The 111,939-nt window shown below is 68.6% G+C and carries 105 protein-coding genes and 1 riboswitch (2 of these 106 only partly in view); of the genes, 54 read left to right on the plus strand and 51 right to left on the minus strand.

The features are described from left to right. Both F788_RS0108635 and ccoS read left to right on the plus strand, forming a co-directional pair. A protein-coding gene (locus F788_RS0108635; RefSeq protein ID WP_019589902.1) for a heavy metal translocating P-type ATPase crosses the window boundary here: on the plus strand, positions 1–56 show its 3' portion. Its footprint begins 2,434 nt before the window's first position; only the last 56 of its 2,490 coding nucleotides appear in the window; the start codon falls outside the window, past its left edge; its stop codon occupies positions 54–56. Positions 57–109: 53 nt separating this feature from the next. Continuing rightward, the gene (gene ccoS / locus F788_RS0108640) at positions 110–385 is read left to right on the plus strand and encodes a cbb3-type cytochrome oxidase assembly protein CcoS (RefSeq protein WP_018869087.1); all 276 of its coding nucleotides are present in this window, start codon (positions 110–112) and stop codon (positions 383–385) included. Positions 386–656: 271 nt separating this feature from the next. Here the strand turns inward: ccoS and rpoH are convergent, their stop codons facing one another. The 4 genes from rpoH to ftsY form a co-directional block, all read right to left on the minus strand. Beyond that, the gene (gene rpoH, locus F788_RS0108650) at positions 657–1,526 is read right to left on the minus strand and encodes an RNA polymerase sigma factor RpoH (protein WP_019589903.1); all 870 of its coding nucleotides are present in this window, start codon (positions 1,524–1,526) and stop codon (positions 657–659) included. 128 nt (positions 1,527–1,654) lie between these two features. Further along, the gene (locus F788_RS0108655; RefSeq protein ID WP_018869090.1) at positions 1,655–2,584 is read right to left on the minus strand and encodes an ABC transporter permease; all 930 of its coding nucleotides are present in this window, start codon (positions 2,582–2,584) and stop codon (positions 1,655–1,657) included. Next, complete coding sequence (gene ftsE / locus F788_RS0108660; RefSeq protein WP_018869091.1) at positions 2,581–3,258, minus strand: cell division ATP-binding protein FtsE; 678 nt, start codon at positions 3,256–3,258, stop codon at positions 2,581–2,583. The genes F788_RS0108655 and ftsE overlap by 4 nt, the downstream gene beginning before the upstream one ends. A gap of 7 nt (positions 3,259–3,265) precedes the next feature. Beyond that, positions 3,266–4,270 (minus strand): signal recognition particle-docking protein FtsY, encoded by a 1,005-nt coding sequence (gene ftsY / locus F788_RS0108665; protein ID WP_019589904.1) that lies wholly within the window; start codon positions 4,268–4,270, stop codon positions 3,266–3,268. 325 nt (positions 4,271–4,595) lie between these two features. Here ftsY and F788_RS0108670 point away from each other — a divergent pair, with 325 nt between their 5' ends. The 5 genes from F788_RS0108670 to F788_RS0108690 all read left to right on the plus strand — a co-directional run bounded on the left by F788_RS0108670 (position 4,596) and on the right by F788_RS0108690 (position 10,529). Further along, positions 4,596–5,993, plus strand: a complete 1,398-nt coding sequence (locus tag F788_RS0108670; protein ID WP_019592887.1) for a pitrilysin family protein — start codon at positions 4,596–4,598, stop codon at positions 5,991–5,993. Beyond that, positions 5,993–7,288, plus strand: coding sequence for a pitrilysin family protein (locus F788_RS0108675; protein ID WP_019589906.1), 1,296 nt, complete (start codon positions 5,993–5,995; stop codon positions 7,286–7,288). Before F788_RS0108670 ends, F788_RS0108675 begins: the two co-directional genes overlap by 1 nt. Beyond that, on the plus strand, positions 7,272–7,922 hold the full coding sequence (gene rsmD / locus F788_RS0108680; RefSeq protein WP_019589907.1) for a 16S rRNA (guanine(966)-N(2))-methyltransferase RsmD: 651 nt from the start codon (positions 7,272–7,274) through the stop codon (positions 7,920–7,922). The genes F788_RS0108675 and rsmD overlap by 17 nt, the downstream gene beginning before the upstream one ends. A gap of 96 nt (positions 7,923–8,018) precedes the next feature. After that, positions 8,019–9,641, plus strand: coding sequence for a BCCT family transporter (locus F788_RS0108685; RefSeq protein WP_019589908.1), 1,623 nt, complete (start codon positions 8,019–8,021; stop codon positions 9,639–9,641). A gap of 9 nt (positions 9,642–9,650) precedes the next feature. Continuing rightward, positions 9,651–10,529 carry an NAD(P)-dependent oxidoreductase gene (locus F788_RS0108690; RefSeq protein ID WP_019589909.1) on the plus strand — a complete coding sequence of 293 codons (879 nt, stop codon included), beginning with the start codon at positions 9,651–9,653 and terminating at the stop codon, positions 10,527–10,529. Between the two features lie 6 nt (positions 10,530–10,535). Here F788_RS0108690 and F788_RS0108695 read toward each other — a convergent pair whose 3' ends face one another. After that, positions 10,536–11,441 carry a fructosamine kinase family protein gene (locus F788_RS0108695; RefSeq protein ID WP_019589910.1) on the minus strand — a complete coding sequence of 302 codons (906 nt, stop codon included), beginning with the start codon at positions 11,439–11,441 and terminating at the stop codon, positions 10,536–10,538. A gap of 71 nt (positions 11,442–11,512) precedes the next feature. On the opposite strand from F788_RS0108695, the gene F788_RS0108700 reads away from it, so the two are divergent. Further along, positions 11,513–11,896, plus strand: coding sequence for a group III truncated hemoglobin (locus tag F788_RS0108700; protein WP_018869099.1), 384 nt, complete (start codon positions 11,513–11,515; stop codon positions 11,894–11,896). 7 nt (positions 11,897–11,903) lie between these two features. Here F788_RS0108700 and F788_RS0108705 read toward each other — a convergent pair whose 3' ends face one another. The 8 genes from F788_RS0108705 to rpmE all read right to left on the minus strand — a co-directional run bounded on the left by F788_RS0108705 (position 11,904) and on the right by rpmE (position 19,717). Further along, positions 11,904–13,997, minus strand: coding sequence for a transglycosylase SLT domain-containing protein (locus F788_RS0108705; protein WP_019589911.1), 2,094 nt, complete (start codon positions 13,995–13,997; stop codon positions 11,904–11,906). Between the two features lie 108 nt (positions 13,998–14,105). Beyond that, complete coding sequence (locus F788_RS0108710) at positions 14,106–14,648, minus strand: pseudouridine synthase (protein WP_018869101.1); 543 nt, start codon at positions 14,646–14,648, stop codon at positions 14,106–14,108. 4 nt (positions 14,649–14,652) lie between these two features. After that, positions 14,653–15,318 carry a DUF1007 family protein gene (locus F788_RS0108715; RefSeq protein WP_019589912.1) on the minus strand — a complete coding sequence of 222 codons (666 nt, stop codon included), beginning with the start codon at positions 15,316–15,318 and terminating at the stop codon, positions 14,653–14,655. Then, positions 15,315–16,259 (minus strand): 5'-3' exonuclease H3TH domain-containing protein, encoded by a 945-nt coding sequence (locus tag F788_RS0108720; RefSeq protein WP_019589913.1) that lies wholly within the window; start codon positions 16,257–16,259, stop codon positions 15,315–15,317. The genes F788_RS0108715 and F788_RS0108720 overlap by 4 nt, the downstream gene beginning before the upstream one ends. Beyond that, on the minus strand, positions 16,243–17,166 hold the full coding sequence (gene mdh / locus F788_RS0108725; RefSeq protein ID WP_019589914.1) for a malate dehydrogenase: 924 nt from the start codon (positions 17,164–17,166) through the stop codon (positions 16,243–16,245). The genes F788_RS0108720 and mdh overlap by 17 nt, the downstream gene beginning before the upstream one ends. 25 nt (positions 17,167–17,191) lie before the next feature. Further along, the gene (locus tag F788_RS0108730; RefSeq protein ID WP_019589915.1) at positions 17,192–18,412 is read right to left on the minus strand and encodes a malic enzyme-like NAD(P)-binding protein; all 1,221 of its coding nucleotides are present in this window, start codon (positions 18,410–18,412) and stop codon (positions 17,192–17,194) included. A gap of 32 nt (positions 18,413–18,444) precedes the next feature. Beyond that, positions 18,445–19,302, minus strand: coding sequence for a M48 family metallopeptidase (locus tag F788_RS0108735; protein ID WP_019589916.1), 858 nt, complete (start codon positions 19,300–19,302; stop codon positions 18,445–18,447). 211 nt (positions 19,303–19,513) lie between these two features. Beyond that, the gene (gene rpmE, locus F788_RS0108740; protein WP_019589917.1) at positions 19,514–19,717 is read right to left on the minus strand and encodes a 50S ribosomal protein L31; all 204 of its coding nucleotides are present in this window, start codon (positions 19,715–19,717) and stop codon (positions 19,514–19,516) included. A gap of 651 nt (positions 19,718–20,368) precedes the next feature. On the opposite strand from rpmE, the gene rimO reads away from it, so the two are divergent. Beyond that, the gene (gene rimO, locus F788_RS0108745; RefSeq protein WP_038037634.1) at positions 20,369–21,724 is read left to right on the plus strand and encodes a 30S ribosomal protein S12 methylthiotransferase RimO; all 1,356 of its coding nucleotides are present in this window, start codon (positions 20,369–20,371) and stop codon (positions 21,722–21,724) included. A gap of 28 nt (positions 21,725–21,752) precedes the next feature. On the opposite strand, the gene F788_RS0108750 is transcribed toward rimO, so the two are convergent. The 3 genes from F788_RS0108750 to purH are packed head-to-tail and all read right to left on the minus strand — an operon-like array spanning position 21,753 to position 27,193. Further along, a complete protein-coding gene (locus F788_RS0108750) occupies positions 21,753–24,245 on the minus strand; it encodes a glycogen/starch/alpha-glucan phosphorylase (RefSeq protein ID WP_019589919.1) in 2,493 nt (830 codons plus the stop codon). Between the two features lie 55 nt (positions 24,246–24,300). Further along, positions 24,301–25,590 (minus strand): phosphoribosylamine--glycine ligase, encoded by a 1,290-nt coding sequence (purD, locus tag F788_RS0108755; RefSeq protein WP_026332753.1) that lies wholly within the window; start codon positions 25,588–25,590, stop codon positions 24,301–24,303. A 37-nt stretch (positions 25,591–25,627) separates the two neighbouring features. Further along, positions 25,628–27,193: a bifunctional phosphoribosylaminoimidazolecarboxamide formyltransferase/IMP cyclohydrolase gene (gene purH / locus F788_RS0108760; RefSeq protein ID WP_019589921.1), complete on the minus strand. Its 1,566-nt coding sequence runs from the start codon at positions 27,191–27,193 to the stop codon at positions 25,628–25,630. Between the two features lie 487 nt (positions 27,194–27,680). On the opposite strand from purH, the gene F788_RS0108765 reads away from it, so the two are divergent. Then, complete coding sequence (locus F788_RS0108765; RefSeq protein WP_019570160.1) at positions 27,681–28,499, plus strand: class I SAM-dependent methyltransferase; 819 nt, start codon at positions 27,681–27,683, stop codon at positions 28,497–28,499. Further along, positions 28,496–29,341 carry a methyltransferase domain-containing protein gene (locus F788_RS0108770; RefSeq protein ID WP_018869113.1) on the plus strand — a complete coding sequence of 282 codons (846 nt, stop codon included), beginning with the start codon at positions 28,496–28,498 and terminating at the stop codon, positions 29,339–29,341. Before F788_RS0108765 ends, F788_RS0108770 begins: the two co-directional genes overlap by 4 nt. 9 nt (positions 29,342–29,350) lie before the next feature. Here the strand turns inward: F788_RS0108770 and F788_RS0108775 are convergent, their stop codons facing one another. After that, entirely contained in the window at positions 29,351–30,109 is a 759-nt protein-coding gene (locus F788_RS0108775; protein WP_019589922.1) for an arginyltransferase, read from the minus strand. 134 nt (positions 30,110–30,243) lie between these two features. Here F788_RS0108775 and metH point away from each other — a divergent pair, with 134 nt between their 5' ends. The 3 genes from metH to F788_RS0108790 all read left to right on the plus strand — a co-directional run bounded on the left by metH (position 30,244) and on the right by F788_RS0108790 (position 37,205). Next, positions 30,244–34,035 (plus strand): methionine synthase, encoded by a 3,792-nt coding sequence (gene metH, locus F788_RS0108780; protein WP_018869115.1) that lies wholly within the window; start codon positions 30,244–30,246, stop codon positions 34,033–34,035. 174 nt (positions 34,036–34,209) lie between these two features. Beyond that, entirely contained in the window at positions 34,210–35,760 is a 1,551-nt protein-coding gene (locus F788_RS0108785) for a bifunctional GNAT family N-acetyltransferase/carbon-nitrogen hydrolase family protein (RefSeq protein ID WP_018869116.1), read from the plus strand. 158 nt (positions 35,761–35,918) lie between these two features. Next, positions 35,919–37,205 carry a response regulator gene (locus F788_RS0108790; protein WP_018869117.1) on the plus strand — a complete coding sequence of 429 codons (1,287 nt, stop codon included), beginning with the start codon at positions 35,919–35,921 and terminating at the stop codon, positions 37,203–37,205. A 34-nt stretch (positions 37,206–37,239) separates the two neighbouring features. Here F788_RS0108790 and F788_RS0108795 read toward each other — a convergent pair whose 3' ends face one another. Continuing rightward, positions 37,240–38,037, minus strand: coding sequence for a dienelactone hydrolase family protein (locus F788_RS0108795; protein ID WP_019570164.1), 798 nt, complete (start codon positions 38,035–38,037; stop codon positions 37,240–37,242). A gap of 155 nt (positions 38,038–38,192) precedes the next feature. Between F788_RS0108795 and F788_RS0108800 the strand changes: the two genes are divergently transcribed. From F788_RS0108800 to F788_RS0108815, 4 genes are all read left to right on the plus strand, one after another. Continuing rightward, a complete protein-coding gene (locus tag F788_RS0108800) occupies positions 38,193–39,086 on the plus strand; it encodes an HDOD domain-containing protein (RefSeq protein WP_018869119.1) in 894 nt (297 codons plus the stop codon). A 63-nt stretch (positions 39,087–39,149) separates the two neighbouring features. Further along, on the plus strand, positions 39,150–39,776 hold the full coding sequence (locus F788_RS0108805; protein ID WP_304412335.1) for a Slp family lipoprotein: 627 nt from the start codon (positions 39,150–39,152) through the stop codon (positions 39,774–39,776). Positions 39,777–39,823: 47 nt separating this feature from the next. Then, positions 39,824–40,309, plus strand: coding sequence for a Slp family lipoprotein (locus F788_RS0108810; protein ID WP_019589923.1), 486 nt, complete (start codon positions 39,824–39,826; stop codon positions 40,307–40,309). A 30-nt stretch (positions 40,310–40,339) separates the two neighbouring features. Further along, positions 40,340–41,338 (plus strand): zinc-binding dehydrogenase, encoded by a 999-nt coding sequence (locus F788_RS0108815; protein WP_019589924.1) that lies wholly within the window; start codon positions 40,340–40,342, stop codon positions 41,336–41,338. Between the two features lie 42 nt (positions 41,339–41,380). On the opposite strand, the gene F788_RS0108820 is transcribed toward F788_RS0108815, so the two are convergent. The 4 genes from F788_RS0108820 to F788_RS0108835 form a co-directional block, all read right to left on the minus strand. Beyond that, positions 41,381–42,595, minus strand: coding sequence for a TraB/GumN family protein (locus F788_RS0108820; RefSeq protein WP_019589925.1), 1,215 nt, complete (start codon positions 42,593–42,595; stop codon positions 41,381–41,383). A gap of 64 nt (positions 42,596–42,659) precedes the next feature. Then, entirely contained in the window at positions 42,660–43,736 is a 1,077-nt protein-coding gene (locus F788_RS0108825) for a tetratricopeptide repeat protein (RefSeq protein ID WP_019589926.1), read from the minus strand. Continuing rightward, positions 43,733–45,145: an adenylate/guanylate cyclase domain-containing protein gene (locus F788_RS0108830; protein WP_019021622.1), complete on the minus strand. Its 1,413-nt coding sequence runs from the start codon at positions 45,143–45,145 to the stop codon at positions 43,733–43,735. The genes F788_RS0108825 and F788_RS0108830 overlap by 4 nt, the downstream gene beginning before the upstream one ends. Further along, positions 45,142–45,975 carry an inositol monophosphatase family protein gene (locus F788_RS0108835; protein WP_019021623.1) on the minus strand — a complete coding sequence of 278 codons (834 nt, stop codon included), beginning with the start codon at positions 45,973–45,975 and terminating at the stop codon, positions 45,142–45,144. Before F788_RS0108835 ends, F788_RS0108830 begins: the two co-directional genes overlap by 4 nt. A 115-nt stretch (positions 45,976–46,090) precedes the next feature. Here F788_RS0108835 and F788_RS0108840 point away from each other — a divergent pair, with 115 nt between their 5' ends. Both F788_RS0108840 and F788_RS0108845 read left to right on the plus strand, forming a co-directional pair. Further along, the gene (locus tag F788_RS0108840) at positions 46,091–46,438 is read left to right on the plus strand and encodes a DUF3301 domain-containing protein (RefSeq protein WP_018869127.1); all 348 of its coding nucleotides are present in this window, start codon (positions 46,091–46,093) and stop codon (positions 46,436–46,438) included. After that, entirely contained in the window at positions 46,425–47,369 is a 945-nt protein-coding gene (locus F788_RS0108845) for a hydrogen peroxide-inducible genes activator (protein ID WP_019570174.1), read from the plus strand. The genes F788_RS0108840 and F788_RS0108845 overlap by 14 nt, the downstream gene beginning before the upstream one ends. 15 nt (positions 47,370–47,384) lie before the next feature. Here F788_RS0108845 and F788_RS0108850 read toward each other — a convergent pair whose 3' ends face one another. Then, positions 47,385–48,302 carry a GGDEF domain-containing protein gene (locus F788_RS0108850; RefSeq protein WP_019021625.1) on the minus strand — a complete coding sequence of 306 codons (918 nt, stop codon included), beginning with the start codon at positions 48,300–48,302 and terminating at the stop codon, positions 47,385–47,387. A gap of 280 nt (positions 48,303–48,582) precedes the next feature. Between F788_RS0108850 and F788_RS0108855 the strand changes: the two genes are divergently transcribed. Together F788_RS0108855 and F788_RS0108860 are read left to right on the plus strand one after the other, a co-directional pair. Further along, positions 48,583–50,544 carry an ABC-F family ATP-binding cassette domain-containing protein gene (locus tag F788_RS0108855; RefSeq protein ID WP_019589927.1) on the plus strand — a complete coding sequence of 654 codons (1,962 nt, stop codon included), beginning with the start codon at positions 48,583–48,585 and terminating at the stop codon, positions 50,542–50,544. Positions 50,545–50,618: 74 nt separating this feature from the next. After that, a complete protein-coding gene (locus F788_RS0108860) occupies positions 50,619–50,915 on the plus strand; it encodes a hypothetical protein (RefSeq protein ID WP_019570177.1) in 297 nt (98 codons plus the stop codon). Positions 50,916–51,363: 448 nt separating this feature from the next. On the opposite strand, the gene fliL is transcribed toward F788_RS0108860, so the two are convergent. From fliL to gshA, 4 genes are all read right to left on the minus strand, one after another. Then, entirely contained in the window at positions 51,364–51,786 is a 423-nt protein-coding gene (gene fliL, locus F788_RS0108870) for a flagellar basal body-associated protein FliL (protein ID WP_019589929.1), read from the minus strand. Beyond that, on the minus strand, positions 51,783–52,613 hold the full coding sequence (locus F788_RS0108875) for a zinc-dependent peptidase (RefSeq protein WP_019589930.1): 831 nt from the start codon (positions 52,611–52,613) through the stop codon (positions 51,783–51,785). The genes fliL and F788_RS0108875 overlap by 4 nt, the downstream gene beginning before the upstream one ends. Positions 52,614–52,719: 106 nt before the next feature. Further along, complete coding sequence (locus tag F788_RS0108880; protein WP_019589931.1) at positions 52,720–53,892, minus strand: PLP-dependent aspartate aminotransferase family protein; 1,173 nt, start codon at positions 53,890–53,892, stop codon at positions 52,720–52,722. 74 nt (positions 53,893–53,966) lie between these two features. Next, positions 53,967–55,553: a glutamate--cysteine ligase gene (gene gshA / locus F788_RS0108885; protein ID WP_019589932.1), complete on the minus strand. Its 1,587-nt coding sequence runs from the start codon at positions 55,551–55,553 to the stop codon at positions 53,967–53,969. A 152-nt stretch (positions 55,554–55,705) separates the two neighbouring features. Between gshA and F788_RS0108890 the strand changes: the two genes are divergently transcribed. From F788_RS0108890 to F788_RS0108910, 5 genes are all read left to right on the plus strand, one after another. Continuing rightward, positions 55,706–56,113, plus strand: coding sequence for a hypothetical protein (locus tag F788_RS0108890; protein ID WP_018869136.1), 408 nt, complete (start codon positions 55,706–55,708; stop codon positions 56,111–56,113). A gap of 50 nt (positions 56,114–56,163) precedes the next feature. Next, positions 56,164–56,263: riboswitch (yybP-ykoY riboswitch) on the plus strand. A 116-nt stretch (positions 56,264–56,379) separates the two neighbouring features. Next, positions 56,380–57,015, plus strand: coding sequence for a TMEM165/GDT1 family protein (locus tag F788_RS0108895; protein ID WP_019589933.1), 636 nt, complete (start codon positions 56,380–56,382; stop codon positions 57,013–57,015). A 120-nt stretch (positions 57,016–57,135) separates the two neighbouring features. After that, positions 57,136–58,149 carry a glutathione S-transferase family protein gene (locus tag F788_RS0108900; protein ID WP_019589934.1) on the plus strand — a complete coding sequence of 338 codons (1,014 nt, stop codon included), beginning with the start codon at positions 57,136–57,138 and terminating at the stop codon, positions 58,147–58,149. A gap of 81 nt (positions 58,150–58,230) precedes the next feature. Further along, positions 58,231–59,304 (plus strand): efflux RND transporter periplasmic adaptor subunit, encoded by a 1,074-nt coding sequence (locus F788_RS0108905; RefSeq protein ID WP_019589935.1) that lies wholly within the window; start codon positions 58,231–58,233, stop codon positions 59,302–59,304. Further along, positions 59,301–62,432: an efflux RND transporter permease subunit gene (locus F788_RS0108910; RefSeq protein ID WP_019589936.1), complete on the plus strand. Its 3,132-nt coding sequence runs from the start codon at positions 59,301–59,303 to the stop codon at positions 62,430–62,432. The genes F788_RS0108905 and F788_RS0108910 overlap by 4 nt, the downstream gene beginning before the upstream one ends. Positions 62,433–62,772: 340 nt before the next feature. On the opposite strand, the gene F788_RS0108915 is transcribed toward F788_RS0108910, so the two are convergent. Next, positions 62,773–63,657 (minus strand): rhodanese-like domain-containing protein, encoded by an 885-nt coding sequence (locus F788_RS0108915; RefSeq protein ID WP_018869153.1) that lies wholly within the window; start codon positions 63,655–63,657, stop codon positions 62,773–62,775. A 44-nt stretch (positions 63,658–63,701) separates the two neighbouring features. Then, on the minus strand, positions 63,702–64,127 hold the full coding sequence (msrB, locus tag F788_RS0108920; protein ID WP_019021636.1) for a peptide-methionine (R)-S-oxide reductase MsrB: 426 nt from the start codon (positions 64,125–64,127) through the stop codon (positions 63,702–63,704). A 77-nt stretch (positions 64,128–64,204) separates the two neighbouring features. Between msrB and F788_RS0108925 the strand changes: the two genes are divergently transcribed. The 3 genes from F788_RS0108925 (at position 64,205) to F788_RS0108935 (ending at position 69,059) form a co-directional block, all read left to right on the plus strand. Continuing rightward, entirely contained in the window at positions 64,205–65,293 is a 1,089-nt protein-coding gene (locus tag F788_RS0108925; protein WP_019589937.1) for an EAL domain-containing protein, read from the plus strand. 191 nt (positions 65,294–65,484) lie between these two features. Then, positions 65,485–66,882, plus strand: coding sequence for a glycoside hydrolase 100 family protein (locus tag F788_RS0108930; RefSeq protein WP_019589938.1), 1,398 nt, complete (start codon positions 65,485–65,487; stop codon positions 66,880–66,882). Next, on the plus strand, positions 66,879–69,059 hold the full coding sequence (locus F788_RS0108935; protein WP_019589939.1) for an HAD-IIB family hydrolase: 2,181 nt from the start codon (positions 66,879–66,881) through the stop codon (positions 69,057–69,059). Before F788_RS0108930 ends, F788_RS0108935 begins: the two co-directional genes overlap by 4 nt. A gap of 2 nt (positions 69,060–69,061) precedes the next feature. Here the strand turns inward: F788_RS0108935 and F788_RS0108940 are convergent, their stop codons facing one another. Beyond that, positions 69,062–69,823, minus strand: a complete 762-nt coding sequence (locus F788_RS0108940; RefSeq protein ID WP_019589940.1) for a sulfite exporter TauE/SafE family protein — start codon at positions 69,821–69,823, stop codon at positions 69,062–69,064. Positions 69,824–69,839: 16 nt separating this feature from the next. On the opposite strand from F788_RS0108940, the gene F788_RS0108945 reads away from it, so the two are divergent. After that, positions 69,840–70,490, plus strand: a complete 651-nt coding sequence (locus tag F788_RS0108945; protein ID WP_019589941.1) for a DUF4124 domain-containing protein — start codon at positions 69,840–69,842, stop codon at positions 70,488–70,490. Positions 70,491–70,527: 37 nt separating this feature from the next. On the opposite strand, the gene argB is transcribed toward F788_RS0108945, so the two are convergent. The 3 genes from argB to coaBC form a co-directional block, all read right to left on the minus strand. Beyond that, entirely contained in the window at positions 70,528–71,391 is an 864-nt protein-coding gene (argB, locus tag F788_RS0108950; protein WP_019589942.1) for an acetylglutamate kinase, read from the minus strand. Positions 71,392–71,463: 72 nt separating this feature from the next. Beyond that, entirely contained in the window at positions 71,464–71,925 is a 462-nt protein-coding gene (gene dut / locus F788_RS0108955; protein WP_018946659.1) for a dUTP diphosphatase, read from the minus strand. A gap of 3 nt (positions 71,926–71,928) precedes the next feature. After that, positions 71,929–73,206, minus strand: a complete 1,278-nt coding sequence (gene coaBC, locus F788_RS0108960) for a bifunctional phosphopantothenoylcysteine decarboxylase/phosphopantothenate--cysteine ligase CoaBC (RefSeq protein ID WP_019589943.1) — start codon at positions 73,204–73,206, stop codon at positions 71,929–71,931. Positions 73,207–73,343: 137 nt separating this feature from the next. Between coaBC and radC the strand changes: the two genes are divergently transcribed. From radC to F788_RS0108975, 3 genes are all read left to right on the plus strand, one after another. Then, entirely contained in the window at positions 73,344–74,015 is a 672-nt protein-coding gene (radC, locus tag F788_RS0108965; RefSeq protein WP_019589944.1) for a DNA repair protein RadC, read from the plus strand. A 102-nt stretch (positions 74,016–74,117) separates the two neighbouring features. Next, entirely contained in the window at positions 74,118–74,315 is a 198-nt protein-coding gene (locus F788_RS0108970) for a type II toxin-antitoxin system VapB family antitoxin (protein WP_019570195.1), read from the plus strand. Then, a complete protein-coding gene (locus F788_RS0108975) occupies positions 74,312–74,677 on the plus strand; it encodes a type II toxin-antitoxin system VapC family toxin (protein ID WP_019021646.1) in 366 nt (121 codons plus the stop codon). Before F788_RS0108970 ends, F788_RS0108975 begins: the two co-directional genes overlap by 4 nt. A gap of 6 nt (positions 74,678–74,683) precedes the next feature. Here the strand turns inward: F788_RS0108975 and bioF are convergent, their stop codons facing one another. The 3 genes from bioF to F788_RS0108990 all read right to left on the minus strand — a co-directional run bounded on the left by bioF (position 74,684) and on the right by F788_RS0108990 (position 77,387). After that, positions 74,684–75,868: an 8-amino-7-oxononanoate synthase gene (gene bioF / locus F788_RS0108980; protein ID WP_019589945.1), complete on the minus strand. Its 1,185-nt coding sequence runs from the start codon at positions 75,866–75,868 to the stop codon at positions 74,684–74,686. A gap of 65 nt (positions 75,869–75,933) precedes the next feature. Then, positions 75,934–76,932: a biotin synthase BioB gene (bioB, locus tag F788_RS0108985; protein WP_019589946.1), complete on the minus strand. Its 999-nt coding sequence runs from the start codon at positions 76,930–76,932 to the stop codon at positions 75,934–75,936. Further along, on the minus strand, positions 76,929–77,387 hold the full coding sequence (locus F788_RS0108990; protein ID WP_018946665.1) for a hypothetical protein: 459 nt from the start codon (positions 77,385–77,387) through the stop codon (positions 76,929–76,931). Before F788_RS0108990 ends, bioB begins: the two co-directional genes overlap by 4 nt. Before the next feature lie 76 nt (positions 77,388–77,463). Here F788_RS0108990 and F788_RS0108995 point away from each other — a divergent pair, with 76 nt between their 5' ends. Continuing rightward, positions 77,464–78,174, plus strand: a complete 711-nt coding sequence (locus tag F788_RS0108995; RefSeq protein WP_019589947.1) for a ComF family protein — start codon at positions 77,464–77,466, stop codon at positions 78,172–78,174. A gap of 28 nt (positions 78,175–78,202) precedes the next feature. Here the strand turns inward: F788_RS0108995 and ubiA are convergent, their stop codons facing one another. From ubiA to F788_RS0109040, 9 genes are read right to left on the minus strand one after another with little or no spacing between them, the layout of a single operon-like run. Next, positions 78,203–79,078 carry a 4-hydroxybenzoate octaprenyltransferase gene (gene ubiA / locus F788_RS0109000; protein ID WP_019589948.1) on the minus strand — a complete coding sequence of 292 codons (876 nt, stop codon included), beginning with the start codon at positions 79,076–79,078 and terminating at the stop codon, positions 78,203–78,205. Positions 79,079–79,090: 12 nt separating this feature from the next. Next, a complete protein-coding gene (aroE, locus tag F788_RS0109005; protein WP_019589949.1) occupies positions 79,091–79,933 on the minus strand; it encodes a shikimate dehydrogenase in 843 nt (280 codons plus the stop codon). Then, positions 79,930–80,946, minus strand: coding sequence for a porphobilinogen synthase (gene hemB, locus F788_RS0109010; RefSeq protein ID WP_019589950.1), 1,017 nt, complete (start codon positions 80,944–80,946; stop codon positions 79,930–79,932). Before hemB ends, aroE begins: the two co-directional genes overlap by 4 nt. 26 nt (positions 80,947–80,972) lie before the next feature. Then, positions 80,973–81,902, minus strand: coding sequence for an oxygen-dependent coproporphyrinogen oxidase (hemF, locus tag F788_RS0109015; protein WP_019589951.1), 930 nt, complete (start codon positions 81,900–81,902; stop codon positions 80,973–80,975). An 11-nt stretch (positions 81,903–81,913) separates the two neighbouring features. Beyond that, on the minus strand, positions 81,914–82,480 hold the full coding sequence (locus tag F788_RS0109020; RefSeq protein ID WP_018869174.1) for an L-threonylcarbamoyladenylate synthase: 567 nt from the start codon (positions 82,478–82,480) through the stop codon (positions 81,914–81,916). A 31-nt stretch (positions 82,481–82,511) separates the two neighbouring features. Continuing rightward, positions 82,512–85,196 carry a DNA topoisomerase I gene (locus F788_RS0109025; protein ID WP_019589952.1) on the minus strand — a complete coding sequence of 895 codons (2,685 nt, stop codon included), beginning with the start codon at positions 85,194–85,196 and terminating at the stop codon, positions 82,512–82,514. 57 nt (positions 85,197–85,253) lie between these two features. Next, entirely contained in the window at positions 85,254–85,739 is a 486-nt protein-coding gene (locus F788_RS0109030) for a DUF494 family protein (protein WP_018869176.1), read from the minus strand. Continuing rightward, entirely contained in the window at positions 85,736–86,884 is a 1,149-nt protein-coding gene (gene dprA, locus F788_RS0109035) for a DNA-processing protein DprA (protein ID WP_019589953.1), read from the minus strand. The genes F788_RS0109030 and dprA overlap by 4 nt, the downstream gene beginning before the upstream one ends. A 27-nt stretch (positions 86,885–86,911) precedes the next feature. Continuing rightward, positions 86,912–88,078, minus strand: a complete 1,167-nt coding sequence (locus F788_RS0109040) for a LysM peptidoglycan-binding domain-containing protein (RefSeq protein WP_019589954.1) — start codon at positions 88,076–88,078, stop codon at positions 86,912–86,914. Positions 88,079–88,216: 138 nt separating this feature from the next. Between F788_RS0109040 and def the strand changes: the two genes are divergently transcribed. From def to msrA, 13 genes are read left to right on the plus strand one after another with little or no spacing between them, the layout of a single operon-like run. Then, positions 88,217–88,750, plus strand: a complete 534-nt coding sequence (gene def / locus F788_RS0109045) for a peptide deformylase (protein WP_026279430.1) — start codon at positions 88,217–88,219, stop codon at positions 88,748–88,750. Next, positions 88,750–89,742, plus strand: coding sequence for a methionyl-tRNA formyltransferase (gene fmt, locus F788_RS0109050; RefSeq protein ID WP_019589955.1), 993 nt, complete (start codon positions 88,750–88,752; stop codon positions 89,740–89,742). Before def ends, fmt begins: the two co-directional genes overlap by 1 nt. After that, positions 89,742–91,067 (plus strand): 16S rRNA (cytosine(967)-C(5))-methyltransferase RsmB, encoded by a 1,326-nt coding sequence (rsmB, locus tag F788_RS0109055; protein WP_019589956.1) that lies wholly within the window; start codon positions 89,742–89,744, stop codon positions 91,065–91,067. Before fmt ends, rsmB begins: the two co-directional genes overlap by 1 nt. After that, positions 91,067–91,612, plus strand: a complete 546-nt coding sequence (locus F788_RS0109060; protein WP_019021658.1) for a DUF4390 domain-containing protein — start codon at positions 91,067–91,069, stop codon at positions 91,610–91,612. Before rsmB ends, F788_RS0109060 begins: the two co-directional genes overlap by 1 nt. Then, on the plus strand, positions 91,597–93,825 hold the full coding sequence (locus tag F788_RS0109065; RefSeq protein ID WP_019589957.1) for an ATP-binding protein: 2,229 nt from the start codon (positions 91,597–91,599) through the stop codon (positions 93,823–93,825). The genes F788_RS0109060 and F788_RS0109065 overlap by 16 nt, the downstream gene beginning before the upstream one ends. Continuing rightward, positions 93,822–95,204: a sigma-54 dependent transcriptional regulator gene (locus F788_RS0109070; protein WP_019589958.1), complete on the plus strand. Its 1,383-nt coding sequence runs from the start codon at positions 93,822–93,824 to the stop codon at positions 95,202–95,204. The genes F788_RS0109065 and F788_RS0109070 overlap by 4 nt, the downstream gene beginning before the upstream one ends. Positions 95,205–95,207: 3 nt before the next feature. Then, positions 95,208–96,587, plus strand: coding sequence for a Trk system potassium transporter TrkA (gene trkA, locus F788_RS0109075; RefSeq protein WP_019570212.1), 1,380 nt, complete (start codon positions 95,208–95,210; stop codon positions 96,585–96,587). 10 nt (positions 96,588–96,597) lie between these two features. Next, positions 96,598–98,052 (plus strand): TrkH family potassium uptake protein, encoded by a 1,455-nt coding sequence (locus F788_RS0109080; RefSeq protein WP_019589959.1) that lies wholly within the window; start codon positions 96,598–96,600, stop codon positions 98,050–98,052. A 34-nt stretch (positions 98,053–98,086) separates the two neighbouring features. Continuing rightward, a complete protein-coding gene (locus F788_RS0109085) occupies positions 98,087–98,431 on the plus strand; it encodes a tetratricopeptide repeat protein (RefSeq protein WP_018869187.1) in 345 nt (114 codons plus the stop codon). Further along, on the plus strand, positions 98,428–99,387 hold the full coding sequence (locus F788_RS0109090; RefSeq protein WP_019589960.1) for a lysophospholipid acyltransferase family protein: 960 nt from the start codon (positions 98,428–98,430) through the stop codon (positions 99,385–99,387). The genes F788_RS0109085 and F788_RS0109090 overlap by 4 nt, the downstream gene beginning before the upstream one ends. A 3-nt stretch (positions 99,388–99,390) precedes the next feature. Further along, on the plus strand, positions 99,391–100,263 hold the full coding sequence (locus tag F788_RS0109095) for a DNA-formamidopyrimidine glycosylase family protein (RefSeq protein WP_019589961.1): 873 nt from the start codon (positions 99,391–99,393) through the stop codon (positions 100,261–100,263). A gap of 27 nt (positions 100,264–100,290) precedes the next feature. After that, positions 100,291–101,478: a PQQ-dependent sugar dehydrogenase gene (locus F788_RS0109100; protein WP_019589962.1), complete on the plus strand. Its 1,188-nt coding sequence runs from the start codon at positions 100,291–100,293 to the stop codon at positions 101,476–101,478. Beyond that, positions 101,478–102,119, plus strand: a complete 642-nt coding sequence (gene msrA, locus F788_RS0109105) for a peptide-methionine (S)-S-oxide reductase MsrA (RefSeq protein WP_019589963.1) — start codon at positions 101,478–101,480, stop codon at positions 102,117–102,119. Before F788_RS0109100 ends, msrA begins: the two co-directional genes overlap by 1 nt. Here the strand turns inward: msrA and F788_RS0109110 are convergent. Then, positions 102,101–102,889 carry a gamma-glutamyl-gamma-aminobutyrate hydrolase family protein gene (locus F788_RS0109110; RefSeq protein ID WP_019589964.1) on the minus strand — a complete coding sequence of 263 codons (789 nt, stop codon included), beginning with the start codon at positions 102,887–102,889 and terminating at the stop codon, positions 102,101–102,103. The two genes, msrA and F788_RS0109110, sit on opposite strands and share 19 nt — an antisense overlap. A 16-nt stretch (positions 102,890–102,905) precedes the next feature. Beyond that, positions 102,906–103,901, minus strand: a complete 996-nt coding sequence (locus F788_RS0109115; RefSeq protein WP_019589965.1) for an amidoligase family protein — start codon at positions 103,899–103,901, stop codon at positions 102,906–102,908. Between the two features lie 144 nt (positions 103,902–104,045). Between F788_RS0109115 and folB the strand changes: the two genes are divergently transcribed. The 6 genes from folB to fetB all read left to right on the plus strand — a co-directional run bounded on the left by folB (position 104,046) and on the right by fetB (position 108,821). Next, positions 104,046–104,408, plus strand: coding sequence for a dihydroneopterin aldolase (folB, locus tag F788_RS0109120; RefSeq protein ID WP_018869194.1), 363 nt, complete (start codon positions 104,046–104,048; stop codon positions 104,406–104,408). Between the two features lie 308 nt (positions 104,409–104,716). After that, positions 104,717–105,499: a TorF family putative porin gene (locus tag F788_RS0109125; RefSeq protein ID WP_019589966.1), complete on the plus strand. Its 783-nt coding sequence runs from the start codon at positions 104,717–104,719 to the stop codon at positions 105,497–105,499. Between the two features lie 73 nt (positions 105,500–105,572). Further along, positions 105,573–105,911: a P-II family nitrogen regulator gene (glnK, locus tag F788_RS0109130; protein ID WP_018869196.1), complete on the plus strand. Its 339-nt coding sequence runs from the start codon at positions 105,573–105,575 to the stop codon at positions 105,909–105,911. A 39-nt stretch (positions 105,912–105,950) separates the two neighbouring features. Further along, positions 105,951–107,201 (plus strand): ammonium transporter, encoded by a 1,251-nt coding sequence (locus F788_RS0109135; RefSeq protein WP_019589967.1) that lies wholly within the window; start codon positions 105,951–105,953, stop codon positions 107,199–107,201. Positions 107,202–107,403: 202 nt separating this feature from the next. Next, positions 107,404–108,024 carry an ATP-binding cassette domain-containing protein gene (locus F788_RS0109140; RefSeq protein ID WP_019589968.1) on the plus strand — a complete coding sequence of 207 codons (621 nt, stop codon included), beginning with the start codon at positions 107,404–107,406 and terminating at the stop codon, positions 108,022–108,024. Further along, positions 108,015–108,821, plus strand: coding sequence for an iron export ABC transporter permease subunit FetB (gene fetB, locus F788_RS0109145; RefSeq protein WP_019589969.1), 807 nt, complete (start codon positions 108,015–108,017; stop codon positions 108,819–108,821). The genes F788_RS0109140 and fetB overlap by 10 nt, the downstream gene beginning before the upstream one ends. Before the next feature lie 20 nt (positions 108,822–108,841). Here the strand turns inward: fetB and urtE are convergent, their stop codons facing one another. The 4 genes from urtE to urtB form a co-directional block, all read right to left on the minus strand. Beyond that, entirely contained in the window at positions 108,842–109,531 is a 690-nt protein-coding gene (gene urtE / locus F788_RS0109150) for an urea ABC transporter ATP-binding subunit UrtE (protein WP_019589970.1), read from the minus strand. A 71-nt stretch (positions 109,532–109,602) separates the two neighbouring features. Beyond that, the gene (urtD, locus tag F788_RS0109155) at positions 109,603–110,454 is read right to left on the minus strand and encodes an urea ABC transporter ATP-binding protein UrtD (protein ID WP_019589971.1); all 852 of its coding nucleotides are present in this window, start codon (positions 110,452–110,454) and stop codon (positions 109,603–109,605) included. Beyond that, on the minus strand, positions 110,451–111,542 hold the full coding sequence (urtC, locus tag F788_RS0109160) for an urea ABC transporter permease subunit UrtC (RefSeq protein ID WP_018869202.1): 1,092 nt from the start codon (positions 111,540–111,542) through the stop codon (positions 110,451–110,453). Before urtC ends, urtD begins: the two co-directional genes overlap by 4 nt. A gap of 12 nt (positions 111,543–111,554) precedes the next feature. Next, positions 111,555–111,939, minus strand: the 3' portion of a protein-coding gene (gene urtB, locus F788_RS0109165; protein WP_019589972.1) for an urea ABC transporter permease subunit UrtB. Its footprint extends 1,349 nt past the window's final position; only the last 385 of its 1,734 coding nucleotides appear in the window; the start codon falls outside the window, past its right edge; its stop codon occupies positions 111,555–111,557.

Genomic DNA, 111,939 nt, shown 5'->3' on the forward strand with positions numbered 1-111,939 from the left:
TGGTGGTGGGCAACGCCCTGCGCCTGCGGCCGCCGCGCCCGCGTGACTCGACCTGAGCGGTACCCGCGCGGGGTTTTGACGCCCGCCGCTGCCTCCGTACACTGGAGGCATGAACATCCTGTACCTGCTCATTCCGCTGGCCATGCTGTTCGCCCTGGTGGTCGGACTGCTGTTGCTGTGGGCGATCCGCTCCGGACAGTACGATGACCTCGAGGGGCCGGCCCACCGTATCCTGATGGACGACGATGACCCCAGGATTCCCACGCAGCCTCCGGCCAGCGGGTCCGGCGGGCGCAGGGCGGAGAAGGAGCGGCATGAGGACGACGGGCAGTCCCGGGCCTCCCGGCGTCCGGAGGAGGCCGGTTCGGGCGCGCGCGACGGCTGACCCCCTTGCGCCCGTCGCCGAACCGGCTTAATCTTGCCCCCGAAAACGTAATGGATGTTGAGGTGCCGTCATGCGTAACTGGTTTACCTTCGAGAATTTCCCGCTGACCTTCACGGCGGCGCTGATCATTTTCTCCTGGTTCAGCTTTTTCTCGGTGATCCTCTTCGGCTGAGGGGCTACCGGAAGACCGCGAACGCAAAAGCCCCCGGCGACGCCAATCGCCGGGGGCTTTTTCGATCACGGCCCCTGCGAAAGGGCGCAAATCCGCGAATCAGTCGGCGAAGGCCGTGCGGATCTTGCGGATTGCGGCATTCTCGATCTGCCGGATGCGTTCGGCCGAGACGCCATGTTCCGCCGCCAGCTCGTGGAGCGTGGCCTTCTGCTCGCCCATGTAGCGGCGCATCAGGATGTCGCGCGACCGCTCGTCCAGGCCTTCCAGGGTCTCGCCCAGGCGCGAGCGATAATGCGCCTCCCAGTCGGCCTCCTCGGCCACCCGGGCGGGATCGTCGCTCATGTCCTCCAGGCTCAGGCGCTGCGCCGGCGCCAGGGCTGCGCGCTCCTCGTCATCGCTTTCGGGCAGCGGGTCGAAGCTGGTGTCCTGGCTGGCCAGGCGGTTTTCCATCTCCCAGACTTCCGCCTCGCTGACGCCGAGGTCTTCGGCCACGGCCGACACCTCCTCGCGGTTCATCCAGCCCAGGCGCTGCTTGGCACTGCGCAGGTTGAAGAACAGCTTGCGCTGCGCCTTGGTCGTCGCGACCTTCACGATGCGCCAGTTGCGCAGGATGTACTCGTGGATCTCGGCCCGGATCCAGTGTACGGCGAAGGAGACCAGGCGCACGCCCTGGTGCGGATCGAAACGCCGCACGGCTTTCATCAGGCCCACGTTGCCTTCCTGGATCAGATCGCCCAGCGGCAGGCCGTAGCCCTTGTAGCCGCGGGCCACGTGCACCACGAACCGCAGGTTGTGCAGAATCAGGCTGCGAGCGGCTTCAAGGTTGTTGCGCTCGTGCAGTTCCAGCGCCAGTTCGCGCTCCTGCTCGACGTCCAGCACCTCGATCTGCGATACCGCCTGCATGTAATGATTGAGATCGCCCACCGGTACGGGCATGTCCGCGCGATGGGGCATCAGTGCCTGACTCATGGATTCGCATCCCTCCGTTCGTAACCGCTTCAACCTTAGCACTCAAGCCATTCGAGTGCTAAACCCTCCGGGAGTTCCGCAATATGGGGTGTGCACCGCCGATTTCAACCCGGGGTCGGTCACGGGGATCACGGGGCATCCCGCAGGGCGTGTCCGCTGCCCAGACGTGCGCCCGCCCAGCCGAGGATAACCGCCGCCATGACCACGCCCAACGCAACCTCGGGGCCCGGTAAACGCAGGGCATAGTCGATATCGAAGGCCCCGGCGGCCGTCTCCAGCGGCTCGCGCGCCAGCCAGGTGCCGAGGTAGAGCAGGAGCACGGCGAACAGCCCCCCGCCCAGCCCGCCATAGACGCCCCCATAGAGCGACGGACGGCGCAGGAAGCGGTGGGTTGCGCCACTGATCCGCGCGATGGTGATCTCCTCGCGCCGCTCGCGCAGTTCGGACGCGCTGGCCAGGGCCAGCACCAGCAGGGCACCCAGGCCCAGCAGGCCGGCGACGATCGTGAGGACCCGCGTACCGAGCTGGTACAGCGCGTTGAGCTGGCGCACCCACTCGTCATCACTGACCAGCGTGGCGTCGGGGAAACGCTCCGCCAGGGTCGTCTCGAGACGCGTGACCGTTTCCGGGTCGCTGCGCTCCGGCACCACGTCCAGGGTGTCCGGCAGGGGGTTGCCGTCCATCCAGTCGAGCAGGGCCGGATCGGCCAGGTCGGCGCGATAGTCCTCCAGGGCGCGTTCGGCCGGGACGGCCGTCACGCGGCCGACATCCGCGAGCCGCTCCAGCTCCCGCGCGTGCTCCTGCAGTGCGCCGGATTCGCCGGCTTCCAGATAGACCGCGATGCGCGGTTCATGGTCGACGTGCGCGGAGAGTGCCCGCGCATTGTCCAGCAGGACCCACAGGAATGCGGGAAGCGCCAGGATGAACCCCAGCACCGCGATGCTGATCAGGGACATGATCGGGGCCTGCAGCCGCCGTGCGAGGCTGCGCCGGGCGGCGTCCGCGTGGGCCTCGCGCCAGGCGCCCAGGCGGTCGCGCAGGGCCCGGGCGCGGTTCATGCGCCGGCCTCCTGGCGTGCGCGGGCCTCGATGCGCCCGTCCTCCAGATGCAGCACCGGATGCGGCATGCGTTCCACCAGCTCCTGGTCGTGCGAGGCCACCAGCGCGGTCATGCCGATCCGGTTGAAATCGGCGAACAGGGCCAGGATCTCGCGTGACAGTGCCGGGTCGAGGTTCCCGGTGGGCTCGTCCGCCAGCAGCAGGGCCGGGCGGTGGACGATCGCGCGGGCGATCCCGACCCGCTGCTGTTCCCCGGCCGACAGGGTCTGTGGCCGCGCCCCTTCGCGCTGCAGCAGGCCCACCTTGTCCAGCGCCGCGCGCACCCGGCGGCGGATCTCGGGTCGCCGGTACCCCATGATCTCCAGCGGCAGGGCGATGTTGTCGTACACCGGGCGGTCATACAGCAGGCGGTGATCCTGGAATACCAGTCCGATGCTGCGGCGAAACTGCGGGATGTCGCGCGCGGAGAGCTGATCGAGATCAAAGCCGTTGACCCGCAGGCGGCCACGGGTCGGACGTTCCAGCCCGGCAATCAGGCGCAGCAGGGTACTTTTGCCCGCCCCGGACGGGCCGGTGATGAACGCCATCACTCCGGGGTCGATCTTCAGGCTGACCTGACTGAGGGCCTCGGAGTGGGAGCCGAACCGCTTGGTGACGCGCTGCAGGAAGATCATCGACGGGTCAGTCGTCGTCCCGGCCGAGCAGGGCCCGTACGAAGCGTCGGGCGTCGAAGGGCTGCAGGTCCTCGGGCTTCTCGCCCACGCCGATGAAGCGCACCGGGACGCCCAGCTGTTCCGCCAGGGCGAAGATCATCCCGCCCTTGGCGGTACCGTCCAGTTTGGTGACGACGATGCCGGTCAGGCCGAGGGCCTCGTGGAACTGCTTCGCCTGGCTCAGGGCGTTCTGTCCGGTGCCGCCGTCCACCACCAGCAGGACCTCGTCCGGGGCCTGCGCATCCAGCCGGCCCATCACCCGCTTGACCTTGCGCACCTCGTCCATGAGGTTGGTCTGGGTGTGCAGGCGCCCGGCGGTGTCGGCGATCATCACGTCGATGCCGCGCGAGGTGGCGGCCTGCAGGCCGTCGTAGACGACCGAGGCGGAGTCGGCGCCGGTCCCCTGGGCGATCACCGGCACCTCGTTGCGTTCGCCCCAGTTCTGCAGCTGCTCCACCGCCGCGGCGCGGAAGGTGTCGCCGGCGGCCAGCATCACGGAGAAGTCGTCGGCGCGGAAGTGATGGGCCAGCTTGCCAATGGTCGTGGTCTTGCCCGCGCCGTTGATGCCCACCACCAGGATGGAGAACGGCCGACCCGGATCATCGGGCAGGGTCAGCGGTTCGGAGACCGGTTCCAGCACCTCGATCATCGCGTTTTCCAGCGCGTCCATCAGCGCTTCGGCGTTGTCGAGCTCGCGCCGCTTCACCTCGCCGGTGATTCGGTCCATGATCTTCTGCGTGGCTTCCAGGCCGACATCCGCCATCAGCAGGCGCTCTTCCAGTTCCTCGAAGAGCTCGTCGTCGATGCGCCGGCGGAACAGGCTGCCGAGATCGGCGTTGAGCACCTGGCCGGTTTTGGACAGGCCCTGGCGCAGGCGCCGGAACCACCCGCCGCGCGCCGGTTTTTCCTCGGCGGCCGGTGTCGCGTCGTTCGCGGAGTCTTCGGACTTTTTCTTTTTGCGGAAACCGAACATGCCGGGAGAGGTCTGTTGAGAGATGCATAATCTTAGGGAAACGCTGATCAATATGCACGTTCGCGCTCGAGTCGCTTTTGCGTGCGAACAAGGCGCGGCGACCGCCGTGCAGTCATTCTGCACAAGGGAGTCGCAACGCCGTGCGCGCGCAAAAGCGGCCGAGCCCCTTCGGGGTTGGCGCCCCGGGTTCCCCGATCCTGCGTTGCGCCGCTTGCGGGTAGAACCACTACCCGCTGCGCGACGCGCCTTGTCTCGGAAAACCCGGGGTGCCAACGCGAACGTGCATATTGATCAGCGTTTCCCTGGCACGAGGCAGGAGCGCAAAATGCGTGTTCACGTCCCGGGGTTGGCCCCGCTGCTGTTTTGCCTGATGGCCCTGTTCGCGGCTCCCGCCGCGGCATCCGGGTCCATCACCGACAATGTTGTCGAGACCCGTCTGGACAACGGCCTGACCGTCCTGGTGCTGGAGGACCGGCGGGCGCCGGTGGTTTCCACCCAGATCTGGTATCGCGTGGGCTCGGCCGACGAATACGGCGGGGTCACCGGCATCTCGCACATGCTGGAACACATGATGTTCCGCGGCTCCGAGGCCTTCGAGCCCGGTGAATTCTCGCGCGTCGTGTCGCGCCTGGGTGGTCGCGAGAACGCGTTTGTCGGGCGCGACTACACCGGCTATCACCAGCTGCTGGGCAGCGACCACTGGGAGACCCTGCTGGAGATGGAGGCCGAGCGCATGCAGCACCTGCGCCTGACCGAGGAGGAATTCCTGCCCGAGCGCGAGGTGGTGCGCGAAGAACGGCGCCAGCGCGTCGAGGACCGGCCCAACGCGCGCCTGCGCGAGGCGTTCATGGCCGCGGCCTTCCATGCCGATCCCTACGGCCAGCCGGTGATCGGCTGGATGAGCGACATCGACGAGTACAGCGTGGAGGCCCTGCAGGACTGGTACGACACCTGGTACACCCCGGATAACGCGGTGGTCGCGGTGGTCGGGGACGTCGACGCGGACGCGGTGGTGGCTGCCGCCGAACGCCATTTCGGCGACATCCCCGCCGGCGCGGGCGGGGAACGCCCGGCGCGCAGCGAACCCCCGCAGACCGGAGAGCGGCGCATCACCGTACAGGTGCCGGCCGAACTGCCCTACGTGATGATGGGCTGGAAGGCGCCGTCGCTGAATTCGCTGGAAGAGCCGGACGATGCCTATGCCCTGCTGGTGCTGGAGGGGGTGCTGTCCTCCGGCGAGGCCTCGCGGCTCGCCCGCGAGCTGGAGCGCGGCCGCGAGATCGCCGGCTCCGCGTCGGCCAGCTACAGCCCGTTCACCCGCCGTGACGGGCTGTTCATGCTGGGCGGGGTGCCGGCGGCGGACACCGATCCCGGGGAACTGGAGGCCGCCCTGCGCGAGCAGATCGAGCGCCTGCGCGAGGAGCCGGTGGGCGAAGATGAACTGGAACGCGTGCAGGCGCGGGTCGTGGCGTCCGAGGTCTACGGCCGCGACTCGGTGCATGCGCAGGCGTCGCAGCTGGCGATGCTGGAGACGGTCGGCATCGGCTGGCAGGAGCTGGGTGCCTTCGTCGAGCGGGTGCGCGCGGTCACCGCGGAGGATGTGCGCCGCGTCGCGCAGGAATACCTGGTGCCGGAGACCCTGACGGTGGGGATCCTGGATCCGCTGCCGCTGGACGAGCGCGAGTCGGAGGAACCGGCCGCCGAGTATGGAGGTGCCCTGTGATGCGCTGGACGGGAGTGTTGCTGGCGGTGCTGTTCGCCGCGCCGGCGGCGGCGATGGAGATCGAACGCTGGGAGACCGACGAGGGCCTGCAGGTGCTGTACTTCGAGGCGCCCGAACTGCCCATGGTGGACCTGCGCCTGACCTTTGATGCCGGTGCGGCGAGGGACGGCGAATTGCCGGGGCTGGCGCGCATGACCAGCCGGAGCCTGCGTCACGGCACGACGGAGATGGATGCCGATGCGCTGGCCGAGCGTTTCGAGTCCGTCGGTGCCCGCTTCAGTACCAGCTCCCAGCGGGACATGGCCGTGGTCTCGCTGCGCAGTCTCACCGAGACGGACTGGCTCGACACCGCGATGGAAACCCTGACCACGGTGCTCGCGGAACCCGCCTTCCCCGAGGACGACTTCGACCGGGCGCGACGCCAGGCCCTGCTGGGACTGCAGCGGGAGCGTCAGGAGCCGGGCAGTGTGGCCGCGCGGCGTTTCCACGAGCTGGTTTACGCCGGTCATCCGTACGCCAACTGGCCGGCGGGGGATCGCGAGAGCCTGGAGGCGATGAGCGCCGAGGATGCGCACGGCTTCTTCGAGCGGTATTACACGGCGCGCAACGGCGTGCTGGCGATCACCGGCGGCGTGGATCGCCGGCAGGCCGAAGCTCTGGCGGCGCGGGTCTCGCAGGCCCTGCGTCCCGGTGAACCGGCCGAACCGCTGCCGCCGGTGCCGCCGCTGGAGGGTGCGGTGACCGAGCATGTCCCGTTCCCCTCGGAGCAGGCGCACATCCGCATCGGCGCACCGGCCCTGCGGCGTGGGGACGATGCCTATTACCCGCTGACCCTGGGCAACCACGTCCTGGGCGGAGGTGGCTTCACCTCGCGTCTGTTCCGCGAGCTGCGCAGCGAGCGCGGACTGGCGTACTCTGTCAGCAGCAGTTTCGGGTCGCGCGCCGCGGAGGGGCCGTTCAGCGTCTCGATGCAGACCGGCACCGAGCAGACCGGCGAGGCGGTGGAAGCCCTGCACGAGCAGATCCGGCGCTGGCATGCCGAAGGCGTGGAGCCGACCGAGCTGGAGGCCTCGCGCGCCAACGTGGTCAATGGCTTCCCGCTGCGCCTGGCGTCCAGCTCGGGGATCGTGTCGCATCTGGCCCTGATCGGGTTCTACGATCTCGGCGCGGATTATCTGACGCACTACCCCGCACGGATGGAAGCGGTGACGCCGGACGACGTGCAGCGGGCCATACGGGAACGGGTCGATCCGCAGGCCCTGGTCACGGTGATCGTCGGTGGCGAAGAACCGTAGGCGCGGGGCGGGTTCCGCGGGGCGGCGCGGCCGCGAGTCCCGGGTCCGCATCATCGGCGGCGCGTGGCGTCGGCGCTGGCTGCCGGTGGCCGACGTACAGGGCCTGCGTCCTACCGCCGACGCCCTGCGCGAGACCCTGTTCAACTGGCTGCAGCCGCATCTGCCCGGTGCGCGGGTGCTGGACCTGTACGCCGGTACCGGGGCCCTGGGGTTCGAGGCGGCCTCGCGCGGGGCGCAGTCGGTGCTGATGGTGGAGCGCGACCGGCGTGCCGTCGCGCGGCTGCAGCAGGCCGTCGAAGAGCTGGGCGCCAGCGGCGTGGAGGTGCGCTGCGCCGATGCGGCCCGCCTGCTGGAGGCGGGCCCGGACGTCGCCGCCCCGTTCCACGTGGTGTTCCTCGACCCGCCGTTCGAGCGCGACCTGCTCGCCCCGGCTCTGCGCACCCTGGCGGGTGAGGGCTGGCTGGCGCCCGGGGGGCGCGTGTATGTCGAGCTGGAAGCCCATCGCGACCCGGCGGAGGTGACGGGGGCGCAGTGGCACATCCTGCGCGAGCGCACCGCAGGGCAGGCCCGGGGGCTGCTGCTGGAGCCGGCGGAGCCGCTTTTTTGCAGTACCCCGGGGCATTCGCTACCGTAGGATCATCCGTTCAAGGCATTTCCATCCGCGTGCGGGGCCGGCGTCAGCGTCCCACGACCCGGCCGCCACGCTACCCATGCACAAGGGGAGTCATCCATGGATGAATCATCCACCCCCGGTCTGTCCCAGACGCGCGTGCGCGGCTTCGGGGTCATCTGCAGTCCGGTCTTCATCATCGCCAGCATCATCATCGTGGCCTTCGTGCTTTTCGGGGCGGCGTTTTCCGAGACGGCCGAAGGCCTGTTCGTGCAGACGCGCGACGGCATCTCCCGTTACCTCGGCTGGTACTACATGCTGGTGGTGACGATCTTCCTGATCTTTGCCCTGTACCTGATGTTCAGCCGTTACGGCGGGGTGCGTCTGGGCGATCAGTTCGAACCCCCGCGTTTCAGCTATGCGTCCTGGTTCGCGATGCTGTTCTCCGCCGGCATGGGCATCGGGCTGCTGTTCTTCTCCATCGCCGAGCCGATGTACCACTACATGTCGCCGCCGCATGCCGAGGGTGAATCCAGCGCGGCGGCGATGGAGGCGATGCGCTACACCTTCTTCCACTGGGGACTGCACGCCTGGGCGATCTACATCATCGTGGGTCTGTCGCTGGCCTACTACGCCTACCGACACAACCTGCCGCTGCTGATCCGCTCCTCGCTGTACCCGTTCATCGGCGACCGCATCTACGGCCCGTGGGGGCACCTGGTCGACATCCTTGCACTGTTCGGGACCATGTTCGGGGTCGCGACCTCGCTGGGTCTGGGGGTCATGCAGATCAACTCGGGCCTCAACTTCGTCTTCGGCATCGAGGAAAGCACTCTGAACCAGGTCGTGCTGGTCGCGATCATCACCCTGATCGCGGTGGGCTCCGTGGCCCTGGGCGTGGACCGCGGGATCAAGCGGCTGTCCAACTTCAACATCGGCCTGAGCGTGGTGCTGATCGCGCTGCTGCTCGTGCTCGGACCCACCCTGTTCATCCTGCGGACCCTGGTGGAATCCACCGGGGTCTACGTCCAGAACCTGCCCGCGATGAGCCTGTGGGCCGATACCATCGAGGATTCCGGCTGGGCCACGACCTGGACCATCTTCTACTGGGGCTGGTGGATCTCCTGGGCGCCGTACGTCGGCATGTTCATCGCGCGGGTCTCGCGCGGGCGCACCATCCGCGAATTCGTGACCGGCGTGCTGCTGGCGCCGACCGCGGCCGGGTTCGTCTGGCTGTCGGTGTTCGGCGGCACGGCCATGGGTTTCCAGCTGGAAGGTGTAGCCGACGTGGCCGGGCAGGTGTCCGAACAGATGGAGACCGCGCTGTTCCTGACCATCGAGGCCCTGCCGATGCTGGACTGGATGGCGATCGCGGTGATGAGCGCGGCAACCCTGCTGATCGTCACCTTCTTCGTCACCTCCTCGGACTCCGGTTCGCTGGTGATCGACACCCTGGCCTCGGGTGACGTGCGCAATCCCACCGTGACCCAGCGCGTGTACTGGGCCGTGGCCGAAGGGATCGTGGCCTCGGTGCTGCTGGTGGCCGGGGGGCTGGGCGCGCTGCAGGCGGCGGCCATCAGTGTCGGCCTGCCGTTCTCCATCGTGATGCTGATCATGATGGTGGGGCTGTACCGCTCGCTGCAGCAGACCGAGGCCGTCACGCCCAGCCGTTATCAGCGCGAGGCACCGCCGCCGCATACGCTGTTCGGCTACACCGAAGACCTCGACGAGAAGATCCGCTAGGAGGCATCGATGTCACAGGTGGCACTGCTGGGCTGCGGGCTGATGGGGACCCCCATGGGCCTGCGGCTGCTGGACGCGGGGTTCCCGCTGCAGGCATACAACCGCACCCCGACGCGGGCCGAGGATCTGGCCCGCGCCGGGGCAACCGTGTATTCCACCCCGGACGCCGCGGTACAGGGCGCGGACTGGGTGATTCTGATGCTCAGCGATGCCCTTGCCATCGAGTCCGTGCTCGCCGATCTGTCCCCGGGAACGCTCGACGGGCGCTGTTTCATCCAGATGGGCACCATCCTGCCGGCCGAGAGCCGGGCCCTGGGCGAGCGCGTGCGGACGGCCGGAGGGTGCTATGTCGAGGCCCCGGTGCTGGGATCCATCCCGGAGGCCCGCGAGGGCCGGCTGCTGATCATGGCCGGTGCCGAGCATGAGGTGGACGTGGAGCGGGTCGCCCCGGTGCTGGAGGCGCTGGGCAGCACGGTCCGGCACGTGGGCGGCCCGGGGCAGGGCGCCGCGCTCAAACTGGCCTTCAATCAGCTGATCGCCAGCCTCACGGCGGCATTCTCCCTGAGTCTGGGGCTGGTGCGGCGCGAGGGCGTGGAGGTCGACACCTTCATGGAGATCCTGCGCGAGAGCGCCCTCTACGCACCCACCTTCGACAAGAAGCTGGACAAGATGTGCTCGGGGGACTTCGGCACCGCCAACTTCCCGGTCAAGCATCTGCTCAAGGACGTGCGCCTGACCCATCAGGCAGCCGCCGACGCGGGACTGTCCGACCCCTGGTTGCCATTGCTGGCGGATCTGCTCGAGCAGGCCGCCGATCGGGGGCTGGACGATGCCGACTACTCGGCCATCTATTCGTCCATCGTGCCGGAGGCCGGCAAGCGCGACTGACCCGCGTCAGCGCACTTCGGCGAGCAGCTGCTGTGCCATGCGCTCGGCCTGCGAGCCGTAGCCGCCGCCGAACAGGTGGTCGTGGTTGAGGATGTGGTACAGGTTGTACAGCGTCCGGCGGGTGGCATAGCCCGGATCCAGCGGCCGCTGTTCGCCGTAGGCCGCGAAGAAGTCCCGCCCGGGGTGTCCGAACAGTTCCATCATCGCCAGGTCGGCCTCGGGGTCGCCGTAATAGGTGGCCGGGTCGAACAGCGTCGGCCGGCCGTCGCCGAGGAAGTCCCAGTTGCCGCTCCACAGGTCGCCGTGCAGCAGGGATGGCTGCGGGCGGTAGTCCGTGAAGAAGCCGTCCAGGCGCTCCTCCAGCTCGGCCAGGGTGTCCAGACGCCCGCGCGGGGCCCCGCGGTCGCGGGCCAGGCGACGCTGAAAGCCCAGGCGCTCCTCGCGATAGAAATCCACCCAGTCCGCATGCGGCCGATTGGACTGTGGCGTGGATCCGATGAAATTGTCCTCGTCGAGGCCGAAGCGGCTGGCGGTGTGCGAATGCATGTCGGCGATGCCGTGCGCCAGCGCCACCGCGTCGCGCGGGCCGCCCAGGTCCAGGTCCTCGATGATCAGGAAACGGGCGCCGGCAGCCTCGCCGGTGCCGATCACCGCGGGGACCTTCAGTACCTCGCAGCGCTGCAGTTCGGTCAGGCCACGGGCCTCGGCAGCGAACATGCCGGCGTGGTCGCCGCGGTTGAGCTTGACAAAGAAGCGGCGGCCGTCGGTGCCCTCCAGACGCAGGGCCTGGTTGATGGAGCCGCCGGAACGTGCGCTGCGGCCTGTCGCCTCGAACGGCACTCCGGTATGGTCCGTGATGCACCGGGCCAGGGCGGCGGTCAGGTCGTCGTCCCGTGCGCTGCTTCGCGTCATGTGTCTGTCTCCCGTGGCGGATGTGGCTGACAGGTTAACCACTACACACCCCGAACGTCAGGAGTCCCGAGATGGCCTTCCGCAAACTGGAACCACTATGCGACAAGATCGGGGCGGAGCAGATCCGCGCCGTGATCGACGAGTTTTATCGCCGCGTGTCGGCCGATCCGCGGATCGGGCACCACTTCGAGCGCATCGAGGATTTCGAGGATCACGTACGGCGGATCAGCGATTTCTGGTACCAGAACCTGGGCGGGCGCCTGGAACAGCCACCGACCATCGACATGGTGGGCAAGCACGCGCCGCTGAAGCTGACCGAAGACGATCTTCAGGCGTGGATGGAGCACTTCCGTGCGACCACCGACGAGATGCTGGATCCGGCGCACGCGAAGGAATGGCAGCAGCTGGCCGAGGGTATCGCCAGCCGCATGCGTCAGGACATCCTGACCGGCTGAGGCGGCGTCAGCAGGGGTCCGCGCCGCCGCCGGGAAAGCCGCAGTAGCCGCGATTCAGGGCGATGTCGTCCCCGCCGTGCACCTCGCGCAGATGGGCCTGACGGGCCTCGGCCAGGTGCGGTTCCGCCGTGACCGGGTACAGCAGGCTGGCCATCGACGGCGGTTCCTGACCGAGACGCACGGCGTACAGGATGCGGTAGGCGTACACCCGGCGGATGTACTTGCGGGTCTCGGAGAACGGGATCAGTTCCGCCCAGATGTCCGCATCCAGGGTCTCGCCGTCTTCCGGCAGCCATTGCCGGACCCGATGGGCCCCGGCGTTGTAGGCGGCGGTGGACAGCAGCCCGTGGCCGCCGAAGCGCTCCTGATTGCGCCCGAGATAGTAGGTGCCCAGGCGGGCATTGTTCGCGGGCTCGAGGATGTCCCAGTCGGAATTCACCTGCACGCCGGCGGCCGAGGCGATGTTGCGCCCGGTGGCCGGCATGATCTGCATGATGCCCAGCGCGCCCGCGTGTGAACGCACGTCATGCAGGAAAGCGCTCTCCTGGCGCGCGACCGCCATGGCCCAGGCCGGATCAATGCCCTGATCGCGGGCGCCGGCAACGATCAGATCGTCGAAGGCCAGCGGAAAGCGCAGTTCGACATCGTCCCACTGGCGCGCGCGGGCCACGGTGAAGATCGCCCGGTCGTGCCAGCCCCATTCGGCGAACTCGTGTGCCGCGGCCACCCGCTCGTCGTTGTCCATGCGCGCGACCGCGTGCTGCCATTCGCGCCGCGCCTCGGCGTGGCGATCCAGCCGCAGCAGTTCGCGCATCCGCAGCATCGCGGGCTGGTTGCGCACGCGCACCCGCAGGCCGTTGTCCAGATCCGCGCGCCGATGTCCGATACGGTAAGGCTGCCCGATCCGGTCGGCGGCGAGAAACCCGTGGAAATTGCGTTCGGTGGCGGCCCGCTCGTAGTGATCGCGGGCGCTGTCCGTATTGCCCAGGGCCTCTTCGGCGCGCGCGAACCAGTAGCGCCACTGGGCCTCTTCGCGGGTCTCGCGCGGCATCGCGCGGACTGCGTCGCGCACGGTTTCCCAGTCCCCCGCCCGCAGGGCCACGCGTACCTGCCACTGGCGCAGCTGGGCGTCGAAGACCTCTTCGTCCAGTCCGGCGAGGAACTCGGGGGCCTCGTCGCGGTAGCGCACCGCCAGGCGCAGGCCCAGGGCGTGGGCCACCGCGTTGCGGCCCTCGCTATCCAGGGTCGCCGGGCCGTTCGCGGGCCGCTCCTGCCAGGCGTCCAGGGCGGCGTCCAGATCGGAGCGGATCCAGCGCTTCCAGGCGTCTTCGGCCATGGGGCCGGCCTGCGGGTGGTCGTCGGCGTCGAAGTCGGCCTCCGCGACCCGGGCCGGCCGTTCCCGGAGTTCGAGCCAGCGTTCGGCCCAGGCTTCGTCGTCACGGTCGAGGTAGCGGCGCAGGTAGCGCGCGAGGCCAGTCTGGCCGGCGTCCATGGCGAGGGCGAAGCGCTGCATGGCCAGTTCACTGGTCAGGCCGTCGGCCGCGCGCCAGGCATCGAGGGCCGGGTCGCAGGCCGAGGGCCGCGAATGGCCGTGCAGCCAGATCGACTCGATGTCTTCCAGGGCGGCGTCGTTCTCGTCCCGCTCCAGCAGGGCCTGGCGGCGATGGCAGTCCTGGGTCACCCCCATGGAACGCTGGTCGTCGACCATCTCCAGCAGGGTATCCCATTCGGATTCCTCGCCGAGATGGCGCAGGTAGTTGGCGTACAGGCGGTCGGCCAGCGGGGTGTCGCCGTGATGCTCGAGGAATTCCCGCACCGCGTCGGGTTCTGCCCGCCCAAGGTCACGGGCGAGGCGGCGGTAGTCGAGATACGGTGCGAGGGGGTAACCGGCCAGGGTCTCGCGCGCGCGTTCGAAGGCCTCCGTGTTGCCGCGGTTGAGCGCCCGTTCGGCGGTGACGAACAGGCCGCGCTCGAAGGCGTAGCGAGTTTCTTCCGCGCCGGAACCGGAGTCCGCGGCAGAGGGGCCGCCGACCAGCAGGGTCAGGACCATGGCCAAGATCGTGCCGGGGCCGCCGGCGATCAGCCGCTGACGAATGCGCATGCCTGTGTCTCCTGAGCCTCCGCGTATTCCACCATCATCCGTCAGGTCCGGCGGGCTGGCAATCCCCGTGCCCGTGTTTTGCGCGGCATGACGCGCAATGCCGCCCGATCAGCCGGAAAGCAGCAGGGTCTCGCCGCGGGCCAGCCCGTCGATGGTCCAGGAGGCGACGCGGTAGCGCACCAGGCGCAGGGTCGGATGGCCGACCGCGGCGGTCATGCGCCGGACCTGGCGGTTGCGCCCTTCGTACAGGGTGATCGCGAGCCAGCGGGTGGGGATGTGGCGGCGAAAGCGCACCGGCGGGTCGCGTTCCGGCAGGTCCGGCGGGTCCATACGGTCGACCTTCGCCGGCAGGGTGAGTCCGTCGCGTAGTTCGACCCCGGTGCGCAGGGCCTCCAGCGCGGCCTCGTCGGGATCGCCTTCCACCTGCACCCAGTAGGTCTTGCCCGCGGAGTCGGGGCCGGGGCGGGTTATGCGGGCGTTCAGGACGCCATCGTCGGTGAGCACCAGAAGGCCCTCGGAATCGCGGTCCAGACGTCCGGCCGGGTGCACGCCGGGCAGGTCGATGTAATCGGCCAGGGTGGGACGGCCCTCGCGGTCGGTGAACTGGCTGAGCACGCCCCAGGGCTTGTGGAACAGCAGGATCCGGCTCATGCCCTCAGTCGCAGCGCAGGGTCACACGGTCGGCAAAGTGGCGGCCGAGGTTTTCTTCGGGTTCGGCACCGTAGTCGAGCGCCATGGCGCGCGCGACCATCGCCGGATCGGGCCGTGGCCGGTCGACCTCGGCCTCGCATTCCGGTGCCCCGCGCACCCGCGGAGGGCGTTCATCGGGATGCAGGATCTCGATGAAATAGGTGGGATCAAAGACGCGGTAATCCACCGGCGTCCGCGCCGGGTCGGGTGCACCCTCGAGCGCCAGGGTGAACCGGTATTCCAGGGTGTCTCCGTCCTTTTCCATCCGCGCCTCGCCCTCCGGCCGCACTTCGATCGCGTGGCCTTCGGCCTCGAAGTGCGTGTACCAGTCGTATTCCTCCAGGTTGTCGAGGATCTCGCGCGCCAGCGCGTTCAGGCGCTCGGCATCGCTGTCGCCCTCCTGGTGGGCCAGGGCGTCTTCGTGGAGGTATTCGGAGTACATCGGGTCGAATTGCCACAGGTGATGCATGCGCACCAGCTGGCCGTTGGCGTCGCGCTCGAAGTCGACCTCGAGATCGATCCAGGCGTGCGGATGGGCGGCTGCGGTGCCGGGCAGGCCGGCCGTCGCGGCCAGCAGCAGGAATGTGGCAAGGCTCGTCGCGAGGCGCGGTTGTTTGCGGACCGGGTTCATGCCGGGATGGCCTCCGGGGTCGGGGCGGCGGCATGCAGCAGCCGCTCGTGGTAGTCGGGGTGCACGCCGAGGTCATGCAGCCGGGCGTATATGTCCCTGACCGGTCCGCGCGGCTGCAGTTCGGCGAGCAGATCGGAACCCCGGGGGAGTCCCGGGACGTGATCCACCAGACCGGTCAGCCGGCGCGACAGACGCAGGCGTTCGGGCTCGGCGGCGATCGCCTGCGCGAGGGCGGTGGCGCGGCGCAGGTTGCAGCGGCGAACCGCGTCGGGATCGGCAAGCACGCTTTCCAGGTCACCCAGGCGGCGCAGGATGCGGGCCGCTCCGCGTGGGCCCAGGCCGTGGATCCCCGGGATGTTGTCGCTGCGGTCACCGGCCAGCGCCAGCAGGTCGGCCACCTGGTCGGGGCGCACGCGCAGGCGCTTCTCGAGGGCTCGGCGATCCATGGGTCGGCCGCGTTCCGGGTCGTGCAGGTGGTCCCGGTCGCCGAGGATGGTCTGTGCCAGATCCTTGTCGGCGCTCATCACCGCGACCGGCAGCCCTGCCGTGCGCGCGTTGCGGGCCAGGGTGGCGATCAGATCGTCGGCCTCGTATTCGGGGTGTGAGAAGCGGGCCAGCCCGAGGGCGTCCAGCAGCTCGCCGATCCGCTCGAACTGAGCCCGCAGTTCGGGGGGTGCCGGCGGACGATGGGCCTTGTACCCGGGGTCGAGGCGGTGGCGGAAACCGCGCCGCAGCGAGGTGTCGAAACAGAAGCCCAGCGGCCCCGGGGCACGCCGTGGCAGCCACTGGCACAGGGAGTGGACGAAGCCGTGCAGCGCACCGCCGGGCCGGCCCTGCGGGTCGGGATCGAGGCCGCGCGCGAACCAGGCGCGGAACACGAAGATGCTGGTGTCCACGACCGTGCAGGTCGGGGTGGCCACGGGTTCACTGCAGGCGTTCAAGATCCTTCCGGATGCCGGCGATGGAACGCTCGAGATCCGCCTGTTCGTCGGCCTGGAGATCCAGTTCCACGATGCGTTCCATGCCCCCCTGGCCGAGGATGCAGGGGACGCCGGTGGCGACATCGCGCTGGCCGTATTCGCCGTCCAGCAGCGCGACCGTGGGCAGGACCCGGCGCCGGTCGAGGGCGATCGCCTCGACCATCTCGGCGATCGCCGCAGCCGGGGCCGCATAGGCGCTGGAGGTCTGCTTGAGGGCGAGGATCTCGGCGCCGCCGTGGCGGGTGCGCTCGACGATGGAGTCGAGGGTTTCGCGGTCGAGGAACCGGTCCAGCGGGATGCCGTTGACATGCGAGTAGCGCAGCAGCGGGACCATCGCGTCGCCATGCCCGCCCAGCACCAGGGCCTGGATGTCGTGCACCGACAGGCCGGTCTCCAGCGCGATGAAGGCCGCCATGCGCGAGGTGTCGAGCACGCCGGCCTGGCCCATGACCCGGTCGCGGCTCCAGCCGGTCTTCTGCGCCGCACGCCAGGTCAGCACGTCCACCGGGTTGGAGACCACCAGCAGGCGGCTGTCCGGAGCGTGTTGCTGCACCTGATCGAGGATCGCGTCGAGGATGGCGACGTTCTTGTCGAGGACATCGGAGCGCGACATGCCCGGCTTGCGCGGCAGCCCGGCGGTGATGATCACCAGCTGCGCGCCGGCGATGACGTCGGCCTCGTGCGAACCGGTGAGGCGGGTGTCGAAGCCCAGCAGCGGCGCGGTTTCCTGGATGTCCAGCGCGGCCCCGGCGGCGGTTCCCTCGTGGACGTCCAGCAGCGCGATCTCGCGGGCGAGGTCGCGGCGGGCGAGGAACTGCGCGGTGGATTCCCCCACCCGCCCGGCTCCGACAATGGCGATCTTCTGCATGGCCAGCGCTCCTCGGCTTGCGGTGTCAGGTTCGCGCCACGCCGCTGTCGCGGGCCGCTCGGGCCACCGCTTGCGGGATGGTCTCGATCAGGCGCGGATCGAACGGCGTGGGCAGGATGTAGTCCGGTCCGAACTCCAGGTGGTCGCGGCCGTAGGCGTCCAGCACGCTCTGCGGCACCGGTTCGCGCGCCAGGTCGGCGATCGCGTGGGTGGCCGCCACCAGCATGGCGTCGTTGATGCGCCGGGCGCGCACGTCCAGCGCTCCGCGGAAGATGAACGGGAATCCGAGCACGTTGTTGACCTGGTTGGGGTAGTCGGAACGGCCGGTCGCCATGATCAGGTCGTCCCGGGTCTCGCGGGCCAGGTCCGGCCGGATCTCCGGGTCCGGGTTGGACAGCGCGAAGATCACCGGATTCGGTGCCATGCTCCGCAGCATCTCGGGGGTCAGGATGTCCGGGCCGGACAGTCCGATGAACACGTCGGCGTCGCGGCAGGCGTCCTCCAGCGTGCGGTCCTCGGTGTCCACCGCGAAGATCTGCTTGTATTCATTGAGGTCTTCACGGTGACTGTGGATCACGCCATTGCGGTCGACCATGTGGATGAGATGCTTGCTCGCGCCCAGGCGTACCAGCAGCTGCATGGAGGCGATGCCGGCGGCGCCCGCGCCCACGCAGACGATCCGGGCGTCGGCCAGGTCCTTGCCCTGGATGGCCAGGGCGTTGAGCAGCCCGGCCGCGGTGATGATGGCCGTGCCGTGCTGGTCGTCATGGAAGACCGGGATGTCCAGGCGATCGCTCAGGCGGCGTTCGATCTCGAAGCAGTGGGGCGCCGCGATGTCCTCGAGGTTGATGCCGCCGAAGCCGCCGGCGATCCGCGCCACGGTATTGATGAAGTCCTCGGGCTGGGCGGCGTCGACCTCGATGTCGAACACGTCGATCCCGGCAAAGGTCTTGAACAGCACGCCCTTGCCCTCCATCACGGGCTTGGAGGCCAGCGCACCGGTGTTGCCCAGTCCCAGCACCGCGGTGCCGTCGGTGATCACCGCGACCAGGTTGCCCTTGCCGGTGTAGCGGTAGACCTCGTCGGGGTTGTCGGCGATGGCGCGCACCGGGGCCGCCACGCCGGGCGAATACGCCAGCGACAGGTCGTCCTGCGTGGCGGTGGGCTTGGTGACGTGGATGGCCAGTTTCCCGGCCGGTTCGCGGGCGTGGTAGTCGAGGGCGCGCTGATTGAAATCGTCGGACATGATTGCGAACGGGCCTTGTGCGGGCGGTGGGTTCAGTTGACCGGGTGGGTCGGCAGATCATTGCGGTCGCGGGCCGCCTCGTACAGCGGTCGTACCTCGTCGGCCAGCCGGGCGAGCTCGCGCTGGCGCCCTTCCGGCGCCGGATGGGTGCTGAGGAACACCGGATGGCGGCTGCCATTGGACTGTTCCGCCATCTTGCGCCACAGCGCCGGGGCGGCGTCGGGGTCGTAGCCGGCGCGGGCCGCCAGTTCGATGCCGATCTCGTCGGCTTCGGTTTCCATGCGCCGGCTGTGGGGCAGCTGCACCGCCAGCACCGCGCCCAGCGCGGCGCCGGTCAGCGCCAGCTCGGAGCGGTCGCCGGTGATGGCGAAGCCGGTGACCGCCAGATTGGAGGCCATCGCCACCGACATCTTCTCGGCGCTGTGGGCGGACAGGGCATGGCCGATCTCGTGGCCGATGATCTGCGCCAGTTCGTCGTCGGTCAGTTCCAGCTGTTCGATGATGCCGGAGTAGATCGCCATCTTGCCGCCGGCCATGGCGAACGCGTTGAGGGTGTCCGGCGCCTCGATGACCGCGATCTCCCAGTCCCAGTCCGCGGTTTCGGGGCGGTACTCGATGGCCTGTGCCACGACCCGGCCGGTGATGCCGTGGACCCGTTCGGTCATCTCGGGGTCGGCGTTGATCCGGCCTTCGTCGCGTGCGCCGGAGAGCATCTCCACGTAGGCCTCGCGCGAGGCGTCGATCGCCTGGTTCTCCGAGACCAGCATCAGCTGGGAACGTCCCGTCACCGGGTTGGTGGTGCAGGCGGGCTGGCCCAGGGCCATGCCCAGTACGGCGATCAGGGCCAGCACCGGCAGGCGCCGGCGCAGCGGACGGAACAGCGAGTTCATGCGTGACCAGTTCATGCGGTTTCTGCCTGCAGGTCCCGCGGGGATGCGGGATGATGACACCTCTTCAGCATACACCCTGCGGACCGCCCTGCGGAGCCCGCACGCAAACGAGGGCACCCCGAAGGATGCCCTCGCCGGATCGGCCACGCCGGCGGGACCGATGGGCCGCCGCCTGCCTGCGGGGCCGCGTGATGCGACCTCGCGCGGGACTTCAGAATGCGAAGCGGCGCTTGAACTTGTCCACCTGGCCGGCGGTGTCGACGATCTTCTGCTTGCCGGTGTAGAACGGATGGCACTGCGAGCAGACGTCCAGGTGCATCTCGTCCTGACCCAGGGTGGAACGGGTCGTGAACTTCGCGCCACAGGTGCAGATCACGTTGACTTCGCGGTATTGGGGATGGATCTCGGCTTTCATGGTCGACTCACGCGTGTTCGGGCGAAAAGTGCGCTAGCATAGCCGCCTCCTGTGGCCGGGCGCAAGTGGACGGCGGTCTTCGCGGAGGCGGCCGGGATCCGGACGTGCTGTCGGGCGGTGCGAACAACTCGTTGTCTTGCGGGGCGTTCCGGCGGGGCGTGCGTTTTGCCCGAAACCGGTCGGTTCGCGTCCGAGCACGTTCCCGTCATCGCGAGTCGCGAAGCGATGTGGCGATCTCCATCCGAAGCCACCTGTTCCTGCATGCAGCCCGCTTCGGCCGATTGCCACGTCGCCTTCGGCTCCTCGCAATGACGGGGCGAGGGGGCTGCGACTCGCGATGGCGGGAGCCTGCCCGCAGGCGAACAGGGCCGGCGGGCTGCTCTCCGGGCGGTACGGGCAAGTCGTCGTCTTGCGGGGCGTTGTGCCGGGGCGCGCGAGTTTTCCCCGAAACCTGTGGAAAACTTTGTGGACGAACTGTCACTGGATGGCGCCAGCGGCTTGCTGCGGCGCAGGACTCTGGATTGGTCAGTTTTTGCCCAGGGTTTTTATATTACTGAAAATAAGGTGTTCCTTGTATGTCAATGGGCCCGGGCCCGGTGCTGCCCGGGGTCGGGACCGGCGTGAAAGGACGGGAGTCGCGTTGTGAATAACATGTCCGCATTGTCAAGCGCAGTGCCGCAGGTCGGCTTTGTCAGCCTGGGCTGTCCCAAGGCGCTGGTGGATTCCGAGCGCATCCTGACCCGGCTGCGTGCCGAGGGCTACGGGATCGTCGGGGACTACACCGGGGCGGACCTGGTGGTGGTCAACACCTGCGGGTTCATCGACGAAGCGGTGGAAGAATCGCTGGGGGCGATCGGCGAGGCCCTGGCGGAGAACGGGCAGGTGATCGTGACCGGCTGCCTGGGCAAGGATGCCGAGACCATCCACGAGCGCCACCCGGACGTGCTGGCGGTGACCGGGCCGCACGCCTACGAGGACGTGGTGACGGCGGTGCACGAGCACCTGCCGCCGCCGGCGGGCACCTTCGAGACCCTGGTGCCGCCGGAGGGCATTCGTCTGACCCCGCGCCACTACGCCTATCTGAAGATCTCCGAGGGCTGCAATCACCGCTGCAGCTTCTGCATCATCCCCGGCCTGCGCGGCGACCTGGTCAGCCGCTCGATTGGCGAGGTGCTGGCGGAGGCCGAGCGCCTGGCCGAGGCCGGGGTGCGCGAGATCCTGGTGATCTCGCAGGACACCTCGGCCTTCGGGGTCGACGTGAAATACCGTACCGGCTTCCACGGCGGGCGCCCGATCCGTTCGGACATCGCGCACCTCGCCGAGGCCCTGGGGCGGCTGGGGATCTGGGTGCGGCTGCACTACGTCTATCCCTATCCGCATGTGGATCGCCTGATCCCGCTGATGGGGTCCGGCGAGGAGGGCGGGCTGCTGCCCTATCTCGACATGCCGCTGCAGCACGGCCACCCGCGGGTGCTCAAGGCGATGCGCCGTCCGGCTGCGGCGGAGAAGGTGCTGGAGCGGATCGCCGACTGGCGCGCGCAGGTGCCGGACCTGACCCTGCGCTCGACGTTCATCGTGGGCTTCCCCGGCGAGACCGAGGCCGAGTTCGAGACCCTGCTGGACTTCCTGCGCGAGGCGCAGCTCGACCGCGTCGGGGCCTTTGCCTATTCGCCGGTGGACGGGGCCGAGGCCAATGCTCTGCCGGACCCGGTGCCCGAGCCCGTGCGCCAGGAACGCCTGGCGCGGTTCATGGAGGTGCAGGCACAGATCAGTGCCGAGCGCCTGCGCCGTCGGGTGGGCACGCAGACGGTGGTGCTGGTCGACGGCACCGACGAACACGGCGTCGTGGTCGCGCGTTCGGCCGCGGAGGCGCCGGAGATCGACGGGGTGATCCGCGTGCCGGATGCCGATCCCGACTCGGTGGAGGCGGGGGACTTCATCGAGGTGCGGATCACCGCTGCCCGCGAGCACGACCTGATCGCCGAGGTCGCCGACCCGGACGAGTGACCGGGGCGGCCTCGCTCGGCGGCCGTGCTCAGCCGCCGTTGCGCTTCGGGGCCACCGGTTCCGGCGTGGCGTCCCAGATCTTCTCCGCGTAGTCACGCACCGTGCGGTCGATGGAGAAATAGCCCATGCGCGCGATGTTGGTGAGCGCCGCGGCATTCCAGCATTCCGGCTGCGCATACAGCGTGTCGGCCCGTTCGCAGGCCTCGCGGTAGGCGGGGTAGTCGGCGAGCACGAAGAACGGGTCGTCCTGGCGCAGGTAGCGTCCCAGTTCCGCATGGGTGGCGTTGTCGTCGCAGGTGAAATAGCCCTGCTCGATCATCTCCACCGTACGCGTCAGGGCCGGACGCCCGGCGAGCATCGCCTCGGGGACCTCGCCGCGGGCGCGGTGGGCGACCACCTCGGACTCGGTCATGCCGAAGATGAAGATGTTTTCTTCACCCACCGCGTCGCGGATCTCGATGTTGGCACCGTCCAGCGTGCCGATGGTCAGCGCGCCGTTCAGGGCCAGTTTCATATTGCCGGTGCCCGAGGCCTCGAAGCCCGCGGTGGAGATCTGCTCCGACAGGTCCGCCGCGGGGATGATCACGGTCGCGGCGCTGACCTCGTAGTTGGGGATGAACACGCACTTCAGGCGGTCCCCCACCTGCGGGTCGTGGTTGATGATGTCGGCGACCTCGTTGATGACCTGGATGATGTCCTTGGCGCGCTGGTAGCCGGGGGCCGCCTTGCCGCCGAAGATTACCACCCGCGGGGGCACGTCCTCGCCGTCGCGGATGCGGTTGTACAGCTCGATCACGTGCAGCAGCTTGAGCAGCTGGCGCTTGTATTCGTGGATGCGCTTGATCTGTACGTCGAACAATACGTCGGTGCGGATGCGGATGCCGGTGCGTTCGCGCACCAGCGTGGCCAGGCGCTCCTTGTTCTTGCGCTTGACCTCGCGGAAGCCCTCCTGCAACTCGGGATCGGCGACCCAGGGCTCCAGCGCGCGCAGGCGTTCAAGGTCGTACTGCCAGTCGTGGCCGATCTTTTCGCCGAGGAACTCGGTCAGCTCCGGATTGGCCTGGATCATCCACAACCGGGGGGTCACGCCGTTGGTGACATTGACGAAGCGTTCCGGCCACAGCTGGTAGAAATCGGCGAACAGGGTCTGTTTCAGCAGCTCGGTATGCAGCGCGGCGACACCGTTGATCTGATGCGAACCGACCACCGCCAGATGAGCCATGCGGACGTTGCGACCGCCTTCCTCGTCGATCAGCGACAGCCGCTTGAGGCGCTCCTCGTCGCCGGGGAAACGCCGGCGCACCATCTCGAGGAATTCGTGGTTGATGCGGTAGATGATCTGCATGTGCCGTGGCAGCACGCGGGTCACGAGGTCCACCGACCAGGTTTCCAGGGCCTCGGGCATCAGGGTGTGGTTGGTGTAGGCAAATACCTTGCGGCACAGCTCCCAGGCACGGGCCCAGTGCAGCTCGTGGCGGTCCATCAGCAGGCGCATCATCTCCGCCACCGCGATCGCCGGGTGGGTGTCGTTCAGCTGGATCGCGACCTGGTGGGGCAGGTCGTCCAGGGTATAGCCCAGCTCCAGGTGGCGATCGAGGATGTCGTGCAGCGAGGCGGCGACAAAGAAGTATTCCTGCTTCAGCCGCAGTTCCTTGCCGATGGCGGTGGCGTCGTTGGGGTAGAGCACCATGGAGGTGCTCTCCGACTGGCTCTTGTCGGCCACCGCGCGGATGTAGTCGCCCTCGTTGAAATAGCGCAGGTCGAAGTCGCGGGTCGCCTTGGCGCCCCACAGGCGCAGGTTGTTCACGTTGCGCCGGCCGTAGCCCGCGGTGGGATAGTCGTAGGCCATGGCCAGGACCTGTTCGCCGTCTTCCCAGGAGTAGTGCACCGAGCCGTCGCTGCGGTGATGCTCCACCACCTCGCCGTAGAAGCGGATCGGGTACTTGCGCTCGGCGCGCGGGAACTCCCAGGGGTTGCCGTAGCGCAGCCAGTTGTCCGGGTGCTCGACCTGACGGTAGGGCTCGAACTGCTGGCGGAACATGCCGTACTCGTAGCGGATACCGTAGCCGAAGCCCGGATAGCCCTGGGTCGCCAGCGACTCGAGGATGCAGGCGGCCAGGCGGCCGAGGCCGCCGTTGCCCAGAGCGGCGTCGTCTTCCCACTCGACGATCTCGTCGTAGTCCTGTCCCAGCTGCGCAAGGGCCTCGCGCGCCTCGTCGAGGATGCCGGTATTGCGCAGGTTGGCCTCCAGCATGCGCCCGATCAGGTATTCCATCGACAAGTAATAGACCCGCTTGACGTCCTCTTCGGCGAACTGGCGGCGGGTCAGCACCCGGCGTTCGATCATGCGTTCGCGCACCGCGAACGAGGTGGCCTCGAGCCAGTCGCGGGGGGTGGCCTGCTGCGGGTCCTTGCCGACGAAGCGAACCATGGCATCACGGATGGACTGCTTCAGCCCCTCGGTGTCATGCGGCAGGGGGCTGAGCGAAGGGGCCGAGGGGTCGGTGGCGCTGGTGGACATCTTTATTTCTCCGGGGGTTGCGGCCGGACACGCGCGTCATCGACCCCGGCGCCGCTCAGGCGGGACGGTCGATGGCACGGTGTCCAATATCAGTACGGAAGTATATACCCTCGAAGCGGATTTCCCCGAGGGCCGTGTAGGCCTTTTTCTGCGCATCGGCGTAATCCTGGCCCAGACCGACCACGCACAGTACGCGCCCGCCGGCGGTGAGCGTCCGGCCGTGGTCGTCGTTCGTTGTGCCGGCGTGGAATACGCGGGCATCCGGTAGCGGATCCACCGCTTCCAGGCCATCGATCACGTCGCCCTTGCGATATGCATCGGGATAGCCTTGCGCCGCAGCCACCACGCCCAGGGCCACGCGCGGGTCCCAGCGGGCCTCCACCCGGTCGAGGCGGCCGTCCAGCGCGGTCTCGACCAGCTCCGCCAGGTCGCTTTCCAGGCGCATCAGGATCGGCTGGGTCTCCGGGTCGCCGAAACGGCAGTTGAATTCCAGCACCTTCGGATTGCCGTCGGCATCGACCATGATCCCGGCATACAGGAACCCGGTATAGGCCTCGCCGTCGGCGGCCATGCCGCGCACCACCGGTTCGATGACCTCGCGCAGGATGCGGTCGTGCAGGGCGTCGGTGACCACCGGGGCCGGGGAGTAGGCGCCCATGCCCCCGGTGTTGGGGCCGCGGTCGCCGTCATCGCGCGCCTTGTGGTCCTGCGAGGAGGCCAGCGGCAGCACGTGCTCGCCGTCCACCATGCAGATGAAGCTGGCCTCCTCGCCCTGCAGGAATTCCTCGATCACCACCCGGTGGCCGGCCTCGCCGAAGGCATTGCCGGCCAGCATGTCGCGTACCGCGGCACGCGCCTCGTCCGTGGTCTGCGCGAGGATCACGCCCTTGCCGGCAGCCAGGCCGTCGGCCTTCACCACGATGGGCGCGCCGTGGGTCTCGATGAACGCCAGTGCGGCGTCCTCGTCCTCGAAGCTGCCGTACGCCGCCGTGGGGATGCCGTGGCGCTGCATGAAATCCTTGGCGAAGGATTTCGAACCCTCCAGGCGCGCGGCGTCGGCGGTGGGGCCGAAGATCGGCTGGCCGGCGGCGCGGAAGGCATCCACCACCCCGGCGACCAGCGGCGCCTCGGGCCCGACCACGGTGAAGGCGACCTCTTCGCGCTGCGCCACGGCGAGCAGGCCGTCGATGTCGGTGGCGGCGCAGTCGACGTTCTCGCAGCCGGGCTCGCCCGCGGTGCCGGCATTGCCCGGCGCGACCAGCACCCGCGCGACCCGCGCGGACTGTGCCAGCTTCCAGGCCAGCGCGTGTTCGCGCCCGCCGCCGCCGATGACCAGGACGTTGATGGCCGTTTCGTTCATGAGCGTTCTCCTGCGGCCGCGATCAGTGGCGGAAGTGGCGCATGCCGGTGAAGACCATCGCGATGCCGTGCTCGTCGGCCGCGGCGATGACCTCCTCGTCGCGCATCGAGCCGCCCGGCTGGATCACCGCGGTGATGCCGGCGCCGGCGGCGGCATCGATGCCGTCGCGGAACGGGAAGAAGGCGTCCGAGGCCATCACCGAACCGGCCACCTGCAGGCCCTCGTCGGCGGCCTTGATCCCGGCGATGCGCGCGGAGTACACCCGGCTCATCTGGCCGGCGCCCACGCCGACGGTCTGCTGGTCGCGGGCATACACGATGGCGTTGGATTTCACGTACTTGCCCACCTGCCAGGCGAAGGCCAGGTCGCGGTTCTCCTGCTCGGTGGGGGTGCGCGCGGTGACGATCTTCAGGTCCGTGTCGGCCAGCGAGCCGCGATCGGTATCCTGCACCAGCAGCCCGCCACCGATGCGTTTGTAGTCCAGCCCCGGGGCCGCGGGGGCGTCGGGGATCTCCAGCACGCGAACGTTCTTCTTCGCGGACAGCGCGCGCAGGGCGCCGGAGGTGATCTCCGGCGCCATCACCACCTCCACGAACTGCCGGCTGACGATGGCCTGTGCGGTGTCCCCCTCCAGCGGGCGGTTGAACGCGATGATGCCGCCGAAGGCCGAGGTCGGGTCGGTCTGGAACGCGCGCTCGTAGCTCATCAGCTGCGACGGGGCGACCGCGACCCCGCAGGGGTTGGCGTGCTTGACGATCACGCAGGCCGCCTCGTCGAACTGGCGCACGCACTCCCAGGCTGCGTCCGCGTCCGCCAGATTGTTGTACGACAGCGACTTGCCCTGGTGCTGGCGGAAACTGGCGAGCGAGCCCGGCGCGGGTTGCGGGTCGCGGTAGAACGCCGCGTTCTGATGCGGGTTCTCGCCGTAGCGCAGGGTCTCCACCCGCTGGAAGGTCGCGTTGAGCTGGCCGGGGAAGCTTTCCCGGTGGCCGTCGTCGTCCAGTGCCGACAGATAGTTGCTGATGGCCGCGTCGTAGCGGGCCACGTGGTCGAACGCCGCCACCGCGAAGCGGAAGCGCAGCGCGGCCGGGATACCGCCGTGTTCGTCCAGGGCTTCGACGATCGCGCGGTACTGGCCGGGATCGGTGGCCACGGTCACGTCGCGGTAGTTCTTGGCGGCCGCGCGCAGCATCGCCGGGCCGCCGATGTCGATGTTCTCGATCGCCTCTTCCAGTGTGGCGTCGGGGCGCGCCACGGTGTTCTCGAACGGGTACAGGTTGACCACCAGCAGGTCGATCGGCGGGATGTCGTGGGTCTCCATCGCCCCGGCGTCGGTGTCGCGCCGGCCCAGCAGCCCGCCGTGGATCCGCGGGTGCAGGGTCTTCACCCGACCGTCCATGATCTCGGGGAAACCGGTGTGTTCCGAGACCTCGGTCACCGGGACCCCGTGCTCGCCCAGCAGACGCGCGGTGCCGCCGGTGGACAGCAGTTCGGTCCCGCGTTCGTGGAGGTGGCGGGCGAGTTCCACCACGCCGGTTTTTTCGGAAACGGACAGCAGCGCGCGGCGCACGGGAGCCTGGGTAGTCATGGGACCTCGAAATCGCGTCAAAACGGCCATTATAGCGAAGGTGTCGGGGATGTCGCGGCCGTGTGGGCGGGTGCAGTGCCGGACGGTGCGGCCGGTGGCCGATTTGTAATTTGGGCGCAAAACCTTTAGCGTATAAAAACACTTTCGGACACAACGCCTGCGTTCCGACGCAACGCATGGCACCGTTTGCGATCCCCGAGCCAGGCGCGCGAAAGCCGCCAGACCACGGCTCGGCACCCGGGCAACCACCGAATCCTTCCGGGTGTCAGGAACCGCCGGCCAGGCCGGCGCCGGATGCTGGAAACAACGCATCCGTATCGGGAGCCCGCGATGACGGGCCGCCCGTACCCGGTCCTCGCAGGAGAAGTTTCATGCCAGCGACCCGGGGTGCGGGATCGTCTTCGGTCGTACAGGCGTTGTAACCCGGTGCATCCGTGGCCACGAGGGCCGGACGCACTTCATTGCAGCAAAGCCAAGAGGAATCAGCATGTCAGCGAACGTGAAGAACGATCAGGATTTCGGCGACGAGCCGATTGAACGCCGCGATACCGACAACTACCACCAGGAATACACCACCGGTTTTGTCGACAAGTGGGACGACCTGATCGACTGGGACAGCCGCGCCAAGAGCGAGGGCACGTTCTTCATCGAGGAACTGAAGAAGCGTGGCGCCAAGCGCGTGCTCGACGTCGCCGCCGGCACCGGTTTCCATTCCGTGCAGCTGCTTGAGGCCGGCTTCGACGTGGTGACCGCCGACGGCGCCCACGAGATGCTCGTGAAGGCCTTCGAGAACGGCCGTTCGCGCGGCCACATCCTGCGCACGGTGCAGGCCGACTGGCGCATGCTCAACCGCGACATCTACGGCCGCTACGACGCCGTGGTCTGCCTGGGCAACTCCTTCACCCATCTGTTCAACGAGCACGACCGCCGCAAGGCCCTGGCCGAGTTCTACTCCGCCCTGAACCATGACGGCGTGCTGATCCTGGACCAGCGCAACTACGACACCATCCTGGATCACGGTTACTCGTCCAAGCACACGTACTACTACTGTGGCGACGACGTGCAGGTGGAACCGGCCCACGTCGACGAAGGCCTGGCCCGCTTCCAGTACCGCTTCCCCGACGGGTCCGAGTACTTCCTGAACATGTTCCCGCTGCGCAAGGCCTATGTCCGCCGTCTGATGCGCGAGGTCGGTTTCCAGCAGATCGAGACCTACGGGGACTTCCAGGAGACCTACCGCGAAGCCGATCCGGATTTCTTCATTCACGTCGCCGACAAGACCTATCTCGAGGGCGAGAATCGATGAGCCAGGACTATTCCGACGTCGTTGAAACGGCGCGCGACTACTACAACAGCGAGGATGCCGACACCTTCTACAAGATGGTGTGGGGCGGTGAAGACCTGCACATCGGCCTGTACGAGTACCAGGACGAGCCGATCGGTGACGCCAGCCGGCGCACCGTGGCTCACATGGCCGACATGCTGGGCGAGCCGGAGCCGCACTGGCGCGTGCTCGACATGGGCGCGGGCTACGGTGGCGTGGCCCGCTACCTGGTGGAGAACTACCGCTGTGACGTGACCGCGCTCAACCTCTCCGAGAAGGAAAACGAGCGCGATCGCGAGATCAACCGGGCGCGTCAGCTGGACCACAAGATCACCGTGGTCGACGGCTCCTTCGAGAAGGTGGACGAGCCGGACGAGTCCTACGACGTGGTGTGGTCCGAGGATTCGTTCCTGCACAGCCCGAACGAGGACAAGTACAAGGTCATCCAGGAGGCAGCGCGGCTGCTCAAGCCGGGTGGCTGGCTGATCTTCACCGATCCGATGCAGACCGATGACTGCCCCGAGGGCGTGCTGGATCCGATCCTTGCACGCATCCACCTCGATTCGCTGGCCTCCCCGTCCCTGTACCGCGATGCGGCGCAGAAGGCCGGGCTGCGCGAGATCGGTTTCGAGGAGCATTCCGGGCAGATCTCGACGCACTACGGTCGGGTGAAGCAGGAACTGGAGTCGCGCGAGGAGGAGCTCAAGCGCTTCATCTCGCAGGACTACATCGACCGCATGAAGCAGGGCCTGCAGCACTGGGTCGACGGGGGCAACTCCGGGTACCTGACCTGGGGCATCTTCCGCTTCCGCAAGCCGGAATAAGAAGGCCCGTTATCGCGGGTCCTGCGGGCGTGCGTCGTCCGGGGCCCGCCAGGCTCCGCCCCGTCGACCCTCGGCGGGGCGGAATCGTATCTTGTAGTCCATGCGGGGTGCGTTCGGGATCCAGTACCCGAGATAGACATGCGGCAACCCCAGGTTCCGCGCATGCTCGATCTGGCACAGGATGCCGAACGTGCCCAGCGCACGGGCCGGAAGGTCCGGCTCGTAGAAGGTATACATGGCCGACAGCCCCTGCGGCGTACGATCGGTGATGGCGACGCCGAGCAGTTGTCCGGCGCGGCGGAACTCCAGTAGCTCCACCGGGGCGCTGCGTTCCGTCAGCATGCCGGCGTATTCCTCGCGATTCATCTGCTCCATGCCGCCACCCGCGTGGCGGTTGCGCAGATAGCGCAGGAACAGCGGCATGTGTTCGTCCAGGTCGGCCTCGGTGCGACCGTCGCCCGCCCCCGGCGGGGCGCGATATTCGATATCGAGGTCGGCGTTGGCGCGCAGGCAGCGGCGCTGGCTGCGGTTCGGGCGGAAGGCGGCCACCGGTATGCGCACCGGCACGCAGGCATCGCAGGCGGGGCAGTGGTGGCGATAGACAAAACGGCCGCTGCGGCGAAAGCCCTCGGCCAGCAGGGTCCCGAAGCCGGCGGCATCCAGCCGGGCCTCGGGGTCGACCAGCAGGGACTGCATCTCGCGCCCGTCCGTGATGTACGGACAGGGCTGCGGGGCAGTCAGATACCAGCGGATCGGGGATTCCTGCATTCCGCTATCCTGACAGCTCCGGCCCGGGGCGCCAATGCATCCCGGGCCGTGACCCCGCCACCGGCGGGACATGACCGGGGTTCGATGCCCGGCATGCTAAAGTGATGACATTTGAAACCAATGGTGTACGGCACATGACGGCAACGCGACAAGATCTCGAGAACGCCCTGAAGGAACGCATCCTGATTCTGGATGGCGGCATGGGCACGACCATCCAGCTGTACGATCTGCAGGAGGCGGACTATCGCGGCGAGCGCTTCAAGGACTGGGAGGGCGACCTCAAGGGCAACAACGACCTGCTCTCCCTGACCCGCCCGGACATCATCGAGCAGATCCACAACGATTACCTCGAGGCCGGCGCCGACATCATCGAGGCGAACACCTTCAACGGTACCCGCATCGCGATGGCGGACTACCACATGGAGGATCTTGTCCCCGAGCTGAACCGCGAATCCGCGAAGCTCGCGCGCAAGGCCGCCGATGCCTGGACCGAGAAGACCCCGGATCGTCCGCGCTACGTGGCCGGCATCCTCGGCCCGACCAACCGCACCGCTTCCATCTCGCCGGACGTGAACGATCCGGGCGCGCGTAACGTCGATTTCGACACCCTGGTCGAGGCCTACAAGGAGGCCGCCGAGGCGCTGGTCGAGGGCGGGGTGGACCTGCTGCTGATCGAGACGGTGTTCGACACCCTGAACGCCAAGGCCGCGATCTTCGCGGTCAAGACCCTGGAAGACGAGCTCGGGAAGGACCTCCCGGTGATGATCTCCGGCACCATCACCGACGCCTCCGGTCGTACCCTTTCGGGCCAGACCACCGAGGCCTTCTGGAATTCCGTGCGCCATGCGAACCCGATCTCCATCGGTCTGAACTGCGCGCTGGGGGCCAAGGAGATGCGCCAGTACGTGGCCGAGATGTCGCGCATTGCCGACACCCACGTGTCCGCGCACCCCAACGCCGGTCTGCCCAACGAGTTCGGTGACTACGACGAGACCCCGGAGCAGATGGCCGCGGACGTCGGCCCGTGGGCCGAAGAAGGCCTGCTGAATATCATCGGCGGCTGCTGCGGCACCCTGCCGGAGCATATCCGCGCGATCCGCGAGGCGGTCGAGAAGTTCCCGCCGCGCAAGGTGCCGGAGGTCTCTCCGGCCTGCCGCCTGTCCGGTCTGGAGCCGTGCAACATCGACGATAACTCGCTGTTCGTGAACGTCGGCGAGCGCACCAACGTGACCGGCTCGCGCAAGTTCCTGCGCCTGATCCAGAACGAGGAATACGACGTCGCGCTGGAAGTCGCGCTGAACCAGGTCGAGGGCGGCGCCCAGATCATCGACATCAACATGGACGAGGGCATGCTGGAGTCGCAGGATGCGATGGTCCGCTTCCTCAATCTGCTGGCCGGCGAGCCCGACATCGCCCGCGTGCCGGTGATGATTGACTCCTCCAAGTTCGAGATCGTCGAGGCCGGCCTGAAATGCGTGCAGGGCAAGCCGGTGGTCAACTCGATCTCCATGAAGGAGGGCGAGGAGAACTTCATCCGGCAGGCCGAACTGTGCCGCCGCTACGGCGCCGCGATCGTGGTCATGGCCTTCGACGAGGATGGCCAGGCCGACAACGAGGACCGCCGCGTCGAGATCTGTACCCGCGCCTACAAGCTGCTGACCGAGAAGGTCGGCTTCCCGGCCGAGGACATCATCTTCGACCCGAACATCTTCGCGATCGCGACCGGCATCGAAGAGCACAACAACTACGGCGTCGACTTCATCGAAGCGGTGCGCCGCATCAAGAAGGACCTGCCGCACGCCCTGGTCTCCGGCGGCGTGTCCAACGTGTCGTTCTCGTTCCGCGGCAACGAGCCGGTGCGCGAGGCGATCCACGCGGTGTTCCTGTACCACGCCATCAAGGCGGGCATGGACATGGGCATCGTCAACGCCGGCCAGCTGGCGGTCTACGACGATATCGACGCGAAGCTTAAGGAAGCGGTCGAGGACGTGGTCCTGAACCGCCGCGATGACGCGACCGATCGCCTGCTCGAGCTGGCCGAGGAGTACAAGGGCCAGGGCGGTGGCAAGAAGGAAGAGAACCTCGAGTGGCGCGAGTGGGAAGTCAGCAAGCGCCTCGAGCACTCCCTGGTCAAGGGTATCGACACCTACGTGGTGGACGACACCGAAGAGGCCCGTCAGGCCTACGACCGCCCGATCCAGGTGATCGAAGGCCCGCTGATGGACGGCATGAACGTGGTCGGCGACCTGTTCGGCGAGGGCAAGATGTTCCTGCCGCAGGTGGTCAAGTCCGCGCGCGTTATGAAGAAGGCCGTGGCGCACCTGATCCCGTACATCGAGGCCGAGAAGACCGGCACCGAGAACAACGGCAAGATCCTGATGGCCACCGTGAAGGGCGACGTGCACGACATCGGCAAGAACATCGTCGGCGTGGTCCTGCAGTGCAACAACTTCGAGGTCATCGACATCGGCGTGATGCAGCCGGGTGCCGAGATCCTGAAGGCCGCCAAGGAGCATGATGTCGACGTCATCGGTCTGTCCGGCCTGATCACGCCCTCGCTGGAAGAGATGGCCAACTTCGCCGCCGATCTCGAGCGCGAAGGCATGACCACGCCGCTGATGATCGGTGGCGCGACCACCTCGCGCGCCCACACCGCAGTCAAGATCGAGCCGAACTACTCCGGCCCGGTGGTCTGGGTGAAGGACGCCTCGCGTGCGGTGGGCGTGGCCCAGAGCCTGATCAGCCCCGAACTGCGCGAGAACTACGCCGCCGAGATCCGCGAGGAATACGAGAAGCTGCGCGTGCAGAACGCCGGGCGCAAGAAGAAGGTCCAGTGGCTGTCGCTGGAGAAGGCCCGCTCCAACAAGCCGGAGATCGACTGGTCCGCCTACGCCCCGACCAGGCCGAAGGCGCTGGAGACCGACGACCTGCCGGGCGAGCCGACCGTGCTGCATCCGCACGGCGATGGCTCGGTGCTGCTGCGCTTCGATGACTTCGACCTGAACAAGGTCAAGGAGTATATCGACTGGACGCCGTTCTTCCATTCCTGGCAGCTGCATGCGGCCTACCCGCGCATTCTCGAAGACGAGAAGGTCGGGGAAGAGGCACGCAAGCTGTTCAAGGATGGCCAGGAGATGCTGCAGCGCATGATCGACGAGAAGTGGGTGACCTGCCGCGGCGTGGTCGGCTTCTTCCCGGCGAACAGCGTCGATGACGACGACATCGAGGTCTATGCCGACGAGAACCGCAGCCAGGTGCTGAAGAAGCTGCACCACCTGCGCCAGCAGACCGAGAAGCGTCGCGGTCAGCCCAGCCACTCGCTGGCGGACTTCGTGATGCCGAAGGAGGCCGGTGGCCCGGACTACATCGGTGCGTTCGCCGTCAGTGCCGGCGGTGACGTGGATGCGAAGGCCGAAGAATATGAAAAGGCCAACGACGACTACCACGCCATCCTTGTGAAGAGCCTGGCGGACCGCCTGGCCGAGGCCTTTGCCGAGTGCATGCACGAATACGTGCGCAAGTACTACTGGGGCTACGTCGCGGACGAGCAGCTGGCCAACGAGGACCTGATCGAAGAGAAGTATCAGGGCATCCGTCCGGCACCCGGTTACCCGGCCTGCCCCGAGCACACCGAGAAGGCCACGCTGTGGGAGCTGCTGCAGGCGGAGGAAAACGCCGACATGACGCTCACCGAGAGCTACGCCATGCTGCCGGTGTCGGCCGTCTCCGGCTGGTACTTCGCGCACCCGGAGTCGCGTTACTTCGGCCTCGGCAAGGTCAACCGCGACCAGGTCGAGGACTATGCGAAGCGCAAGGGCATGTCGTTCGAGGAGGCCGAGCGCTGGCTCGCGCCGAATATCGGCTACGACGACAGCGACGAGGCCAAGGCGGAAGCCGCGGCCGAGCGCGAGGCGCGCAGCGCGTAACCGCAGGGTCCGCCCTGCGACCCGAATCAGGCCCCGCCCCGTGCGGGGCCTTTTTCGTGGGTGGAATACCGTGGAAGACCTGCCCCGGTTTCCGCGCGTCGCCGGATGTTTGTATCCTGCAGGCATGACCCGGCGGGCGCCCGCGCCCGTCGCCCCATACCAACGGAGCCCCGCATGACCTCAGGTCAGGAAAGCGATTCCACCCAGCACGTCCTCACTCTGCGCCAGACCCGACTGGAGGACTACGACGACATCCGCGAAATCATGGAGCGGGTATACCAGGACCTGGACGGGGCCTGGAGCGAGGCGCAGTTCCGCTCCCAGGTCACGCGCTTTCCCGAAGGGCAGATCTGCATCGAGGACAACGGGAAGGTGGTGGCGGCGGCGATCAGCCTGATCGTCGAGTACAAGCGCTTCGGCGATCACCACAACTACTGGCAGATCACCGGCAACGGCTTTCTCACCACTCACGACCCGGACGGGGACACGCTCTACGGCGTGGACATCTTCGTGCACCCCGATTACCGCGGCCTGCGCCTGGGGCGGCGCCTGTACGACGCGCGCAAGGAGCTGTGCGAAAAGCTGAACCTGCGGGCGATCGTGGCCGGCGGCCGCATCCCCGGATACGAGGTCCATCGCGACGAGATGACGCCGCAGCAGTACGTGGAGAAGGTCAAGAACCACGAGGTCACCGATCCGATCCTGACCTTCCAGCTGGCGAACGATTTCCACGTGCGCAAGATCATCACGGACTACCTCCCGGACGACGAAAAGTCCGGGGCGTATGCCACGCTGATCGAGTGGCTCAACATCTATTACGAGGAAAAGGAAAAGCTGATCGGCGGCAGCCGTTCGGACGTGCGCATCGGCGTGGTCCAGTGGCAGATGCGGCCGACCCCGGACCTCGATGCCCTGTTCCAGCAGGTGGAGTACTTCGTGGACGCGGTGTCGGGTTACCGCGCCGACTGCGTGTTGTTCCCGGAGTTCTTCAACGGACCGCTGATGGGCGCGTTCAACCAGGACTATCCGGCCGAGGCCGTGCGCCGCCTGGCGGAATACACCGAGGACATCCGCGAGGAGATGGTGCGTCTCGCGCTGTCCTACAACATCAACATCGTCGCCGGTTCGATGCCCGAATACCACGACGACGTGCTGCGCAACGTGTCCTACCTGTGCCGCCGCGACGGGACCTGGGATCGCCAGTACAAGCTGCACGTGACCCCCGACGAGATCGGCTACTGGGGGCTGCAGGGCGGCGACGAGGTGCATGTCTTCGATACCGACTTCGGCAAGATCGGCATCCTGATCTGCTACGACGTCGAGTTCCCCGAGCTGCCGCGGGTGATGGCCGATCACGGTCTGCAGATCCTGTTCGTGCCGTACTGGACGGACACCAAGAACGCCTATCTGCGGGTACGCCGCTGCGCCCAGGCCCGGGCGATCGAGAACGAGTGCTACGTGGTCATGTCCGGCTCGGTGGGTAACCTCCCGCGGGTGGAGAACATGGACATGCAGTACTCGCAGGCCGCGGTGTTCACCCCTTCCGACTTTGCGTTCCCGCACGACGCGGTGGCCGCCGAGGCGACCCCGAACACCGAGATGACCCTGATCGTGGATCTCGACCTCGACAACCTGAAGGAACTGCGCAACCACGGCTCGGTGCGCAATCTGCGGGACCGTCGGCGGGATCTCTACGCGATCGACTGGAAATCCAGCCCCGTATAGAGACGTCCGGAGCCAAAACGTGAAGATCTTCCGCGGATCCCCGCCGGGGCGGGGTGGTATTGTTCGATCATCAGCCGTAATCTGAACTACGGACGTGTCGTCCGCTGCCGTGGGCGCAGGAGGCCACGGAAAGGCATCGAGGTTTTCAGGGGGTAACCATGGCGGAAGCAGTGACGAGCGAAACGCCCGGGGCGTCTGCCGGCGGGCCGCGTACGGCCGTTCTGGTCGTGGACGATTCCAAGGTGATCCGCGTGGCCCTGCAGCGCATCCTCCGGGATACCCATACCGTGTACGAGGCCGCGGACGGCGAAGAGGCATGGGCCCGCCTGCAGGAACAGAACGACATCGGTCTGGTGCTGACCGATCTCTCCATGCCCAGGCTCGACGGGCAGGACCTCCTGATGCGCATCCGGGACGGCGCCGATGGCGTTCCCGCGGATCTCCCCGTGGGGATCGTTACGGGGCAGGAGAACGACGAACAGTCCGAGGAAGACTGGCGTTCCATGGGCGCGAACGCCGTGCTCAAGAAACCGTTCGTGCCGGGACGGGTCCGCGAGGTGGTGGCCGAGCTCCTGCCAGAGCATCCCGTGGCCGACGAGGAGACCGAGGCCGAGCTGCGCCACCTGCGTGACGAGGTCGAGCGGCTGCGGCGCGAACTGATGCTGCGCCAGAGTTCCTCCGGGGATCGCGAGCTGCACAACGAACTGGACCGGCTGCGCCAGGCCCTCGCCGAGTCCCGCGACGATGCCACCGCTGCCTATCAGCGCGCCGACGAATACGAGGAAAAGAGCCGTTCGCTCGAGCAGGAGCTGGAAGAGGCGCGCCAGCGCCTGAGCGAGGCCAGCGAGACCCTGGAGCAGGCGCAGGAACAATCGGCGGAGGAGGCCGGGGCCGCGTCCGACGACGACCGCCAGCAGCGGGTGACCGAGCTGGAAGGCGAGGTGATCCGGCTGGAGCACGAGCTGGTCGAGCTGGAGCGCGAGCGCGACAAGGCCCGTGAGGAACGCGATGCGGCGAACAAGACCGCCGAGCGCCTGCGCGGGGAACGCAATCAGCAGACCGAACGCGCGTCGGCGGCGGAGGCCGCGCAGCACGAGCTGGAGACGCAGTGCTCCGATCAGGAGAGTACGCTGGCCCAGCTGCGCGACAGCCTTGAACAGCGTGAACGCGAGCTGTCGGAGGCGATGCACAAGAACAAGTCCCTGCGCGCGCGCATCCGTGATCTGGAGCTGGAGCTCAACGGGGGGCCGAAGGCCGCGCCGGAGGCCGAGGGGCCTGCCTCGGAGCAGGGTGGGGAGGCCCCGGCCGCGACCGGCTCCGGGAAAGCCAGCTTTGATCCCCCCAGCGATCGCCTGTGGTCGCGGCCATGGTTCCGCGGGGTGCTGGTGGCCGCGGTGCTGGCCGTGATCTTCCTGGGCGTGCTGATCTACCTCCGGGGGTTCTGAGCCCCCGGAGGTTCGTGCAGCGCCCGCGTCGGGTCTACTTCAGGCGACGCTCCAGGGCCCCCAGCAGGTGCTGCCAGGAATCCCGGTCGGCGCGTTCGTCATAGCCCACCGGCATGTCGAAGCGCTCGGCGATGCTGTCGGCGTCGGGGTTGGTAAAGCTGTGCAGCACGCCACCGAAATCCACCAGGGTCCAGTCCGCGTCGGCGTTGTCCATCTCCTCGCGGAAGGCATCCACCTGTTCTTTCGGCACCATCGGGTCGGCCGCACCATTGAAGACCAGGACCTCGGGCTTCAGGGTGTCGGCCGACGCCGGGTGCTCGGTGGCCAGTGCGCCGTGGAAGCTTGCCACCAGGGCCAGATCGGCTCCGGCGCGTGCCGCTTCCAGCGCCACCGTGCCGCCAAAGCAGTAGCCCACGGCCGCCACCGGCTGGTCCGCGGTCTGATCGTGGCCGCGCAGGTAGTCGTGCGCGGCGCCGAAGCGCTCCAGCATCATGTCCCGGTTTTCGCGCACCTGCCCGGCGAATTCGCCGGCCTCGGACGGATGGTCCGCGGTGCGGCCGTCGCCGTACATGTCCAGCGAGAAGGCGGTATAGCCTTCCGCGGCCAGCTGCTCGGCGCGGCTGCGGGCGTAGTCGTTGTGCCCCCACCATTCGTGGACCACCAGCACGCCCGGACGCGGACCGTCGACCGACGGGTCCCAGGCGATGAAGCCCTCGAAGGTCTGCCCGTCGTGCTCGTAGGTCACGGATTCGGTGTGCAGGTCGGCCAGCGCCAGGCCGGGGAACAGTGCGGCCAGCGCCACGGCGGCACTCAGGCTTCGCAGTGGTTGCATGGGTGTCTCCTTGTCGAATCGCCGAATCGGCCATTCGAGTATGGTCCCGCTCCGGAATGCGAACAAGAGCGCCCGTTCCGGGATGCGTCGGGGCCGCGCAGGGGCTAAGCTGGAAATGCGGCGCGGAAGGGTAATGCCGCACGGGAGGAGATCCGATGAGCGACGAGACGGGCTTTGCGAGCCTCGAGGCCCGGGTGGAGGCGGCCGACCGGCTGCTGGCCATGCCGCAGGTGGTGTTCGAGGTCTCGCGGCTGCTGGACGACGACGAAAGTACCCAGCCGCAGATCGCTGCGGCCCTCGGGCGTGATCCCGGTCTGGTGGCTCATGTGCTGCGTCTGGCCAACAGCCCGGCCTACGCGCCGTCGCGCGCGGTGGATTCGATCGAGCGGGCGGTGGCGATGCTGGGGCGCGACGTCCTGCAGCGTCTGGTGGTGGCGAGTGCCGTGACGCGCTCCATGAACACCCTCCCCGAGCAGGAGCGTCTGCCGCTGGAGACCTTCTGGCGTCATTCGGCCTACTGCGCCGTCATCGCCCGGCAGCTGGCGCAGGCGGTGGCCCCGCGTGCGGCCGGCGTGGTCTTTCTGGCGGGCTTGCTGCACGACCTGGGCAAGCTGCTGCTGTTCTCGCAGTCGCCCGAAGCGGCGCACCGCGCCTTCCTGGCGAGCCTGGATACCGCGCAGGGCCCGTCGCCGCAGGCCGCCGAGCGCGAACAGATGGGCTTCGACCACGCCCGTCTGGGCGGGGCACTGGCCGAGCGCTGGGGGCTGCCCGAGGCCCTGGTGGAGGGCATTGCCTGGCACCACGATCCGCTTTCCGCCAGCGATCGCCATCGACCCTCGGTGGCCCTGGTGCATCTGGCCAACACCGGCGCCCATCTCGCCGAGATCGATTCGCGCGACTGGGCCGACGCGCCGCCGCTGGAGGAGCAGGCCTGGTCGATCGCCGGGGTCTCGCCGGAAATGCTGCTGCAGGCGGTGGAAGACGCCCAGCACGAGGTCCTGGCGGTGCAGGCCCTGTCCGATCCGGAGGTGGGTACGCCGGCCGGCTGATGGCCATGCGAGAACCCGGGCGGGGCGGCGGCGGTCTACCGGAACGACTGTGAGGAACTTGCCATGACCCGTTGCTCCCGCGCTTGCCCTGCTCCCGGAATACCGTGTTCCGGGCGTGTGCTCCGGTTGGCACTGCTGCTGATCGTCGGTCTCGGCGTGGCTGGCTGCGCCTCGGTGCCCGAGCGGCTGGGGCCGCTTCCCGACCAGCGCCTGGATCTGGCTACGGTGCGTGCCGATGTGGCTGCCGCCGCAGGTGCGCTCGTGGTCTGGGGCGGGGTGGTTGCGGGGGTCGAGAATACCGACGACGGGACCCGTCTGGAGATCGTCGCGCGCCCTCTGGGACGCGATGCGCGGCCGCGGGAAACCGATGTCTCTCCCGGGCGGTTTCGCGTGTGGGTGGATGACTTCCTCGAACCGCGGGACCATGCCCCCGGGCGCGAGGTGACCGTGCGCGGACGGATTGCGGGCAGCGAAGAAGGCCGCATTGGCGAGCATGTCTACGAGTTCGTGCAGCTGGAGGCCGAGGCCGTGCATCTCTGGGAACGACGCCCGCCGCCGCAGGATCGACGGTACGACCCGTGGTATGACCCGTGGTACCACTCGGGCATGCCCCGCGGTTACTACGGGCCCGGCTGGCGTCACCCCCGTCTGCTGCATCACGATCCGTATCACGACGGGCACTTCCGGTGAATCCGATGCACGAAGACAGATCCGGTAACCGTTGTTTGTCCCGTCGCGTGTCGGGCGTTGCGCGGGCTCTGCTGGCGGCCCTGCTGGCGCTGGCCCTCGCGGGTTGCGCGGCCACGCCGCTGGAGGCGCCGCGTCCCGCCGAACCGGTGGAGCCGCGCGCGGTTACCGCCGAGCGGCTGCCGCAGACCGACCAGATGTGGGGCGGCGTCATCGCCGAGGTCGACCACGGCCCCGAAACCACCGTGCTGGAGGTTCTGGCCTATCCATTACGGGGGCAGGAGCCACGCACCGGGGCGGCCAGTCAGGGGCGTTTCCGGGTCGTGGTGGACGGCTTCCTCGATCCGGTGGATTATCGCCCCGGGCGCCGCGTGACGGCCACCGGGCCGGTCACCGCGGTGGAGACTGGCCGGATCGGCGAGGCGGAATACCGCTTCCCGGTACTGGAAGCCCGGCAGCTGCATCTGTGGCCGTCGGGCACTCCCGCCGCGCCCGGACGGGTGAACTTCGGCATCGGTATCGGGATCGGACTGTGACCCGTTCAACCGTTTCAATCAGGGAGTGACATGCAAGCCATCCAGTTCAACGAGCCCGGCTCTGCCGACGTTTTATACCTGGGCGAATGCCCCGACCCGGTGATCCGCGAGCCCGACGAGGTGCGCGTGCGCCTGCTGGCGGCCGGCGTGAACCCGGTCGACACCAAGGTCCGTGCGGGCGGCATGCTGGTCGAGGGCGCGCCGCACAACACCCCCGGCTGTGACGGCGTAGGGGTCGTCGAGGCCTGCGGCGACGCGGTGCAGCACGTTCGCCCGGGGCAGCGCGTGGCGTTCTGTTTCGGTGGCACCGGCGCCGACCCGGGGACCTGTGCCGAACAGGCGGTGGTGCCCGAGGCCGCCCTGGTGCCGGTGCCCGATGCGGTCTCTGACGCCGAGGCGGCGGCGCTGCCGCTGGCGTGGATCACGGCCTGGGAGGCGCTGATCGACCGCGGCGGCCTGCAGAAGGGCGACTATGTCCTCGTGCATGCGGCCAGCGGAGGAGTCGGGCAGATGGCGGTTCAGCTGGCGCGGGCGGCCAATGCCCGGGTGCTCGGGCTGGTGCGCAGTGATGCCGGTGTGGAGGTGATGCGCGCCCTGGGGGCGGATCACGTGGACATCCGCAGTGACCGAGCCGCGACGGATATCGCCGCCTTCACCGACGGGCGTTATTTCGACCTGGTGCTGGATACCGTCGGTGGCGACACCTTCGTCGAGGGACTGGGGCAAATCCGCTTTGCCGGGCGCCTGGTGACCCTGCTGGCACCGCCCGACGGCATGGACTGGAACCCGGCGCGGCTGCAGAACGCGGCTATCCATCTGGAGCTGATGCTGACGCCGATGCTGCAGCGCAGCCGGACGGGGCTGGCGCGTCAGGCGAAGATCGTGGCCGACGGGCTGACACGCCTGGAGGCCGGCACCCTGGAGGTCAACGTCGAGGACGTCTTGCCGCTGGCGCAGACCGCGGAGGCGCACCGGCGGATCGAGGCCGGCGGGCGTCGCGGCAAGCTGGTATTGCGCATCCCTGACTGATGCGGGCCCGACCGAGGCGGGCCTGAGCGGGGAGCCGGGTCTTCAGCCGCCGAACAGGTGGCTGAAGACCCGCGCCCCGCCGATGTAGGTGCCGGCGGCCGAGCCCAGGGTCGTCAGCAGGAATACCAGCAGCACGCGCGAGACCCGGTTGTGCCACCAGCCCCGGGCGTGGGTGGTGTCCTGGCGCAGGCGGGCGAAATCCGAGACCCGGGGCTTGCGCAGGAAGATCTCCGCGGCGGCAGCCACGAAGCCGACCCCGATGGTGGGGTTCAGGGAGGTCAGCGGCGCGGCCAGCGCCGCGGTCAGCAGGGTCAGCGGATGAGCCAGGGCGATCGCCGCTCCCACCGCGGCCAGTCCGCCATTGATGACCACCCAGTCGATGATCATCTGTATCCCGATGTCGGGGTTGCGCAGGAATCCGATCACGAAGCCGGTGAGGATCACCCCCACCACGACCCACGGGACCACCTTCGGCCAGCGGGCCTTCGGCGGGGCCTGGTCGAGTTCGTCCAGGATCTCGTCCGGCGGCTGTTGCTGCTGGCCGATCTGTTCGGCGATGCCGGCCAGATGCCCGGCGCCGACCACCGCGAGGATGCGCCGGTGTTCGCCGCTGGCGGCCATGCGCCGCAGATGTGCGGCCATGTACAGGTCGCGTTCGTGGATCAGCGTGCCGTACAGGGCTTCGGACTGCTCGGCGAACTCGCTGAAGGTGTTCTCCAGCATGTCGCCTTCCTTCAGACGCTCGATCTCGCTCTCGTCGATCTTTTCGCGGCTGAGCACGCTGCCCAGCAGGCCGCCGACCAGGCCCATGCGCTGCCACCACGGCACGGCCCGGTAGGTGCGCCGCAGGGTCAGGCCCAGATCGCGGTCGATCAGTGCCAGCGGTACGCCCTGGTCCAGAGCGCCGTCCATGGCCGCGCGCATCTCCGCGCCCGGCTCGATCCCGTACTGCTCGGCCAGGCGCTGCTGATAGGCCCCCAGCGCGAGACTCGCGGCGATCATCGGGGCCTGGCCCTGGCGGATCACGCTGAACAGATCCATGCGGCCCAGTGCATCCGGGTCCAGCATGGCCCGCTGGCGGCTCTCGCACAGCTCGATGGCGACCGCGTCGAAGCTTTCGGTGTCGATCAGGCTGCGTACCCGGTCCGCGCTGGCGCGCGAGACATGGGCAGTGCCCAGCAGCACGACCTCGGTGTCCCCCAGCTGCAGTACGCGATGGGGTTCGCTGGCGATCAGGTCCTCGACGTTCGGAGTCATGTTCGGGCCGGTGGGCAGTTCTCGGGTGATCGAATCCTATCAGGCTCGTCCGCCGCCTGCCGGTTCACGGGGCGGGCGGCAACGGCTCACCCGGGGTCTCCGGGCCTTCCGCCGGGCCACGCAGGGAGTCCAGACGCTCCAGTACGCGCCGGCCGCGTTCACGGGCGCTGCGCAGCCCGGCGTGTTCGGGGTCGAGTTCCAGGGCGCGTTCCCAGGTGTCGAGGGCGTCGTGAATGCGGCCGGCGGCGTAATGCGCGCTGCCCTGTTCCAGCAATTCGGCGGTGCGTGCGTCGCGTTGCTCCTCCCAGCGTTCGCACAGGGCATCGTGGCGGTCGCGAGCGCTGTCATCCAGGCGGTCGGTGGCGATGTTGCGGCAATGCTGCCGGGCCGCGATCAGGTCCTCCTCGTCCAGCGCGCGTTCCAGTGCATCCAGCAACGCCGTGCTGTCTTCCTGATTCACTGGTTCGGGGTCCGGCCGGAGCTCGGCTTCCAGCTCGGCGATGCGCCGGTCGCGTTCCGGGTCGGGTTCGAGTTCGCGCGCCAGTCGCAGACGCTCCAGTGCGGTCTCGGGGGCGGCGTCGCGGGCATCGCGGTCGAGCTCGGCGGCGAGGCGGGCGCCACGGCGGCGCAGATCGTCGATGTTTTCGGGCAGGGTGTCGTCGTCACGCGCCAGCGGCTGCATGATGTCCAGCAGTCGCAGGCGTTCGGCCAGGGCCTGCGCCTCCATCACTCGGTGGCGGCGCTCCAGGGCGCTGAGACCGGTGCGGCGGTCACGTTCCAGCTCGGCGATGCGGCGCTGGCGTTCCTCGCTGGCCGGCAGTCGGGCATCGGCCTCCTCAAGGATGTCCAGGGCCCGCCCCACGGCACCTTCGGCCGCCTGGTTCCCGGCCTCGCGCAGGGCGTTCTCGGCGGCCTCGGCCGCGCGGGCCTCGATGGTCTCGCGACGGTCTTTGCGCGCTGCCCGCTCCTCGTCGGGCAGCGCGTCGAGGGTTTCCAGTGCCGCGCGATATTCGCCTTCGGCCACCAGCCGATCGACGCGCGTGTCGGGGTCCTGGAGCGGTTCCAGCAGGGCGCAGCCGTGCAGCGTGGCGAGCGCCAGCAGCACCGCGAGCAGGGTGTAACGGATCCGGCGTCGAATCATGCCGTGGTCCGCGAGGGGTGCACCCGCACCACGTCGACCGGCTCGCTCAGGCCGTGGAGGGCATGCTGGCCGAGGTCTTCCTGCACCAGCTTCCCGGTGTTGTGCTGGCTCATGTGAGGATGCTCCATGAAATCGCGAGTGGTGACGAGGCCCCCGGGGGGCGCGATGGTCACCAGGCGGGCGGCCAGATTGACCGTCTCGCCCACCACCGTGAACTGCATGCGTTCCCGGGCCCCCATGTTGCCCGCCAGCATCTCGCCGGCGTACAGGCCGATGCGGAATTCCACCCGCCGTTCGCCGCGTGCCTCGCGCTCCGCATTGATGCCGGCGATGGTGTCCAGCAGTGCCAGGCCGGTACGCAGGGCGGTGATGCGATGGTCGGGATCGGGCCGGGCCGCGCCGAAGACCGCCATTGTGCAGTCTCCCATGTACTTGTCCACCGTGCCGCCGTGCTCCGCGATGCACTCGGTCATGGGGCCGAAGAACTCGTTGAGCATGCGTCCGAGTGCCTCCGGGGTGCACTGCTGGGACAGCGCGGTGTAGCCGGTGATGTCGGCGAACAGCACCGAGCCCTCGACCGCGCGGCCGCCCAGCTCCACGCGGTCCAGGTTGTCGAGGATGTCCTCGGCCACTCCGGTGGAGACATAGCGTCGCAGCGCGGCCTCGACCTGATCCTTGCGCAGCAGGTCGTGGGCCATGGTGTTGAACGCCTCGGTCAGCTGGGTGATCTCGTCGCGCCGCAGCACCACCCGCGGGTCGTCCTGGTCGTCCGGGCCGGGCTGCATGCGTTCGCGCATGGATTCGGCCAGGCGTTCCAGCGGGCGCACCAGGCGCTTGGAGATGTCGATGGCGAGGATCAGGCTCAGCAGGAACACGATCGCGGCGGTGATGACGCCCGCATTGATGGTGTTGCGCATCAGTTCCTGCATCGGTGCCGAGTCGATCCGGGCCTCGATGTAGCCGACCTGGACGTCCTGGAATCGCACTTCCTGCCGGTAGGGTTCGGCCCCGGCCGTCAGCGGCCAGACCCCGTCGGCGTCGTCGGCCGGCGGAGACCCGGCCTCGGCGACCCGGCCGCGGTCGATGGCGTAGGCGGCGATGTGCTCGACCCGACCGTCCTCGACCAGCGAGTTGAGAAGGGTCTCCAGCGTGAGGTGATCTTCGGCGAGGATCAGTTCACCCGAGGTGCGGGCCACCGGGGCGACGGTCAGTTCGGCCTGGGCCTGGATCTGGTTGTTCAGCACCGTGCTGACCTGGCTGAGGATCACCCACGCCAGCACGCCGATCCCGGTCAGGGTGAGCCCGGCGATCACCGCGACGATCTTCCAGGCGATCGGCAGATAGCGGGGCGTGAAATCCGCGGGGCGCCGCTGTTCCGGTGGCCCCCCGCGACGGAACAGCCGCATCATGCCGACGCTCCGGAGCCGGGCGGGTCCAGTTGTTCGGTAATCCAGGCATGCCAGACGGCCTGCAGCTGCGGGGCGCGGGCCGCGATCGCCGGGCGCCGGGCCAGATCGCGGCGGAATACCGGTGCGCCGGACAGGTCCGCCATCGCGCCGCCCGCCCGTTCCAGCATCAGGGTGCCGGCGGTACTGTCCCACAGCGCCTGGCCGCCGTGCAGGTACAGATCCGCACGCCCGGCCGCCAGCCATGCCCATTCCAGGGCGCAGGCGCCGAGGTTGCGCTGCGACGCAAACGGGGCCGCGTCCAGCAGCGCCCGTCCCAGGGTGCGGGGAACGCGCTTGTAGTCGACCAGGGCGATGCAGCGCCGGATTTCGGGTGGAGCGGTGGCCGCGGTTTCCGGCTCGCTGCCGTCCAGCAGCAGCGGGCCGTCCTCCGTGACGGAAAACAGTTCGCCGCGCACCGGGTCGAGGGTAGCCCCGTGGGTCACCCGCTGGCCCTCGATGCGTGCCAGAGAGATGGCGAAAAACGGCAGCCCGGTGGCGAAATTGCTGGTGCCGTCCAGAGGGTCCAGAAGCCAGAACGCCGGGGCTTCGTCGAGCACGCGCTGCTGTTCCGGTTCGTCCTGTTCCTCGCTGAGCACCGGTTCGTCGATGCCGCAGTCCCGCAACAGACGGCGCACCGCGGCATCCGCGGCATGGTCGGCCGGGGTGATCACCGATCCGTCCGCCTTGTAGTCCACCCGTGTGCCACTGACGAAACGCGGCAGGAGCTCTTCCCGACCGATGGTCCGCAGGCCTTCCAGAAGGGCGGAGAAAGGGATGCTGTTGCCGTTCATGCGGTTTCCTGGACGGGGCCGGGCCTCGTCTGTGCGGCGCCGGGACCCGGGGATGGCGGCACATCCGGCGGATCGGCGGGCGTTTGCGGTGTCAGTATGCGTATCATACCGATCCATGACCGGTGTGTTGATCCTGTTAGCCCTGGCCGCGCTGGTGGCCTACCTGAACGCCAACTGGCGGGCGCACGAGCGCGCGCGGCACATCGCGCGGCAGGCCTGTGACCGCGCCGGCGTACAGTTTCTCGACAGCAGCGTGGTGCGGCGACGGCTGCGGCCCGTGCGTCATCGGGGCAATCCCGTGCTGCGGCGCGAATACGTGTTCGAGTTTGCCGGCGACGGCGTGGAACGGCGGCGGGGCTGGCTGATCCTGCGCGGAGCGGCGCTGGAGCGTATCACCCTGGACTGGCCCGAAGGCGGGCGAACGGTGGATGAAGTCGGAGGCGGCAGTCATGACCCTGAGTGAGTTGCGCTACGCGGTGGCCGTGGCCGATGCGCGGCATTTCGGCCGGGCGGCGGAGGCCTGTCACGTGTCGCAGCCGTCGCTGTCAGTGGCGGTGCGCAAGCTGGAGGACGAGCTGGGCGTGATGCTGTTCGAACGCGGCCACGGCGAGATCAGCGTGACGCCGGCCGGGGAGCGCGTGATCGCCCAGGCACGGCAGGTGCTTTCCGAGGCGGAGCAGCTGCGCAACGTGGCGGCGCAGAGTCAGGACCCGATGGTGGGGCCGCTGCGGCTCGGGGCGATCTACACTATCGCGCCGTACCTGCTGCCGGAGCTGATCCCGGTGCTGCACGAACGCGCGCCGCAGATGCCGCTGGTGATCGAGGAAAACTACACCAGCCGGCTGCGTGAACGCCTCAAGCAGGGCGATCTGGACGTCATCATCGTGTCGCTGCCGTTCGAGGAACCGGGGATCGTGACCCTGCCGCTGTACGACGAGCCGTTCGTCGGCGTTCTGCCGGGGAGTCATCCGCTGGCGGAGCGGGAGACGGTCGAACTGCAGGCGATGGCGCAGGAAACCCTGCTGCTGCTGGGTGCGGGACACTGCTTCCGCGATCAGGTGCTGGAACGCTGCCCGGAGTGTCAAAAAACCGTCACCGCGGACGGCAGCACCCCGAGCAACCTGGAGGGGTCCTCGCTGGAGACCATCCGCCACATGGTGGCCTCCGGGATGGGCGTGACCATCCTGCCGTGCACCGCCGCCGGGGCCGACCGCTACGCCCAGCGGCTGCTGGCGGTCCGGCGTTTCGAAGAGCCCGTGCCGTCGCGCCGCGTGGCGCTGGCCTGGCGCAGCCGGTTCCCGCGACCGGAGGCGGTGGAGGCCCTGCGTCAGGCGATCCTGCAGACCCCGCTGACCTGCGTGGACTTCATCCGGCCGGGAGACGGCGACGGCTGACCCGCTGCCGGTCCGTCAGTGTCGGGCCAGTACCCGGTCGCGTCCCGAGGTCTTGGCCGCGTACAGGGCCTCGTCGGCGGTCTGATACAGGCTCTGCAGGGTCGTGTGGCGGCCCAGTGCGGCCACGCCGATGGAGGCGGTGACGGCGGCTACCCCGTCGCTTTCGACGGCGGCGTCCTCTTCGCCACGCGCGCAAACCCGCACGCCGCCGATCGCCTGCCGGATCCGTTCGGCGCAGTCCATGCCGGCGCGCAGGTCCGCTCCGGGCAGGATCACGAGGAACTCCTCGCCCCCCATGCGCACGCACAGGTCCGACTGACGGCTGGATTCGCGCAGCGCGCGGGCCACTTCGCGCAGGATCTCGTCGCCCACGGTGTGGCCGAAGCGGTCGTTGAGCTGCTTGAAGTGGTCCAGATCCACCGCCAGCAGCGACAGCGGGCGGTCCTGGCGCAGACAGTCGGCCAGCCACTGCTCGCCCTGGATCTCGAAGGCCCGCCGGTTGCCCAGGCCGGTCAGCTCGTCGCGTTCCAGGTTGGCCCGCAGCCGCCGGAAGCGCCAGGCGTTGTGCAGGGCCGGAGCGGCCAGGCCGAGGATGGATTCCACCAGGGCCTGCTCCTGGTCGTCGAAGCGCCGGCCGCGCATCAGCACCAGGGAGCCGAGGTCGGTGCCGTTGTAGCTGAGGGCGTATTCGATCCGATGACGGTCGGGTTCGCCGCCTTCACGGATCTCGCCGTCGTCCGTGGTATAGATCCAGCCGCTGTGCTCCAGGTGGCCGGCCAGATGCTCGTTGATACGGTCGATCACCGCGCCCAGCTCCAGGGTGGCGGTCACCGTCTGGACGAACCCCAGGGCGTCCAGCGGTGCGCTGCGCTGCGGTCCCCCGCCGTTACTGGAGACCAGACGCAGATTGGTGGCGTTGTTGTCGCTGTTCATGGCTGCCTCGCGGTGATCGATGATTCCTGGCCGAAGCAGAAGCGAGAACCGTGCCATGTTTGCAAAATGCTGTTTCCGAAAGGATTTTTGCCAGTCGAGGAGGGCGGAGTGTCGGGTTGTCGGCACATTCTCCGGTCGGGACGGAAAAAATCCGCCGGGTCGACCGGCAAAAAGCGGCAGGATTTCGACGCCATCCAGGGTGGCAGCACGCCACGTGCACATCGAACGGCGTTTCCCTATGCTGCCGCAGCGTACAGGCCACCGTGGGAGAAGCGCCGCCATGATCCGCATGCACAACGTTGAACTGCGACGTGGACGCCAGATCCTGCTGCAGGGGGCGGAACTCACCGTGCACCCCGGCTGGCGGGTCGGCCTGACCGGCGCGAACGGTTCCGGCAAGTCCAGTCTGCTGGCCGCGCTGCAGGGCGAACTGTCACTGGATGCCGGATCCATCGAGCAGCCGGACGACTGGGTGGTCGCGCATCTGCCGCAGGAGGTTCCGGGCAGCGCGCGCCCGGCGGTGGAGTACGTGCTGGACGGTGACGCCGAACTGCGCGAACTGCAGCGGCGCCTCGAGGAAGAACACGACGGGGACGGGGCGGAACAGGCGCGGCTGTACGCGCGCCTGGATGCGATCGACGGCTGGACCGCCGAGGCCCGCGCCCGGCGCCTGCTGGCCGGGCTCGGGTTTTCCGACGCGGACGGCGACCGGCCGATGTCGGATTTCTCCGGCGGCTGGCGCATGCGCCTGGGGCTGGCGCGCACCCTGATGACGCGCTCCGACCTGCTGCTGCTGGACGAACCCACCAACCACCTGGACGTGGAAACCATCGTCTGGCTGGAAGGCTGGCTGGCACGTTACCCCGGCACCGTGATCGTGATCGCCCACGACCGGCGTTTCCTCGACGCCGTGGTCACGCATATCGCCCATATCGAACGCGGCGCCCTGACCCTGTACAGCGGCGGCTACACCCAGGCCGAGGCCCGGCGCGCCGAGGCCATGGCGCAGAGCGAGGCGGCCGCGGCGAAGGTGGCCGCGGAACGCGCCCATCTGGAGCAGTTCGTGCGGCGTTTCCGTGCCAAGGCCAGCAAGGCACGCCAGGCCCAGAGCCGACTCAAGCGGCTGGAGGCACTGGAGGACGTCGCGGTGATCCGCGCGGCGCGCCCGGTGCATCTGCACATCCCGTCACCGCAGCGGCTGCCCGACCCCCTGCTGGCCCTGGACCGCGCGACCGTGGGCCATGGCGAGTCGCGGCGTCTGCATCCGGCCAGCCTGCGGTTGCGCCCGGAGGACCGGGTCGGGATCCTCGGTCCCAACGGTGCCGGAAAATCGACGCTGCTGGCCCTGCTGGCCGGCGAGCTGGAGCCGGATAGCGGCGAACGGCGGCCGGCCCCGGACCTGCGCATCGGTTATTTCGCCCAGCATCAGCGCGAGCAGCTGGACCTGGCGGCCTCGCCGCTGGCGCATCTGCAGCGGCAGGATCCGCGCGCTGCGGAACAGGACCTGCGCAATTTCCTCGGCGGACTGGGGTTCGGCGGCGAGCGGGCCGACCGTCCGGTGGGCGAGTGCTCCGGGGGCGAGCGCGTGCGCCTGGTCCTGGCACGGCTGATGTGGCAGGCGCCGTCGCTGCTGCTGCTCGACGAACCCACCAACCATCTGGACCTGGACATGCGCGAGGCGCTGGGCGAGGCGCTGGAGGCCTACGCCGGGGGGCTGGTGGTGGTGGCGCATGACCGCGAGCTCCTGGCACGGGTCTGCGACCGCTTCTGGCGGGTGGAGGACGGTCATCTGAGCGAATTCGACGGCGATCTCGACGACTATGCGCGTGAACTCCAGGAGCGTCGGAGCGGGGACGAAGCGGGACCGGAACCGGCCGGGCCGGGGGGTGCGGCGGCGGCTTCCGGAGAGGATGCCGGGGCCGGCCCGGTGGTGTCGCAGAAGGATCGCCGGCGCGAGGCGGCGCGGGCCCGCGAGGCCCTCAAGCCCCTGCAGCAGCGCGCCGATCGCGCCGAGGCGGAGTGCGCGCGCCTGCAGGAGCGGCTGGACGCGATCGAGGCCGAGCTGGCCGACAGCGAGCTGTACACCGGCGATGCCGAGGCCGCGGACCGCCTGGCGGCGCTGACGCGCGAGCAGGGCGAGCTGCGTCGCCGGCTGGAGGATCACGAAGGGGAATGGATGGAGGCCATGGAGGCCCTGGAAGCGGCACGCCCCGATGCCGGAGGCTCCCCGGCGGGGAAGTGAAAGGCCGACCCTTGCACTCGGAAATTTTCGGGTCTATATAATCGGGTGAGTGCAACGAAACGAGGAGTCATGCGATGAACGCACAAGAGCTGAATCGTCGTTGTGTCGAACTCTTCCATCATCCGGACGCGCAGAACCACATGTGGCATCCGCGGATGTTCTGGGAGACGAATCAGGTCGAGAACCCGAAACCCGAGGACCTGCAGCAGCCGAAGGTGGATCTGCGCGAACTCGAGGTCCTGCTGTCCGAGGTCACGCATCAGCCGTCGCAGTGCGCGGACGAGCTGGAAAAGGAAGATCCGGGTCGCGTGTCGCTGATCCGGCACATGACCGATCGCGGCGACATGCCGTTTCTGCATCGCCCGCATTGAACGAGGCCGGGGTTGTCCGACGCCGGATCGGCCAGGGGGCTGGCCTCCTGATATGGATCGCATCGCAACTATCTGTGCCAAAGGGTGTTTTTTGGCGCAGATCTTGGCCGATCCCGAAGACTTCATGGATTGCGATGCGATCCATGGGGTCTACGGGGGTGTGGATGGGTGCCCGTTCGGTAGGAGGCCGGCCCTCCGGCCGATGGGGTCCGGCGTCGGATCGGCCAGGGGGCTGGCCTCCTACGCGGTGGGGCGGATTATGTCGTAGGAGGCCGGCCCTCCGGCCGATGGCGGCGGTGGGCCGGTCCCCGGCCGTTGGTGCAGCGGTTGGGCCTGATCGGCCAGAGGGCTGGCCTCCCACGGGGGTGTGGATGGGTGCCCGTTCGGTAGGAGGCCGGCCCTCCGGCCGATGAGGTCCGGCGCCGAAATCGGCCAGGGGGCTGGCCTCCTACTGGATGATGAAGTTGGAGAAGTACAGGGCGTCGATCAGCGGGGCGCCGGTAAGCTCTTCCATGATCTCGCGCAGCTCCTCCACGGCTTCGCCGCGCAGCGCTTCGCGGCCGTCGCTGCGGCGCACTTCAGCCGGGTCGCGTCCGCCCATGACGTGGATCAGGCGGTCGCGGACTGCGGGCATGTGGTCGCGCACCCGGTCCGCGTCTTCCTGTGAGGCGGTCTCCAGCTGGATGTTCGTCTGCAGGTAACGGGCCGCGCCGGGGTCCTCGAGGTTGACCACCAGGCTGTCCAGGGTTACGTAGCGCGAATCGCCGTCTTCCGCGGCGGCCGGGACGGCGGCGAGCGCCAGCAATACAAGCAGGATCAGGGCCGGGAGTCCGGTGCGGGAGACGGGCTGTTTCACGGATCGGGGCATCATGTCGGTCTCGGTTCGGGGATGGATGTCGCGACCGCCGCTGCGCGGCGATGGGGCTGCTGGCGGAAGTAACCCGCCATTTCCTCGTAGACCGCGGGCAGGTCCCGCCGCAGGCGGTCGGGCTCGAAGAAGAAGGCCTCGGCGGCCACCGCGAGGAATTCCTCGGGCGCGGTGGCGGCATAGGGGTCCAGCGGCAGATCCTCCTCGGATACGCCCGGGGCGTCGACCCGGGCGTTGAACCATTCCCAGGCCTCGCTGAAGGCGGCGGTCCAGGCGGCCGGGTCGCGGTCGCGCGGCAGCGGCGGAAAGCCGTTCACGTCGCCGTTGCCGCCGTCCAGGATATGCGTCACCTCGTGCACCACCACCGCGCCGTGCTCGAGGACGTCATTCCACGACAGGATCACCGGGCCGCGCTCCCAGGCCTCACCGGCCTGGGGCATCGCCCCCCGGTGCACGATGCCGTCCTCGTCCACCCATTCGTGATCGGGCACGAAGGTGTCGGGGTAGATCAGCACGGTATGCCAGTCGCGGTAGGGTTCCAGCCCCAGTTCCAGGACCGGCAGGGCGGCGTAGGCGGCGATCACGTGGCATTGCCAGGGTTCCGGTTCGTGGTCGATCCCGACGAACTCCTTGCTGCCCAGCAGCCCCTCGATGCGTTCACGCAGGCGCTCGGCCTCCGCCGAGTTCAGGGTGCGGATAAACGGGACCCGCCGGCGCAGGTCGGTCCATTCGGTGTCCGCCAGGGTCACGCGCCGCCCGTCGCCCGCCCGGGGCGGGCGGCCCAGGCTGCGCAGCCAGTCTCCCAGGCGTCGGGGCAGGGGCAGGTTCACGATGGATGCGGATCCGAAGGGATGAATGACCAAACTGCCAGAACCCGCGCGCGCTGCAAAGCGCCCCCCGGGAAGTGCACGGGAAAGCGCGGGTGTCTGGCCGGTGTTACCCCAGGGCCTGGCAGAGGTCGTCGATCAGGTCCTGCGGATCTTCCAGGCCGACCGACAGGCGCACCATCGAACCGGTGATCCCGCGGCGTTCGCGTTCCTCCGGCGACACGCCGTGATGGGTGGTGGTGACCGGCTGGGTCACCAGACTCTCGGTGCCGCCCAGACTGGGGGCGATGGCGAACAGGCGCAGGCGGTCGACCACCGCGCTGGTGCCCTCGGTGTCGGCATCCAGTTCGAGGGTCAGCATGCCGCCGAAGCCGTACATCTGTTCGCGCGCGAGCGCATGCCCGGGATCCCCCGGCAGGCCCGGGTAGCGCACGCGGGTAACCCGCGGGTGGCTCTGCATCGCCTCGGCGATGGCCCGGGCCGCGGCGTTCTGATGGCGGACCCGCACCACGAGCGTGTGCAGGCTGCGGGCCAGCTGCGCGCAGGTCTCCGGGGCGGGCGTGGAACCCAGGTTCTTGCGCCACCCGGCCACCGTCGCGATGTGCTCCGCCGAGCCCATCAGGGCCCCGGCCGTCAGGTCGGAATGGCCGCCCAGGTACTTGGTGGCGCTGTGGCTGACCAGGTCGGCGCCCAGCGCCAGCGGGTTCTGGTTGACCGGCGAGGCGAAGGTGTTGTCGACCGCGAGCAGCGCGCCATGGGCGTGCGCCCGCTCGGCGATCTTGCCGATCGGAAACACCTCCAGCGCCGGATTGGTCGGGGTCTCCAGGAACACCAGTCCGGCACCCTGTTCCAGGCAGGCGTCCAGGCGGTCGAGCTCGTCGCCCAGCAGGAACTGCGTGCGGATGCCGAGCTGCGGCAGCTGCTCCGAGAGCAGTTCCATGGTCCCGCCGTAGGCATCGCCGATGCAGACGACCCCCGCGCGGCCCAGGGCCAGGAACAGCGCGGTCTCCGCCGCCATGCCCGAACTGAATACCAGCGCGGCCTCGGCTCCTTCGAGGCTGGCGAGCTTGGATTCCACGCTGCGGATGGTCGGATTCATGCCGTAGCGGGTGTACAGGCTCCCGCTGGTGCGGCCCTCCACCACGTCCAGAATGGCCGCGGTGGAGCGGTACTTGAAGGTGGTCGTCGGGTAGATCGGCGTCAGTGCGCTGCCATGGGCATCGCCGATCTCGCCGGCGTGGATGCAGCGGGTGGACAGGCGTCGATCGTCGGATTCGGCCATCGGCAGGCTCCCGGTCGCGAGGGGTGTGTTCGGCTCAGGCACGCCTGGCCGCGCCGGGGCATTCTAACCGCCGGTCAGGCGTGGCGCAGGGTGCCGTCGAAGTAACGCTGCAGGAAGGTGTCGAAGTCCAGGGTGTCGGCCGCTTCGATCTCCGCCTGCTCGGCCAGGCTCTGGCGCGCCAGGGCCTCCAGCATGTCGGCGCGCGGCAGCGGTCCGTTGGAGCGGAACGCCTCGCGGTGCTGGGCCGACAGGCGCCGGGCGTGCACGTGGAACCCCTCCTCGCGCGCCATCATGTCTTCCAGCATGCGCGCCGACGGGGTCAGGTCGGCCTGCTCGACCTTGCCCCACTGCTCGCTGAGAGCGCGGCGATACGGGTCGCCCGGGCGGTCCTGGTCGAGTACGGCGGCCACCGGGCGCATTAGCGCCAGCAGTTCGCGCGCCCAGTCCGCCAGTGGAGTGTCGCCCTGCGGACGCTGGAGTTCCAGTCCGGGGCGCCGGCCATAGTGCGCCGCCTGCAGCAGATTGGCGTCGATTGCGTCCAGCTCGCCCGGGCCGAACGCGGGACTGGGCTGCAGCAGGCAGGCCAGCGCAAAGGTCTCGAGAAAGCGCAGCTGGGTCTCGTCCACGCCGAGCGGGTGCTGTGCGTTGATGTCGACCGAACGCAGCTCCACGTACTCGATGCCGCGGGCCTCCAGCGCGTCGGTGGGCTTTTCGAAGCGCTCCAGCGGCTGTTTGGGCCGCACGGTGGAGTAGTACTCGTTCTCGATCTGCAGGATGTTGGCGTTCAGCTGGCGGTATTCGCCGTCGACCTTGACCCCCAGTGCCTCCCATTCCGGGCTGGGGGTGTTGATCGCGCAGCGCAGCGAATCGACGTAGCCGGCCAGCGAGTTGTAGTCCGCCTTGATGCCGGTGTCCGCCTCCTTGCGGTTGGTGTAGCCGATATCGCCCATGCGCAGGCTGGTGGCATGCGGCAGGTAGCTGGTGTCGTCGTCGAAGTCCTCCAGCGTGGCGCCGTGTCCCTCGAGAAACGAGTTGCAGACCGCCGGCGAGGCACCGAACAGATACGGCACCATCCAGCCAAAGCGCAGCAGGTTGCGGATCATCCCCATCATGCGCGCGTCGCGGAACTCGCGGGTGTCGGTCTCGCCCAGTACCTCGGCCAGCGCCGGCCAGAACTCCTCGCGCGGGGAGTAGTTGAAATGCACCCCGGCGATTACCTGCATCTTGCGCCCGTAGCGATGGCCCAGGCCCAGGCGATAAACCGTCTTCATGCGCCCGGCATTGGAGGGTCCGTAGTCGGCCACCGGGATCGCCGAATCATCGGCGGTCACGCAGGGCATGGAGGTGGACCACAGGATCTCGTCGCCCACGCTGGCCGCGGCGAACGCCTGCAGGTCGTGGAGGAAGCCGAGGGTCTCGCGCACGTCGTCGAACGGCGGGGTCACGAACTCCAGCAGGGCCTCGGAGTAGTCGGTGGTGATGTACGGATGGGTCAGGGCCGAACCCAGTGCCGGAGGATGCGGCGTGCGCGCCGGCGCGCCGTCCGCGCCGACGCGCAGGGTTTCCTTCTCCAGGCCGATGCGGCCATGCAGGCTGCCGGCGGGGAGCCGTTCCGCCAGTCGCGCCACCAGAGCCTGCAGATTGCGTTCGTCGCTTCCCACGTGCGGACCGCCTTGCTGGATCGAACTTGCTGGATGGAGGGGCGAAAAATACCGGAATGTGCCGCTCCGGTCACCGGGCCGGGGGTGCCGGTTCTCTTCTTTCGCTTCCACCGGTATATTAGAGCTGGCTGATATTAGAGAGGGAGGCCGGCATGAGCAAGAACCCGGAGGAGCATGATCCGCGCGAGCTGAGTGACCGCGTGATCGATTTCCTGCGCGCCCCGGCCACCCTGCTGTTCCTGGTCGGCCTGGTCGTCGGGGGGCTGGCGATGCACCTGTTCACCGAGCCGGAGGTCCCGGAGGGCATGCTGCTGGTCACGGTCCACAACGACACTGACGAGATGATCGAGGCGATCCATTTCAGTTTCAGCCACGGTCAGAGCCTGACGGAGATGCGCGAAGGTCGTATCCGGCCGGGCGAGCGCCGCGACGTGGCGCTCAACCATCCCCCGGCGGCCGGCTTCAACATGGAGGTGCGCTACGCCGACGGCGAGGAGCAGGCGTTCTGCGCCAACCGTGGCGTGGAAGGCCGGCGTCAGGAGGTCCGCCTCTACCGTTGAACCGGGCAGCGCGGTTTCTGGACAGGGCGCGAGGCCGTGAATAGACTCTGCACCTGCTCAGGGGAGTAGTCACCCCGTCCGCGCGTGACGGGGGCCTGCGTCAACATCATTGGCCCGCACGGGCCGTGGCGCAGGCAGCCGCATCCGGCCCGACGAGACCTGTGGCATGGACCTCCGGCCCGCCGTAACGGCGGCGGGCGTGCTCGTGGCCGGGCGGCGGGGGTCGATGCCACCGGTCATCGCCCGCCCGGCCCGGATCGCCCGTCATGGAACTCTTTCTCCTTTCCGTCTTCGCCGTGGCCGTGGCCGAGATCGGCGACCGGTCGATGTTCCTCGCCGCTTTGTTCGGCCTGCGCTGCAACCGCCTGTGGCCGGTGTTCTGGGGCATGGCTGCCGGGCTGTTCGCCAATCAGCTGGTGTCGGCCGTGGCCGGGGTGTGGCTGTTCTCGGTGATCGACGCCGACTGGCACCTGTGGCTGGTCGCGATCGCGTTCCTGGCCATGGCGGTCTGGGTGCTGATCCCGGAGGACGACGAGGACGGGGTGCCGGAGAACCCCTGCGCCCGCAGTCTGTTCTTCACCGCCGCGATCACCTTCTTCCTGTTCGAGATGGCGGACAAGACCCAGCTGGCCGTGGTCGCGCTGGCCGGGGCCTCGGGCAGTCTGGTGCCGGTGGTGCTGGGTGCGACCCTGGGGATCCTGCTGATCACCGTGCCCGGGCTGCTGCTGGGGCGGCGTTTTGCCGAGCGCATGCCCGTGCACACGCTGCGCTGGTTCGCCGCGGCGCTGTTCCTGCTGATCGGCCTGTGGACCCTGCTGGAGGCGCTGGGATGGATGCCCGATCTCGGCATGCCGGACTTCTCCGGCGCCCTGCTGGAGGCCGCCGGCCGGAGCGGCGAGTGATTTCGGCGAGGAGGGTCGATACCGTTCGTTTTTGTCGTCGGGTTTTCGCGAAAATCCGCGATTTTCATTCGATTGCATCGATGGGATCATCATCCGGACGAATCATCCGGAGGAATGGTCATGAGTCTGCTGATCAACGGCGAGCTGCGCGAAGGCTGGCTGGAGGAGGAATCCGACGAGAACGGCGAGTTCGTGCGCCAGGATCAGCAGTACCGCAACTACGTGACCGCCGACGGCAGCCCCGGCCCGCTGGGCGAGGGCGGCTACCCGGCCGAATCCGGGCGCTATCACCTGTACGTGTCGTATGCCTGCCCGTGGGCCCATCGCGCGCTGATCCTGCGCCGGCTCAAGGGGCTGGAGCCGCATATCGGGCTGTCGGTGGTGCACCACTACATGGGCGATGCCGGCTGGTCGTTCGATGACTGCGACGGCTGCACCGGGGACCGGGTGCACGGCTCGCGTTACATGCACGAGCTCTACACCCGCACCGATCCGCACTACACCGGCATCGTGACCGTGCCGGTGCTGTTCGATACCGAACGCGACCGCATTGCCAACAACGAGTCGCTGGATCTGGTGCGCATGTTCAACAGCGCCTTCGATCACATCACCGGCAACACCCTGGATTTTTACCCGGAAGATCTGCGCGAGGAGATCCATGCAGTCAACGAGCGGGTGTACGAGAACGTGAACAACGGGGTCTATCGCTGCGGCTTCGCGACCACGCAGAACGCCTATGATGCCGCCTTCGACCGCTTGTTCGAGACCCTCGACTGGCTGGAGCAGCGCCTCGCGCGCCAGCCGTTCCTGGCCGGCGAACGCCTGACCGAGGCGGACTGGCGACTGTTCACCACGCTGCTGCGTTTCGATCCGGTGTACTACAGCCACTTCAAGTGCAACCGCCAGCGGCTGACGGATTTCCCGAACCTGTCCGCCTATCTGCGCATGCTCTACCAGCGCCCGGGCGTGGCCGAGACCGTGCGCATGGACCACATCAAGGCGCACTATTACGGTTCGCACCCGATGCTGAATCCGTCGGGCATCGTGCCGAAGGGGCCGGTCATCGATCTCGACGCCGCGCACGGGCGGCCGCTGGGCGCCCTGCCGCAGGCCTTGCGGAACCCGGGCGAATGAACCGGGTCGGTTGGTCATGTACAGGCACCCGCCCGCCGGGCGGCCCCGTCCGGCGGGTGGCGTGATGAAAGGAGTCCATTGGTGAAGGCAAGCGGGATCATCGGCGGCATCCTCGTCCTTGCCCTGGCGGCGGGCGGGGCGTGGTGGCTGCAGCAGCAGGACGATGCCGGGGCCGCGCGCGCGACCCTGCCGGCCTCCGGCGAGCGTGACGAACGCACGCCGGTGCGCGTCAGCGAGGTGGCGCCGCGCGAGTTCGAGACCGTGATCGAGGCGCTGGGCACGGTCGCCGCGCGGGAGTCGGTCACGCTGCGTGCGCCGGTGACCGCCCGGGTGGAATCACTGGAGTTCGAGGACGGCGAGCGCGTCGACGCGGGTGATGTCCTGGTGCGACTGCGCGCGGACGAGGAACGGGCGCGCCGTGACGAGGCCCGGGTGCGGGTGGAAGACGCCCGCCGCGAGCTGGCGCGGGTGCGTGACCGGGTACAGGACGGCATCGTGACACGCCAGGAGGTCGACCAGCAGGCCTCGCGCCTGGCCGAGGCCCGGGCGGCCCTGGCCGCAGCCACCGCGCAGGTGGAGGACCGCACCATCCGGGCGCCCTTCACCGGCACCCTCGGCCTGCGCGAGGTGAGCCCCGGGGCCATGGTCTCGCCGGACACGGCCCTCGTGGAGCTGGACGACATCCGCACCGTGCGCCTCGATTTCCCGGTGCCGGAGCGCTTTGCCGCTTCCATCGAGCTGGGCATGCCGGTCACCGGGCACAGTGCGGCCGGCGACTTCGCGGCCGACGTGACCGCGGTGAGCAATCGCATCGACGCGGGCACGCGCACCCTGAACGTGCGCGCGGTGGCCGACAACCCGGAACAACGCCTGCGCCCGGGCATGCTGGCCACGGTGCGCCTGGCGCTGGACCCGCAGCAGACGCCGGCGGTGCCCGAGGGCGCGGTGGTGCAGACCGCGGACCAGCACTTCGTCTTCCGCCTGCAGGGGGATGACACGGTCAGTCGCGACCGCATCCGCGTCGGCCGCCGCGCGCCCGGATGGGTCGAGGTGCTGGACGGCGCCGAACCCGGCGACACGGTGGTCTCCGAGGGCGTCTCGCGGGTGCGTGACGGCACGACCGTGCGCGTACTGGAGTCCGGAGACGACGGATGATCCTCTCGGATGTCGCCAATCGCCGGCCGGTACTGGCGATCGTCTTCAACCTGTTGCTGGTGACCTTCGGCCTGATCGCCTGGGATCAGCTGCCGCTGCGCGAATACCCCGACGTCGACCCGCCGGTGGTCACGGTGGACACCAACTATCCCGGCGGCAGCGCGGAGATCATCGAACGCGAGGTGACCCAGCGCCTGGAGGACCGCATCGCCGGGGTGGAGGGCATCCGCTACATGCAGTCCTCCAGCGACGACGGGCGCTCGCGCATCACGGTCGAGTTCGGTCTGGACCGCGACATCGACGCCGCCGCCAACGACGTGCGCGAGGCGGTCAGCCGGGCGCAGCGCAATCTGCCGGACGAGGTCGAGCCGCCGCGCATCACCAAGGCGGATTCGGATTCCTCCCCCATACTCTGGCTCAACCTCTCCAGCGATCGCATGAACGCGCTGGAGCTGGCGGACTATGCCGAGCGCAATCTGGTCGACCGCCTGTCGGTGGTGGACGGCGTGGCACTGGTGCGTCTGGGCGGTGCACGCAGCTACGCCATGCGCGTGTGGATCGACCGCGAGGCGCTGGCGGCGCGCGACCTGACCGTGCTCGAGATTCAGGACGCGCTGGAGCGCGAGAACGTGGAACTGCCGGCCGGGCGGCTGGATTCCGACGAGCGCGAATTCCGCATACGCGTGGAACGCAGCTATCGCTCGCCGGAGGACTTCGAGAACCTGGTTCTGCGCCGCGGCGCGGACGGTCAGCTGGTACGCCTCGGCGACGTGGCGGCGGTCAACATCGGCGCGGACACCGAGCGCACCGAGTTCCGCGGCAACGGCGAGGACATGATCGGGCTGGGCATTATCCGCCAGTCCAACGCCAACGTGCTGGAGGTCGCCAGTGCGGTGAAGGCACTGGCCGCCGACCTGGAAGGCAGCCTGCCGGAGGGGACCTCGCTGGTCCCCACCTACGACGAATCGGTGTTCATCGAGGGGGCGTTGCAGGAGGTCTACGTGACCCTGGGCGTCGCGACCCTGGCGGTGGTCGCGGTGATCTACCTGTTCCTCGGCAGCTGGCGCGCCACGCTGATCCCGGCGGTGACCGTGCCGGTGGCCCTGACCGCGGCCTTCATCGGCATCAACCTGTTCGGCTTCTCGGTGAACCTGCTGACCCTGCTCGCGCTGGTGCTGGCGGTGGGCCTGGTGGTGGACGACGCCATCGTGATGCTGGAGAACATCCATCGGCGCATCGAGCGCGGCGAGCCCGGGCTGCTGGCCGCCTGGCGCGGGGCACGTCAGGTCGGTTTCGCGATCGTCGCCACCACCTCGGTGCTGGTGGCGGTGTTCGTGCCGCTGGCCTTCCTCGACGGCATGGTCGGGCGGCTGTTCGCCGAGTTCGCGATCGCGATGGCGATCGCCGTGGTGTTTTCCAGCATCGTGGCGCTGACCCTGGCGCCGGTGCTCTCCGGGCGCCTGATGCACAAGGGCGATGACGAGACCGGTGCCGCGCGCCTGGTGGGCCGCGCGTTCGGTGCCATCGAGACCGGTTACGGGAAGCTGCTGTCCGGTGGGCTGCGCGTGTCCTGGCTGGTGGTCCCGCTGCTGGGCGGGGTGCTGATCGGGGCCTGGTACCTGTTCGACAGCCTCCCCGAAGAATTCGCGCCGGAGGAAGATCGCGGTGCGTTCTTCGTGATGGTGGACGGCCCCGAGGGCGCCAGTTTCGACTACATGAGCCGGCAGATGGCCGAGGTGGAAGAGCGTCTGCAGCCGCTGATGAGCGAGCAAGGCGGACCGATCCGGCGCGCCCTGGTGCGTACCCCGCGCGGATTCGGCGGCGTGGAAACGGTCAACGACGGTTTCGTGATCGTGATCCTCGAGCACTGGAACGACCGCGAACCCTCCGGGCGCGAGGTCATGAACTGGATCGAGGGCAGCGTCGGCGAGATGCCGGGCGTGGAGGTCCGCGCGTTCATGCGTCAGGGGCTCAGTACCGGTGCGCCCGGGCCACCCGTGCAGTTCGTGATCGCCGGGCCCGACTTCGACACCCTGGAGGAATGGGGCAACGCGGTGCTGGACGAGGTGCGCGACGTGGACGGCCTGCGCAACCTGCGGCTGGACTACGAGCCGACCCAGCCGCAGCTGAGCCTGAGCGTGGACCGCGACCGCGCCGGGGATCTGGGCATCTCCATGCGCGACATCGGGCGTACCCTGGACATCCTGCTGGGTGGACGGGCGGTGACCCGCTGGCAGGACCGTGGCGAGGAATACGACGTGATCCTGGAGGGGCTGACCGACCAGCGGCGCACCACCGAGGCCATCGACAACATCCACCTGCGCGCCGAATCCGGCGAGCTGGTGCCGCTGTCCAGCGTGGTGCGTTACGAGGAACGTGCCGGGCCGGCCTCGCTGTCGCGCTTCAACCGCGGCCGTGCGGTGACCCTGCAGGGCGGCGTGGGCGGCGACCTGACCCTGGGCGAGGCGCTGGACACCCTCGACGCGGCGGCGGAACGGGTGCTGCCGGACGAGGCGCAGATCGACTACAAGGGCGAGTCGCTGGACCTGCGCGAGGGCTCGGAGGCGATCCTGTTCGTGTTCGCGCTGGCGCTGCTGGTGGTGTTCCTGGTGCTGGCGGCCCAGTTCGAGAGCTTCGTGCACCCGTTCGTGATCATGCTCACCGTGCCGCTGGCGGTGGTGGGCGCCTTGCTGGGGCTCAGCCTGACCGGGCAGACGCTGAACATCTACAGCCAGATCGGGATCGTGATGCTGATCGGGCTGGCGGCGAAGAACGGCATCCTGATCGTGGAGTTCGCCAACCAGCTGCGCGACCGTGGCCGCGAGTTCCGCGATGCCGTGATCGAGGCCGGACGTCTGCGCCTGCGCCCGGTGCTGATGACCGCGCTGACCACCGTGGCCGGTTCCATCCCGCTGATCCTGGCCTCCGGCCCGGGCGAGGAGACGCGCTTCGTGATCGGGGTGGCGGTGTTCTCCGGCGTGCTGTTCGCGACCGTGTTCACCCTGTTCGTGATCCCGGCCACCTACTACCTGATCGCCCGCGGAACCACCTCCCCGCTGGCCACCACGCGGCGGCTGCAGTCACTGGACGAAGAGGTCAGGGATGTAGACGGGGAGACCCGCCCGTAGGAGGCCGGCCCTCCGGCCGATGTCGGCGGTGGGCCGGCCCCGGCCGTCGGGGCACCGGATGGGCCGGATCGGCGAGGGGGCTCGCCTCCTACAAGGGGGGTGTCGATGGGTGCCCGGTTGGTAGGAGGCCAGCCCCCTGGCCGATGTCGGCGGTGGGCCGGCCCCCGGCCGTCGGGGCACCGGTTGGGCCGGATCGGCGAGGGGGCTCGCCTCCTACAAGGGGGGTGTCGATGGGTGCCCGTTGGGTAGGAGGCCGGCCCTCCGGCCGATGTCGGCGGTGGACCGGCCCCGGTCGTCGGGGCACCGGATGGCCTGATCGGTGCGCTACCCGGAAGCGGGGCTATTGCAGCACTTCCTCCTGGAAGCCCTTGAAGCCGCCTTCCATGAAGTAGTAATCCTCGATCCCGTATTCTTCCAGGGTGTACTGGAACGCCTTGATTTCGTGCCCGGTGATGTCATAAACGAGCAGCGGGGCGTCGGAGTCGCGGGCCTGTTCCAGGTAATCCTCCAGGGCTTCGGTGTCCCCCGCCGGGATGTTGGTCTCGGAATTGAGGAACAGACCGACCTGGTCCTGTTCGAACGGGCGCCGGATGTCCAGCACCCGGGCATTGTCGCGCTGCGCGCGCTCGGAGAACTCCATCGGCGGCAACAGGCGCTCGCGGAATTCGTTGAAGTCGATCAGATCGGCCCGTTCGATCGGCGCTTCCCCGAACAGGGCGGTGTCCTCGGGGTAATGCTCGGCCCAGTCGAAGATGCCGTAATCCATGGCCATGGCGTCGTCGAAGCCGGCGGCCTTCATGCGTTCCACGGCCTGATAGCTCATGAAGCAGGTATGGCCCCGGCAATAGAAGGCGACCGGCTTGTCCGGGTCCTCTTCGTGGATCTCGAGCACCTTGTCGACGAAGTCCTCGTCGTCGATGCTCACGTGCCGTGCGCCGTCGATGCGCAGGGTGTCGTATTCGTAGCGCGTGCGCACGTCGATGACGTGGACCTCGTCGCGGGCGTATTTCGCCGCCAGCTCCTCGAGATCCAGGGCGTCCACGTAGAAATAGATGGAGCGTCCCGGCGGTTCATACCCCTCGGCCTCGGGATCGAGTTCCATGTCACCGGGCTCTGCGGTGTCTCCGGTGCTGGCGGCAGCCTGACCAGAGAGTGCCAGCAGGCCGGCGGAGAACAGGGCGAGAGTAAGGCGAGAGGGCTTGAAAAACATGGCGAACTGCTCCATGAAAGGTCGACTGCTCCCACTCTAGACACTTCAGCGTGTGGTTTCTACTCCGGGCCGTTTCCTTCGCGTGGCTGGAATGCCAGGACCGCAGAATTGATGCAGTAGCGCAGTCCCGTGGGCGGCGGACCGTCCGGAAAGACATGCCCCAGGTGCGAGTCGCAGGTGGCGCAGCGCACCTCGGTCCGCTCCATGCCCAGCGAGGCGTCGCGGTGTTCGGAAACGGCTTCGGCGGTGACCGGCGCGGTGTAGCTGGGCCACCCGCTGCCGGAATCGAATTTCGCCGTGCTGTCGAACAGCGTCGCGCCGCACACCGCGCAGTGATAACGACCGGAGGCCTTGTGGTCATGGTATTCGCCGGTGAACGGCGGCTCGGTGCCCGCCTGGCGGGCGATGCGGTACTGCTCCGGGGTGAGGCGCCGGCGCAGTTCGTCTTCGTCGACAGGGGTGTCGGGATGCGGGCGGTTGCTCATGTCACTGCCTCTGCGGTAATTCGTGTTATCTTGCGAGTCGGGTCCACCAGCGAATGGCCACGGGCGAGGAGATCATATTGAGCTGTCCGGACCGTGAACGCATCAACGTCCTTCCGACCGGTGCGGGGACTCTCTACCTCGCGCCGGTGCTGGCGCATACCCGTGCCACTCTGCGCCAGCGGCTGATCGAGGAGCGTTTCCCCTGCAGCGAACCGGCTTCGGGGATACTGGCGGTGGCCGTGGATCCGGAGCACGACCTGGGGGCGACCCTTTCGCGTCTCGACGAGGCCCTGAGCCATTCGGAGCAGAACGGGTGCCGCGCGACCTTCGTCCCCGGGGGTGAGCAGTTCGGCGTGGAGCACCTGCAGGACACGCATCTGCTGTCCACGCTGATCGCCCGGCACAACGCGCGCGATCTGGCGGCCATCCTCGCCAGTGATGCCCTGGACTTTCATTTCCAGCCCATCGTGCACGCGGCCCGGCCGGATCAGGTGTTCGCCTGGGAGGCGCTGGTGCGGGCCAGCTCGCCGGCGGGGGAGTTGATCCCGCCGAACATCCTGTTCGAACAGGCACGGGCGGCGGAGATGATGTTCCACCTCGATCGCGCGGCGCGCATCAATGCGATCCGCCGTGCGACCGAACGCGGCATCCGCGACCAGCTGTTCATCAACTTCAATCCCACCGCGATCTACGACCCGGCGTTCTGCCTCGAAACGACCGTGCGCGAGATCGGCGGCATCGCGCCGGATGTCCCCGCTCCCGCGGGCTTCGTGTTCGAGGTAATCGAGAGTGACCAGATCACCGACATCGAACACCTGCGGCGCATCATCGATCGCTATCGCAACGCCGGTTTCCGGGTCGCCCTGGACGATCTCGGCGCGGGCTATGCGTCGCTCAACCTGCTGTCGCAGCTGCGACCGGACTTCGTGAAGATCGACCGCGAGCTGGTCCGCGGCATCGACGCCGACGAATACCAGCAGAAGATCCTCGGCAAGATCATCGAACTGGCGCGCGAGCTGGACATTCGTATCGTGGCCGAGGGCATCGAGACCCCGGAGGAGTGGGGCTGGCTGAAGGATCGGGTCGACTACTGCCAGGGGTTCCTGTTCGCCCGGCCGGCGGCCGACCCGCCGGCGCCGGTACATCCCGATCCCGAGGTGCCGTAGGAGGCCGGCCCTCCGGCCGATGTCGGCGGGAGGTTGGCTCCGGCCGTCGGGGCACGGAATGGGCCTGATCGGCGAGAGGGCTCGCCTCCTACGGCGGGGCGGTTGGTGCATGGTCGGCAGGGGGCTGGCCTCCTGCGGGTTGTGGTGGCGCCGATGTGCACATCGGACCGGCCTTCACTAAACTGAGGAACATGACGACTCTGCCGCATGATGCCCGCAATCCGACGCTGGAAGCGGCCGCCCAGCTGCTGCGCGATGCCGAGGTGCGCTATCAGGGGCGCACCGTCGGCACGGTGGCCAGCCTCGACAGCCGCGCCCCGGCGGAAAACTATGCCGACTGCTTCATCCGCGACTTCGTGCCCTCCGGGCTGGTCTATCTGCTGCACGACGAACCCGAGGTGGTGCGCGATTTCCTCGGTCTGATCCTGCGCATCCGCGATACCCAGGAGGAGATCGAGGGTCACCGGCGCCTGCCGCGGGTGATGCCGGCCAGCTTCCGCGTGGTGACCGATCCGAAGGGGCGCGAGACCCTGGCCGCGGATTTCGGCGATCGCGCGATTGGCCGGGTGGCCCCGGTGGATTCAATGATGTGGTGGGTGCTGCTGGCGCGTGCCTACCAGAACCGCACCGGCGACCACGAGTTCATCAAGTCGCCCGACGTGCAGCGCGGCATCCGCCTGATCCTCAGTATCTGTCTGCAGGACCGCTTCGAGGTCTTCCCGACCCTGCTGGTGCCCGACGGCAGTTTCATGATCGACCGGCGCATGGGGGTGTACGGGCATCCGCTGGAGATCCAGGCGCTGTTTTACGGCATGCTCAAGGCCGCGCTGGCGATGCTCGAGCCCTGCGATACGGACTCCGAGCAGCTGTGCGAGCAGTCGGCCATCCGTACCCGGCAGCTGGCGGACTACATCCGCCACTACTACTGGCTGGACCTGGAACGCCTGAACGCCATCCATCGCTACCGTACCGAGCACTTCGGCCACGAGTCGGAGAACGCATTGAACATCTACCCCGAGAGCATCCCCGACTGGCTGGTGGACTGGATCCCGTCGGAGAGTGGTTACCTGGTCGGCAACCTCGGTCCGGGGCGCATGGATTTCCGCTTCTTCAGCTTCGGCAACCTGCTGGCGGTGCTGTTCGGTCTGGCCGACGAACACGAGTCGCGGCTGATCATGCAGACCTTCGAACAGCGCTTCGAGGACCTGATCGGCACCATGCCGGTGAAGATCTGCTACCCCGCGATGATGGGCGAGGAATGGCGCCTGCTGACCGGGTCGGACCCCAAGAACACCCCCTGGTCGTATCACAACGGCGGGAACTGGCCGGCGCTGCTGTGGGCGTTTACCGGGGCGGCGCTGCGCGTGGGCCGCCCGGACCTTGCCCGCAGCGTGCATGCGGTGGCGGCCGAGCGGCTGCATCGCGACGACTGGCCCGAATACTATGACGGTCGCCACGGCCGTCTGATCGGGCGGCGGGCCAACTACCGCCAGACCTGGTCGGCCACCGCGGTGCTGCTGTCCCAGGCGATGATCGACAACCCCGAAACCCTGTCGCTGTTCGACAGTCCGGAGCCCGAAACACCATGAAGAAGACTCAGAGCAAGTCCCGCCAGGGCGAAGGCCTTTATCTTGTTCTGATCAGCGTGCATGGCCTCATTCGAGGCGAAAATCTGGAACTCGGCCGGGATGCCGACACCGGCGGGCAGACCCTCTACGTGGTCGAGCTGGCGCGTGCCCTGGCGCGGCATCCGCAGGTCGGACGGGTGGACCTGCTGACCCGGCGGGTAGTCGACAGCCGGGTCGACGACGACTATGCCGAACCGGTGGAGGATCTGGGTGACGGTGCCCATATCGTGCGCCTGGACTGCGGGCCGAAGCGCTACCTGCGCAAGGAAAAGCTCTGGCCGTATCTTGACTGCTTCGCCGACAACGCCCTGGCGCATATCCGGCGGGTCGGGCTGCGCCCGGACGTGATCCACGGTCATTATGCCGATGCCGGCCATGTCGCGGTGCGGCTCTCCAACCTGCTGGGCGTGCCCATGCTGCAGACCGGGCACTCGCTGGGGCGGGTCAAGCGCGAGCGCCTGCGCGAGGGCGGGCTGTCGGATGCCGACATCGAAGCGCGCTACAACATCTCCACCCGCATCCATGCCGAGGAAGAGGCGCTGGCGCACGCCCACCGGGTGATCGCCAGCACCCGTCAGGAGGTGGACGAGCAGTACGCCACCTACGACAACTACCAGCCCGAGCGCATGGAGGTGATCCCGCCGGGGACCGACCTCGAACGCTTCCACCCGCCGAAACGTGGTGAACGCAAACCGCCGATCTGGGCCGAGATCCGGCGTTTCCTGCAAAAGCCCGACCGGCCGCTGATCATGGCGCTGTCGCGCGCCGACGAGCGCAAGAATATCCGCAGTCTGGTGGATGCGTATGCCGGCAACGAATGGCTGCGCGAGAACGCCAACCTGCTGATCGTGGCCGGCAACCGCGACGACATCCGCGATCTGGAAAAGGGCGCGCGCGAGGTGCTCACGGATCTGCTGCTGCGCATCGACCGCCACGACCTGTATGGCAAGGTGGCCTACCCCAAGCACCACGGCTCGGACGATGTTCCCGATCTCTACCGCCTGGTGGCGGCCACCCGCGGGGTATTCGTGAATCCCGCCCTGACCGAGCCGTTCGGCCTGACCCTGATCGAGGCGGCGGCCAGCGGCGCCCCCATCGTCGCCACCAACGACGGCGGCCCCGACGAGATCGTCTCGCGCTGCCACAACGGCCTGCTGATCGATCCGCTGGATCCCGAGGGGATCGCCGATTCCATCCAGGCGATCCTTGCCGATCGCCCGCGCTGGCAGCGTTATTCGCGCGACGGGCTCAAGGGCGTGCGCAAGCACTATTCCTGGGACGGGCACGCGGAGAAATACGTGCGCCTGCTGCGCTCGCTGTCGCGCGAGGTGCGTCAGGTGCGGCACGAACAGCGCCAGGTCTCCGGTCGCCTGGCGAACGTGGACCGCGCGGTGATCACCGACATCGACAACACCCTGCTGGGCGACACGAAGGCGACCCGGGCCTTCGTTGCCTGGCTGCGGCGCAACCGCAAGCGGGTGGCCTTCGGCGTGGCTACCGGGCGCCGCATCGATTCCGCCGCCGCGGTGCTGGAGGAGCACGGCGTGCCGATGCCGGACGTCTGGATCACCTCGGTGGGCAGCGAGATCCACTACGGGTCCGAACAGACCCCGGATCGTGGCTGGGCCCGGCATATCAGCCATCGCTGGGAACCTGATCGCCTGCGCGAGGAACTGGACGGCGAGCCCGGGCTGGTGCGCCAGCCGGACATCGACCAGCGCTCGCACAAGGTCAGCTATTTCGTCGAACCGCCCGGCAGCATCGACGTGGAGGCGGTCGAGACCCGGCTGTACCGGGCCGATCTGCATGCCCACGTGATCTATTCCCACGAACGCTTCCTGGACCTGCTCCCGGTGCGGGCATCCAAGGGGCTGGCGGTGCGCTACTTCGCCGACAAGTGGGGCATCCCGCTGGAGCATGTACTGGTCGCCGGCGATTCGGGCAACGACGAGGACATGCTGCGCGGGCGCCTGCTGGGGGTGGTGGTGGGCAATCATCAGCCCGAGCTGCAGTCCCTGCGTGGCTTCAAGCGGATCTTTTTCGCCCGCGCCACGCATGCCCGCGGCATCCTCGAGGGGATCGAGCACTTCGATCTGCTCAACCGCTGCGACGTGCCCGGCAACGGCCAGACCTGCTGAGGTTACGGGACCGGCAGCAGCAGCGCGATGCCGGTGAGGACCGTCACCACCTCGAACGCCCGTTTGACCAGGCGGTTGCCGTAGCGGATCGCCAGCGTGGCACCCAGATAACCGCCAATGAAGCTGCCGAGGAGCAGCGCCGGCAGCCAGTCCCACTGCACCGTGCCGAAGGTGCCCAGCATCAGCGCGCCGGCGCCATTCCACACCAGACCCACCAGGACCATGGTGTAGCCGACGGCCTCGGTGTAGCTCATGCCGTACCAGCGCACCAGCCACAGCGTGACCATCAGGCCGGTGCCCGAGGCCAGCGAACCGTTGAGGATGCCGATCACGAACAGCCCGGCGGCACCGATCAGGGCGTGGTGGAGGCTGTCGGAGGTGACCCGGCGCTTCTGTCCCAGCTGCGGGCGCCGCCAGGAATACCACCCCAGGGCGACGGTCAGCAGGCCCAGGGCGATCTCCCCGGCGCGTGGCGGGATCTCCAGCACCAGCCAGGCCCCCAGCAGTACGCCCGGTACGCCGGCCCCCAGGATGACCCCTAGTCGAGCCGGGGAAAATGTGCTTTCCTTCACATGTCGCAGGCCGGCGCCCGCCCCCAGGGCCACCGTGGCGATCTTGTGAGTCGCCAGGGCCACCGGGTAGGGCAGGCCGAGGAAGATCAGGGCCGGGAGCTGCAAGAGCCCCGCGCCGCCGCCCGCCAGCGCGGAGAAGCCGTTGGCGATGAGGGCCACGAGCGCGAGCCCGAGATGCTCGAGGATGGACATGAGAGTAAGCGGACCAATGTACGGGAACGGAATGGCTGTCGGGGTGCTGCTCGGCGCCCTGGCCATGCTGCTGGCCATGCCGGTGGCACCGGCGGTGGCCGGTGACATCCATCGCTGGGTGGATGATGACGGCACGGTACGTTTTTCGGACAAGCCGAGGCCGGAGTCCAGCGACCGCGAGCGGCAAGTGTACGACCGCCAGGGCTTCGTGCGCGAGGTGGTGCCGGCCCCGCCCACCGCCGAGGAACGCGAGGCGGCGGCCGAGGAACGCCGGCGCGCCGAGCAGGCGCAGGAGTCGGGCGAGGATCCCGCCCTCGACCAGGCGGCCCGCAAGCGTCAGCTGGAGCGCGTCTACGATTCGCTCGCCGAGATCGACTCCCTGCGTGAACGGCGCATCGCCGCGCTGGAGAACAATGTCCGCATGAGCGAGCGTCAGGCGCGGGTCCTCGAGCGCGAACGCGACCGCATCGAACGCCAGCAGGCCCGTAATCCGGACAGCGCCGCCCTGCGGGCACGCTACGCCGACGAGCTGGAGGACGTGCAGGGCCGGCTGGACCGCGAACGGGCCTACCAGGAACGCCAGCAGGCCCGTATCGACGAGATGAACGCGCAGTTCGACGCGGACGCCGAAGACTACCGCGAACTGGTCCTGGAAGAGGAGGACTGAGCGCGCCGCACCGTGCCGGGCCCGGGCGCGGAGCGGGTCAGCGGCTGATCAGGGTGCCCACGCCCTCGTCGGTCAGCAGCTCCAGCAGGACTGCGTGTTCCACCCGGCCGTCGACGATGTGGGTGGCGTTGACGCCGCTGCGCACCGCATCCAGGGCGCAGCGGATCTTGGGGATCATGCCGCCATGGATGGTCCCGTCACGGATCATCTCGTCCACCTGCGGCGCGGCGAGCTTCGGCAGCAGCGCGCCGGCCTGGTCCAGCACCCCGGGGGTGTTGGTCAGCAGGAACAGCTTCTCCGCGTCCAGCACCACCGCGAGCTTTTCCGCCGCGGTATCGGCGTTGATGTTGTAGGCACGCCCCTCGCGGTCGAAGCCGATGGGGGCGATCACCGGGATGAAGCTGCTGTGGTCGAGGGTATGCACGATGGCCGGATCCACGCCTTCGACCTGACCGACATGGCCCAGATCCACGTCGGGATCCTCGCCGCGCAGTGGCGTGGCGCGGATCATCTGCCCGTCCTTGCCGGTCAGGCCCACCGCGCGACCGCCGTAGCGGTTGATCAGTGAAACGATCTCCTGGTTGACGATCCCGCCGAGGACCATCTGCACCACGTCCATGGTCTCGCGGTCGGTGACCCGCAGGCCGTCGACGAACTCCGATTTCTTGCCCAGCCGATCCAGCAGATCACCGATCTGCGGGCCGCCGCCGTGGACCACCACCGGGTTCACGCCCACCTGCTTGAGCAGCACGATGTCGCGCGCGAAGCTCGCCTTCAGGTGGTCTTCGGTCATGGCGTTGCCGCCGTACTTGATGACGATGGTCTTGCCTGCGAAACGCTGGATGTAGGGCAGCGCCTCGATCAGGACATGGGCGACGGAATGGGCGGTGTCGGTGTCCATGGCTGGGGTCCGGTTGACGTTCGGGGGCGGAGTTTATCACCCGGCGCGGGGCCGCGGTGCGGGCGAACGGCGTCAGCGCTGGCCGGATGAACCGAAGCCGCCGGCGCCGCGCTCGCTTTGCTCGAAGTCATCGACCACGCGGAACCGCGGCTGCAGTACCGGCACGATGACCAGCTGCGCGATGCGGTCGCCGACGTCGATGGAGATCGGTGCATCACTGCGGTTCCAGGCGGAGACCATCAGCGGGCCCTGGTAGTCGGCGTCGATCAGTCCGACCAGGTTGCCCAGCACCAGGCCCTTCTTGTGGCCCAGGCCCGAGCGCGGGAGGATCATGCCGGCGTAGCCCGGGTCGGCGATGTGCACCGCCAGTCCGGTGGGCAGCAGCTCGGCTTCGCCGGGGGCCAGGTTCAGCGGTTCTTCCAGCATGGCGCGCAGATCCACGCCGGCGGAGCCCTCGGTGGCGGGCGCGGGCAGCGGGAAGTCCGTGCCCATGCGCGGATCAAGGACCTTCAGATCGATTTCCGGGGCGGGCATGCGTCAGTTTCCTTGGGTCGGAGAGGGGTTGGCCGGGTGCGTCTGCAGGCGCTCGGCGATCAGGGTGATCAGTTCGCGGGCCAGGCGGTCCTTGGGCTGGCGTGGCAGTTCGCGTTCGCCGTCGGGCCACAGGCACAGCAGGCTGTTGTCGCCGTGGCCGAAGCCCCGGCCGCCGTCCACGCGGTTGGCGGCGACCAGATCCAGGCCCTTGGCGACGAGCTTGTCGCGGGCGTATTCCCGCAGATTGTCGGTCTCGGCGGCGAATCCGACCAGCAGCGGCCGCGCTGCAAGTCCGTCGACCCGCCGGGCGACGTCGGCGAGGATGTCCGGGGTGCGTTCCAGTTCCAGCGTCAGGTCTTCGCGGGTCTTTTTCAGCTTCTGCGCGGCCGGGGTGGCGGGCCGGTAGTCGGCCACCGCGGCGGTGGCGATGAACACCTCCGTGCCCTCCAGCGCCTCCAGTACGGCCGCATGCATCTCCGCCGCCGTTTCCACCGCATGCGCCTGCACGCCGGGCGGTACCGCCAGCTCGCAGGGTCCGTGCACCAGGGTGACCCGGGCGCCGGCATCGCGCGCGGCGGCGGCCACGGCAAACCCCATGCGTCCGGAGCTGCGGTTGCCGAGGTAGCGCACCGGGTCCACCGGTTCGCGGGTCGGCCCGGCGGTGATCAGGACACGCCGGCCCTGCAGCGGGCCGGGGCTTGTATCCAGCAGGGCGGAAGTAATGGTCGCCGGTTCCGCCATGCGTCCGGCGCCCTGCTCGCCACAGGCCTGCTCGCCGCTGTCCGGCCCGACGAACCGCACGCCGCGCTCGCGCAGGGTGGTGTGGTTGGCACGGGTCGCCGGGTGCTCCCACATGCGGTGGTTCATCGCCGGGGCCAGGGTAACCGGGGCGGCAGTGGCCAGCAGCAGGGTGGTCAGCAGGTCGTCGGCCAGCCCCTGGGCCATGCGCGCCATCAGGTCGGCGCTGGCGGGGGCGACCACGACGTGGTCGGCCCAGCGCGCCAGGGCGATGTGGTCCATCCCCGACTCCGCTTCGGCGTCCAGCAGATGGGTGCGCACCGGCTCGCCGGACAGGGCCTGGAAGGTCAGCGGGGTGACGAAGGCCTGCGCCCCCGCCGTCATCACCACGCGCACCGCGCAGCCGCGGCGGCGCAGTTCGCGCACCAGCTCGCAGGCCTTGTACGCCGCGATGCCGCCGCTGACCCCCACCAGGATGCGCGGGGCATCGGTCATCTCGCCGGTGTCCGCCGGGGTCGCGAAGATGTCCTCGGGATCGCTCATGTGCGGATTCTAACCCGTGAGCCGGGCCGGGTGCCGGATTCGGCCCCGGATGCGGGGTATCGCACGGGCAAGCCTTGCGCCGACCGCTGCGCCGCGCCAGTATCCGGGCAACGGAACCCGACCACAGGGAGGTGGATATGGCCATCACGGACTGGCCGGCGGGCGAGCGCCCGCGCGAGAAACTGCTGGAACGCGGTGCCGCCGCGCTGTCGGATGCCGAACTGCTGGCGATCTTCCTGCGCACCGGCGTGACCGGCAAGAGTGCGGTGGATGTCGCGCGCGACCTGCTGTCCCGCTTCGGCGGGCTGCGCCCGCTGCTGCAGGCCGACGAGGCCGGGTTCTGCGCGGCACCGGGGCTGGGGCAGGCCAAGTATGCCCAGCTGCAGGCCGCGCTGGAAATGGGCCGTCGGCATCTGGAAGCGGACCTGGAGCGCGGCGAGGCGCTGACCTCGCCGGCGGCCACCCGCCGGTTCCTGAGCGCCCGCCTGCGCGACTACCCGTTCGAAGTCTTCGGCGCGCTGTTCCTCGACAATCGCCACCGGGTGCTGGCGTTCGAGGAGCTGTTCCGCGGCACCATCGACGGCGCCAGCGTGCACCCGCGCGAGGTGGTGCGGCGGGTACTGCACCACAACGCCGCCGCGGTCATCCTCGCCCACAACCATCCTTCCGGCGTGGCCGAGCCCTCGCGCTCGGATGCGCTGATCACCCGGCGGCTGAGCGAGGCCCTGTCGCTGATCGACGTGCGCCTGCTGGATCACCTGATCATCGGCGATACCGCCGTGTCGCTGGCCGAACGCGGCGAACTGTGAGAGTAACCCGCGAGGCATGTATGCATAAAAGAGCATCGGATGGTGTACTATCTATGCATCGAGGAACGCGGCCGGTTCGGCCGGACTCGTGGGAGAGGAGCCATGCGGACAACGATCAACATCGACGACGAGTTGCTGGAAGAAGCGCGACGCATGACGGGGGTGACCGAGAAGACGGTCCTCGTCCGGGAAGGCCTGCGGGCGCTGGTGGAACGCGAGAGCGCCCGTCGCCTCGCGCAACTGGGCGGCAGCGAGCCCGACCTGGAGGCGGTTCCCCGCCGGCGTCCGATGGCGGAATGATCCTCGTCGATACTTCGGTATGGATCGATCATCTGCGCGAGGGGGAGCCGGAACTGGAGGTTCTGCTCCATGAATCGCGGGTGCTGGTGCATGCCTTCGTGATCGGCGAGCTCGCGTGCGGAAATCTGCGCAACCGGAGCGAGATCCTGCGGCTGCTGGGGGATCTTCCGCACGCGACCCGGGCAACGGACGAGGAGGTGCTCGCGTGCATCGAGGCCCGCGAATTGATGGGTCGCGGTATCGGGTATGCCGATGCCCATCTGCTTGCTTCCGGCTTGCTGACGCCGGGCACGCGTCTGTGGACCCGGGATCGACGGCTGCATTGCGCGGCCGCCGACCTGGGGGTTGCCCGCGGCGCCTGACGAGGCTCAACCTCCGGGGCTGGCGTGGAGGGCGCGCTCGAGTGCGTTCAGCAGGGCGTCAACCTGGTCTTCGCTGTGGGCGGCGGACAGGGTGATGCGCAGACGGGCCTGGCCCTCGGGGACCGTGGGCGGGCGAATGGCGGGAACCAGGAAGCCGGCCTGCTGCAGGCGCTCGGCGATGGCCGTGGCGCGCGCCGCATCGCCGAGGATCACCGGCTGGATGGGCGTGTCCGGTGGCGGGTGAGGCAGGCCCAGGGTATCCAGCCCGGCGCCCAGGCGCCGGATCAGGGCGCTCAGATGATCGCGGCGGTCGCCGGCCGCCTCGGCGATGCGGACGGACGCCAGGGTGGCGGTGGCCAGCGCGGCGGGCATCGCCGTGGTGTAGATATACGGGCGTGCGGTCTGGATCAGGGTCTCGATCAGCACCTCACTGCCGGCGACGAAGGCCCCGGCGGTGCCGAAGCCCTTGCCCAGGGTGCCCATCAGGATCGGTACGTCGCCGGTATCCAGGCCGAAATGCTGGCAGCAGCCGCCCCCGGTCTCGCCGAGCACGGTCAAGCCGTGGGCGTCGTCCACCATCAGCCAGGCGTCGCACTCGCGGGCCAGTGCGGCCAGCTGCGGCAGCGGGGCGATGTCGCCGTCCATGGAGAAGACCCCGTCGGTGACGATCAGGCGGTGGCCGCTGCTGGGCGCCCGTTCGAGGCGCTGGCGCAGGTGTTCGGGGTCGCCGTGGCGGTAGCGCTGACTGCGCGCGCCGGAAAGACGCACGGCGTCGATCAGGGAGGCGTGGTTCCAGCGGTCCTCGAACACCGTGTCGTGGCGCCCGACCAGGGTCTGTACCAGCGCGAGGTTGGCCATGTAGCCGGTGGAGAAGACCAGTGCCCGCTCGCGCCCGGTGAAACGCGCCAGCGCCTGTTCCAGCTCGGCGTGGGCCCGGGTGTGGCCGTTGATCAGGTGGGCGGCCCCGGCGCCGGTGCCGTATTCGACCAGGGCCTCGCGGGCGGCGGCGCTGACCGCCGGGTCGGCGGCCAGGCCGAGGTAGTCGTTGGAGCAGAAGGCGACGACCGGCTTCCCGTCGATGATCTGCTCCGGCTGCTGCGGCCCGTCGAGCGTGCGCAGGCGACGCCACAGCCCGGCCTCGCAGACGGTCTCGAGGCGCTGCTGTAGGAAGCGTTGCAGGGAGTCGCTCATGCCCGGCCGGGGTGCCTGCGGCTGCGTCGTGGAGGAGAAGGCCCGCCCGTCCGGCGGGCCCGGGGTCACGCGCTGCGCGCGGCGGGTTCGGCGGCGTCCTCGCCGGTGTGCCCGTCGGCGGTTTCCGGCTGCAGGCCCAGGCGCTCGAACAGCGCGAGGTCGTGATTCTCGCCGGGGTTCGGCGTGGTCAGCAGGGTGTCGCCGTAGAACAGCGAGTTGGCGCCGGCGAGGAAGCACAGGGCCTGCATCTCGTCGGACATCTCGGTGCGCCCGGCGGACAGGCGCACGTAGGAGGCGGGCATCACGATGCGCGCGACCGCGATGCTGCGCACGAACTCCAGCGGATCGATGTTCTCCACGTCCTGCAGCGGGGTGCCCTCGACCTGGATCAGCTGATTGATCGGTACCGATTCCGGGTGCTTCGGCAGGTTGGCCATCTGCTGCAGCATGCGCGCGCGGTCACGGCGCGACTCGCCCATGCCGAGGATGCCGCCGCAGCAGACGTTCATGCCGGCCTCGCGCACGTGCTCCAGGGTCTCCAGCCGATCCTGATAGGTGCGGGTGGAGATGATGTGGCCGTAGAACTCCGGCGAGGTGTCGAGGTTGTGGTTGTAGTAGTCCAGCCCCGCCTCGGACAGGCGACGGGCCTGCTCGGCCTTCAGCATGCCGAGGGTCATGCAGGTCTCCAGCCCCTCGTCCTTGACCGCGCGCACCATCTCGATCACGCGTTCCAGGTTCTTGTCGGTGGGGTTGCGCCAGGCGGCCCCCATGCAGAAGCGGGTCGCGCCCTGGGCGCGGGCGTTACGCGCCGCCTCGACGACCTCCTCCACCGGCAGCAGGCGTTCGCGTTCCAGTTCGACCTCGTGGTGGGCGCTCTGCGGGCAGTAGGCGCAGTCCTCCGGGCAGGCCCCGGTCTTGATCGACAGCAGCGTGCTGACCTGCACCGCATTGGGGTCGAAATATTCCCGATGGGCGGTCTGCGCGCGGAAGATCAGGTCGTTCAGCGGCAGATCCAGCAGGGTTTCGACTTCCTCGGTGGTCCAGTCGTGGCGCAGCTCGCTCATAGGTGGTGCTCCTGGTCGGCCTCGGCCGGGACATCGATGTCCGACCACGGCTCGCGATAGATGGTGTAGAGGGCATACAGCGACCACGGCAGCAGGATCACTGCGGCCACGGCCCAGTAGGCGCGATAGTAGTCGATGTCGGGCGGGAAGAAGGTTGCCACCACGATCAGCGCGCCCATCAGGCCGTACAGCCGGTAGGCGGCCCACTGGGTGTGGTGCCCCACGCGCGGGTCGGGGTGATGCTTGTTCAGGGCATAGACGACCATGGATCCCCCGAACCACAGGATCAGCGGGACGATCCCCACGATCGCCGCGATGATGAAGCCCACGCCGACCCCGTCGCCGCCGACGAGGAACAGGGGGATACCGGCCACGCTGATGACGATGACGTTCCCGATATCGAACAGCGATGCCGCCCGCCGCGATCGGCGTCCGGAGATGGTCTTCGTTTCCATGAGCTATCCTGCCGGTAAAAGGTCGGAGTTTAGCATCATGGCACGCGGCCCTTCATGGATGACGGGGAGAGCGGGAATGCGGGTATGGCGCTGGCTGGAGGGGCCGTTTCCGTCGGCCTGCGGGCTTTGCGGGGCCGGCGTTGGTCCGGGCGATGCCCTGTGCGCGGGCTGTCTGGCGGAACTGGAACGGGTGGTGTCCCCCTGTCCGCGCTGTGGCGAGCCGGACGCCGTGGCGGGTCCGTGTCCCCGGTGCCGGGATCGCGAGCCGCGGCTGGCGGCACTGCATGCCCCGTGGCGCTATAGCTGGCCGCTGGATCGCCTGATCCTCGCACGCAAGCATGCCGATGACGCCACCGCGGCATGCGTGCTGCGGGAGCTGGCCCGGCGTGCGGCGGGCGAGCTGGCGGATGCGCGGCGCGCCGTGCAGCAGGGGCCGGATTGCGTGGTCCCGGTGCCGCTGCATCCCGAGCGTTACCGCGAGCGTGGCTTCAACCAGGCGCTGGAACTGGCGCGCGAAGCGGCGCGGGTGCTGGAGGCGCCGCTGGCGTCGCGGTTGGTGGTCCGGGTACGTGCCACCGAGTCGCAGCAGGGGCTGGGGCGGCGCGAACGCCGTCGCAACGTCGCACGTGCCTTTGCCCTGAGGCCCGGTGCGGAATTCCCGGAGGCGGCCCGGGTACTGCTGGTGGATGACGTGGCGACTACCGGGGCCACGCTGGATGCCCTGGCGGAGGTCCTGTACAGGGCGGGGGCGGCGCGGGTGGAGGCGCTGACGCTCGCGCGGGCCTGAGGCCGGTTCGTCGGGCGCGGTTTGCGGCTCAGGCGGCCGCTCGCCACAGGTGGTCGCCGATCATCGCCAGCATCACCACTGCGCCGAGATAATGATTGTTCCTGAACGCCCGCAGGCAGTCAGCCGGCTCGCGTTCGGCGATCAGGAACTGCTGGTAGAACATCAGCGCGGCGACCACCGCCAGCCCGGCCATGTAGACCCCGCCGAACTCCAGATTGCGTCCCAGCAGGAACAGGCCGATCCAGAGCATCACCTGGAGCGCCCCGGTGATGGCGCGGTCCAGCTCGCCGAAGGCGATGGCGGTGGATTTCACCCCGATCTTCAGGTCGTCTTCGCGGTCGACCATGCCGTAGAAGGTATCGTAGACCGTGGCCCATGCGAGGGTGATCACGAACAGCAGCCAGGCCTCCGGCGGCGGCAGTTCGTTGTTCACTGCGGTAAAGGCCATAGGCACCGCCCAGGCGAACGCCGCGCCCAGATGCACCTGCGGGAAATGATGGAAACGCTTGGAGAACGGATAGGTGCCCGCGAGCAGCACCGCCACCACCGAGAACGCGATGGTCAGCGGGTTGGTGAACAGCACCAGCACGAAGGCCACCAGGCACAGCGCCGCGAACACCGCCAGGGCCTCGCGCGGGGTGATGCTGCCGATCGCCAGCGGGCGGTCGCGGGTGCGCGTGACATGGGCGTCGAAATGGCGGTCGGCGTAGTCGTTGATCGCGCAGCCGGCCGTGCGCATCAGGGTGACCCCGGCGACGAAGATGAACAGCAGATGCCAGGGCGGCAGGCCGTCGGCGGCGATCCACAACGCCCACAGCGTCGGCCACAGCAGCAGGTAGATGCCCACCGGCCGGTCCAGCCGGGTCAGGCGGGCGTACTCGTACAGGCGCTCGCGCGGGGTCATGGCCGGGGCGGGTCAGTCGGCGGCTTCGTGGCGCAGGGTCGCCAGTACCGGTCCGGTCTCGGGGTGCACCCCGCGCCAGATCGCGAAGGCCTCGGCGGCCTGTTCCACCAGCATGCCCAGACCGTCGCTGCTGAGTGCGCAGCCGTTCGCCTCGGCCCAGTCGAGAAAGCGCAGCGCGGCCGGGCCGTAGACCAGGTCGTAGGCCGTGGTCCGCGGATCGACCAGACCGGCGGGCAGCTCCAGTGCATCCTCGGACAGCCCGGCGGCGGTGGCGTTGAGGATCAGATCGAACGGGCCGTCCGGCAGGGCGTCCAGGGCGCAGGCCTCCAGGCGGGTGTCGCCGGCGAGATCGGCGAAGTCGCGGGCAAGGCCCTCGGCCCGGGCCGGGGTGCGGTTGGCGACGATCAGCTCGGCGGGCGTGCGTTCCAGCAGCGGCTGCAGGATACCGCGGGTGGCGCCGCCGGCGCCCAGGATCAGGATGCGGCGGCCGTTCAGGTCGCAGCCGAGGCGGTCTTCCAGATCGCGCAGCAGGCCGACGCCGTCGGTGTTGTCGCCATGGATGCGGCCGTCGTCGCCGGTCCACAGGGTGTTGGCGGCCCCGGCCCGGCGGGCGCGGTCGGAGAGCACGGCCGCGAGCTGGCAGGCATCCTCCTTGAACGGCACGGTCACGTTGACGCCGCGCAGTTCCCCGGCCAGCCAACCGCCGACCTCTTCGGCGAACTGCCCCGGGGTGCCGCGGCGCGCCTCATAGGTCATCGCCTGCCCGGTCTGCTCGGCGAACAGGGTGTGGATGCGCGGCGACAGGGAATGGTGGATCGGGTTGCCCACCACCGCGTAGCGATCGGGACGGCTCATGACGTGGCGTCCTCCGCCAGCCATTCGGCCGCCGCCCGGGCGTAGTAGGTGAGGATGCCGTCGGCGCCGGCGCGCTTCATGCCGGTCAGGGCCTCCAGCACGCAGGCGCGTTCGTCGAGCCAGCCGCGTTCGGCGGCGGCCTTGAGCATCGCGTATTCGCCGGATACGTGGTAGACAAAGGTCGGGCGCTGAAAGCGCTCGCGGATGCGGTGGACCACGTCGAGATACGGCATGCCCGGCTTGATCATCACCATATCGGCACCCTCCGCCAGATCGGCGGCCACCTCGTGGGTCGCCTCCTCGCCGTTGGCCGGATCCATCTGGTAGGTCTCCTTGCTGCCGCGGCCGAGGTTGCCGGCCGAGCCCACGGCGTCGCGGAACGGGCCGTAGAACGCCGAGGCGTACTTGGCCGAGTAGGCGAGGATGCGCGTGTGGACCTGGCCGTCGTCTTCCAGCGCGCTGCGGATGGCGCCGATGCGGCCGTCCATCATGTCCGAGGGCGCGACCACGTCGGCGCCGGCCGCGGCATGCGAACGTGCCTGGCGCACCAGGGCCTCCACGGTGATGTCGTTCACCACATAGCCGTCGTCATCGATGATGCCGTCCTGGCCGTGGGTGGTGAACGGATCGAGCGCGACGTCGGTGATCACGCCCAGATCCGGCAGCTCGGCCTTCAGCGCGCGCACCGCGCGCTGGGCGAGGCCCTCCGGGTTCCATGCCTCGGCGGCGTCCAGGCTCTTCTTCTGCACCGGGACCACCGGGAACAGGGCCAGGGCCGGGATGCCCAGGCGGTGGCCGGCGGCAGCGTCGACCAGCAGCTGGTCAATGGAGACCCGCTCCACGCCGGGCATCGAGGGCACCGGTTCGCGCACCCCTTCGCCTTCGGTCACGAACACCGGCAGGATCAGGTCGTCGGCGCTCAGGCGATGCTCGCGCATCAGCCGCCGGGAGAAGGCATCCCGGCGCATGCGGCGCGGACGGCTGGCGGGATAGGGGGCGATGGGGGCGGTCATGCGTGCGCGTCCTCGATCGGGTTTTCTCAGTCAGCCTCGGCCAGCCAGTCGCGGGGCACCAGGTAGCGCTCGTAGAGTTCGGCCTCCGGGGTGCCGGCTTCCGGCCGGTAGTTGTATTCCCAGCGCACCAGCGGGGGCAGCGACATCAGGATCGATTCGGTGCGCCCGCCGGACTGCAGGCCGAACAGGGTACCCCGGTCGTAGACCAGATTGAACTCCACGTAGCGCCCGCGGCGGTAGAGCTGGAACTGGCGTTCGCGCTCGCCCCAGTCAATGTCGCGGCGGCGGCGCACGATGGGGGCATAGGCCTCGAGGTAGGCGTCGCCCACGCTCTTCATGTAGCCGAAGGCGTGCTCGAAGCCGCCCTCGTTGAAATCGTCGAAGAACAGCCCGCCGATGCCGCGCGGTTCATTGCGGTGCTTGAGGAAGAAGTAGTCGTCGCACCACTTCTTGTGCTCGGGGTAGAGGTGCTCGCCGAACGGCCGGCAGGCGGCCTCGGCGGTGCGGTGCCAGTGGATGCAGTCCTCGTCGAAGCCGTAGTAGGGCGTCAGGTCGAAGCCGCCGCCGAACCACCACACCGGATCCTCGCCCGGTTTCTCCGCGACGAAGATCCGCACGTTGGCGTGCGAGGTGGGCACATAGGGGTTGTGCGGGTGGATCACCAGCGAGACCCCGGCGGCCTGGAACGAGCGCCCGGCGAGTTCCGGACGGTGGGCGGTGGCCGAGGCCGGCAGGGTGTCGCCCATCACGTGCGAGAAGTTGACCCCGGCCTGCTCGAAGGCCGCACCGCCGGACAGCACCCGGGTGCGCCCGCCACCGCCGGCCGGGCGGTCCCAGGCGTCCTCGTGGAAACCGGCCTCGCCGTCGAGTTCCTCGATACCGGCACAGATGCGGTCCTGCAGCCCCCGCAGGTATTCGGTTACGCGATCGATGGAGACGTCGTCTTCGCGGGCCATGTGGGCTCCTCTCAATGATCCGTTTCGGGTTCGGTGTCGCCGCCGCGCAGCCAGGCGCCGGTGCGGGCATCGCGGATGGCGGTGGGCCCGGCCAGGTCGCCACATTCGGCCTGGAGGATGACATCCACCCCGTCGCCGAAGCGGCGTTCCACGCAGGCGGCATCGGTGCACGGCGGCTCGCCGGCGGGATTGGCGCTGGTGGAGACCAGGGCGCTCTCCACGGCCGCACACAGCTCTCGGGCTGGGGGATGCGCGGTGACGCGTACCGCCAGGGTGTCGTGCTCGCCGCGCAGCAGGGCCGGGCAATCCGGGGCGGCCGGCCACAGCCAGGTGACCGGCCCCGGCCAGCTGGCCTCCACCCGGACACGCGCGTCGGCTTCCAGGGGGGCCAGCCATCCGGCAAGGCGCTCCAGACGGTCGCTGATCAGGATCAGGCCCTTGGCGTCGGGACGGCCTTTCAGGGCCAGGATGCGGCGTACGGCGGCCGGGTCGTCCGGGCGACAGCCCAGACCGAAGACCCCTTCGGTGGGGTAGGCCACCACGCCACCGGCACGCAGGATGCGCGCTACGGCTTCCACGGAGTTCGTGCGGGTCCCGGGGGCCGGGATATCAGCCGGAGTCACGGCCGCTGGCGGTCACGGTATCGCTGGTCGCCGGGGTTTCCCCGGATCCGGTGTCGCCCCCGGATTTGCCGCCCGATTTGCCCTCGGACGAGTTGCCACCGGATTTTTTCGTGGCGGCCTTGCCGGAGGACTTGCTGCCTGTCGCGGTTGTTTTCGACTTGCTCGATGTTGTACTCGCGGACTTCGTGCCCGTGGCCTTTGTGCCCGAACCTTTGGCCGTCGATGCCTTCGAACCCGCAGATTTGGAACTCGACGATTTCGACCCCGTGGATTTCGACCCCGTGGCCTTTGCCTTCGACCCGGTCGACTTCGACGCGCTCGAGGCGGTCTTCTTCGCGCCACCCGACTTGCCGGCCGCGGCCTTGCCGCCCTTGCGACCGCGCCCCTTGCGTTCGGGGGCGTTGGCGATCAGTTCCTGGCACTGCTCCAGGGTCAGGGATTTGGGATCGGTCTCCTTGGGCACCTTGGCGTTCTTGTTGCCGTCGGTGACATAGGGGCCGTAGCGACCGTTCAGCACCTGGATGCCTTCGTCGTCGAAGCTCTTGATGAAGCGTTCGGCGTCCTTTTTCTTCTTCTCCGCCACCAGTTCCAGGGCGCGCGGCAGCTCGATGGTCCAGACGTCGTCGTCCGGGCCCAGGGAGACGTACCTGGAACCGTACTTCACGTATGGTCCGAAGCGCCCGATGTTCACCATCACCGGTTCGCCCTCGGGGGTCTCGCCCAGCTCGCGCGGCAGCTTGAACAGCTCCAGCGCCTCTTCGAGGGTGATCTTGTCCATCTTCTGCCCGGGCAGCAGCCCGGCGAAGCGCGGCTTCTCCTCGTCGTCCTTGGTGCCGATCTGCACGATCGGCCCGAAACGGCCCAGGCGCACGCTGACCGGCCGCCCGCTCTTGGGGTCGGTGCCCAGCTCGCGCGACTGTACCGCCTCGGCGCGGGTGACGTTCTCTTCCTTCTCCTTGACCCGGTCGCGGAAGTCGTACCAGAAGTCCTCCAGCACCGGGACCCAGTCCTTTTCCCCGCGCGAGATCGCGTCCAGCTCGTCTTCCAGATTCGCGGTGAAGTCGTAGTCGACGTAGCGATCGAAATGCCGGGTCAGGAAGCTGTTCACGATCCGGCCGGTATCGGTCGGGATGAAGCGCTTGCCGTCCATCTCCACGTATTCGCGCGACTGCAGGGTCGAGATGATGCTGGCATAGGTCGACGGGCGGCCGATGCCGTATTCCTCGAGGGTCTTCACCAGGCTGGCCTCGGTGTAGCGCGGCGGCGGCTCGGTGAAGTGCTGGTCGGCGGTGACCTCGTGCAGTGCGACGGTGTCGCCCTCGGCCATCTCCGGCAGGCGCTTGTCCTCGTCGTCGTCCGCGCTGTCGTCGCGGCCTTCCTGGTAGACCGCGATAAACCCGGCGTGGCGCAGAGTGGAACCGGTGGCGCGGAAGCGGTGTTCGCTGTCGCCCGGGACCAGATCGGCGGCCACGGTGTCGAAGGTCGCGTGGATCATCTGGCAGGCCACGGTGCGCTTCCAGATCAGGTCGTACAGCCGGGCCTGGTCACTGGTCAGACGGTTGCGGATCTCGTCCGGGATGCGTCGCACCGAGGTCGGGCGGATCGCCTCGTGGGCCTCCTGCGCGTTCTTCGACTTGGTCTTGTACTGGCGCGGGCTGTCCGGGAGGTTGTCGGGCCCGTAGCGCTCTTCGATCAGGCCGCGGGCCTCGCCGATCGCCTCGCCGGCCAGCGCGACCGAGTCGGTTCGCATGTAGGTGATCAGGCCTTCCGCGCCGGAGCCCAGGTCGATGCCCTCGTACAGTTGCTGGGCGGTACGCATGGTGCGGCTGGCATTGAAGCCCAGCTTGCGCGACGCCTCCTGCTGCAGGGTCGAGGTGGTGAACGGCGCGGCCGGGTTGCGACGGCGCTGTTTCTTTTCGACCTTCGCCACGCGCAGTTCGCCGCCTGCGGCCTCGTTCAGGCGGCCCTGCGCATCGTGGGCGAGCTCGGCGCTGTTGAGGTCGAACTGGTTGAGTTTGTTGCCGTCCAGGTGGGTCAGGCGCGCGGTGAACGGCTGGCCCTCGCGTTCGGCCTTCGCGTCCAGGGTCCAGTATTCCTGCGGGACGAAGGCCTCGATCTCGTTCTCGCGCTCGCAGATCATGCGCAGCGCCGGACTCTGCACGCGTCCGGCGGACAGGCCGCGCTTGATCTTGCGCCACAGCAGCGGCGAGAGGTTGAAGCCGACCAGGTAGTCCAGCGCGCGGCGCGCCTGCTGGGCGTCGATCAGCGGCTGGGCGAGTTCGCGCGGCTGTTCGATTGCCTCCTGGATGGCCTTCTTCGTGATCTCGTGGAACACCACGCGGTAGACGTTTCGGCTCTCGAGCAGGCCGCGTTCGCGCAGGACCTCGTAGAGGTGCCAGGAGATCGCCTCGCCTTCGCGGTCGGGGTCAGTCGCGAGGATCAGGTCGTCGGACTTCTTCAGGGCCTTCGCGATCGCGTCGATCTGCTTCTCGCTGCGCTCGATCACGTCGTAGCCCATGCGGAACCCGTCCTCCGGGTCCACCGCCCCTTCCTTGGGCACGAGATCGCGCACATGGCCGTAGGAGGCCATGACCTGATACTCGGGGCCGAGGTATTTCTCGATGGTCTTCCCCTTGGCGGGGGACTCAACAATAACGAGGTGCTTGCTCATGGGGACTCGGGACCGTCTCGGTGGCGGCGGGTTCCGTGGGAGGCGGTGACGCCGGGATCAGTGCAGATAATCCATCTCGGTGGGACCGATATGGTCGCGCATGACCTCGTCGAGCCGGGAGTAGGCGACGGCGTCGTCCGGCTGGTTGAACAGCACCATCAGTACCACCCAGCGCAGCTGGTCGAGGTCGATCTCCTCGGCGTCCAGTTCCATCACGCGGTCCATCACCAGTTCGCGGGTGCCGGCACTGAGCAGACCGTTCTGCTCCAGATTGAGAAGGAAGCCACGGCTTTCCATGTTCAGGCGCTGGCGTTCTTCGGGTGCGAACACGCGGCAGGCCGCGCTGTCACCGCCGCGGCTGGCCAGCGGGGCCTCGCTCATCAGCCGGTCCAGCCAGCCCAGGGCGCGCTCGATCTCGCCGGACGCAAAACCGGCTTCGACCAGCTGCCGCTGCAGCTCGCCGCGATCGGGTTCGGCCTCGGATTCTTCGTCGAGGGTGTGCTCGAACAGATACATGAGCACGTCCAGCACGCTTTCGTTCATGATTCGGGGGATCCTGCGTCGAGGCGCTGATAGCGCCCGTGATCGAGGGCGGCCACGCGGCCATTGAGTTCCAGTAAAACGAGAATGGATGAAAGCGTGTCGATGGTCAATTGAGTCCGGCTGCGCAGGGTTTCCATGTCCACCGGGTCGAAACCCATCGCCTGCAGGACCTTTTCGTGCTCGGGATCCACCGGCTCGGCGGGCGCCGGCCCCGGGGCTTGCGGGGCGGGCGGAACGCCCAGCCAGTCGGCCAGGTCGTCGAGGATCTCGCCGGCGGTCTCGACCAGCTGTGCGCCTTCACGGATCAGGCGGTGGCAGCCCCGGCTGACCGGGCTGAACACCGAGCCCGGGACGGCGTAGACCTGCCGGCCCTGTTCTCCGGCGAGTCGCGCGGTAATCAGCGAGCCGCTGTTGTCGCCCGCTTCCACCACCAGGGTGGCCAGTGCCAGGCCACTGATCACGCGGTTGCGCTGCGGGAAGTGCCCGGCCTGGGCCTGGGTGCCCGTGGGCCACAGCGACACGATCAGGCCGTGATCGGCGATGCGGTGCCCCAGCCGCCGGTGCGCGGCCGGATAGATGCGGTCGGGGCCCGTTGCGACCACGGCAGTGGTGCGCCCCTGCGGGGCGTCCAGTGCGCCCTGATGGGCGGCGCCGTCGATCCCGCGCGCCAGACCCGAGGTAACGGTGACCCCGGCGCTCGCCAGCTCGCGAGCGAACTCGCGGGCCAGCTTGAGTCCCTGCGGAGTCGCATCGCGGCTGCCGATGATGGCCACCTGCGGTGCGGTCAGCAGGGTCGGGTCGCCGTTGAGGAACAGCACCGGCGGGGGGTCGGGCAGTTGCGTCAGCAGCGGCGGATAGTCGGGATCGTCGCGACACAGAATGCGGTGACGCTCGTCCGCGCGCTCCCAGGCCAGGTCGGCCGCCACGCCGGGGTGGTCATCGTCGGGGTTTTCCGGCGGGGCCACGCCGACGTCGGCGTCCCTCCACTGCCGGGCGGGCGCGGCCAGCGCGGCCTGTGGCGAGCCGAAGGCCTCCAGCAGGCGCTGGATGCGCCGCGGCCCCAGTCCGGGGGTATGCAAAAGACGCAGCCACGGCCCGGGGTCGACCCCGGCCGTGGCTGCGTCGTTGCGGGACTCGCGTTCCATCGCGGAATCCGCCCTGGTGGTCATGGCTTACGGATGGCGGACGGTGTACCCCTCGCGCAGCGTGCGCTCGGATTCGGTCACCAGCACGTAGGAGACCTTCTCGAAGGTCTTGAAGACCATCACCTCGCCGACCCGTTCTTCGGGCAGGTCCACGGACTCGTTCGTCCCGGCGATGGGGTCGCGCACCGTGCGGCCGGCGGTGTAGGCGGCGAACACCTGACCGTTCTCGACCCCTTCCCGCGCGCCACGGTTGATGACCGCGGCCTGGTAGCGCCCGATCTGACTGATCGCATCGAACAGCTTGATGACCTGGCCGTCGATGTCTTCCGGCGGGCGGCCGATCTCGAACAGCAAGTCCTGTTCTTCCGCGAACGGAACCAGGCGGTCGCCGCGGATGGTCTCGCGTTCGCCACGGCGGATGTTGGCACGCGCCACGTGCCCGGGTTCGACGATCTCGGCTTCACCCACCGGGATGGTGGCGACGCCCAGTTCCTCGCCGGTGTCCGGATCCAGCAGCATCTCGTCGCGCCGGACGATGTGGTAGATCTCGTATTCTTCCGTGTCCTCGGCATTGCGGACATAAACCCGGTCGCCCGGGCCGTAGATCACGCGATCGTCGTCCGCGGCCACGATGTAGGGCGCCTGTTCCAGGGTCTCCTCGTCGAGGACCTGCGGCTGGAACATGAACGACTGCAGCGTGGAGATCGGCGGGGTGTCGTCGTCGAGCTCCTCCACGCGGACCTCCGGCGAGAGGCGCTTGGTCGGCCGCACGCGCGGGCCGCCGTCGACCGTGATGCGCGGTTCGCCGTCCACGTAGTGGATGCTCAGGACATCGCCCGGATAGATCAGGTGCGGGTTCTCGATCTCCGGATTCACCGCCCAGATCTCCGGCCAGTACCAGGGTTCGTCGAGGTACATTGCGGAGATGTCCCAGAGGGTGTCGCCCTTCTTGACGACGTAGCGCTCCGGCGCCGAGTCCCGGATCTCCGGGGTTTCCTCGGTGGCGGAGCCGCTGGCCTCCTGGCGTTCCCCGTTGTCCGGGGTGGCGGTTTCGGCAGTCCGGTTCTCGGGATCTTCGGCGCCGCTGCCGGTGTCAGTGTCTCCGGTGGCCGCGCAGCCCCCCAGAAACAGCGTTACACTGAACAGTACGCCCGGCAGCACGAAAGAGGTCGTGGTCGCTCTGGTTTTCAACATCATGGTTTCCCCTGTCAGGTCCGCACTCCCCGGGGCCATCCTGTGGCCCGGTCCGAATTCGGTGACGCTTCGGCGGATGATGCGGTCCAACGTTAGCAGAATTGACGGGACTGTACAGCACAAAGATTGAGGTTTTTCATGGCGAAGCGAGAAATTCTCCACTTTCCCGATCCCCGGTTGCGGCAGAAGGCCGAACCGGTCGCCGAGGTGGACGACTCCATCCGCACACTGGTGGACGACATGTTCGAGACCATGTACGCGGCACCGGGCATCGGCCTGGCGGCGGTGCAGGTGAACGTTCACAAGCGTGTCCTGGTGGCCGACGTCTCCGAGGACCAGAGCCAGCCCTGGGCCCTGATCAATCCGGAGATCCTCGAGACCCGGGGCGAGGAAGAGATGGACGAGGGCTGCCTGTCGGTGCCCGGTTACTACGAGAAGGTGCGGCGCGCGGACTGGATCCGCTTCCGCGCGCTGGGTCGCGACGGCCAGCCCTTCGAGGCCGAGGCCGACGGGCTGCTGGCGGTGTGCATCCAGCACGAGATCGATCATCTCGACGGCAAGCTGTTCGTGGACTACCTGTCCAGTCTCAAGCGCGGTCGCATCCGCAAGAAACTGGAGAAGCAGGGCGCGCGCGCCGGCGGTTCCGGCAAGGCCGCGGCGCCCGCGGTCTGATGGCGGCTGCCGACAGGGACGCCCCGGCGCCGCGCATCGTGTACGCGGGAACCCCCGACTTCGCGGTTCCCGCGCTGGAGGCCCTGATCGCGGCGGGTCACCCGCCGGTCGCGGTCTATACCCAGCCGGACCGCCCGGCGGGCCGGGGCCGCAAGCTGCGTCCGGGGCCGGTGAAGCAGGTCGCGACGGCCGCCGGGATCCCGGTGGAGCAGCCGGAATCGCTGCGGGATCCGCAGGCGCGGGCGCGGCTGGCCGAATGGCAGCCGGACCTGCTGGTGGTCGCGGCCTACGGGCTGATCCTGCCGCGCGCGGTGCTGGAGATCCCGCCTCTGGGCGGGGTGAACATCCACGCCTCGCTGCTGCCGCGCTGGCGCGGGGCGGCACCCATCCATCGCGCGATCCTCGCCGGCGATGACGAGACCGGCGTGTGCCTGATGCAGATGGCCCCGGGGCTGGATACCGGCCCGGTCCACGCCTGCCGGCGGCTGCCGCTGGGCCCGCGTGCGATCACCGGCGAGGTCCACGACGCCCTCGCGCGGATGGGGGCGGAACTGCTGGTGGAGCGCCTGCCGGCGATCACGCGTGGCGAGTCGGTGCCCGAGCCGCAGGACGATGCCCGGGCGACCTATGCCGCCAAGCTCGAGAAGGACGAGGCGCGACTGGACTGGGCTCAGCCGACCCGCGAGCTGGACCGCCGCGTGCGCGCCTTCGACCCGTGGCCGGTCGCCTGGACCCGGCTGCCGGACGGCGAGGCGGTCCTGCGCATCCATGCCGCCCGGCCCGTTGAGACGGAGCAAGCGGCGACCGTGACGCCCGCCGATGCCGCGCCGGGCACCATCGTCGCCGCGGGCGGCGAGGGCGTGGACGTCGTTACCGGCGACGGTCTCCTGCGTCTGGAGCGCGTGCAGTTGCCCGGCCGGCGGCCGGTGAGAGCCGCCGACTGGGCCAATACCGGTGATCTGACCGGTCAGCGACTCGGAGGTGATACCTGATGGCCCGCCAGCCTGCCCCCCGCCAGTGCGCCGTGGAAGCCACCGAACAGGTGGTGCTGCACGGGGCTTCGCTCAACAGCGTGCTCGAACCCGCGGTGGCGGATCTCCCGGCGCGCGAGGCGGCCTGGACCCGTGCACTGGTTTACACCACCCTGCGCTGGTATCCGCAGCTGGAGGTGCTGGTGCGCGAAAGCCTGGACCGGCCGCTGCGGCGCAAGGACGGCGTGATCGGCGTGCTGCTGGCCCAGGGCCTGGCGGAGATCCTGCATTTCTCCACCCGCGATCACGCGGCGGTGCGCGAGACCGCCGAGACCGCGCGTCGCATCCATCGGCCCGGGGCCGTGGGGCTGATCAACGCGATCCTGCGTCGGGCATTGCGCGAGACCGATGCGCTGGAGGCCCGCATCGCCGAGGACCCGGTGTTGCGGCATGCCTGCCCGGCGTGGCTGATCGAGGCGATCGAGGCCGCGTGGCCCGAGCGCGCGGAGGCCGTGCTGGGCGAGTTGCTGCGCGAGGCCCCGCTGACCCTGCGGGTCAATACCCGTCGCTGGAGCCCGGCCGATGCGCTGGCGGCGCTGCGCGAGGCGGGCTTCGAGGCGCGGCTGCACGACGCCCCCGAGGGCGCGCTGACGCTCGAGGCGGCCACCGACGTGACCGCGTTGCCGGGGTTCAGTGACGGCCGGCTGTCGGTTCAGGATGTCTCCGCGCAGTGGGCCGCGCATCTGCTGGCGCCGCGCCCGGGCGAGCGGGTGCTGGATGCCTGCGCCGCTCCGGGCGGCAAGACCGGGCATCTGCTGGAGCGTGCCGGCGGCGAGCTGGATCTGGTGGCCCTGGACAGCGACGCCACGCGCCTGGAACAGGTGCGCGAGAACCTGGACCGGCTGCAGCAGGAGGCCACGCTGACCGCGGCCGATCTGGGCGACACCGACGCCTGGTGGGACGGGCGGCCGTTCGACGCGATCCTGCTGGATGTGCCCTGTTCCGCCACCGGCGTGATTCGCCGGCATCCGGACATCAAGACCCTGCGCCGCGCGGACGACATCCCGCGTCTGGCCGCCGAACAGGCCCGTCTGCTGCGCGCGGCCTGGGACCTGCTGCGTCCGGGCGGACGCCTGCTGTATGCGACCTGTTCCCTGCTGGACGCGGAAAACCAGGAAGTCGTGACCCCGTTCGTCGAGGCGACCGGTGACGCGCGTGCCGTGGAGACGGGCGCGGAAAGCCCGATTCCCGGGGCGTTGTCCCGTTCCTCCGGGGTGTCCATCCCGCCGGGGCTGGCCGGTGGCGACGGGTTCTATTATGCCCTGCTGGAGAAGGTCGCAGGCTGATGCGGCGGTTCGTCTGGCTGCTGGTGCTGGTGCTGGCGCCGGGGGTGGCCCCGGCGCTCGAGATCCGCGAGGCCAGTCATCTGTGGCTGGATGACACCACGCTGCTGGCGCGCCTGGACCTGGACATGGCCCTGCCCGAGGTGCTGGTGGACGCGCTGGAGAACGGCGTGACCCTGGGGTTCCGGCTGGAGGCGCAGGCGGAGCCCGACCGCATGCTGCCGGGGAGACCGCTGGTACGCGCGGAGAACCGCGTGCAACTGCGCTACTACCCCCTCAACCGACATTATCTGGTGACCTCGCGGGATGGCGAGCGCATGGAGCTGCGCCCCACGCTGGGGGATGCCCTGGAGCAGAGTGCCCGCCGCCTGGGGCGGATCCGGCTGGAGGACGTCCCCGAGGCGCTGCGCGAGGCCCCGGGTGACCACCGCCTGAACGCCCGGCTGTCGCTGGACTACACCGCGCTGCCGCTGCCGTTGCAGCTGGACGCCGGCCTGCGCGGCGAACTCACGGCCCGACAGGAGTGGTACGGATGGTCGCTCGACTGAAGGGTTTGCCCTGGGGGCTGCTGGGGATGATCCTGCTGTTCGTCCTCCTGCTGGCCTCGCTGCTGGTGATGGGGGACGCGGCCCAGCACCAGGCGCGTTTCGAACAGCTGTTCATCTGGCTGCTGGTGTTCCACGCCGCGGTGCTGATCGTGCTGGCCGGCCTGATCATCTATCAGGTGGTGCGCATGTTCTGGCAGTACCGCCACGGGGTTCCGGGCAGCCGCCTGACCCTGCGCCTGGTCGGCGGGTTCATGCTGGTCGCGGTGCTGCCGGTCTCGGTGGTGTACTACTTCTCTTACGAGTTTCTCAGCGAAGGCGTGGACTCGTGGTTCGACGTGCGCGTGGATTCGGCGCTGGAAGACGCGCTGGAACTGTCGCGCTCCTCGCTGGATCTGCGCGTGCGCCAGCTGGCCGAAGAGACCCAGGAGATCATGGAAGACCTGGAAGGTGTCTCCGAGGGCCTGATGGGGCTGACCCTCAACGATTACCGGCGCAGTCTGGGAGCGCAGGAGCTGACCCTGGTGGGCGCCAACAACCGCATCATCGCGTCGAGCACCGACAGCCCCATCCGCCAGCTGCCGTCACCGCCCAGCTCCGACATCCTGATGCGCGTGCGGCCGGGGCAGCCCTACTCGCGTCTGGAGCCACGCCCCGATGATCAGCTGGTGATCCGCGTGGTGGCGACCACGGCCGCGCGCCGACCCGGCACCGACAACCGCATCCTGCAGGCCGTGTACCCCGTGGATCCGCGCATGAGCGCCCTGTCCCTGCGGGTGCAGGACGCGTTTGCCGATTACCGCGAGTTCGCTTATCTGCGCGGGCCGATCACCCAGGGCTTCATCTTCACCATGTCGCTGGCGCTGGCGATCTCGCTGATGGCCGCGCTGTGGGCCGGGCTGGTGGTCGCACGGCGGCTGGTGCAGCCGGTGTCCGATCTGGTGCAGGGCACGCGCATGGTCGCCGCCGGGGACTACAACACCCGGCTGGAGGTGCGGCGGGCGGACGAACTGGGTTTCCTGGTGCAGTCGTTCAACGCGATGACCCGCACCCTCAGCGAGGCGCGCAACGAGGCCGAGCGCAACCGCCGGCTGCTGGATGCCGAGCGGGCCTATCTCGAGAGTGTGCTCAAGCACCTGCGTTCGGGCGTGCTGGCGCTCGACGGCAGCCTGCGCCTGCGCACCGCCAACGACGCCGCCGGCCAGATCCTCGAATGCGACCTGCCGGGCGCGCGCACCCGGGACATCGCCGAGGTCGGCCGCGAGTGCCCGCTGGTGCACCAGTTCTTCGAGGCCATCCGCGATCCGCTGGCCGGGCACGAGGCGGAATGGTCGCGTCAGGTGGTGGTGTTCACCCGCAGCGGGCGCAAGGTGCTGATGACGCGTGCCGTCTGGCTGCCGACCCCGGGATCCGGCCGCGGGCTGCACGCGATCGTGTTCGATGACATGACGGAATTCCTGAAGGCCCAGCGCGATGCGGCCTGGGGCGAGGTGGCGCGGCGCCTGGCCCACGAGATCAAGAACCCGCTGACGCCCATCCAGCTGTCGGCCGAACGGCTCTCGCGGCGGCTGGGCCGGGTGCTGGACGGGGCCGATCACGAGGTGCTGGAACGTGCGACCGGCACCATCATCCAGCAGGTGGAGGCGATGAAGACCCTGGTCAACGCCTTCCGCGACTACGCCCAGGCGCCCAAACTGGAACTCGGCCACACCGACGTGAACCAGCTGGTGCGCGACGTCTCCGAGCTGTACCTGGCCGCGGACGGCAGCTCGCGGGTTCGCCTGGATCTGGGCGAGGGGGTGCCGATGATCCGGGCCGACGGCGGTCGTCTGCGCCAGCTGCTGCACAACCTGATCCGCAATGCGATGGAGGCCGCGGAGGAAGAGGAACGCGGCGACGAGCTCCGGGTGGAGGTGTCCACGGCCTACGTGGAAAGCGCCTCCGGTTCCTGGATCGAACTGCGCGTGCGCGACAACGGACCGGGTATTCGTCCGGAGCTGCTGGAGCGCATCTTTGAGCCGTACACCACCGACAAGCCGCGCGGGACCGGGCTCGGTCTGGCCGTGGCGCAGAAGGTCGTGGAAGAGCACGGCGGCATCATCGAGTGCCATAATGATGATTCCGGGGCGGGCGGCGCGGTCTTCGTGATCCGCATCCCGGTGGACGAGGGCGGCCCGTCCGGGGCGTCCGCTGCCGAGGAGGAACAGCCGCAATGAGCGACGCCTACATTCTCGTGGTCGACGACGAGCCCGACATCCGCATGTTGCTGCGCGACGTGCTGGAGGACGAGGGCTACCAGGTCGCGCTGGCGGGTTCGGTGGCCGAGGCCAAGGCCCAGCGGCGCAGCCGGCGGCCGGATGCGATCCTGCTGGACGTCTGGATGCCCGACGGCGACGGGATCTCGCTGCTCAAGGAGTGGCAGGAGGACGAGGGAGCGATGTGCCCGGTGGTGATGATCTCCGGCCACGGCAACGTGGAGAGTGCGGTGGATGCGACCCGCCTGGGCGCCTACGACTTCATCGAAAAGCCGCTGACCATCGACAAGCTGCTGATTACTCTCAACAACGCACTGGAGGCCGCGCGCCTGCAGCGGGAGAACACCGGTCTGCGGCGCCAGGCCGCCCCGGTGACCGACCCGGTGGGCAGCAGCGCGGTGATGGTCAACCTGCGCGACCAGGTGCAGCGCATGGCCCAGCACGATACCTGGGTGCTGATCACCGGCGAGCCCGGGGCCGGCAAGCAGACCTTCGCGCGCATGCTGCACGCCCGCAGCGCGCGGCGCGAAAGCCCGTTCATCGTGGTCTCGGTGGGATCGATGTCGGGCGACGAGGCGGTGGCCGAGCTGTTCGGCAGCGAGCAGGGCGAGCGGGTGCGCTATGGCCTGCTGGAGCAGGCCTCCGGCGGGGTGCTGTACCTCGACGAGGTTGCGGAGATGGACCTGCAGACTCAGGCGCGCCTGCTGCATGCCCTGGACACCGGTCGCATCACGCGCATCGGCGGGGACCAGCCGATCAGCGTGAACGTGCGCGTGGTGGCGGCCACCCAGCACGATCTGGGCGAGGCCGTGGAGCAGGGGCTGTTCCGCGAGGATCTCTATTACCGCCTCAACGTCCTGCCGCTGAACGTGCCGCCGTTGCGCGAGCACGCCGAGGACATCCCCGAACTGCTGGATTACCATATGCGCCAGCTGCATCAGCAGGAGGGCCTGCCGCAGCGCACGTTCCAGCGCCCGGCCCTGGAGTGCCTGCAGCAGTATCCGTGGCCGGGGAACGTGCGCGAACTGCGCAACCTGGTCCAGCGCCTGATGATCCTGGGCTCCGGCGACGAGATCACCCGCGACGAGGTGGACCGTACCCTGTCGGGGCAGCCGCGGCGGGCGGAAGAGGAGAGCGCCGAGGGGGCGGTGACCATCCCCGACCTGCCCCTGCGCGAGGCGCGCGAACAGTTCGAACGGGAATACCTGATGCAGCAGCTGGAACGCTCCGAGGGCAACATGACGCGTCTGGCCGAACGGGTCGGACTGGAGCGTACGCATCTCTACCGCAAGTTCAAGGCGCTGGGCATCGATCCGCGCCGCGTGAAATCCGACGGCTGACGCATGAAACAGATCATCATCCTGGGGGCCGGTCAGGTCGGTCATTCCCTGGCCGAGGCCCTGAGTGCCGACGGGATCGACATCACCGTCGTCGACAACCGCGCCGAGCGCCTGGCCGAGCTGGAAGACCAGTTCGATATCAAGACGGTCCACGGATTCGGTGCCCATCCGTCGGTGCTGGATGCGGCCGGGGCGCGCGACGCGTCCATGCTGGTGGCGGTGACCGACTCCGACGAGGTCAACATGCTGGCCTGTCAGGTCGGCTCCACGCTGTTCAACATCGAGACCAAGATCGCCCGGGTGCGGGCCCGCGATTATCACGAGACCCCGGAGCTGTTCGCCCAGGACGCGATGCCGGTGGACATGCTGATCTCGCCGGAGGCGATCGTCACCAGCCACATCCAGCGCCTGATCGAACACCCCGGCTCATTGCAGGTGCTGGAGTTCGCCGAGGGGCGGGTGTCGCTGGTGGGGGTGCGCGCCTACTACGGCGGGCCCCTGGTCGGCCACGAGCTGAAGAACCTGCGCTACGACATGCCGGGGGTCCATACCCGGGTCGCGGCGATCTTCCGTCAGGACCGTTCCATCCAGCCGGACGGCAACACGGTGGTGGAAGCTGACGACGAGGTGTTCTTCGTCGCGGCGAAGAAGAACATTCGCGCGGTGACCTCCGAACTGCGCAAGCTGGAGAAGCCCTACAAGCGGATCATGATCGCCGGCGGCGGCAACATCGGCCGGCGGCTCGCCGAAGCGCTGAGCAAGCGCTACCGGGTGAAGGTGATCGAGCGCGATGCGGAGCGGGCGGACCAGCTCGCCCGGGAACTGCCCGGCAACGTGCTGGTACTGCAGGGCGACAGCGCCGACGACCGTTTCCTCGAGGCGATCAACGTCGAGCACAGCGACGTCTTCTGTGCGGTGACCAACGACGATCAGGCCAACATCTTCGCGGGGATGCTGGCCAAGCGCTACGGCGTGCGCAAGGTGATGTCGCTGATCAACCGCCCGAGCTACGTGGATCTGCTGCAGAGCGGCACCATCGACGTGGCGCTGTCGCCGCAGCAGGCCACGGTGAGCGCCCTGCTGGCCCGGGTGCGCGAGGGCGGGACCGCCACCGTGCATACCCTGCGCCGCGGCGCGGCCGAGGCGATCGAGACGGTCGTCAGCGGCGATTCGCGCACCTCGCAGGTGGTGGACCGCCGGATCGACGAAATCAACCTGCCGGAGGGGGCCAGTGTCGGTGCCGTGGTGCGCGACGACGAGGTCATCATTCCGCACCACGACACGGTGATCCATTCGGGGGATCACGTCATCCTGTTCCTCACCGACCGTGGCAAGGTGAAGCAGGTCCAGCGCCTGTTCCAGCCCAGCCCGCTGTTCTTCTGAGCCGTCCGCCGTGCTCCATCTCGCCTCCACCGCGCGCCTGCTGGGGATCCTGCTCACTCTGTTCAGCCTGAGCATGCTGCCGCCCGCACTCGTCGGGTTTATCTACGACGAGTCCACCGCGTACGTGTTCATGCAGGCGTTCATCGTGCTGCTGCTGATCGGCGGGATGCTCTGGGGCCCGCTGTATCGCGCGCATCGTGAACTGCAGCCGCGCGACGGGTTCATCCTGGTGGTGATGTTCTGGCTCGGGCTGGGTCTGGCCGGGGCGACGCCGATGGTGCTCGACCCGCATCTGAACGTCAGCTTCACCGACGCCGCGTTCGAATCCATGTCGGGCCTGACCACCACCGGGGCCACCGTGCTGACCGGCCTGGACGACATGCCGAAGGCGCTGCTGTGGTATCGCCAGCAGCTGCAGTGGATGGGCGGCATGGGCATCATCGTGCTGGCGGTGGCCATCCTGCCGCTGCTGGGCGTGGGTGGCATGCAGCTGTTCAAGGCCGAGACCCCGGGACCCATCCGCGACAACAAGCTGACCCCGCGCATCGCCGAGACCGCGCGCAACCTGTGGTACATCTACCTCGGCCTGACGGTGGCCTGTGCGGTGGCCTACTGGGTCGCCGGGATGGAGGTCTTCGACGCGATCGCGCACTCCTTCACCACCGTGGCGATCGGCGGATTCTCCACCTACGACGCCAGCCTCGGCCACTTCGATTCCGCCGCCATCGAGGGCGTGGCGATTGTCTTCATGCTGATCGCCGGGATGAACTTCGCGGTGCATTTCCTCGCCCTGCACCGTGCGTCGGTCGTGCCCTACCGGCGCGACGAGGAACTGCGCACCTACCTGATCCTGATGGCTTCGGCGGTGGCGGTGGTGGTGGCCTACATGCTGGTGACCGGCTTTGCGGCGGACGGCGCGGACGCCTTCCGCCGCGCCGCGTTCCACGTGGTGTCCATCGGCACCACCACCGGCTACGCCACTGACGACTTCTACCTGTGGCCGGGGTTCCTGCCGGTACTGTTGATCTTCCTGTCGTTCGTCGGCGGCTGCACCGGATCCACCGGTGGCGGCATCAAGGTGGTGCGCGTGCTGCTGCTGATGAAGCAGGGCATGCGCGAGGTGAAGCGCTTGATCCATCCGCATGCGCGCATCGCCGTGAAGGTCAACGGCAAGGAGGCCCCGGACCGCGTGGTGCAGGCGGTGTGGGGCTTTCTCGCGGCCTATGTGATGGTGTTCGTGGTGATGATGCTGGCGGTGATGGCCTCGGGCCTGGATCAGGTCACGGCGTTCTCGGCGGTGGCGGCCACCCTCAACAACCTCGGCCCGGGCCTGGGCGAGGTGGGGCCGAACTTCCAGTCCATCAATGACTTCAGCAAGTGGGTGCTGGTCCTCGCCATGCTGATGGGGCGGCTGGAAATCTTCACCGTGCTGGTGCTTCTGTCCCCGGCGTTCTGGCAGCGCTAGTCTGGGCGGGTATTCACGAGACAGGAGGTCGTCCATGTCGCAGATGGTCGAACGTTTCCAGAACATGCTGGACGGAGGCGAGGACTCCGCGATGCTGCGCTTCTCGCTGGGCAACGCCCTGGTGACCGATGGCCAGCAGGAGGCGGCGGTGGAGCACCTGGAGCGCGCGCTGGAGCTGGACGAGGGCTACTCCGCGGCGTGGAAACTGCTGGCAAAGACCCTGGTGGCCCTGGAGCGCCCGCAGCGTGCGCTGGAGGTCTGCGAGCGGGGCATGGCCATCGCCGAGGAGAAGGGCGACCTGCAGGCGGTCAAGGAAATGGAGGTCTCCGCGAAGCGCGCCCGCCGCCTGCTGGAGGCCGGGGGTGATGCGGACACATGAGCCGTGAGGATGCCCCCGGGGAGGAGGCGGACGTCGGTGCCTACCGGGCGCCGCTGACCGCGCGGCATTTCGCACCCCGCTACTGGCTCACCTGGGTCGGCGTGGCGCTGGCCTGGGTGCTGCAGCAGATCCCGCGTCCGGCGGTGCAGTCGCTGGCGCGGGGTATCGGCCGCCTGCTGTACCGCCGCTCGGGGCGCAGCCGCCGGATCGCCGAACGCAACCTCGAGCTGTGCTTCCCGCAGCTGGATGCGGCCGAACGCGAAGCGCGGCTGGCCGCCTTCTACCGCTACCAGGCACAAACCGTGCTGGACTATGGCCTGCTGTGGTTCGGCAAGCCCGGCGAGCATGCCTCGCGCATCCGGGTGGACGGGCTGGAGCACTACGAACGCGCGCGCTCCGACGGGACACCGGTGATCATCCTCGCCCCGCACTCGCTGGGGCTGGATTACGGCGGGGTGCGCATGAGCCAGATGTATGACGGGGTCTCCTTCGCCAAGCCGATGAAGAATCCGGTGCTGGAGTGGATCAACCACCGCAGCCGCACCCGCTACTCCGGCGATATCTTCGCCCGCGAACAGGGGCTCCGTCCGGCGATCCGCCAGCTGCGCCGCGGGCGGTTCTTCTATTACCTGCCGGACGAGGACCTGGGCGCCGACGGTGCGGTGTTCGTGGATTTCTTCGGCGTACCCAAGGCCACGCTGACCGCTCTGGGGCGGCTGGCACGCATGTCGCGGGCGGTGGTGCTGCCGAGTTTCGCCTGGTACGACCTCGCCCGCGACGAATACGTGATGCGCCTGTGGCCTCCAATGGAGGACTTCCCCTCGGGCGACGACGCCGCCGATGCCCGGGCCATGAACGCTGCCATCGAACGGGGCGTGGAACAGGCCCCGGCACAGTATCTGTGGACCCTGCGCCTGTTCCGCACGCGTCCCGAGGGCGAGCCTTCGCTCTACTGACCCATGCCCGAGGGCGACACCATCCACCGGCTGGCGGCCATGCTCCGCCCGCGCCTGGAAGGGGCGGCGCTGGAGGCGGTCGCGACCCGCGCCGCACGCGGCGAGCCCCTGCGCGAGCACGGCCCGATGCGGGCCGATGCGCTGCGCGCCCGCGGCAAGCACCTGCTGATGGAGCTGACCGGGCCTGACGATACGCCGTGGCTGCTGCGCACCCACCTCGGGATGTGGGGCACCTGGCACGAATACGCGCGCGGCGCCGAATGGTCGAAGCCGGCACACCAGGCCCATGCGGTGCTGACCCTCGAGGACCGGATGCTGGTGTGTTTCCATCCGCGCGAACTGGCCTGGCGCCGGATGCCCGCGGTGGGGTCGGAACCTGCGGACGTCGAGCGTCTTAATGCCCGGGTGGGGCCGGACCTGCTGGCCGCCGACGTGGATGTCGATGCGGTGGTGGCGCGGGTGCGCCGGGACGCGGCTGCGGACCGGCCGCTGGCGGACGTGCTGCTCGACCAGTCGCTGGCGGCGGGGATCGGCAACGTCTACAAATCGGAATTGCTGTTTCTGCATGGCTGTCACCCGCGGACCCCGGTCGGGCGGGTGAGTGACCCCGTGCTGCGGGCGCTGTATGCCGACGCGGTGCGGCTGCTGCGGCGCAACCTGCGCCCGGGGCCGCGGATCACGCGGGAGCGTGCGGAGCCGGATGCCTTCCTGTACGTCTACGGGCGTGAAGGCGAGGCCTGCCGGCGCTGTGCCGCCGTCGTGCGGCGGGCCCTGCTGGGGCAGCACGGGCGTGCGACCTGGTGGTGTCCGGTCTGCCAGCCGGAGGGCGTGGTGGGGTCGTCCCGGAACCCCGGTGGCGTTCGTCCGGACCAATGAGAACAGGAATCCACGGGGAGAGACGTCATGACGAAACCGGTTCACGTGCTGCGTCGCAGCCTGGCCGCGATGCTGGCCGGCAGTTTTCTGGTCGCGGGATGCTCCGGGGCCTCGGCCCCGTCGCCCGAGACGGTGGAGGCCTCGGCCGACGGGCTGTCGGTGGAGATCCTGCACGAGGGGCTCAATCACCCCTGGGCCATTGCGTTCCTGCCCGACGGTGGCGCGCTGATCAGCGAGCGCCCGGGCGCGCTGCGGCATTTCCCGGCCGGCGACGACGGCCCGGATTTTTCCGGTCGGGGTGAACTGGTGCCGGGGCTGCCGGATGACCTGCGGGCGCGCAATCAGGGCGGGTTGCTGGACCTGGCCCTGCACCCGGATTTCGCCGACAACCGCTGGCTGTACTTCACCTACGCGGCCAGCGTGGACGGTGGGCTGACCACGCGTCTGGCGCGCGGACGCTTCGAGGACGGGGCCCTGAGCGACGTCGAGACCCTGTTCACCGCCGAGCCGGGCGTGCGGGGCGGGCGCCATTTCGGCAGCCGCATCGTGTTCGACGACGACACTCACGTGTTCATCAGCGTCGGCGACCGCGGGGACCGTCATCAGGCACAGGATCCCTCCAACCACATCGGTATCATCATCCGTCTGCACGACGACGGTACGATCCCGGCGGACAACCCGTTCGTGGATGATGCCGACCGGCGCGACGCGATCTGGGCGTATGGCGTGCGCAACTCCCAGGGCATGGTGATGGATCCCGAGACCGGCATCCTGTGGGAGAACCAGCACGGTCCGCAGGGCGGGGACGAGGTCAACATCATCGAGCCGGGCAACAACTACGGCTGGCCGGTGATCACCCATGGCGAGGAGTACGGTGGCGGCCAGATCGGCGAGGGCATCACCGAGAAGGAGGGGATGGTCTCCCCGTTGCACCACTGGACGCCGTCGATTGCGCCTTCCGGCATGGCGATCCTGCGGGATCCGGCCTTTGCCGACTGGGACGGCGACCTGCTGGCGGGCGGGCTGGCCCACCGCACCCTGCGCCGTCTGACTTTCGATGATCGCGAGCTGGTCAGCGAGGTGGAGGTGCTGCCCGATCTGGACCGCCGGGTGCGCGACGTGCGCGTACACGACGGCGCGATCTGGGTGCTGACCGACCATAACCCCGGCGAGCTGCTGCGGCTGCGCCCGGCCGGCGACCACGGGAGCGAATGATGTTCGGCGACTGGATGCAGCCGCAGATGGTGGAGCCCGAGCGCGCCCTGCCCGGACGGGCCGAGGCCATGCCGGTGCCGGAACGCCATGCGGTGCTGGGGACCCCGCTGGCGCCGCCGTACCCCGATGGCATGGAAATCATCCACTTCGGCATGGGCTGCTTCTGGGGCGCCGAGCGACTGTTCTGGCAGCTCGACGGGGTGTATTCCACCAGCGTGGGTTACGGCGGCGGGTACACCCCCAATCCGACCTACCGCGAGGTCTGCAGCGGCCGGACCGGCCATGCCGAACTGGTGCGGGTGGTGTTCGATCCACGCGCGGTGTCGAAGGAGACCCTGTTCCGCACCTTCTGGGAGGGACATGACCCGACCCAGGGGATGCGTCAGGGCAATGATGTCGGGACCCAGTACCGCTCCGGGATCTACACCGTGGATCCGGTCCATTACGAGGCCGCGCTGGCCAGCCGCGAGCGCTTCAACGCCGCGCTGCAGGCAGCGGGACTGGGACCGGTCACCACCGAGATCCGCGAGCTGGAGGCGTACTACTTCGCCGAGGACTACCACCAGCAGTATCTGGCGAAGGTTCCGGACGGCTATTGCGGCCTGGGTGGCCTGCGCGTCGCCTATCCGTCCCCGGTCTGAGCGATCCGTTCGCGGGCCGCGGCCACCAGCGCGCGGAACAGGCGCTGGTGGCGGGCCTTCTGCGGCAGGTATTCGGGGTGCCACTGCACGCCGATGCAGAAATCACGGCCGCCGGCCTCGATGGCCTGGACCACGCGCGAGGGTTCGCGTCCGACAACCTTCAGGTCGTGGCCAAGGCGGTCGACGGCCTGATCGTGCAGGGCGTTCACGCGCAGCGGTGCATCGCCAAGGATGGCGGACAGCCGCGAGTGCGGATCCAGTCGTACCTGTTTGACCGGCAAGAGGCTGCGGGCGTTGGGGGTCTCCGCGTGGAACGCGGCCAGGTCGCGATGCAGACTGCCGCCGCGCACCACGTTGATCAGCTGCATCCCGCGGCAGATGCCGAGGATCGGCAGGTGCTCGTCCAGCGCGTGGTGAATCAGGGATTTCTCCAGCCGGTCGCGCTCCGGGTCCAGCGATGACCTCTTCGACTGGAACAGCCGGCGCAGCACCCACAGCGCGGGATAGAAGGCGTAGCCGATCAGGCGCTGCGACAGGCGTTGCTCCGCCCGGCGGATGGCAGTGGTGTCAGGGCCCCCTGGCAGGGTTTCGCCATAAAGCCCGGGGTCGACGTCGGCCCCGCCGCCGACGATCAGCGCGTCGATGCGGCGGTTGCGGCGGGGGTGCCCGGGGCGGATGCGCAGGGGACGGCCGCCGGCCCGCCACACCGCCAGGGCGGTGAACAGCCACGCGGGCGTGCCGCCACGGTCCGGGCCGGTGACGGCGATCACCGGACGCTGCGGGCGCTCAGAACCAGGCACGCAGTCGCTGCATCCATTCATCGGTCCAGCGGCCAACTGCCTGGCCCGGGCGCTCCAGATACTCCCGCGCGAGCCGTTCCAGACGTTCGGGATGAGCGGCCAGCTGTTCCACTTCCACCCAGCCGTTCAGCGGGTGCGCCAGGCTCCAGTCCGGGTCGTCGATGCGGCAGTCCGGCAACCGGTAATGCAGGGCGGGACGCGGCTTGATCAGTTCGTGTTCCACCGGCGCCGCCGCAACGCGTTCGGGGTCCAGCTCCGCCAGCACCGGGAGCAGGTCCAGCGGACGGTTGCGCGTGGGGTTGTGTGCCAGCCAGGTGTCGATCAGCGATGCGCGGTCCGGGGTGAAATCGGGATCGAGAATGTAGCGCACGAAGGCGCCCGGGAACGGCCGGATATAGGGCGACAGGCGGCGCGACAGGTCGATGGCCCCCGCCTGCGCGAGGATCTCGTACATGAGCACGAAGGCCCGCAGTACGGCCAGCAGCCATTCGGGCTCGCGGCTGTGGATCTCGATGTTCAGCTGCAGCCCGAACGCGTACAGCAGCGAGCGCTCGGTCCCCAGCGCGCCTTCCTGTTGCAGTGCGGCACGCACCCGGTCCAGTCGGGGCAGCTGCGCAGGTTCCAGGGGTGGCGCGACGATCTCGTGCGGGACCAGGCGCCCGGCGGCATCGGCCAGCCAGGCCTCCAGTGCTTCCTGGTCACGGTCTTCCAGGTCGACCCCCAGGCGGGCCAGGTGCTCGCGATAGCCGCGGTCCTTGAGTACGCGGGCATCCAGCTCCAGCTGGAAATCCCCCGCGTCGCTGTCGCGGACATGCAGCACGAAGGCATGCTCGGCCTCGATTTGCCCGCCGAATTCGTCGATGATGGCGCGGGCCATCGTCTCCAGCGAGACGCCCGCCATCTCGATTTCCACGCCGACCCGGCGCAGGGCCCCCTCGGGGGTCCGGGTCCACGGCAGTGGCTGAAACGAAGTGGTGGACATGCGGCGGCTCTCCTGGCGACGCTGTTCGGTCGGACTGTCCGGGCATGGTAGCGCGTTGCGCCACGATCGCACGCCCCGGTGTACGCGGGCGGGGGCAGGCAGTACGATAAGCCCCTTCGCAACCCTGTGTCCCCGGTGTCCCGCATGGACCGTATCTATCTGCGCGATCTCGAAATCCCCGCCGTGGTCGGCGTCTACGACTGGGAACAGCGCATGCAGCGCCCGCTGCGCTTCGACATCGAGCTGGCGGCGGACACTCGCGTGGCCGCCCACTCCGGTGAGATCGAAGACACGGTTGACTACGAGGCCGTGGCCAACGCGGTGCGGGCCATCGTGACCCGTGAACCCCACATCCTGCTCGAATCCCTCGCCGAGGAGATCGCCGAGACCCTGATGGCGCAGTTCGGTTCGCCGTGGCTGCGCATTACCCTGGGCAAACCGGGCGCGGTGGCCGGGGTGCGCGAGGTGGGCATCACCATCGAACGCGGCTCGCTCGCCACCGACTGAGACCGAGCAGGCCCCGACCGACCGCCAGGACGCTTCCGCGCTTCCTGCTCCTGTTTCCCGCACAGATTTCCCGCACTGCTCCTTCCCGCGCGGCGCCCTTTCCGGTGGCGTCCCCGGCTCGTATTGCCCTCTTTTGGTGCGTCTGCACTTTGTGATTGCACCCGTTCGTGGCAATCACCCGTGGTTTGCCCGCAACAGGGTTGCATAAAACCGGATTTTGCCCCGTTTCACGTTTCTGGCACGCCCCCTGCAAGGAACGGGTGTCGACAAGCAGCGACATCCAGAAAACACGCAGAGGGAGTCAATCAATGAAGAAATTCGCCTATTCCGCCGTCGCCACCGCGATCCTGGCCGTCGGGTCTACCGGGGGTGTCGTCTTTACTTCCAGCGCGGCCGCTGAATTCTCGGCCAACATTTCAATTGTTTCCGATTATGAACTGCGCGGTTTCTCCGAAACCGACGGGGGTGCCGCAATCCAGGGTGGTTTTGACTGGGAGCATGCCTCAGGCTTCTACATGGGCACTTGGGCATCTAATGTCGATTTCGGCAGTGCGTACGACGATGACGAACGTGTGACTGTAACGGACGACACCACTTACGAGCTGGATCTTTATCTTGGTTTTGCAGATTCATTTGATAACGGGTTCGGCTATGACGTGGGTTATGTCTACTACGCCTATCCGGATGCGTCTGTAACTACTGTTGACGAAGATGATGGGACGTCGTCCTCGTCTTCCGTCTCTTACGATTTCGGCGAACTGGTCGGGTCAGTCAGTTATGACATGGACATGATCGGCTTTTACGGCGGTGTTCAGTGGGTGGTGACCGACAGCGCGTCCGAGTCGCTTCTGGAAAGCGACGACGTCTATTTCTACGGCGGCCTGGATGTCCCGTTCGCCGAGGTCTACAGCGCCGGCTTCATGGTTGGTCGCCAGACCTTCGACGACAGCGATGCCGACGACTACACCCACTACTCCGCCAGTCTCGCCCGTGATGCCGGCGAATTCGGCGAATTCAGCCTGAACCTGGCCTACGCCGATGTCGATGACGAGGACATGCGCGCCTGGGTGGGCTGGTCGAAATCCTTCTGATCGTTGAACCGGAAGCAAAACATCGTTGCGGGTCGTTGCCCCCGGGCAGCGGCTCGCCGGAGAGGAGTCTGACATGAAGATGATTACTGCCGTGATCAAGCCGTTCAAGCTTGATGATGTGCGCGAGGCGATGTCCGAGATCGGTGTGCAGGGCATCACCATGACCGAAGTCAAGGGTTTCGGTCGTCAGCGTGGCCACACCGAACTGTACCGCGGTGCTGAATACGTCGTGGACTTTCTGCCCAAGGTCAAGCTGGAGGTTGCGGTGGATGACAGCCTGGTCGACCAGGTGATCGAAGCCGTTTCGAAGGCCGCGAGCACCGGCAAGATCGGGGACGGAAAGATCTTTGTCTCGCCGGTCGAGCAGGTCCTGCGAATCCGCACGGGTGAAACCGGAACCGAAGCGCTCTGAGCGCCCATCTCGGTCATTATTAGATGAGGTAATCCGAAAATGGATATCGAACAGCAAGTCGTCGAGGTGGCCTACGCCCTTGATACCTTTTACTTCCTGATGGCCGGCGCGCTGGTCATGTGGATGGCCGCGGGCTTTACCATGCTCGAGGCCGGCATGGTGCGGACCAAGAGCGTGGCCGAAATCCTCACCAAGAACATCTCCCTTTATTCCATCGCCTCGGTCATGTACATGCTGATCGGCTACAACATCATGTACAGCGACGGGCTCACCTCGTTGATCCCGGGCCTGGGCTTCTTTATCACCGGTGACAACGCCGTGTCTGAGGTGCTGGGCAGCGGTGGCGACATCTACTACTCCGACCGCGCGGACTTCTTCTTCCAGGTGGTGTTCGTGGCCACCGCGATGTCGATTGTTTCCGGGGCGGTTGCCGAACGCATGAAGCTGTGGGCCTTCCTCGCCTTCGCCGTGGTCCTCACCGGCGTGATCTACCCGATCCAGGGCTTCTGGAGCTGGGGGGGCGGCATGCTGGACCAGATCGGCTATCTCGACTACGCCGGTTCGGGCATCGTCCACTTCACCGGTGCCGTGGCCGCGCTGGCGGGCGTCCTGCTGCTGGGGGCGCGCAAGGGCAAGTACGGCAAGGACGGCCAGATCAACGCGATCCCGGGCTCCAGCATGCCGCTGGCGACGCTGGGCGTGCTGATCCTCTGGCTGGGCTGGTTCGGCTTCAACGGCGGTTCCGAGCTCAAGGTGTCCGACGTTGAATCCGCGAATGCCGTGGCGGCCGTGTTCACCAACACCAACCTGGCCGCGGCCGGGGGCGTGATTGCCGCGCTGATCACGACCCGTCTGATGTTCGGCAAGGCCGATCTGACCATGGCCCTGAACGGCGCGGTCGCCGGCCTGGTGTCCATCACCGCCGAACCGCTGATGCCCAGCCCGCTGCTGGCGACCTTCATCGGCGCCGTGGGTGGCGTGATCGTGGTGTTCTCCATCGTCGCCCTGGACAAGGTCAAGATCGATGACCCGGTGGGTGCGATCTCGGCCCACGGCACGGCCGGCATCTGGGGTGTCCTCGCGGTGCTGCTGTCCAACCCGGATGCGACCTTCGTGGCGCAGATCGCGGGTCTGGCGGCGATCTTCGTCTTCGTCTTCCTCGCCAGCCTGCTGGTGTGGTTCGTCCTCAAGATGGCCATGGGCATCCGCCTGGGTGAAGAGGAAGAAGAGATCGGTGCCGACGTGACCGAGTGCGGCCTCGAGGCCTACCCCGAGTTCACGAACAAGTAACGCGAAACCCATAGCCTGTACGCAGGCTGGACGGGGCCGGAAGGCCGGCCCCGCAACTTGTCTCCTCCGACGCCGACAGCACGGTCTCTCCCAGGACCCGGAAGTTGGCCTTCAGGGCGCCCTCGCGGCGCCCTCTTTTTTTGCGATGGCCCGTGCGGTTCCCGACGGTTACCATCATGCGCCCGTCCCCACGAGTAATGTCATGCAGCCCCTGCTGGAACTCCGTCAATTGCGAACCGACCGCCTCGGCCCCGTGGACCTGCGCGTGCAGCCCGGCGAGCTGGTGCAGATCACCGGCGCCTCCGGCGCGGGGAAGTCGCTGCTTCTGCGGGCGATTGCCGACCTGGATCCGAACACCGGCGAGGTGTGGCTGGACGGCGCGGCGCGTGACGCGCTGACGCCCCCGGAGTGGCGCCGGCAGGTGGCCTACGTCCCGGCGGAGACCGCCTGGTGGGGCGATCGCGTGGACGAGCATCTGCCCGCGGACTGGGCGCGTGATGACGCCGAGGCCTTTCTGGAGCATCTGGGGCTGGAACACGGCGCCCTGGACTGGGAGGTGGAGCGGTTGTCCAGTGGCGAGAAACAGCGTCTGGGGCTGCTGCGGGCCCTGCTGACCGGGCCGCGCGTACTGCTGCTGGACGAACCCACCGCCAACCTCGACCTGGAGAACACCCGCCGCTTCGAGCGGCTGGTGCGGGCCTGGATGGCCGAACGCGAAGCGGCGGCCCTGTGGGTCACCCATGACACGCAGCAGCGCGACCGTCTGGGTGGGCGCATCCTGAACCTGAGTGACGGCCGGCCGGAGGGCGCATCATGGACCTGATCCGGCTCAGCCCGTTCGACCTCGCGCTGGCGGCGGTACTGGTGGTGCTGCTCGCGGGCGTGACGATGTGGGCCCGCATGGGCGTGGGCCGCACCCTGCTGATCGCCGCCGTGCGCACCGTAATCCAGCTGTTGCTGGTGGGCCTGGTGCTGCAGACCCTGTTCGATCATGCCCACCTGGGCTGGGTCGCGCTGATGGCGGTGGTGATGCTGGCGGTGGCCGGCTACGAGGTGATGGCCCGCCAGCAGCGACGTTTTGCCGGGATCTGGGGCTACGGGATCGGCGCGGCCACCATGTTCGTGTCCTCGTTCGCGATTACGGTGCTGGCACTGACCACCATGGTCGGCCCCAGCCCGTGGTGGGAGCCGCAGTACGCGATCCCGCTGCTGGGGATGCTGCTGGGCAACACCATGACCGGCATCGCCCTGGGCCTGGACCGGCTCACGCAGAACGTCTGGCGCGAGCGGCGCACCATCGAGGGCCGGCTGGCGCTGGGGGCGTCGTGGAGCGAGGCCGTCACCACCATGCGCCGCGAGGCGGCGCGTTCCGGACTGATGCCCACCATCAACGCGATGGCCGCCGCGGGCATCGTCAGCCTGCCGGGCATGATGACCGGACAGATCCTCGCCGGCGCCCCGCCGGTGGAGGCGGTCAAGTACCAGATCCTGATCATGTTCCTGATCGCCGCCGGCACCGGCTTCGGCGCCATCGGCGCGGTGTGGTTCGCATCCAGCCGCCTGTTCGACCACCGCCAGCGTCTGCGCCTGGACCGTCTGAAGCCCGGACGCCACACCTGAAGACGAACGAACGGAACGCGTCAGACGGTCAGGTGCTCCCGGACCAGGTCATCGCTCAGTTCGCCCATCTCGCCGCCGGCCACGATCTGGCCGTTGTTGATGATGTCGAAGCGGTCGGCGGTGGCCCTGGCAAACGGCAGCTTCTGTTCGACCAGGAGGATCGTCAGGCCCATCTCGGTGTTGAGCAGCCGGATGACGTCGCTGATCTCGCGCACGATGTTCGGCTGGATGCCCTCGATCGGTTCGTCCAGCAGCAGGATGGAGGGGTTCAGCACCAGGGCACGGCCGATCGCCAGCTGCTGTTGCTGCCCGCCCGACAGGTCGCCACCGCGGCGGCGTGCCATGTCCTTGAGCACCGGGAAGAGTTCATACACCCGTTCCGGGATGTCGCGGGAGCGTTTGCTGGCGAGGGCGACCTGCAGGTTTTCCTCCACCGTCAGGCGCGGGAAGATCTCCCGGCCCTGGGGCACGTAGCCCAGACCCAGCCGCCCGCGTTCGTGGGGCTTGCGGCGGCTGATGTCCTCGCCCTGAAACAGGATCTTCCCGCTCGCGATCGGCAGCAGGCCCATCACGCATTTCAGGAGCGTGCTCTTGCCCATCCCGTTGCGGCCCATCAGGCAGTTGGTTCTGCCTTCAAGGATGTCCAGGTCGATGTCGCGCAGGATGTGGCTGCCGCCGTAATACTGGTTGAGGCCTTCGATCCGAAGCACGTTCAGGTCCTCCCGTGGAATGTTCGAGACGCGGGCGTGCGGATGGTCCCGGTATGGATCGGTGCCACGGCTCAGTTCTCCTCGCCCAGATAGACCTCGCGCACGCGCGGATCGGCCTGAACTTCGTCCATGCGGCCCTCGGCGAGAACGCTGCCCTGATGCAGGACCGTGACCTGGCGGGCGATGGACCGCACGAAGTCCATGTCGTGTTCCACCACCACCACGGAATGGCGGCCGGCGAGGCTGGTCAGCAGTTCGGCGGTCGCCTCGGTCTCCTGGCCGGTCATCCCGGCCACCGGCTCGTCCACCAGCAGCAGGCGCGGCTTCTGCATCAGCAGCGACCCGATTTCCAGCCACTGTTTCTGCCCGTGCGACAGCGAGCCGGCCGGGGCGTCGCGCCGCTCCGTCAGGCCGATCAGCTCCAGTGTCTCGTCCAGCTGATCCCGCTGTTCGCCGTTCAGTTTCCAGGTCAGACTGCTCAGCAGGCCGCGGTCGGCGTGCAGGGCCAGCTCCAGGTTTTCGTGCACCGAATGGTTTTCGAAGACGGTCGGCTTCTGGAACTTCCGCCCGATCCCCTTGCCGGCGATCTCGTGTTCCTTCAGACGGAGCAGATTGATCCGGTTGCCGAACCACGCGGTGCCCGCATCCGGACGGGTCTTGCCGGTGATCACGTCCATCAGGGTGGTCTTGCCGGCCCCGTTCGGGCCGATGATGCAGCGCAGTTCGCCGTCGCCGATGTACAGGGTGAGGTCATCCAGCGCGCGGAATCCGTCGAACGACTTGGTGATGCCCTCCAGGTACAGCGCCATGCCGTGCGAGACGTCGAGCGCCGGGTTCTCCGCGGGGTTGTTGACGAGGTCGAACACCCGGTCCCGGCGCATCGTCTCGCGGAACCGTTCGAGACTTTGCGACACGCCGTTCATGCCTTGCCCTCCTTGCGGCGCGAAAACAGGCCGATGACCCCGCGAGGCATCAGCAGCGTGACGAAGATGAAGATGCCGCCGAGGATGAACAGCCAGAGGTCGGGGTGGGCGCTGGTGGCCCAGGTCTTGACCACGTTCACCACGCCGGCGCCGAGGATGGCCCCGACCAGCGTTCCGCGCCCCCCCAGCGCGACCCAGATCGCCATCTCGATGGATGCGGAGGGCACCATCTCCGAGGGGTTGATGACGCCGGTCTGCGGGACGTAGAGCGCGCCGGCGACCCCGCACAGGACCGCGGAGACCACCCAGACGAACAGCTTGTAGCGCAGCGGATCGTAACCGGTGAAGCGCACCCGGTTCTCGGCATCCCGCACGGCAGTGAGGACCCGCCCGAGCTTGGAGGTCACGATCCAGCGGCACAGCAGGTAGGCCAGGATCAGTGCCAGGGCCGAGGCCCAGAACAGGACCAGCCGGGCCTGCGGGGTACCGAGGTCGAGACCCAGCAGGTAGGTGAAGTTCGTCAGGCCGGTGTCGCCGCCGAAGCCCGTCTCGGTGCGGAAGAACAGATGCATCCCGCCGAAGGTGAGCGCCTGCGTGATGATGGCGAAATACACCCCCCGGACCCGTGAACGGAACGCCAGCACGCCGAACACGAAGGCGAGCACGCCCGGGACCAGGGCAATCATCAGCAGGGTAAAGAGGAACGAATCGAAGCCGGCCCAGTACCAGGGCCAGTCGCTGTAATCCAGCCACTGCAGGAAATTGGGCAGGCGGTCCTCGTAGCTGACCCGCGTGAGATGGGCACCCATCACGTAGCCGCCCATGGCGAAGAAGACCCCGTGGCCCAGGGACAGGATCCCGGTGTAGCCCCAGATCAGATCCAGGGCCAGGGCGACCATGGCCAGGGCGAGGAAACGCCCCGCGAGGGTGACCATCCAGCCCGGCATGTGGAACGGCGAATCCGGTGGCACGAACCAGTACAGCACCGGCACCACCACCAGCGCCAGGAACGCGAGGATCGCGAGGATGGCCCAGGCGGTTCCGCTGTGCAGCCGGCCGAGACGGGAGATTGCGCTGGACGAATGCATGAAGACGGTCTCCTAATCGTCGGCCGAGCGGCCCTTCAGGGCGAAGATCCCCTGAGGACGCCACTGAATGAACAGGATGATGGCGGCGAAGACGATGATGGTGCCGAGCACGGCGCCGACCGCCGGTTCCAGGAATTTCGTGGTCACGCCGATGCCGAGGGCGCTCAGCACGGGGCCGAACAGACTGCCCACGCCGCCCAGCACGACGACCATGAACGACTCCACGATGTAGTTCTGGCCCATCTCGGGGCCCACGTTCACGATCTGGGACAGCGCGACCCCGCCCAGTCCGGCCACGCCGGCGCCCATGCCGAAGGTCCACATGTCGACCCGGCGCGCCGGGACGCCCAGACAGGCGGCCATGTCCCGGTTCTGCATGACCGCGCGGACCTCGAGG

Origin of the sequence: Thioalkalivibrio sp. ALE10 (genome assembly GCF_000381385.1) — a bacterium.
Lineage (GTDB): Bacteria > Pseudomonadota > Gammaproteobacteria > Ectothiorhodospirales > Ectothiorhodospiraceae > Thioalkalivibrio.

Excerpts from the sequence above, each read along its gene's own strand:
- ccoS (WP_018869087.1), top strand. The coding sequence starts at position 110 with ATGAACATCCTGTACCTGCTCATTCCGCTGGCCATGCTGTTCGCCCTG.
- rpoH (WP_019589903.1), bottom strand. The coding sequence starts at position 1,526 with ATGAGTCAGGCACTGATGCCCCATCGCGCGGACATGCCCGTACCGGTG.
- F788_RS0108655 (WP_018869090.1), bottom strand. The coding sequence starts at position 2,584 with ATGAACCGCGCCCGGGCCCTGCGCGACCGCCTGGGCGCCTGGCGCGAG.
- ftsE (WP_018869091.1), bottom strand. The coding sequence starts at position 3,258 with ATGATCTTCCTGCAGCGCGTCACCAAGCGGTTCGGCTCCCACTCCGAG.
- ftsY (WP_019589904.1), bottom strand. The coding sequence starts at position 4,270 with ATGTTCGGTTTCCGCAAAAAGAAAAAGTCCGAAGACTCCGCGAACGAC.
- F788_RS0108670 (WP_019592887.1), top strand. The coding sequence starts at position 4,596 with ATGCGTGTTCACGTCCCGGGGTTGGCCCCGCTGCTGTTTTGCCTGATG.
- F788_RS0108675 (WP_019589906.1), top strand. The coding sequence starts at position 5,993 with ATGCGCTGGACGGGAGTGTTGCTGGCGGTGCTGTTCGCCGCGCCGGCG.
- F788_RS0108685 (WP_019589908.1), top strand. The coding sequence starts at position 8,019 with ATGGATGAATCATCCACCCCCGGTCTGTCCCAGACGCGCGTGCGCGGC.
- F788_RS0108690 (WP_019589909.1), top strand. The coding sequence starts at position 9,651 with ATGTCACAGGTGGCACTGCTGGGCTGCGGGCTGATGGGGACCCCCATG.
- F788_RS0108695 (WP_019589910.1), bottom strand. The coding sequence starts at position 11,441 with ATGACGCGAAGCAGCGCACGGGACGACGACCTGACCGCCGCCCTGGCC.
- F788_RS0108700 (WP_018869099.1), top strand. The coding sequence starts at position 11,513 with ATGGCCTTCCGCAAACTGGAACCACTATGCGACAAGATCGGGGCGGAG.
- F788_RS0108705 (WP_019589911.1), bottom strand. The coding sequence starts at position 13,997 with ATGCGCATTCGTCAGCGGCTGATCGCCGGCGGCCCCGGCACGATCTTG.
- F788_RS0108710 (WP_018869101.1), bottom strand. The coding sequence starts at position 14,648 with ATGAGCCGGATCCTGCTGTTCCACAAGCCCTGGGGCGTGCTCAGCCAG.
- F788_RS0108715 (WP_019589912.1), bottom strand. The coding sequence starts at position 15,318 with ATGAACCCGGTCCGCAAACAACCGCGCCTCGCGACGAGCCTTGCCACA.
- mdh (WP_019589914.1), bottom strand. The coding sequence starts at position 17,166 with ATGCAGAAGATCGCCATTGTCGGAGCCGGGCGGGTGGGGGAATCCACC.
- F788_RS0108730 (WP_019589915.1), bottom strand. The coding sequence starts at position 18,412 with ATGTCCGACGATTTCAATCAGCGCGCCCTCGACTACCACGCCCGCGAA.
- F788_RS0108735 (WP_019589916.1), bottom strand. The coding sequence starts at position 19,302 with ATGAACTCGCTGTTCCGTCCGCTGCGCCGGCGCCTGCCGGTGCTGGCC.
- rpmE (WP_019589917.1), bottom strand. The coding sequence starts at position 19,717 with ATGAAAGCCGAGATCCATCCCCAATACCGCGAAGTCAACGTGATCTGC.
- rimO (WP_038037634.1), top strand. The coding sequence starts at position 20,369 with ATGTCCGCATTGTCAAGCGCAGTGCCGCAGGTCGGCTTTGTCAGCCTG.
- F788_RS0108750 (WP_019589919.1), bottom strand. The coding sequence starts at position 24,245 with ATGTCCACCAGCGCCACCGACCCCTCGGCCCCTTCGCTCAGCCCCCTG.
- purH (WP_019589921.1), bottom strand. The coding sequence starts at position 27,193 with ATGACTACCCAGGCTCCCGTGCGCCGCGCGCTGCTGTCCGTTTCCGAA.
- F788_RS0108765 (WP_019570160.1), top strand. The coding sequence starts at position 27,681 with ATGTCAGCGAACGTGAAGAACGATCAGGATTTCGGCGACGAGCCGATT.
- F788_RS0108770 (WP_018869113.1), top strand. The coding sequence starts at position 28,496 with ATGAGCCAGGACTATTCCGACGTCGTTGAAACGGCGCGCGACTACTAC.
- F788_RS0108775 (WP_019589922.1), bottom strand. The coding sequence starts at position 30,109 with ATGCAGGAATCCCCGATCCGCTGGTATCTGACTGCCCCGCAGCCCTGT.
- metH (WP_018869115.1), top strand. The coding sequence starts at position 30,244 with ATGACGGCAACGCGACAAGATCTCGAGAACGCCCTGAAGGAACGCATC.
- F788_RS0108785 (WP_018869116.1), top strand. The coding sequence starts at position 34,210 with ATGACCTCAGGTCAGGAAAGCGATTCCACCCAGCACGTCCTCACTCTG.
- F788_RS0108790 (WP_018869117.1), top strand. The coding sequence starts at position 35,919 with ATGGCGGAAGCAGTGACGAGCGAAACGCCCGGGGCGTCTGCCGGCGGG.
- F788_RS0108795 (WP_019570164.1), bottom strand. The coding sequence starts at position 38,037 with ATGCAACCACTGCGAAGCCTGAGTGCCGCCGTGGCGCTGGCCGCACTG.
- F788_RS0108800 (WP_018869119.1), top strand. The coding sequence starts at position 38,193 with ATGAGCGACGAGACGGGCTTTGCGAGCCTCGAGGCCCGGGTGGAGGCG.
- F788_RS0108805 (WP_304412335.1), top strand. The coding sequence starts at position 39,150 with ATGACCCGTTGCTCCCGCGCTTGCCCTGCTCCCGGAATACCGTGTTCC.
- F788_RS0108815 (WP_019589924.1), top strand. The coding sequence starts at position 40,340 with ATGCAAGCCATCCAGTTCAACGAGCCCGGCTCTGCCGACGTTTTATAC.
- F788_RS0108820 (WP_019589925.1), bottom strand. The coding sequence starts at position 42,595 with ATGACTCCGAACGTCGAGGACCTGATCGCCAGCGAACCCCATCGCGTA.
- F788_RS0108825 (WP_019589926.1), bottom strand. The coding sequence starts at position 43,736 with ATGATTCGACGCCGGATCCGTTACACCCTGCTCGCGGTGCTGCTGGCG.
- F788_RS0108830 (WP_019021622.1), bottom strand. The coding sequence starts at position 45,145 with ATGATGCGGCTGTTCCGTCGCGGGGGGCCACCGGAACAGCGGCGCCCC.
- F788_RS0108835 (WP_019021623.1), bottom strand. The coding sequence starts at position 45,975 with ATGAACGGCAACAGCATCCCTTTCTCCGCCCTTCTGGAAGGCCTGCGG.
- F788_RS0108840 (WP_018869127.1), top strand. The coding sequence starts at position 46,091 with ATGACCGGTGTGTTGATCCTGTTAGCCCTGGCCGCGCTGGTGGCCTAC.
- F788_RS0108845 (WP_019570174.1), top strand. The coding sequence starts at position 46,425 with ATGACCCTGAGTGAGTTGCGCTACGCGGTGGCCGTGGCCGATGCGCGG.
- F788_RS0108850 (WP_019021625.1), bottom strand. The coding sequence starts at position 48,302 with ATGAACAGCGACAACAACGCCACCAATCTGCGTCTGGTCTCCAGTAAC.
- F788_RS0108855 (WP_019589927.1), top strand. The coding sequence starts at position 48,583 with ATGATCCGCATGCACAACGTTGAACTGCGACGTGGACGCCAGATCCTG.
- F788_RS0108860 (WP_019570177.1), top strand. The coding sequence starts at position 50,619 with ATGAACGCACAAGAGCTGAATCGTCGTTGTGTCGAACTCTTCCATCAT.
- fliL (WP_019589929.1), bottom strand. The coding sequence starts at position 51,786 with ATGATGCCCCGATCCGTGAAACAGCCCGTCTCCCGCACCGGACTCCCG.
- F788_RS0108880 (WP_019589931.1), bottom strand. The coding sequence starts at position 53,892 with ATGGCCGAATCCGACGATCGACGCCTGTCCACCCGCTGCATCCACGCC.
- F788_RS0108890 (WP_018869136.1), top strand. The coding sequence starts at position 55,706 with ATGAGCAAGAACCCGGAGGAGCATGATCCGCGCGAGCTGAGTGACCGC.
- F788_RS0108895 (WP_019589933.1), top strand. The coding sequence starts at position 56,380 with ATGGAACTCTTTCTCCTTTCCGTCTTCGCCGTGGCCGTGGCCGAGATC.
- F788_RS0108900 (WP_019589934.1), top strand. The coding sequence starts at position 57,136 with ATGAGTCTGCTGATCAACGGCGAGCTGCGCGAAGGCTGGCTGGAGGAG.
- F788_RS0108910 (WP_019589936.1), top strand. The coding sequence starts at position 59,301 with ATGATCCTCTCGGATGTCGCCAATCGCCGGCCGGTACTGGCGATCGTC.
- F788_RS0108915 (WP_018869153.1), bottom strand. The coding sequence starts at position 63,657 with ATGGAGCAGTTCGCCATGTTTTTCAAGCCCTCTCGCCTTACTCTCGCC.
- msrB (WP_019021636.1), bottom strand. The coding sequence starts at position 64,127 with ATGAGCAACCGCCCGCATCCCGACACCCCTGTCGACGAAGACGAACTG.
- F788_RS0108930 (WP_019589938.1), top strand. The coding sequence starts at position 65,485 with ATGACGACTCTGCCGCATGATGCCCGCAATCCGACGCTGGAAGCGGCC.
- F788_RS0108935 (WP_019589939.1), top strand. The coding sequence starts at position 66,879 with ATGAAGAAGACTCAGAGCAAGTCCCGCCAGGGCGAAGGCCTTTATCTT.
- F788_RS0108940 (WP_019589940.1), bottom strand. The coding sequence starts at position 69,823 with ATGTCCATCCTCGAGCATCTCGGGCTCGCGCTCGTGGCCCTCATCGCC.
- F788_RS0108945 (WP_019589941.1), top strand. The coding sequence starts at position 69,840 with ATGTACGGGAACGGAATGGCTGTCGGGGTGCTGCTCGGCGCCCTGGCC.
- argB (WP_019589942.1), bottom strand. The coding sequence starts at position 71,391 with ATGGACACCGACACCGCCCATTCCGTCGCCCATGTCCTGATCGAGGCG.
- dut (WP_018946659.1), bottom strand. The coding sequence starts at position 71,925 with ATGCCCGCCCCGGAAATCGATCTGAAGGTCCTTGATCCGCGCATGGGC.
- coaBC (WP_019589943.1), bottom strand. The coding sequence starts at position 73,206 with ATGAGCGATCCCGAGGACATCTTCGCGACCCCGGCGGACACCGGCGAG.
- radC (WP_019589944.1), top strand. The coding sequence starts at position 73,344 with ATGGCCATCACGGACTGGCCGGCGGGCGAGCGCCCGCGCGAGAAACTG.
- F788_RS0108970 (WP_019570195.1), top strand. The coding sequence starts at position 74,118 with ATGCGGACAACGATCAACATCGACGACGAGTTGCTGGAAGAAGCGCGA.
- F788_RS0108975 (WP_019021646.1), top strand. The coding sequence starts at position 74,312 with ATGATCCTCGTCGATACTTCGGTATGGATCGATCATCTGCGCGAGGGG.
- bioF (WP_019589945.1), bottom strand. The coding sequence starts at position 75,868 with ATGAGCGACTCCCTGCAACGCTTCCTACAGCAGCGCCTCGAGACCGTC.
- bioB (WP_019589946.1), bottom strand. The coding sequence starts at position 76,932 with ATGAGCGAGCTGCGCCACGACTGGACCACCGAGGAAGTCGAAACCCTG.
- F788_RS0108990 (WP_018946665.1), bottom strand. The coding sequence starts at position 77,387 with ATGGAAACGAAGACCATCTCCGGACGCCGATCGCGGCGGGCGGCATCG.
- F788_RS0108995 (WP_019589947.1), top strand. The coding sequence starts at position 77,464 with ATGCGGGTATGGCGCTGGCTGGAGGGGCCGTTTCCGTCGGCCTGCGGG.
- ubiA (WP_019589948.1), bottom strand. The coding sequence starts at position 79,078 with ATGACCCCGCGCGAGCGCCTGTACGAGTACGCCCGCCTGACCCGGCTG.
- aroE (WP_019589949.1), bottom strand. The coding sequence starts at position 79,933 with ATGAGCCGTCCCGATCGCTACGCGGTGGTGGGCAACCCGATCCACCAT.
- hemB (WP_019589950.1), bottom strand. The coding sequence starts at position 80,946 with ATGACCGCCCCCATCGCCCCCTATCCCGCCAGCCGTCCGCGCCGCATG.
- hemF (WP_019589951.1), bottom strand. The coding sequence starts at position 81,902 with ATGGCCCGCGAAGACGACGTCTCCATCGATCGCGTAACCGAATACCTG.
- F788_RS0109025 (WP_019589952.1), bottom strand. The coding sequence starts at position 85,196 with ATGAGCAAGCACCTCGTTATTGTTGAGTCCCCCGCCAAGGGGAAGACC.
- F788_RS0109030 (WP_018869176.1), bottom strand. The coding sequence starts at position 85,739 with ATGAACGAAAGCGTGCTGGACGTGCTCATGTATCTGTTCGAGCACACC.
- dprA (WP_019589953.1), bottom strand. The coding sequence starts at position 86,884 with ATGGAACGCGAGTCCCGCAACGACGCAGCCACGGCCGGGGTCGACCCC.
- F788_RS0109040 (WP_019589954.1), bottom strand. The coding sequence starts at position 88,078 with ATGTTGAAAACCAGAGCGACCACGACCTCTTTCGTGCTGCCGGGCGTA.
- def (WP_026279430.1), top strand. The coding sequence starts at position 88,217 with ATGGCGAAGCGAGAAATTCTCCACTTTCCCGATCCCCGGTTGCGGCAG.
- fmt (WP_019589955.1), top strand. The coding sequence starts at position 88,750 with ATGGCGGCTGCCGACAGGGACGCCCCGGCGCCGCGCATCGTGTACGCG.
- rsmB (WP_019589956.1), top strand. The coding sequence starts at position 89,742 with ATGGCCCGCCAGCCTGCCCCCCGCCAGTGCGCCGTGGAAGCCACCGAA.
- F788_RS0109060 (WP_019021658.1), top strand. The coding sequence starts at position 91,067 with ATGCGGCGGTTCGTCTGGCTGCTGGTGCTGGTGCTGGCGCCGGGGGTG.
- F788_RS0109065 (WP_019589957.1), top strand. The coding sequence starts at position 91,597 with ATGGTCGCTCGACTGAAGGGTTTGCCCTGGGGGCTGCTGGGGATGATC.
- F788_RS0109070 (WP_019589958.1), top strand. The coding sequence starts at position 93,822 with ATGAGCGACGCCTACATTCTCGTGGTCGACGACGAGCCCGACATCCGC.
- trkA (WP_019570212.1), top strand. The coding sequence starts at position 95,208 with ATGAAACAGATCATCATCCTGGGGGCCGGTCAGGTCGGTCATTCCCTG.
- F788_RS0109085 (WP_018869187.1), top strand. The coding sequence starts at position 98,087 with ATGTCGCAGATGGTCGAACGTTTCCAGAACATGCTGGACGGAGGCGAG.
- F788_RS0109090 (WP_019589960.1), top strand. The coding sequence starts at position 98,428 with ATGAGCCGTGAGGATGCCCCCGGGGAGGAGGCGGACGTCGGTGCCTAC.
- F788_RS0109095 (WP_019589961.1), top strand. The coding sequence starts at position 99,391 with ATGCCCGAGGGCGACACCATCCACCGGCTGGCGGCCATGCTCCGCCCG.
- F788_RS0109100 (WP_019589962.1), top strand. The coding sequence starts at position 100,291 with ATGACGAAACCGGTTCACGTGCTGCGTCGCAGCCTGGCCGCGATGCTG.
- msrA (WP_019589963.1), top strand. The coding sequence starts at position 101,478 with ATGTTCGGCGACTGGATGCAGCCGCAGATGGTGGAGCCCGAGCGCGCC.
- F788_RS0109115 (WP_019589965.1), bottom strand. The coding sequence starts at position 103,901 with ATGTCCACCACTTCGTTTCAGCCACTGCCGTGGACCCGGACCCCCGAG.
- folB (WP_018869194.1), top strand. The coding sequence starts at position 104,046 with ATGGACCGTATCTATCTGCGCGATCTCGAAATCCCCGCCGTGGTCGGC.
- F788_RS0109125 (WP_019589966.1), top strand. The coding sequence starts at position 104,717 with ATGAAGAAATTCGCCTATTCCGCCGTCGCCACCGCGATCCTGGCCGTC.
- glnK (WP_018869196.1), top strand. The coding sequence starts at position 105,573 with ATGAAGATGATTACTGCCGTGATCAAGCCGTTCAAGCTTGATGATGTG.
- F788_RS0109135 (WP_019589967.1), top strand. The coding sequence starts at position 105,951 with ATGGATATCGAACAGCAAGTCGTCGAGGTGGCCTACGCCCTTGATACC.
- F788_RS0109140 (WP_019589968.1), top strand. The coding sequence starts at position 107,404 with ATGCAGCCCCTGCTGGAACTCCGTCAATTGCGAACCGACCGCCTCGGC.
- fetB (WP_019589969.1), top strand. The coding sequence starts at position 108,015 with ATGGACCTGATCCGGCTCAGCCCGTTCGACCTCGCGCTGGCGGCGGTA.
- urtD (WP_019589971.1), bottom strand. The coding sequence starts at position 110,454 with ATGAACGGCGTGTCGCAAAGTCTCGAACGGTTCCGCGAGACGATGCGC.
- urtC (WP_018869202.1), bottom strand. The coding sequence starts at position 111,542 with ATGCATTCGTCCAGCGCAATCTCCCGTCTCGGCCGGCTGCACAGCGGA.